Genomic DNA, 113,295 nt, shown 5'->3' on the forward strand with positions numbered 1-113,295 from the left:
ACACTTAAGGCCGGTGACTGGATGACATCAGAGCGACATTGGCGCGCATACTACTAATAATTCTCATATCTGGGCGTAATGGGCTAACCGAGAAAATTTCGTGGCTGCTGCTTGGGGTGTTTATGAAATGTTCGGGCTAGATAGCGGATCGCTAATTCCGCTGCTTCAGGACTTCCCTCCGAAGCCTTATACCGTTTTTGCGCTTTTCCCACCGGGGCGTAAACAGCCGACGAAAGTCAGGCTTCTGCTGGAGCATCTGGATCAGTATTTGGGAGACAAACCCTATTGGGAATAGGGCGCCCCTGACCCGGACTGATCAATTTGCTGCAATGATTATTTCCTTTTTGGAAATACTATAGTTCTATTTCGTCCGTTTAACCGTTCTAAGCGATTTCATAGAGTGAAGACTCCAACCTGAAGGAGGACAACTCTATGAAGCGTCATACCGCATTATTCCATTCCGTAATTCTGTCCCTGTTCCTGGCACCTGCAGCGGCCAATGCCGCCGACGTAGCCTCGAGCCCCTGGGGGCCTGACGATGAGATCGGCCGTCTGAACATGATGACCGCCGATTCAAGAAAAGCCGCGCTGGAAAACCTGAGTCCGGCCAAGACCTACGATCTGAGCGTTGAGTACTTCATCGGCATGCCCAGCTGGCAGGCGGCGGGCGACCCGCATTTTCAGATGTGGATGACCCACACGCCAAAAGGCACAGAAGTGGACGACCCCCTGTCTGTGGGCGAAGAGATGAATGCCCGCGTGAGCTACACGGGGTCTGCCTTTTCGATGTATGCGCACACAGGCACCCACATTGATGCTCTGAACCACTTCGGACTGAACGGCAAGATCTGGAACCACTTTTCAGCGGACCAGCACTTGGGCGACCGGGGCTGGAACAAAACGGGCATTGAGAAAATGCCCCCGATTATTGCCCGAGGGGTTCTGCTGGATATTCCCGCTGCCAAAGGCCTGAAAGAGCTGGAGCCGGGCTACCGGATAACGAGAGAAGATCTGAAGCTTGCGCTGAGTGTCCAGGGTATCGATATTGCGCTGGGCGATGTGGTGCTGATCCGGACAGGGCGTATGCGGCATTACCAGGAGGCCGGCCGGTTTATGGAGAACGCGCCCGGATTGGGCATGTCCGCCGCGCGCTTTCTGGCCGACGAGAAACAGGCTCTTTCGGTGGGCGCGGACAACCTGAGTTTTGAAGCGTTTCCATCGGAGGACGACGGTAACTATGTACCCGTGCACACGTATTTGCTGGCCCAGCAAGGCGTTACCATCATGGAGCTGGTGAATCTGGAAGAGCTGGCAGAAGACGGGGTGTATGAGTTTGCGTTTATCGGTGCGCCACTGAAGATCCGTGGTGGGGACGCAGCGCCGCTGCGGCCGGTCGCAATTCCTTATGAGGGGAACAAGTGATGGATATTCATGCCGCTCTGGACTGGCGTTATGCGGTCCGTGAATTTTCTCCGGAACAGTTGAACACCCAGGCCGTTGAAACACTGCTGGATGCCGTTCGCAAAAGCGCCTCGTCCTATGGCTTGCAGCCCTACAAGGTGATCATGATCGAATCCGCAGCCGTGCGGCGAGACCTGTTGCCGCACGCCTTCGGTCAGCAGAAGGTGGTGGACTGCTCCCATTTGATTGTGTTTGCTACCGACACACGCATCGGCGATCAAACGGTGGATCGCTACGTAAACCAGTGCATGAAGGTCAGAGAGATTCCCTACCAGGATATCGCGGGCTACGCTGGCCATATGAAGCAAGCTTTGGCCTCGAAATCCCGGACGGAAAAAAGGGAATGGGCACACCAGCAAGCGTACATTGGGCTTGGTACCCTGCTAACGACGGCTGCTGTGTTGGAAATCGACAGTTGCCCAATGACCGGCATTGATTCGCGGGCTTTTGATCAGGTACTGGGATTGGCCCACCATGAGCTGGAAACCTCCGCCATTGTGGCTCTGGGGCGCAGAAGCGCGGGAGACCGCAGCGCTGGCTTGCCAAAAGTGCGGTTCGATTACGACGATTTCGTTATCCGGATATAGCGAATCGATTTGGGAGGCCACAGGTTCGTGGATCGGTGTTGGCAAACAATGGAGAGTACGCAATGACGGTTTTGGTGGTGGGCGCCACTGGTGCGACAGGACGGTTGTTGGTGGAACAGCTGCTTGAGCTTGGCAATCCGGTTCGAGCGGTTGCTCGAGCTCCCGAGAAACTGCCGCAAGCGCTGATAGACCACCCGGCCTTGTCGGTCATTCATGGGAGTATCCTGGATTTCAGTGATGACCAGATACGGCAGCACGTTGACGGCTGCTCGGCGGTCGCATCGTGTCTTGGCCACAACCTGACCTTCAAGGGGATGTATGGTTCGCCGCGGTGGTTGGTGACCGATACGCTTCGGCGATTGTGCGAGGCCATCCGGGCGTCCCGGCCATCGACAACGGTCCGAGTGGTGTTGATGAATACCGCGGGCAATAGCCACCCCGAGGAATCTCCGTCATTTGCTGAGGCGTGCGTGGTTGGACTGATTCGCGTGCTTGTTCCGCCCCATGCAGACAATGAAAAGGCTGCGGAGTATCTGTCGAAACAGGTCACCGCTGACGATCCGGCCCTTGAGTGGGTGGCTGTCCGACCAGACACCCTGATTGATGAAGATCAGGCAACGACCTATGACGTGGTTCCTTCGCCAACCCGCAGTGCGATTTTCAATGCCGGCAAAACGAGTCGGATCAACGTTGCGCACTTCATGGCGGAGCTGATTTCAAGCGACGAGACATGGCAGCAGTGGAAAGGGCGAATGCCTGTGATCTACAACAGGTGATTTACCGCGATCGATGAGTTTAAAGGTGAGCGAGGCATCAAACGGAGAAAACGTGGCAAAGCCTGATGCGAAACATCAGGCCTGCGTGGCTTTACCGGGTGCCGCAGAACTTCCGGCCGGAAGCCCTGAAGGCGCGTTCGCTATCAAACATGCGACACGCCGGTACCAACTTACTTCGCTGTGGTGACGTACTTCAACACCTCAACGATTTCCTCCGGTGTCTGCGCCCAGGCTATAGCCGCCGCGTCCACCTCCTTAAGGGGGTGAACGATGTCGTCGTTGTGGAGCGTAATGTAGGGCGTGCCCATGGCGGCGCAGTAGCCGGCATCAAAGGCGGCGTTCCACTGCTTGTATTTGTCACCGAACACAGTTGGTGTGGGATCGTAATAAAGTCGGTAACAACATAATAAAGTTGGTAACTCGGAGAGCTGGGCTGCTTGAAATGTTGAAAAGCACTGCGCAAGCTGGAAGAGGCTGAGCAATTGATCATGGGAAAACGGAATGGCTGAGCAACAGGTACGAATCTTCAAATCCGCAGATGGCCAGGCACAACTTGAAGTGGCGCTGGATCAGGAGACAGTCTGGTTAAACCAAAACCAGATGTCTTCCCTATTTGATACCTCCACTGATAACGTCGGTTTACACCTGAAGAATGTCTATGCAGAAGGCGAGCTTGAGGAAGATCGAACTACCGAGGATTTCTCGGTAGTTCGCCAGGAAGGCAATCGCCAGGTTCGACGCCGTATCAAGCATTACAATCTGGATGCCATTATTTCCGTGGGTTATCGAGTCAGTTCTAAACGCGCAACCCAATTTCGCCAGTGGGCGACTCAAGTTCTGAAAGACCATTTAGTTAAGGGTCATACCCTCAACCAGCGTCGGCTGGCCGAGCGAGGCATCGAGTTCGAGCAGGCTGTTAACCTGCTAAGCCGCACCCTCACTAATCAGGGTCTGGTATCCAATGAAGGCGAAGCGGTCGCCCGGGTGATCAGCGATTATGCCCGCTCCTGGAGTCTGTTGCAGGGCTACGATGAGCAGCAGCTGGCCGAGATTGGCATCAATCAACCGGACATGCAGCAGCTGGAGCTGGATGAGGCACTGAAGGCCATTGGTAAGCTCAAACATACTCTGATTGCCAAAGGCGAAGCCACGGAGCTGTTTTACCCGAACGTGGCCAGCCGGGCCGCACACCTGCTTTACTTTGTGATCAAAAATCACCCGTTGGCGGACGGCAACAAACGCTGCGGTTCGTTTCTGTTTTTGTGGTACCTGCGCCGTAACGAAGCTTTACTTGGACGGCCAGTGGAACAACTGATTAATGACAATACCCTAGTGGCATTGGCCCTGCTGGTGGCGGAAAGCCTTCCGGATCAGAAGACGCTGATGATTCGTTTGATTGAGCATTTTGTGCTTTTGAAAAGCGAATCTTGAGCGCCAAACATGGGAACTCTTGGTGCGAGCCAGATTTTAATAGTTACCGACTTTATTACCATGCAGTGCCGGCTCTACAGCTTGAGTCGGCGCGGGCCACATTGAAGGCCAGAATCGTGGTCACAAGCATGGTGGCATTCACACTCGCACCATAGGCGGCCGCCTGCTCGAAAATGCTGTTCATCCCCAGCGCTGCCAGGGTCAGAAACCAGGCCACCATGATCGGGCCGAACATCGCCCCTACCTCGTCCATAAACCTCCGTATCCGCGCTACCCTCCTCAAGTTCGGGTGCGTCAACAGCCACAGCTGCGTTGTAAGCTCGGGCACCGTGTTTTTTGCCGCTGTTGCCGTTCGCCATAGATCGCTTGGAAAATGTCGGAAACTCGTCGGCCGATGAGGTGGAGATAGACGATCTCTATGGTGAAGGGTTTGATCCGGTAGAGAGATCGTCGTGGTATGGCGAGCGAGTGGATGATCGGTATTTTGAGCCGTTGACCGAACAGCGTACCCACAGCAAGCTCAATGCGTTGCCGGACGATGTGAAGCGAGATTGCCCGGGTTGCTTCCGAGGGTGCTCAACAGAGATTCTGTTGGTGAAACTGTTTACTCCTCGCACGCCGTCTGTTTCAGATTTGAAACAGTCGTGTCGATATTGTTTACATGTATGCGGCATCTACCCCTGGTTCATCAGGAGGGCGATGTCGTTATGGTGGCACGTGATAGAGAGCGCGCCTAATCATCCATGATTATTGCGGAAGGCAAAACAAAAAAAGACCGCAAGATGCGGCCTTTTAACACGCAAGGTTTGGATGTTAGCCGCGGCGGCGCGCCATTCCCAGCCCCAGAAGCCCCAAACTAAACAGAGCAAGTGTTCCTGGCTCGGGTACTGCTACGGTTACTTTTACATCATCCAGAAAGTTACCAACGGTGCCAGTCTCGGGAACCACCGAGGTGAACATGATGCGAGTGTTGATTGCAGTGGCTACGAAGGAGTCGGAGAAGACGCTCCAGCCATTGGTCGTGTGGTCGGAGAGCAGCCAGGACATGGCCGCACCTCCGTCCGGAGTGACGGAGAACGCGAACTCTTCGGTGATGCTGCGTCGGGCCTGATAGGCAAAGCTCATGTCGTAGGCCTGGCCGATATCAGTGGCAATATCCTGGAAAATGCTAAACGCAGTGCCGGTGCCAGGATCGGAATTCAGTTCGGCAAACTGATCGCCTTGGTAGGCGGTTTCGCTGTTGAAGTTGTCCCAGATTTCGATACGGCTGCCATCCCAGCCAGCTACTGCACTGGCGTCAAAGGCCTGCCAGGCACCAGAAGCTACATCCGGATCTTCAAAACTGCCATTCACAATAAGGTTGGCACTGGCCGGTGCTGCGATGAAAAGAGAAACACTGAGAGTGCTGAGAACGGCGATACGGCTGAACAATGACATGGGGTACTTTCCTCAACTGCGTAGTTTTGATAGCCGGGAGTACTTAGCAATTGAGATGCCAGTTCGATATTTTTGTTGTTATTTCAATGTGCTTTCATCTTTCAGTCCTGCTTATGAGAAGACATGTGTAAGTTTATCTGACATACCCTGTTCATTTCTGTAACAGGTCTCACTGGGTGACTTTCGTACGTGCCGTTGTCCGTTTGCGTGGCGCTGTTTTTCGACGCGGAGGTTGTCGGGGCTTTTGCACAACCGGAGTCGGTGACGCCGGCTGGTTCCGCACATAGGCGCCGGGCGCCGGCTCGATTACCGGCAGATTCCCTTCCGCGGCAGTACGGGCCTTCACTTCGCCACCGCCAAACTGTTCAGCCCAGGCGACCCAGTCGGGCCACCAGGAACCTTCGAACTGTTTGGCACCCTGAAGCCAGGCATCCGGATCCAGGTCGCTGTCCTCGTTGACGCGATAGCCGTACTTTTTCCGGTCCGGCGGATTGATGATCCCAGCGATGTGCCCCGAGCCGCCGAGGACAAAACGCACCGGGCCGCCCAGATAGCGTGAGCCGCGATAAGAGGAAATCCAGGGGGCGATGTGATCCTCGATGGCCGATGCAAAGTAACTCGGCACCTTGACTTTCCCCAGATCGATCGGGGTGCCCGCCAGTTCAATACCACCGGGCTCACGCAGCCGGTTGTGCAGGTACATGTTGCGCAGGTAGAAACTGTGCATGGTCGCCGGCATGCGGGTGGCATCCGCGTTCCAGTACAACAGGTCGAAGGGGGCGGTATCACGCCCCAGCAGGTAGTTGTTGACGAAGAAGGACCATATCAGGCTGTTGGCCCGCAGCATGTTGAAGGCGGTCGCCATGGAGGCACCCTCGAGATAGCCCTGTTTGTTCATGGCTTTTTCGAGCTTGCCAATGGCGTCCTCATCAATGAACACTTCCAGATCGCCGACCTCCGAGAAGTCCAACAGGCTGTTGAGGAAGGTGGCGCTCTTGACCCGGTCGTCGCCCCGGGCGGCCAGCCAGGCGAGGGTACAGCCGAGCAGGGTGCCGCCAATGCAGTAGCCGACCGTATTCAGTTCACGCTCACCGGTGGCTTGTTCAATGGCGTTCATGGCGGCGATGGGGCCTTCGAGCATGTAGTCTTCAAAACTCTTATGCGCCAGTTCCGGCCCGGGATTCACCCAGGAGACCACGAACACGGTGTGGCCCTGCTCGACCCAATAGCGGATGAACGACTTTTTCTCACCCAGATCGAGAATGTAGTACTTGTTGATCCACGGCGGTATCACCAGCAGCGGCCGACGGTGCACGGTGTCGGTGGTTGGCCGGTACTGGATGAGCTGCATCAGTTCGTTCTGGAAAATAATGTCACCCGGCGTGTTGGCCAGATTGTCTCCAACCGTAAAGGCGTCCGGGTCGGACATGCGAAAGGGCATGGGGCCGGCGCCCTCATCCAGATCGCGCAACAGGTTGGCCAGTCCGCGCAGCAGGTTCCTGCCCCGGGTCTGGATTGTCGCCCGCAGCACCTCGGGATTGCTCAGGATGAAATTGCTCGGGGCCAGGGCGTCGGTCATCTGGCCGGTGAAAAATCGCAGCTTGCGTCTGGTGTGGTCGTCCAGGCCGCGGACATCATCTAGGGTGTCCATGATCCAGCGATTCGACAGCAGGTACGCCTGCTTGATGACATTAAACGCCATGACCTCATTCCAGGCCTGGTCGCGAAAGCGCCCGTCGCCCGGCTCCGGCTCCGCCACGGCCAGTGGCTTGTTGCTTAAGCTGCTGGCCAGCAGGCCCGAGCAGAACCGGGTGCTGTTCTTGAGAAGGCGCATCTGGGCCAGGATCAGGGTGTCCGGCTGGGTTGCGAGCCTGCCGGACAGGGAAACAAAGGGTTTGGCCATGCTTTTGACGCTGACCGGGTTGGGATTGCCCCGGCTCAACCGGCGCAGGATAGAACGCTTCAGCAGATGGCCGCCATGCACACCCGCCCGTACCAGCGACTGGCGCACGACGTTGGGCTCGAATTCCGGCGGGGGGCTGGTCTTAATCGGTTTGTCAGCCATGGTCACACTCTCCAGCTGGCGGTGCTACATGTACACGCCGCCGTTAACGTTGATTTGCTGGCCGGTGATGTAGTCCCCTTCCGCTGCCAGGAACACCACCGCGCGGGCGATTTCCTCGGGTTGACCAAAACGGCCCATCGGCACGCGGGCAATGATTTGTTGGCGGATATTCTCGGGCACCTGGGCGAGCATTTCGGTTTCGGTAAAGCCCGGGGCAATGGCATTGACGGTGATATTGTACCTGGCCATTTCCAGTGCCAGGGTCTTGGTAAACGCAATGATACCGCCCTTGCTGGCCGCGTAGTTGGCCTGCCCGAAGTTGCCGGCCTGGCCGACGAAGGAGGTGATGTTGATGATGCGACCGTACTTCTGGTCCATCATGATGTTCAGTACTTCGGAGCAGGTTGCGTAGACGCTTCCCAGGTTGGTATCGAGGACGTCGTTCCAGTCATCGTCGGTGAGCTTCTTCATGGACTTGTCTTTGGTGATGCCGGCGTTGTTCACCAGGATGTCGATGCGCCCCCACTGGTCATGGACCTGACGTATCAGGCTCCGGGCCGCGGGCATCTGGGAAAGATCAGCCTGGATGGCCAGCGCCCGGACACCGGTCGCCTCAATTTCCTTGACGACCTCGTCTGCCTCGGGCTGACGCGAGCGGTAGTTGATGGCGACGTCGGCGCCGCGCTGGGCGAGCTGAAGGGCTATGTGCCGACCGATGCCGCGAGAGGCACCGGTGACGATGGCAACCTTGCCTTTGAGGTCTTGCATAACACTCTCCTTGAATGGCCTTGAACTACGGCTTGAGTAATCGTTGTTGTTCGACAACTTCTAGTTTCAAGCTAGCAGAGCCCCCACAAGGTCACAAGAAATCAACGCAAGGCAACCGGTCAGGCCGCGCGCATGAGTTATCGCCAACGCAAAGAATTTCAGTCACTTTACCCACCCCCCATTCCACCTTTGACAAAATCCCTGGACTTGCTAAAGCTTGTCGTGAGCAATCAGTTGATTCCTTATTTTCTGATTGCCAATCACGGAAGGTCTCCTCATGGACAACTTTGACGATGCCTCTGTCATCACGCGGGACGGCTTGCAGTGTTTGCTGGATGCATTGGCTGAGCGCGGGTATACGGTTTTTGGGCCAACCGTTCGGGACCAGGCCATTGTGTACGATGAGCTCGCCCGTACCGGGGAGCTTCCCGCCGGTTGGACGGATGAGCAGGATGGTGGTCACTACCGGTTGAAGCGGCGTTCGGATGAGGCGTTGTTCGGTTATGCCGTGGGGCCCCATAGCTGGAAACGTTTTCTTCACCCACCGAAGGTGTCCTTGTGGCAGGCGACTCGCAACGGCGGCGAACTCCGCTTTGTTCCTGCCCGGGATGATCCGCCTCGATATGCGTTCTTCGGGGTGCGCGCCTGTGAGCTGGCGGCGATCGGCATCCAGGATCGTGTGTTGCTGGGGGACGACTATGCCGACCCTCATTACCGGTCACGTCGGGAGCAGGCTTTTATGGTGGCGATCAACTGCTCAGAGGCTGGCGGCACCTGTTTCTGTGACTCCATGGATACCGGGCCCGACGTCAGGGACGGGTACGATCTTGCCCTCACCGAGCTTCTGGGCGACGACAGCCACCTTTTCCTTATCCGGTCGGGCTCCGAACAGGGGGCGGCGATTCTCGCCGAATTGCCCCGCAAACCCGCGACAGATGCCCACCAGGCCGCCGCCACCGCTGTGGTGGAGAAAACCCGCAGTCAGATGGGCCGGAGTATGCCGCAAACCGCCATCCCCGCCTTACTGATGGATAATCTGGAGCATCCGCGCTGGGCCGACGTTGCCGACCGGTGTTTGAGCTGCGCGAACTGCACCATGGTTTGCCCGACGTGCTTCTGCACCACGGTTGAAGACACCTCGGATCTGGAAGGCGCCAGCGCGGAACGCAGCCGGCGCTGGGACTCGTGTTTCACGTCGGATTTTTCCTATATTCACGGCGGCAGTGTTCGCAACTCGACCCGGTCCCGCTACCGTCAGTGGATGACCCACAAACTCGCTACCTGGGTGGATCAGTTCGGCACCTCAGGCTGTGTCGGTTGCGGTCGCTGCATCACCTGGTGCCCGGTGGGCATCGATATCACGGAGGAGGTTCGCGCCATTCACGATGATGTTTCATCGGGAGAAAGGCAATGAAAAACATTGCCCGGATCGTGTGCGAGCATCCGTTCTTCAAGGATCTGGATAGCGATTTCTGCAATCTGGTCAGCGGGTGTGCCCGCAATGTTCGGTTCAATCCGGGGGAATACCTGTTTCGCGAAGGCACAGACGCCGATCACCTGCACCTCATCCGCTATGGTCAGGTGGCTCTGGAAATCGCGGTGCCGGGAAAACCGTCGGTCTGTTTTCAGACGCTCCATGAAGGCGACCTGGCGGGGGTGTCCTGGGTTCTGCCCCCCTATCACTGGGCCTACGATGCACGCGCCATCACGCTGACCCGTGCCATCGCGATGGACGCCCACTGCCTGAGGAAGAAGTGCGATGATGATCCGGCTCTGGGCTACGAAGTCCTGAAACGATTGCTGCCGATTCTGACCAGTCGGCTTCACGCGACACAAATGCAGGTTCTGGATGTTTATGGTACTCCGGAGCAGCCCGAGTGATTTCAGACGATCTGATGGTACCCGAACCGATTCGGGTTCTGCGCCGACAGCAGGAACTGGAAACCATCTGGACACTGGAACTGGAGCCGGGACCGGCCGGCAACCGGCCCTGTTTGCCGGGCCAGTTCAATATGCTCTATGTGTTCGGTGTGGGCGAGGTGTCCATCAGCCTGAGTGGTGACACCGGACAGACAGAGACGCTGGTTCATACCGTGCGGGCGGTGGGCCCGGTCTCCAGGAAGCTGGCGGCCCTGAAACCGAGGGACACCGTTGGCCTGCGTGGCCCGTTCGGTGTCGGATGGCCGATAACGGAAGGCGAGGGTGCGGATTTGCTGATTGTGGCCGGCGGGCTGGGATTGGCACCCTTGCGACCGGCCATTTATCACGTGTTGCGCCATCGGGAGAGGTACGGTCGGGTTATCCTGCTTTACGGTACACGCAGTCCCGGCGATATCCTCTATTCCGCTCAACTGGAGGCATGGAGCAAGCGTCCGGATATTGAAGTCTATATTACCGTGGACCACGCCGACAGTGACTGGCAGGGCATGGTCGGTGTGGTTCCGGCTCTGGTGCCGACGCTGGGCTTCGACCCTGAAGACACCCTGGCGATGGTGTGTGGCCCGGAAATCATGATGCGCTTCACGGTCAACGCGCTGCGGGGTGCCGGTGTTGAGGATGGGGCGATTTATCTGTCCATGGAGCGAAACATGAAATGCGCGCTCGGGCATTGTGGCCATTGCCAGTTTGGAGCGACGTTTGTCTGTAAGGACGGTCCGGTGCTGTCGTTTGATCGGGTCCGCGGATTACTGAACCTCAAGGAGTTTTGACATGGCGCGCCCGGATCACAAGCCACGCCTTGGCGTCTGGAAGTTTGCGTCGTGCGATGGCTGCCAACTGAGCTTGCTGGATTGTGAGGATGAATTGCTGCAGGTCGCCGGGGCAGTCGATATCGCCTATTTCCCGGAGGCCACCCGCGGCAGTATTCGCGGTATTTACGATCTGTCCCTGGTGGAGGGGTCCATCACCACCGCCCACGATGCCGAGCGTATCCAGAGCGTGCGCCGGCGCTCGCGAACGCTGGTGACCATCGGTGCCTGCGCCACGGCTGGCGGCATTCAGGCGTTGCGTAATTTCGCCGATATTGATGATTTCATGGCGGCTGTCTACGCCCACCCGGAGTACATTGAAACCCTGTCCACCTCCACACCGATCACCGACCACGTGGCCGTGGATTTTGAATTGCGTGGCTGCCCCATCAGCAAACAGCAGTTACTGGAGGTGGTGTCGGCGTTTCTGTGCGGGCGACGACCGGTCACGCCGGCCCATAGCGTGTGTCTGGACTGCAAGCTCAGGGGCAATGTCTGTGTGATGGTGGCCCACGGAACGCCCTGTCTGGGGCCGATGACCCACAGCGGCTGCAATGCCTTGTGTCCGTCCTATAATCGGGGTTGTTACGGTTGCTATGGGCCCAACGAAAATCCCAACGCGCCTGCGCTGAGTGAGCGACTGGATCAGTTGGGCATGGGCCGGGCCGAGCGGTTGCGCTTTTACCGGACTTTCAACGCCTGGGCCGGCCCGTTCCGTGAGGAGAGCGAACGTCATGAGCCGTAAGACCATCAAGGTGGATTACCTGGCGCGGGTCGAGGGCGAAGGTGCCCTGAAGGTGACGGTCCGGGACGGCCAGGTGAGCGATGCGGAACTGCGTATTTTTGAGCCCCCGCGTTTTTTCGAGGCATTCCTGCGTGGGCGCGACTTTTCAGAGGCGCCCGATGTGACCGCCCGCATCTGTGGTATCTGCCCGGTGGCCTATCAGATGAGCGCTGTCCATGCGATGGAGAACGCGCTTGGTATCGAGGTGGAGGGGCCGCTGCGGGCATTGCGCCGGTTGCTGTACTGCGGGGAGTGGATCGAAAGCCACGCCCTCCACATTTACATGCTGCACGCCCCGGATTTCCTGGGGTACGCCGGGGCGGTGGACATGGCCCGGGATTATCCCGACATCGTCAAACGGGGGCTGTCCCTGAAGAAAGCGGGCAATGCCATCATGACGCTGTTGGGCGGTCGGGAAATCCATCCCATCAATGTGCGAGTGGGCGGATTCTATCGAACGCCGACCCGCAAGGAACTGGAGCCGCTGGCCGACACCCTGAAACAGGCCCGGGAGGACGCCCTGGCAACCGTGCGCTGGACGGCCGGGCTGGACATGCCGGAGGCCGGGCGGGACTACCACCTGGTCGCACTGCACCATCCGGACGAGTACGCCATGAACGTCGGGCGTATTATGTCCAATCGTGGGCTGGATATCGCCGTAGCGGATTACAATCGCCACTTTGTGGAGTCCCACGTGCAGCGCTCTACGGCGCTGCACTCGCACTTGCGTGAGCATGACTGTTATCTGGTCGGGCCGCTGGCGCGCTACAGTCTCAATTTTGGCCAGCTCTCGCCACTGGCCCGGGAGGCGGCCAAAGAAGCTGGTTTGGGTGTTACTTGCAACAACCCGTTCCAGAGCATTGTGGTGCGCAGCGTCGAGGTTGTGTATGCCTGTGATGAGGCTCTGCGTGTGATTGCCGGATACCAGGAACCTGAGCGACCGTTCGAACCGGCCGAGCCGAGGCTCTCGGAAGGCTTCGGTTGCACCGAGGCCCCACGCGGTCTGCTGTTTCACCGTTACCGGCTTGATGAAAACGGTGCCATCCTCGAGGCGCAGATTGTGCCGCCCACGGCACAGAACCAGCCCAGCATTGAGGCCGACCTGCAAGAGCTGGTTGGCGGCTGGCTCGATTTGCCGGCCGATACCCTGCGTGAACGCTGTGAGCAGACCATCCGCAACTACGATCCCTGCATCTCCTGCGCAACGCACTTTCTCAAACTGGATGTCCGCCATGAGTGATGTTTCCCGGCCCATCAGGGTTGTTGGTATCGGCAACCGGGATCGGGGGGATGATGCCCTCGGACCGCTGGTGATGGATGCCCTTGATGACCGTTTGCCGGAAACTGTCGACGTGGTTGAGCACAGCGGCGAAGTGGCCGGACTGGTGGACCTGATGACTGGCGCCGAAGCGGTGTACCTGGTCGATGCCGCTGTCATGGGGCTGGAGCCGGGGCACCTCCGGGTGTTCGACGCCAGCGCCGCGCCGCTGCCAGCCCTGGGAGGCGCGTTTTCGTCCCATGCGCTGGGGCTGTCTGAAGCGATTGAGCTGGCGCGCGCGCTCGATGTGCTGCCTCCGGTATGCCGGGTGTTCGCGGTGGAGGCGGCCAGCTTCGAAGCGGGCGACGGGCTGTCAAAACCGGTTGCGGACACCATTCCCGGGGTGACTCAGGCGGTGATTGATGCCATCGAAAAGGACACAGGATGCAGGATTCAGGAGAGCGATGATGCATGAAACGGCGCTGGTCAGGAACCTGATTCACAGGGTGGAGAAGCTTTGCGCGGACGAAGAGGCCGAACGGGTGGTGGAGGTTGCGGTATGGCTAGGCGCGCTGTGCCATATGTCGCCGGAACATTTCACCGATCACTTCCGTCAGGAGGCAGCCGGTACCTGCGCGGACCAGGCCCACCTCCGGATTGAAACGTCTGATGACATCAATCACCCCAATGCCCAGGATGTGCTGTTGCAGAGCCTGGAGCTGGAAACGGAGGATGGGTCGGGCCCATGAATGACAGATGCCGGGCGGAGCCCTCGCCAGTTCGTTGGCGTGTTCGTGTTTATGGCGTGGTTCAGGGCGTGGGGTTTCGGCCTTTTGTCTATCGCCTGGCGACAGGGTTGGGGCTGACGGGGTGGGTTGGCAATACCCCGGAGGGCGTGATCATTGAGGCTGAGGGTCGTCCCGAGGCGTTGCAGAACCTGGTGGATGCGCTCAAGCAACAGGCTCCGGTGCATGCGTGCGTGGAGGCGGTGTGTGCGGAACCGCTGGCCAGGCCTGCGGCGTTTCAGGCGTTCCGCGTACGCGAGAGTGAGGAGCGGGGCGCTGCCACCACACGTTTACCTGCGGATTTGGCGCCCTGCGGTCAGTGCACCGGGGAGCTGCACGATCCCGATAATCGGCGTTACCGGTATCCCTTCATCAGCTGCACAGACTGCGGTCCCCGCTACAGCCTGATCGAGGGTTTGCCTTACGATCGCGAACGCACGGCGATGAGGTACTTTCAAATGTGCCCGCGTTGTCTGGCGGAATACCGTAATCCGGAGAGTCGGCGCTTTCATGCCGAGCCCAATGCCTGTCCGGAATGCGGTCCGCGTGTCGCATTTTGCCAAGGTGATGGCTGCGTGCTGGCGGAAGGCGAGGCCGCCTTGTCCGAGGCGGTCAGGCGGCTGAGGGCAGGTGGCATCATCGCGCTTAAAGGGCTGGGCGGGTTTCAGCTGCTTGCAGATGCCCGCAATAGTCACTCGGTGCAGACGTTACGCGCACGAAAAGGGCGGCCCCGAAAGCCGCTGGCAGTCATGTTTGGTTCACTGGCATCTTTGCGGCAGATGTGCCCGGTCTCCGGGCCCGAAAGCCTGTTGCTCATGGGGGCCGAGCGGCCCATTGTCCTGCTCCATGCGCGCAACCATGATCTGGCGGCCAACCTCGCTCCGGGCAGGGCGGATCTGGGCGTGATGCTGCCTTGCACCCCGTTACACGATCTGCTGCTTGGTGATCTGGGGTTTCCCGTTGTTGCCACCAGCGGTAACCGCAGTGGCGAACCGATTGCCATCGACAACGAGGAAGCCCTGATGCGCCTGGGTGACCTGGCGGACGGATTTCTGGTTCACGATCGCCCCATTTTACGACCACTGGATGATTCCGTGGCCCGGGTGGTGGCGGGGCGTACGCAGTTGCTTCGCCGTGCACGTGGCTACTCCCCGAACCTGGCCCTGCCCATCCAGGTGCCTCCCGGCCGGGGCGCCACCGGAGGCCACCTGAAAACCACCGTGGCCATGAGCACCCGCGCCGGCGTAGTGTTGAGCCAGCACCTGGGCGATATGGACAGCATCCTGAGCCGGAAAGAGCTCGATCGCACCACGGATAATCTGCAGCAACTGTTTGCCACCATTCCCCGGCACTGGGCGCACGATGGCCACCCGGACTATTACACAACGCGCTACGCCCAGGCCCGTGGTGAGGAACAATGCGCTGTCCAGCATCATGTGGCCCACATAGCGGCCGTGATGGCTGAGCACGGGGTCAATGAGCCGGTGCTTGGGGTGGCGTGGGATGGCAGTGGTGTTGGCGACGATCAGACCTTGTGGGGCGGAGAATTCCTGCGCCTGGACTCACAAGGTTACGAGCGCGTGGCGCATCTGCGGCGATTCCGGCTGCCAGGTGGCGAGGCGGCCATGCGAGAACCCCGCCGTTCGGCCTTCGGGCTGCTGTATGCCTTGATGGGGGCGCAGGTCATGGAGTGTCAGGCACTGGCCCCGGTGAACAGCTTTTCCAAAGCGGAAAGAAAGCTGTTGATTCAATCGCTCAAGGCCGGCTTGAACGCGCCGGAAACCTCAAGTGTGGGCCGGCTTTTTGACGCCGTAGCCGCGCTGACTGGCATCTGCCTGCAGGCCAGTTACGAGGGGCAGGCAGCGGGCGAGCTGGAGGCAGCCCTGGATCGCACTGACACTGCATCTCCCTACCGGTTCGAGCTGTCGGTGCCGGAAGCCGACCGGCCCTGGCAGGTTGATTGGGCGCCGGCGGTTTACGCATTGTTGGAAGACCTTCGGAGGGGGAAGCCGGTATCCGGGATTGCGGCGGGCTTCCATCAGGGGCTGGTCAACGCCATTGTGGCAGTGGCGAAACAGGCTAAACTGTCGAGAGTTGTGTTGGCTGGCGGCTGTTTCCAGAACGCCTGCCTGCTGGAATTGACCATAACAGCCCTTGAGGGGGCCGGATTTCAGGTGTTCTGGCCGTGCCGGCTGCCGCCCAATGATGGCGGTCTGGCGGTGGGTCAGCTGGCCTGGGCGGCCGGCGCTCTTTGGGGCAGGGAGGGGGCATGTGTCTGGCCGTGCCGGGACGCGTGATCAGCATTGAGGGCGACGATCCACTCACCCGTCAGGGGCGCGTCGATTTTGGTGGCATCGTCAAGCCGGTCAATCTGGCCTACGTGCCCGATGTACGAGAGCAGGACTATGTGCTGGTGCATGTGGGGTTTGCCATTACCGTTGTGGACCCGCATGAAGCCGAGCGCGTTTTCCATTACCTCGAGTGCCTCGAGACCCTGGAGCAGGAGGCGGACGAGCTGGAGCCAGGAAGGCCGGTGCCGCAATGAAGTACCGTGACGAATATCGCGCGCCCGATGCTGCCCGGGGGTATGCCGATGCCATTGCCCGCATCACCACCCGTCCCTGGACTCTCATGGAGGTATGTGGGGGGCAGACCCACGCCATCGTTCGCTTCGGGATCGATCAGTTGCTGCCGGAAGCAATCTCCCTGATCCATGGTCCGGGGTGCCCGGTGTGTGTGACTCCCATCGCCTACATTGACAAAGCCCTCGAAATCGCCGCGCTTCCACGGGTCATCCTATGTACTTTCGGCGATATGCTGCGAGTGCCCGGGACCCAATCGGACCTGTCCGCTGCCAGGGCGCGGGGCGCGGATGTCCGGGTGGTGTATTCGCCGCTCGAGGCGCTGACGGTGGCCCGGCAGAATCCGAGGCATGAAGTGGTTTTTTTTGCCGTCGGATTTGAAACCACAGCCCCGGCCAATGCCATGGCGGTCTATCAGGCCCAGCGGGAGGGGCTCGGGAATTTCTCGGTGCTGGTCTCGCAAGTGCTGGTGCCACCGGCGATTCGCGCCTTGCTGGAGCGCCCGGGCAACCGGGTTCAGGGGTTCCTGGCGGCCGGCCATGTCTGCACGATCACCGGGTATGAAGAGTATGAACCCATTGCCCGTGAGCACGGCGTGCCCATTGTGGTGACCGGCTTTGAACCGCTGGATATCCTGGAGGGAGTCTACCGCTGCGTGCGTCAGCTGGAGCAGGGTGAGAGCTGTGTTGAAAACCAGTACAGCCGGGCCGTCCGCCGCCCGGGGAACGCCATGGCCCAGCAGGTAATGCAGGCGGTCTTCCAGGTGGTGCCCAGGCAATGGCGGGGCATGGGAGACATCCCTGACAGTGGTCTTGGGTTGTCACCCGCCTACCGATCCTACGACGCAGAAACCCGTTTCGGCGCAGTGAACGGCGAGGCTGAGATGCGGGGTGACTGCCTCAGTGGGGCAGTGCTGCGGGGCGAAATCCGCCCGGACCAATGCCCCGCCTTCGGCTCCCGCTGCACTCCGGAACGCCCCCTCGGCGTGACGATGGTGTCCGAGGAAGGCGCCTGCGCCGCCTATTATCGTTACCGACGACCGACCGGAGGTTCAGCGCGTGAGTGACAGCTGCGACAATCATTGCCCGCCGATGAACGATGACCATGAGGTGGTGAAAATAGCCCACGGTGGTGGCGGCCGGGCCATGGCCCAGCTGCTTGATGGTATTTTTCGTCCGGCGTTTGATAATCCCTGGCTGGCACGGCAACACGACGGCGCCGTGGTCGATATGCCCGGTGCCATGGCGTTCACGACGGACTCCTACGTGGTGCGGCCGCTGTTCTTTCCGGGTTCTGATATCGGTACTATGGCGGTGCATGGCACGGTCAACGACCTCGCCATGTGCGGGGCCAGGCCGCAATACCTGAGTGCCGGTTTTATTCTCGAAGAGGGTTTGCCGCTGGCTACGTTGCGCCGGGTTGTCGATTCCATGGCTGCCGCAGCCCTCGAAGCTGGCGTGCAAATCGTGACCGGCGACCTCAAGGTGGTGGAACGCGGCAAGGCGGATGGTTTGTACATCAACACCGCCGGAGTCGGGCGAGTTGTGGCGCCACAGCCGGTGGCGCCTGCCCGGGTGCGGCCTGGCGACCGGATTCTGCTCAGTGGCGACCTTGGACGCCACGGCGTCGCAGTGATGACTGCGCGGGAGAAGCTTGACCTGGAATCGGCGATTGAGAGCGACTGCGCTTCGGTCGCGCCGCCGGTCCTGGCGTTGCTGGAAGCGGGGGTGGATGTGCATTGCCTTCGTGACCTTACCCGCGGAGGCCTGGCCAGTGCGTTGGTGGAAGTCTCGGAAAGTGCCGGGGTGGCAGCGGAGATCCGTGAGGCCGATATCCCGGTTCGCGAAGATGTGTCTGCCTTTTGCGAGCTGCTGGGGCTGGACCCACTGCATGTGGCCAACGAAGGCCGCTTTATCGCCGTCGTGGCTGAACCGGATGTTGCCCGGGCAGTGGATGTGCTCCGGAGGTACCCGGTGAGCGAGGCGGCCGTTGAAATCGGCCATTTTGTGCAAGGGGCCGCCGGCTTGGTTACGGCTTCCAGTATGATTGGCGCCAGCCGGGTCATCGACAGACTCTCCGGCGAACAGCTGCCCCGTATATGCTGAAGCAAAGGGCCCGGAAGTATTGCTGATCTCGCTGGCTTGTGCTCGAAAACCTGGGCTCAGCTCATGGCTGGGCCACAAAAGCACAGGTCAGTGCCCGAAGATGGCTCCGCAGCGTCGGCTCGAACGCCATTTTGAATACCGTTAACGGCGGTTGTTCCATGGCCTTGCGCGCGGCGGCGGGCGGATGGGTCATATGCCAGCATCCGATCAGCGCCTGTTGGCATTGCATGAGAAAATGAAAACAGGCGGCGTCATCGCGACCGCTGGCGGACTTAATGGGTGCTGCCAGCTGTTGTGATTGTTCCAGTAAGAACAGTTTGAAATCGCGGGCCTCCTGCTCGGTCAGCCCGGTTTCCAGGGCAACGTGTAATATGGCGGTGAGGCCGCAAAAAAGAGGATGCGCGACCAAGAGTCCGGTCAGATCCTCGGGCAACGTCATCGACTCTCTGGATTGCGCCTCGTGCACCACGGCTCTGAAAGCACGCTTGTAGACGGCGATGAACAGCAGCTCTTTGCTCCTGAAATATCGGTACAGCGCAGCCTTGGTCAGCCCACTTGCTGCTGCCACATCGGCTAGTGTCAGCTTGTCATAGCTGCGACTAACGAACAGCTCTGCCGCCGCATCGAGAATCTGCTGTTCCCTTGTGATTTTTTCCGCTTCCGTGCGTGCGCGCTGCTTGCCACCACAAAGCCTGATTGTCATCGTTTCTTACGCCTGTAACCAGCCTGCGAGGCGCCTGGTAATGAGTCGGGGGGAAAGTTTGCCCAACCATACCATCAACCGGTTACGCAGTCCCGGGATGACGATGGCACTGCGGCGTCTGGCCAGTGCTGTGGTTGCCACCGCTTCGGCTGACATGGTGCCGGCTTTGAAGAGCCTGGTGTCCGTCATATTGGCTTCAGCTGCGAACTCTGACGCTGTCGCTCCCGGGCAGAGTGCGCTTACGGCAACGCCTGAGCCTCGTAATTCCTCGTGCAGTGCTTCGGAAAAGGACAATACAAAGGCCTTCGTGGCGTAGTAAATGGCCATGCCGGGCCCCGCCTGAAACGCTGCGGTGGAGGCGACGTTAACGATGAAGCTGTCCCGGTTCTCTTTCAGGTTGGGCAGGAGTTTCCAGGTCAGCGCAACCAGCGATGTCACGTTCACCTGAATCATGTTGAGCTGGCGTTCCAGTGAGAGGTCGCTGAAGCTGCCGCGGTCGCCAAAACCGGCATTGTTGATCAGGCCGGTAAGCTTCCATCCGGCTGAAGTAACGGCCGAGACAACGTTTTCGGCGCCCTCGGCTGTGGCCAGGTCGGCAGCCAGAACCTCGACGGATACGCCGGATCTTTCTGAAAGCTCGGTAGCCAGGGAGGCCAGGCGGTCTTCACGACGGGCCACAAGAATCAGGTTCTGCTTTTCGGCAGCCAGAGCGCGGGCGAACTCTTCGCCTATGCCGGCACTGGCGCCGGTGATGAGCACATAGTTCATGGTGTTTTCCTTATTAAGTGAACGATGGTCACTTAATATACGGCTGTCTCTCTGTTGTGTAAATAACCTTTGGTTACTAAGTTTTGGCGTTCTGGATTAGTCTTTGGGCGTCTTTGAGAAACCCGGCGTGGGCAAGGACTACGGTCGTGCCCTTTTAAGGAAGGGCTCCTGTCCCCATATCAGTGATTATCAACGGTTCTTTCACGCACTGCAGGAGATAGTCAGCCAATGAGTACCTATAAAGCGATTAACCTGGTGAAGCGGCCTGCGGGGACTGTCGGCCCGGAGCTGTTCGAGGTGGTGGAAAACACCGTTCCGGAACCCGCCGAAGGTGAATTTCTGGTCCGGCAGACCTATATGTCTCTCGACCCGGCCATGATGGGCTGGATGAGTGAGGACACCGATAGCTACATTCCCCGGGTGGAGTTGGGTGACGTCATGCGTTCATCGGGCATTGGCGAGGTCGTCGCTTCGAATCACCCGGATTTTGCCGTGGGTGACCAGGTCATGGGGATGTTTGGCTGGCAGGAAATGGCCCTGACGGATGGTACGGGCGTGAACAAGGTGGATAAAAGCCTGCCGCCGGAAATGGTACTGTCGGTTTTTGCCCTGCCCGGTCTGACCGCCACCCAGGGGCTGTATGGTTATGGTGACCCCAAGCCGGGTGAAACCCTGGTGGTATCCGGTGCCGCCGGCTCTGTCGGCTCGATCGTGGGGCAGTTGGCCAGGGCCGATGGTCTGCGGGTTATCGGTGTCGTCGGCAGCGATGAAAAGGCGGACTGGATTGTCAATGAACTGGGCTTCGACGGTGCCGTGAACTACAGGACCGACGACCTGGGCGCGAAACTGGATGAACTGGCCCCGGAGGGTATCGACGTCTACTTCGAGAACACCGGTGGTCCGGTCCAGGACTACGTGTTCGAGCGGATGAATGCGCACGGCCGTATTGTGGTGTGCGGAATGATTGCCGATTACACCTCAGCGAACCCTCGTCCCGGCCCCAACTGGATGCGCATCATCAAGAAACGCCTGTCGATCCAGGGTTTCACCATGCCTGATCATTGGCACAGGACGAAGGAGCTGCACGCCAAGCTCACACCCTATGTTCAGAAGGGACAGATCAAATACCGGACACACGTTCTGGAAGGGTTGGAATCGGCCATGAACGGCCTGAACCTGTTCCTGACCGGCGAGAACAAGGGTAAGTTGATGGTGAAGCTTTAATCCGGCGCGGCTGCTGTTATCCGGCCGCGTGCTGATCGAGGCGCAGCCGGTCGGTGCCAGTAAGGCTGTGAGGCTACGTACTATGGCAAGCGATTTTTTCGGTGGCCTGACACGGGTTATCCAGCGGTGCTTTTCTGGAGCTGCGGCCAACCCTCTGCCGCTTTTAGTCGAATCCGTGTCGTATTGGTTCCTCCCGGAAAACCGAAAGACGGTCACATTAGGGCTATCGACAACCCGGTAAGGGGGAGATAGCAATGGCCGTTAAATTCGAACAAGTACCTCAGGATGATCCGCAACAACGGGCCGGTGCCGCGCGCCAGCCCGACAGCGTCGACCAGTCGGATCGCCGCGTACCCATCAACCTGCGTCAGTCCGGCCCCACGCCGGTGGAGATGCTGATTTCCACACGGGTCCGCAAGTCGCCGTATTGGCACCTGGCCTACGAGGCGGGCTGCTGGCGGGCGACCGTTTACAACCGCATGTACCATCCCCGGGGTTATGTCCGCCCGGAAGACGGTGGTGCCATGGTGGAATACGAGTCGCTGATACACGACGTTACCATGTGGAACGTGGCGGTGGAGCGCCAGATCCAGGTCAAGGGTCCGGATGCGGAGCGCTTCGTGAACTATGTGATCACCCGGGACGCTACCAAGATCAAACCCATGCGGGGCAAGTACGTCATCCTGTGCAACGAGGACGGCGGTATCCTCAATGACCCGGTATTGCTTCGGGTGGCCGAGGACGAATTCTGGTTCTCCCTTTCCGACAGTGATCTGGAATTCTGGCTGCGGGGCGTAAACGTCGGTATGGGCTTCAACGTCAGCATCGCGGAAATCGATGTGGCACCGGTCCAGATCCAGGGTCCCAAGTCCGAGGCACTTATGACGGATCTGTTCGGTGAGGGCGTGAAAGACATTCCCTACTATGGACTGATGGAAGGCCAGGTGGCGGGCCACGATGTCATCGTTTCCCAGACCGGTTTCACCGGAGAGAAGGGTTACGAGATTTACCTCAAGGAAGCGACTAAATACGCCGAGGACCTCTGGTACACAGTGCTTGCGGCCGGTGAACCGCACAACCTGCGGGTGATAGCGCCCGCACACCATCGCCGGATAGCCGCGGGCATTCTTTCCTGGGGCCAGGATGTGGATCAGGAAACCCTGCCATTCCAGTGCAACCTGGCCTACCAGGTGCCGCGCAACAAAGATGCGGATTATATCGGCAAGCAGACGCTGGAGAAGGTTCGTGAGCAGTTGGATGCCGGTCGTCCGCCGTTCAGCCACATTATGGTGGGCATCCGCTTTGGCGGCGGCAAGGTGACTGACTACGCCAATGATTTCTGGCTGATCAGCGGGCCCGATGGTGGCGAGCCGGAGGGCTATGTCACGTCACCCTGGTACTCGCCGGAACTGGAGACGAACATCGCGCTGGCCTATGTGCCGTTTGATCTGAGCAGTATTGGCAGCAGCTTGACCGTGCACCTTCCGGTGGAATATGCCGCGGCGGATGGCTCAACCGCTGTGGAGGCGGAGGTGGTGGAAGTGCCCTTCCGGCCATCGGTGAACCCCAACGCCCGTGAACGGGCCCGGGCGAAGGGTATTGACTTCGCCGACTAGCCTAACGGGAAGGGCAGGCGGTAGCAGGCACCGGCAGCAAGGGGGTACGCGGCTTATGAAACTGGCGAGCGAAAAACAGGCGTCCAACCCGCGCGATGAGGCGGCGGCGGAACGGCTTCGCGCCCTGGTGCGCTCGGCTTCGATTGAGGCGACACCCCGCCAGATACTGGCAGCGGAAGATCTGCCGGACCTGCTGCCCGAGGGCACCTGTGTCTATGTGCCATTCCTGCCAAAAGGGCAATTCAGCGACACTCTGGAAGCCTGCCGGCACCTCCTCAATATGGGCATGCAGCCGATCCCCCACGTACCCGCCCGTATGGCCGAGAGCCGCGGGCAACTGCGGGACTGGTTGGCACAGCTCGATGAGAGCAGGGTTGACCGGTTGCTGCTGATTGCCGGCGACAGCGATGCGGTGGTCGGCCCCTTTCCGGACACTCTGGCGGTGCTTGAATCCGGCTTGTTGGCGCAATTCCGGTTTCGTGGTATTGGCGTGGCTGCCCATCCGGAGGGGCATCCCATGGCGGACCGGGCCACGTTGACCCAAGCCCTGAGCGTCAAGCGTGAATACGCCCGCACCACAGCCACGAGGCTGTGGGTGGTGACCCAGTTCACTTTCGACGCCGAGGTGGTCATCGACTGGCTGCAGAGCCTGGGCAATATCCTGGAAGAGGTGCCTGTCTACATCGGAATGGCCGGGCCGACGCGGGTAAAAACCCTTATTGCCTATGCCGCGCAATGCGGGGTGGGGGCGTCTGCCCGCATGATGCTGCGTCGCCCGGGCAGCGCCAAACTACTGCGCGCCTGGACGCCTGACGGCATGGTGCGAGCGTTGGTCCAGTACTGCCTGGACAACCCGGATACCCTGCTCCGGGGTATTCATCTCTTCCCATTCGGCGGTCTGCGCCAGTCGGCGCAATGGATTCAAGAGCACAGCGGGTCCGTTGAGGGCCAGAGAGGGCAGTTCCATGAGTCTTCAGTACAGTAAACTGACATCCGTAATGCCGGCGATTGCGGAGTTTCCGCCGCCGGGCACCCCGGACATTGAGATCGCCCGCTCGGTCCAGCCCCAGTCCATTCTGCTGTTGGCCCAACAGCGTTTTGGACTGCCGGGTGAAAGCCTTGTGCCTTTCGGTCACTACAAGGCCAAGCTGGATATGGCCTATGTCGATACCTCCGCTACCGCGCCCCGGGGCAAGCTGGTGCTGGTGACCGCCATTACCCCAACCCCGGCCGGCGAGGGCAAGACCACCACCAGCGTGGGGCTGAACGACGGCTTCAACCGCCTGGGTGTGCGTTCTTCCGTGTGCCTGCGGGAGCCGTCCCTCGGCCCCTGCTTTGGTATGAAGGGCGGCGCTGCTGGCGGAGGCCGGGCGCAGGTGATTCCGATGGAAGACATCAACCTGCATTTCAACGGCGACTTCCACGCCATTACCACCGCCCACAACCTGCTGGCATCGCTGATCGACAACCACATTCACTGGGGCAATGAAGCCGGGCTGGACCCACGTTACGTGAGCTGGCGCAGAGTCATGGACCTGACTGATCGCTCCCTGCGCAACATGGTGTGTGGCCTGGGTGGCGCAGCCCATGGTGTGCCCCGGGAAACCGGTTTCGATATCACGGTGTCGTCAGAGATTATGGCTATCCTGTGCCTGGCGGACGGGCGTGCGGATCTGAAGCAGCGATTGGGTAATATCATTGTTGGCCGGCGTTCCGATATGACACCGGTCACCGTTCGTGATCTGGGGGTTGAAGGCGCGCTAACCGTGCTGTTGAAAGAGGCGCTGCAGCCGAACCTGGTGCAGAGTCTGGAGCATAACCCGGTGTTCATCCATGGTGGCCCCTTTGCCAATATTGCTCATGGCTGTAACTCCGTGACTGCCACTCGTGCGGCCCTGGCTCTGAACGACGTTGTGGTGACCGAAGCCGGCTTCGGTGCGGATCTTGGTGCGGAAAAGTTCATTGATATCAAATGCCGGCACACGGGCTTGCGGCCAGACGCCGCCGTGGTGGTCTGCACCATTCGGGCCCTCAAGATGCAGGGTGGTGTCGCCCGGAGCCAGTTGGGCACTCCCAACCTGGCCGCGGTGCGGGACGGTGCCGCCAACCTGGAGCGACACATCCGCAACCTGCAGCAGTTCGGCCTGACCCCAGTGGTGTGCATCAACCGCTTTCCCGGCGATACTGAAGACGAGATGGCGCTGGTGCAGTCCATCAGTGAAGAGCTGGGCGTGAGGGCAGTGCCCGCCGACCACTGGGCAACCGGCGGCGAGGGCGCAACGGAACTGGCCCAGGCTGTGCTCGACCAGATGGACGAAGGCACACCGGAGGTGAAATTCCTCTACGAGGACAGCCTGCCGTTGGCGGACAAGATCCGCACCATAGCCACCCGTATCTATCACGCGGGAAGCGTTGAATTTACAACCCTGGCCAAACAGCAGTTGGAGGAATACGAAAGCCTGGGGTTCGGCCACCTGCCGGTGTGTATTGCCAAGACCCAGTACAGCTTCTCGGCGGACTCGACCGTGAAGGGTGCGCCGTCCGGCCACATGCTGCCGGTCAGGGAAGTGCGCCTCGCCGCTGGCGCCGGGTTTGTGGTAGCGATTTGTGGCGACATCATGACCATGCCGGGCCTGCCCCGCCGTCCCGCGGCACTGGATATCGCCCTTGATGAGAACGGCCTGGTTGTGGGGCTAACCTGAACCGGTGTCCTCGAAAATACCGTAGGTTGGCTCGGTGCGCGCACGTCTCAGTGCCTGCAGGGAAGAGGAAGGCAGACTGGCCATGGTATCGGTCAGGACATTGCCGGCGGGGCCCAGGCCCTGGGAGTAAACTTCCATTCGCTCGTATTTGGGCGCGCGCCCCATGGTTTTGCGATAGCAGCGACTGAAGTGGGTGGCGGAGACAAATCCGCACATGGAGGCAATCTCCACAATGGAGCAGGATGTCTGTTTGAGCAGCCGGCGTGCGCGGTTCAGCCGCACCCGCAGGTAGTAGCGTGAGGGCGTGCAGCCCATGTGCTTGAGGAACAACCTTTCCAGTTGTCGGCGTGATATCCCGGCCAGTGTCGCCAGTTCCTGAAGTTCGATGGGCTCTTCAATGTTGGCTTCCATCAACTGGGCGGCTTCCGCCAGCTTGGGTTGCGCGCGGGCCAGGCCCGGATGCATGGGCATGGGTTGTTGTTCACTTTCCTCCCGTACCCGGTCACAGACAAACATGTGGGAGACCGCGTTGCTGAGTTCCTGGCCATGGCGCCGGGCCAGGAAGCTGAGCATCATGTGCATGGGCACCGTGCCACCGGTGCAGGTCATGCGTTCCCTCTCTACAGTAAACAGGTGGTTGTTGGTCTGGACCCGTGGAAAGCCCTCCTGCATGGCTTCCAGGCATTCCCAGTGGGCGCTGCAGGCGTGGCCGTCCAGCAGGCCGGCACTGGCCAGCACATAAGCGCCGGTACAGACAGCCCCCAGCAGGACATGGCGCCGGGCCATCTGTTTCAGCCAGTTGACTTCCTTGCGGGAGAAACTCCGGGTGACATCAATGCCGGCAACAACGATGACCAGATCGAAGCCGTGCTCTTCCTGAATGGACGCATCCGGCACCATGGTGATGCCGTCACTGGCGCGGGCAGGGCCGCCCTCGGCGGTAAGCAGCTTCCAGGAATAGAGTTCGGCGCCTGCCAGTTGATTGGCCATGCGCAGGGGTTCAACCGCGGTGGCAAGGGCGATCAGAGTGAAGTTGTCGATCAGCAGGAAGCCGACCCGATAGGGCTGCTGGGCGGGCCTGTCTGTGTGCGAGCCGGTATCAGTGGTCATCAGCAACCCCCTTGCCCTGCCTGGGCCAGCTTTGGTGGCCGGTAACGGGATGTCTGTGTCGACCACCCTAACCTGAACACTAGCTGCTGCACTGGCATTGTGCAATAAGTGATCAGCTCCACGTTGGTTTCATTCTAAGGGGGTGGCTAAGGGGTGGCTAAGGGGGTGGCCAGAGTGCCAATGGTTCAGATGCGACACCGGCGATTCCAGGATGGTCTCAACGCCACCTGCCCTGCTGTCGTAAATCATCTTGTCAGTGTCGTCAGAGAGCATGCGGCGGGGCCGCATTGGCGTTATTGTTGGAGTGTGTCCCTCAACAGGAGGCCTGAAATTGGCGATCAGTCTGTTTGAGCTGTTCAAGGTCGGTATTGGCCCTTCCAGTTCCCACACCGTGGGGCCCATGGAGGCGGCACGACGGTTTGCCGGGGCTCTTGTGACCGAAGGGCTGCTTTCTTCCGTTTGCCGGCTCAAGGTGTCCCTGTACGGCTCTCTTGGTGCCACCGGCAAGGGCCATGGCACCGGCCCTGCGGTAATGATGGGGCTGGAGGGCGAACGACCTGACCGGGTCGATCCTGAGGAAATGCCGGCTCGCCTTGAGCGGATTCGCGACTGCGGAATCCTGTCGATCGCAGGGCAACACCCCGTTCGCTTCCGTGAGAATAACGATCTGGTCTATTACCGTCGCAAATCACTGCCTGAACACCCCAACGGCATGGTCTGCCAGGCCTTCGACGGTGAGGGGCAGTGCCTGTACGAAAAAACCTATTACTCGGTAGGCGGTGGGTTCGTGGTGGATGCGACCGCTGATGGCACCCTGAAAGTCCGCGAGGATGATACGCCACAGCCATACCCCTTTAACAGCGCCAAGGCGCTGCTGACGCTGTGTCGGGAGCACGACCTGACCATCGCCGACATCATGCTTGCCAACGAGCAGGCCTGGCGCACGCCGGGTGAGATTCGCAGCGGCATTCTGGAGCTATGGCGGGTGATGAGGGAGTGCGTACAGAGCGGCATTCACCACGAGGGCGAATTGCCCGGTGGTCTCAAGGTCCGGCGCCGGGCCGCGTCGCTGTATCGGTCGCTGATGGACAAGCAGCGGGTGGATCTGATTTCACCGTCCCTGAGTGCGCTGGACTGGATCAATCTCTATGCCCTCGCCGTCAATGAGGAAAATGCCGCCGGGGGGCGGATTGTAACGGCGCCAACCAATGGCGCGGCAGGCGTTGTTCCGGCTGTGCTCCACTATTACTGGGAGTTTTGTCCGCAGGCGAACGAGGAGGGCATTTTGCGCTTCATGCTGACCGCCGGGGCGATTGGCGTGCTGTTCAAGGAAAATGCGTCCATTTCCGGGGCCGAGGTGGGATGCCAGGGCGAGGTTGGTTCGGCCTGCGCCATGGCTGCTGCCGGCCTTGCAGCGGCGACGGGCGGTACCGCGGAACAGGTAGAAAACGCCGCCGAAATTGGCATGGAACATCATCTGGGCATGACCTGTGACCCCATTGGCGGGCTGGTGCAGATTCCCTGCATCGAGCGTAACGCCATGGCCTCGGTGAAGGCCATTGATGCCGCGATTATGGCGCTGCGGGGTGACGGCAAGCATTACGTGTCCCTGGACAAGGTGCTGCACACCATGCGGGAAACCGGCCGCGACATGCTGGACAAATACAAGGAAACCGCCAGGGGAGGGCTGGCGGTCAACATCATCGAGTGCTGACCGCCTTGCCTCTTGTCTGAAACCGGTCAGGATCTGATCCGTTCGTTGTCTGGATCAAACAGCGCCCGGTAACCCACTGCCTCAATGCGGATAGGGTAGTGTTCCTGGAAGTATTCCAGAGTCAGTTCACGGCCTTCCTGGGCGTACTCCGCGGGGATATAACCCAACAGGATGATTTTTCCCACCGAAGGCCCCCAGGCCACGCTGGTGTTGTAGGAGCGGCGGCCGTGGCTGTCCACCAGCACTTCGCCGGTTTGCGGGTCCAGAATCGGCCATTGGCCCACCGGATAGCGCAGCACGCCGTTAGCATCCTGGTGCCCGGTCATGGTCATGGTGCACAGGTAGGCCGATTGCCGGGGCCACTCCCGTTGTTCCAGGTAAGCGGCTTTGCCGTGGAAATCGGCTTCCTTGATCTTGGGCCGTTGCAGTCCGGCCTCGTAAAGGTTGTATTCCGTTTCCAGGTCCACATTCTGCAGCCGCAGGCTTTTCTCCAGGCGCCGCGTGTTGGCGTAAGTTTCGATGCCCACCGGGGTAACGCCGGCGTCGTACAACAGGTCCCAGATTCGCAGGCCGTAACTGAATGGGAAGTAAAGCTCCCAGCCCTGTTCGCCCACATAGGATATGCGGAAAGCCCAGACCGGAACGCCCCGAATGTTCAGTTCCTGCGCGGTGGCAAACGGGAAATTGTCCGCCGACAACTGGTCCGGGTCGGTGACGAACTGCGCCAGGGTCTCCCGGGCCTTGGGACCCCAGAGCCCCAGGGTAGCCAGTTCGTCGGTGCGGTCGTGCAGTTGGATGTTGTCCAGGCCCTTCTCCCGGGCCATGCGGGTGATCCAGCAATAGTCCCGGTGGCCGGTGTCGCCGCCGCAGACGACCCGATAGTCTTTCTCGCCCCGCCGGATGATGGTCAGGTCGGAGCGCACGCCCCCGCGGCTGTCGAGGAAGTGGGTGTAGACGCCTTTGCCATGGGGCGTGGTGCCACCCACCTTGGCCACCGACAGATACTCCAGCAGCGCCTCCGCGTCGTCGCCGGAGATGTCAAAGATGGCGAAATGGGAGAGGTTGATCATGCCCACGGACTCGCTCATCTCCAGTTGCTCGGCGTTGGATACCTCCCAGAAATGCCGGGTGTCCCATTCGTGCTCCCGCACCGGGATACGGTCGCGGTATTTCGCCAGCAGGGTGGGCTCATTGGCGGCGTAACCGTGAGCACGCTCCCAGCCGGCGGCCTCCATAAAGTAAGCGCCCAGTCCAACTTCCCGCAGGTAGAACGGGCTGGTTCGCATCTTGCGGCCGGAGAGGTAGGGCTCACGCGGATGAACCGCCGGGGTGTAGATCTTTTTGGCAGTCTCATAGCAGCGGTTGTACACGAAGTCCGGTGTTTTCTGAAGCGGGTAATGGCGGGCAATATCGATGCTGTGAGGGTCCATCTCCGGGGATCCATGAGTCATCCAGTCCGCCAGTAACTTGCCCGCACCCGGACCGTCCTTGACCCAGACTGCTTCACAGAACCACAGGTTGCGGACTTCCGGGGATTCGCCCATCAGCGAGCCGCCATCCGGCGTGACTGACAGCAAACCATTGAAGGAGTGTTTTTCCTCCCACCCCAGCTCGCCCAGGATCGGGGTCATTTCGATGGCTTTTTCGTAGGCGTCCATGACCTGATCCAGTGAAAGATCCCGCATCGAGGGCGACATCCGCGCATCACCGGGCTCGGCAATGGCGCCAGGGTAGACCAGCCGAGGGTTTTCCGCCTCGTAATAACCCCACTCGATACGGCCACCTTCGGTGGTGGTGGGGTCGCCGGTGTCCCGCACATAGGCGGAGTTGCCCTGGTCGCGGAACAGCGGATAGACGATCTGTTTGCCGGTTCCGGCCAGTTCTTCGTAGGGGCCGAAGAACAGCAGGGGGTGTTCCAGTGGCATCAGAGGCAGAGGCGCATTGGCGGTGTTGGCCATCAACGGCCCCCAGATACCCATGGACAGCACCACGTATTCGGTTTCGATGTAACCCTTGTGGGTTTCAACACCACGCACCTGGCCGTCCTGGACATCAATGCGGATGGCCGGTGTGTAGGCAAAAGCCTGGAGTTTGCCGGTGGCCACGGCTTCTTCCACCAGATCGCCGGCTACGCTCTGGGAGCGGGGTACCACCAGCCCGGCATCCGGGTCCCACATGGCGCCCTGGACCTGGCTTTCCTCCAGCAATGGAAACAGCTCCTTTGCCCGCTTGGGCGAAATCATGCTGACGTTGGTGCCGAAGGCTTTCCCGGAACCCACCTTGCGGCGGAGTTCGTCCATGCGCTCGTCGTCATCGACGCGCGCCACTTCCATGCCGCCGCATTTCACGTAATTGCCACGCTTTTCATAAAAGGCCTGGCTGTACTTGGTGGTGTAAATGTTCAGCTTGTCGTGGGAAGTGGTGAAGCAGAAATCCGAGGCGTGGGAGGTGGAGCCGATGTCGGAGGGAATGGCGGATTTTTCCAGCCCTACGATGTCATCCCAGCCCTGCTCGATCAGGTGGTGTGCTACCGAGGAGCCAACGATACCGCCCTGGCCAATGATTACGACTCTTGCACGTTTCGGTAGTTGTGCCATTTTGGTTCCCCTTTGCCTGCAATGAACGCCCTCGCGCTGCCGCATATCGGCCAGGGCCCTGATTCAATGTGGCTCTAATTGCTCAGTGCAGGTGAATCCAATACGACACCGAGTCGTCCAAAAACGGCAGAGGCAGCCCCGAAGAATCCGGGCCACCGGCTGGCCCAATGTGTCAGTTTTTGTCGGAACGACCGGTATTGTGGAGAGATTCTTCGTGGCAATGCAGGGCTGCTTCAGCGCGGGCGACGGTACCAATTAATCAACCCGGAGATGGCTAACAGTAAAATAGCAAGTGCTGATAAGTCAGATACCCAAGGCCCAATGTGCATAATGCGCCCTGAATGAAGATCCAGTAACAACTGTTGCAAAGAGATGCCTTTGCCATGATAAGTATCGAGAAGCTGCGTCCTGACTGCCGCAGGTGTGGCGCGTGGACTTGACCACGTCACCTGCTTATTTGCGGATGGGACCGGAGTCCAGCTCAGAAACGATGCGGTCGTCTTGAATTGGCCGTTTGGCGTGTCAATAAAAAAGGAGTTGTCTTTCGAGCCGAATCTTCGGATACGTTCGGGCAAATTTTCTTGCCCAAGCTGATCAATCAGTACGCCGGTCCGAGTCAACAATATGACCGAACGTGACGTCGCTACGGCTAAAAAATCCGGGCCTTCCGCAATACCCAAAAGAGGACCGTCGATGGTTTGTTCAAGCTTTAATGGTTCCTTGCCGAGATATAGCTGATTGTTCATCCAGCTCACGATTGCACCACTATCGGTGCTGAAGGTAATGATGTCCTGAGGTCCCTTGCTCAGCCCGTACCATCTCAGAAGCGGAGGCCAGGTTAGAACATAGTCATCCATACCGACATCTTTCAAGTGATTGATTGCAGTGCCGGTGGTTGCAATCAATATCAGGAAAAAGGCCGAAACTATACCGATGTAGCGATGCGATAGGAGTAAAAATTTGCGCCGGGTTTGCCGGGAGCGTTTGAAGGAAATCACGGGCCATCTACCAACTGACTGAAATAAAGTGCCAAACGTGCCAACTTCGTGAGCGCGTGGACTGACAAGGTGGCACCAGTGATTCCGTCTATCGGTTGATCGAGCGTTTTGCCGCCCTCAAGTTCAGCGCCTTTGAACTGGTTCGTGAAAACGGGGTATCGAACCTCCCATCCTCTTGTCTCCCGGTACACGAGTACGTCCAGTTTGCGGATGGCATTTTCCTCCACCAGTATACCGACGGTAATCGGACGTGCTTTGCCGACTTCCTCTAGTATCCAGGCAGTCCGTGAACCTTGCTTCCAGTATCGTTCACGTAACGCGGCAGGTGGGTGTCCCAAAATGTCTCCGGCAACCTCTTTTTTTTCGCCTACAACCCAGAGCGCGGCCGGTTCTGGGATATCGCCGACAAACGATTCTCTCAAAAATGCTTGAGGTTCTTTATAAACCTCATCAGCCAAAGCGTGCATGGGAACCGGCAGAAAAGTGAGTAAAAGCAGAAGGTGCACGAGCCTGAGCGGGTAACTCATGAGGACAACCTTATTAATGAATTCTGAGCCAGGCGCGATACACACGCCTGGCTCCGGCAACAAGGCATTCTAGAAGGTGTAGGCTACGCCCGTCGAGAACGCTAAAACACTGTCTTCATTTTCACCAGCAGGAATAAAGTTGGTTAAACCGGCCAGTGTTTGTTCGTCAGTCCAGGTATATTCTGTGGCAAATGAAATCACCCAGTCTGGGACCGGACGATAGGCCAGACCAACGGTAGCGCGATTAACAATAGAACTTTTCTCTTTGTCGAGCTCGGTGATCTGACGATTGGAGAACTCAATACCGGTTATCCGGTTGCGAATAACAACCTGCTCCATCCGAACGGTCGGTTCGAGAGAGGGGTTACTGAAACCACGCCCCAGGAAGGTATTATCAAGCGCTTCCGGCCAGAACGGGTAACGAGCTTCTATCCAATAACCCGTGCGGCTTTCAGCGAGCCCACCGAGCGTGATCTCGCTGACGATTTCTGTGGTCTCACGGTCTTCAGCACCTACTTTTGCTTCCACTTCCTTGTCTACAGCGGCACTGGCGAAGCTAGCAGCAACATCATCAATGTTGCCCCAATCGGTGTGGACTACCTCGTATTCGACTTCAAACCCGCCCAGGCTGTGAAGCCCATCAATGGCAACGGACCACACCGATTCAGAATCCATAAAATCCGGCGTATAGCGACCGTAATATCCGGAAATCGCTAATTCCTGGCCAGATTGAGGCAACAGGGCCAACCGGCCGGTAACGGCCTTATTCCCGTTAAGATCGTTGGAGAACCCCCCACGGGAAGGGGCGAACTCAGCTTCAAATTTACTGACGCCCACCGTTGAACTGCCGTCAGGCTCCGCCGCCACTCCGCCCTCGAATTCGAAGTCGAGATTGACGCCGTTTACTGCGTAAAGTCTGTAGTCAACAAGGCCAGCCTGAGTTTCCACAAGTCCCGAAAAACCAAGTCCCAGTTCCGGCCATGCCGCCTTGGTTGGCAGGACGGGCGCCCCCCTGTCTACCAGCGTGCGGCGAGTCAAGTTCCACTGATTATCATCATGGTTGATGTTAAAGCGGCCCAAGGGAACAAGCAGCGCTCCCATATCCAGATTGACGCTGTCATTGATGCGGTATCTTGCCCAGGCCTGCTCCATCGATATTTCTGAGCCATTTGTTCCTTCAACCGCTTGGCCTGCGGAGAAGCCATCAGCTCCTGCTGAAGCACTTTTTTCCAGTTCAATTTCGCCAAACCGCTCAAATTCCAGCTCGAAGTAAGCTTCAAGGCGGTCGTTTATCTTCCCGTCGCCAGTCAGCACAAAGCGACGAAAAGTAAAGGTGTCTTGATCGGCGTCCAGATTGTTGGCCTCCGCACGAATGGAACCGTAACCACCGATATGGAAGTCCCTGGCACCGGGCCGCACGGAGGCATTGCCGTCAACCTGACTTGAGTCAGATGCCTTCATTGAATCTTCCAGGCTCTCGATTCGCATCTGCTGCTCTTCGATTACCTGCCATAACTGCTCATCGTTATTACGAGTCTCGTCGGCAATAACGATGGGTGCCGCCAGACTACCCGCAAGCCCAAAAACAAAAGCCGTTCTTTTTTTCACGATGCTATCTCCGCCATCTGTCTAAATGGATGCCTACAATGAGGCTTTGGATTGACGGCGGCAGTATAAGGTCCCATCTTGGTAATGTAAATGATAACAATTGTTATTAATAATTACGTAGTGCGATCTGACTTTGAGGACAGTTCTGACGAAACTGGCCCAGCTTCTCTGGCCCCGAGAAAAGTGGCGCAATCCAGAGATCATCGGTTCGGCGTCTTTGTCTCGGCCTTCATTCAAATAGATCTGTCCCCGCATTCAAATAGATCTGTCCCGGTTTTAGCGCGCACAGCAACAACCAATTTTTCGTTTAGGGGATTCGGACAACCGCGTACCCCTGCATCTGATAGCCGATGACCGAGACGAAACCATTATCTACCGGGTCGACCTCCGGAATGATCGTCGCCTCATCTACACCCATCCCTTTCAACGCGTAACGGCAAACTTCCAGTGTCACCCCGTCCTTCTTCATTTGTTTAAGAGTCGTCTGGAATTTCTGTACCTCGGCCAGCTCTGCCTCATCAAATGATGCGCTGTCAGTCGAAAGCAGTTTCACCACCGGCCCGTGAAAAACGATGGCGATGTTGGGCTCTTTCGCAAGCGCCTTCACTTCAGGTGCTTTGTAGGAGTTCTTTATTACCAAGAAAACGGGGTTAACGACCTTGGGATCTCCCTGGCTCACCTCGTAGACAGCGTCATAGTTCTTAACGCCCTTCAGGGCATTGTCGTACCCGGCTGCACCTGCAGGCACAGACATCAGGGCCATATAGACCGCCGCAAAGAAGACGGGGGGAATTCGGCGAAGTATGCTTTTATAATTCACGCTCATGACAAATCTCCTTGAGGGATAGGAACTTGTTTTTTTGTCAGCCAACCCATAAAAATGCTCCAGAATCTAAAATATTTTCCCTAAGCTAATACAGGTACGATATATCATAAATGTACCAATTTGGAGCAAGTTGGGGTTCTGGCAGTCGAACACACGAAGCTGAAATAGACCTGAAAACAGTTGCCAAGCATGTATTTGACGAGAATCAAGGCCGAAACTACAGTCCGAACAACATACTTACGCTACGGGCTCCAAATGCAAGACGTGACCCAGCAACCGAAACCGGGACAGATCTATTTGGGATGAAAATAGATCTGTCCCGGTTTTATAGGTCGCTTCCTCTCATCCAAGTCTTTGTCGAATGTACTCTCCAATGTCTTGCGTGAATACCCTGATCCGACTGACGCGTCTCAGATCCGGGTGGGTGAGCAGCCAGAGCGGAACGGCCAGTTCCGACAGGGGATCCGTCAACCGCATGAGTTCAGGGTCTGAATCCCCGAGATAGCAGGGCAGCACCGCCAGGCCCGTCCCATGGCGCACCGCCGTTTGCATACCCAACATGGAATCAACCCGATAGTGGCAGTGGTTATCCAGGCCTTGCTGTGTCAGCCAGGTTTCCAGGGCACTGTCTCCCATGTGCTTGTCTGGACCGACCCAGTGGTATCTGGCCAATGTGTCCAGGGGAGCCAGCACGTCTTGCCAGTGGCGTCGTTGGCCGTAGACGGCCTGTTGAATGGATCCGGCCCGCTGGCCGACCAGGGTTTGCGGCGGGTTCCGGGTGGGGCGAACGGCAATGTCGGCTTCGCGCTTGCTCAGGCTGTGAACCTGATTGGAAATGACAACTTCCAGCTCGATGTCCGGATAGTGGGCGCGAAACGCCTCAAACGCCGGGGCTAGTGTCCCGTCTGGCGGGGCTCGATGTGTAGCCGCTGCGCGATCGCTTAAACAATGCCACACCCAGCCGGCGATATTGAAAGGCTGGTTTGACCGGGTGCTGGTCTATGGCGGGCTTTATTCCGGCAGCCGGCGTTACAACCGGGGCCATTTCCGGGGCAAGACGGCGATGTGCTCCGTGACTGCCGGCTCCCCTGAACAGGCGTTCATGCCCTTCGGTCGAGCTGGGAACATGGTTGAATGGTTATGGCCGATGCACGATTCGCTCTATTATGTGGGGTTCGATGTGTTGGTGCCTCAGGTTAGCTATGGCGTTCAAGGCGGCGGTATCCGGTATCAGGGCGAGGGTACGTTCAGAAAGCAACTGGAGCAGAAGAAAGCGGCCTGGGCGGAGCGGATCCCCACGCTTTCCTGCGAGCCCCCGATTCCGTTTACCGGTTGGGACGATTGGGATGAGAAAGGGGTGCTCAGGCAGGACCATCCAATGCGGTGGCGGCTTTGAATTTCGAACTGTGGTGTCCAGGAAGCCCTTGAGGGCTTCCGTCCGGTTCTGAAACGGGCCTTATCGTCTAACGTTCGATAAGGGTCCGACCATCGCTTGTCATGAGCAACCAGTCTGGCTTCAGTGCTCTGGCGGTGAGATAGGCCAGTGGCGAGATGACGCCGAGTAACGGCAGGACAACCAGGAAGGGGATGAAGCTTTTGGCGCTTCCGCCCTGGGCAATATGATCCCGGTACAACAGATACATAAGCAGCAACAGGGCAATTCCAAGATCCAGAACGACCTGAAGTGACTCCTTCTCAGTAAACAGGCTTAGAAGCCATAGCCAGAAATTCTGCTCTGAGGTGGCCAACACCCAGAGAGTGAAGCTTGTAAATGCGAGAAATAAAACGGGCGCGATTCGGGTAATAAGCATTGTGGATTGCCTCCGCACGTTGATGTTCAGAATTGGTTATGCTCTGGGTATGAGCATGCGCCGACGAGCTTTCCGGCGCACTTCCCGAAAAGGTAAAGGCTGGATAAATGACCGTTAAAAATAGGTCGATAGACCAGGGCAGCCAGATCGCACAACACAGTGCTTTTGGCCATAAGCTACGGTTCTGGAGAAACCAGAAAAGAATGAGCCAGCTTGAGTTGGCGGTGGGGGCGGAGCTTTCGCCGCGCCACTTGTCGTTTATCGAAACTGGCCGTTCGCGACCTAAGCGGGATGTGGTACTGCGGTTGGCGGAGACGCTCGATATTCCTCTACGGGAACGACTGAACATGGGTAATGATATCCTCGAAACCACCACAATGATTGCACGATTCGGTCCGGTGAATGATGTGTTTCTGTCCGAATTGCGGGTTGAGATGATCTTCCCTGCCAATGAGAGTGCGCGTTTGTTTTTCTCGAGGTTGGGGTAACTGGCTGCCACGAATCAGCTTTTGGGAGGCGTTTGTGAATAACCGGTGGGTACTGATACTTGCTGACATGCTGCTGATCCTGCATACCATGCTGGTCGCCTTTGTCATTCTGGGCTTGGTGGCGACGTTCGTTGGTCATTTCCTTGGATGGCGGTGGGTGCGCAATTTCTGGTTCCGGCTGAGCCACCTGATTGTCATAGGTATCGTCGTTCTGCAATCCTGGCTGGGCGTGCTTTGCCCACTCACAGCGTGGGAAATGGCACTTCGGGAGAAGGCGGGGCAAGCGGGCTATGAGGGATCATTCATTCAGCACTGGCTGCAATCCATCCTGTATTACAGCGCACCGGACTGGGTTTTCACCCTGGGCTATACGGTTTTCGGGGCGCTGGTCCTGGCCAGTTGGTTTCTGGTCAGGACCAGGCGACGCCGAGACTAGTGTCCCGTCTGGCTAATTCGCTAATCTACTGCGTAGCGCTGAGGCCTCTGGCCAAGGCGCCTGTCTGCAGGTGTGGTGGTTCCACATCAAGGGCTGGCAACACCGGCCAGAGGCCTCAGCGCTACGCCCTTCGGGAGCCACTGAGGGCCTTGATAGCCGCGTTGCGCCGCCTCGATTTGGAACCACCAAACCTTCACCACCGCGCCTTGCTCTCAAGGCCCTCAGTGGCTCAGTAGGTTCGCGAATTAGCCAGACGGGACACTAGTGGATTTCTGACGGAACAGCCGAGTGGATTTATTTCCTGACGAATGCCAGAAAAGCGCCTGCCGCAGTTGCGGCGGCGCCGCCGATCAGATACCACATGGTGTCGTCAGTAAAGCGGCCTGTGACGGTTTCAGTCAGCTGATTACCGAGAGACTGTGTCGATTGGTATCCAAAGTAGAGCAGGGCAATGCCCACTACGAGTAGAACGATACCGACCAGTTTTGAGCTTCCCATTGGATTATTCCCTGTAATGCGCAGATGTGCGCGGTATTCCGATAGTCTATGGAAGCTTGGCATCAGATTCCGGCTTTTCCAACACTTCTTTTCTCTCCCGCTCGTATTCCTCATAGGACTTGTTCGCGCGTTCAATACATTCAAAGTAGGTCGACGGCGGTTTATTTGCGCACTCGTTTCGCTGGTGTATGCGCACGTTGTCATAGACTGCCCTGTGGCTGCATCCGGCCGCAATGGTGACTAATACAACTATGAGCAGGGATCTTTTCATTGGTTGCAACTACGCTTTTTCTGAGGGTTCCGATTTTACTTCGGCTTAGTGGCGATCAGGAAATATACATCTTTTGACTTCTCGGGGACCCAGCGGTACTGAATCTGGAACCCGGCACGCTCAAGATCAGATTCCAGTTCCTCGCGGGACAGGAAATTCACAAAGGGGGTGACGCGCAGCAGTCTGGCCAACAGGGCGACGGGTTTGAGGTAGGGGCAGGTGTCCTGAAGGCATGCGGTGTTGCTGATAAAGACACCGCCGGGTTTTAGCATGCCGAAGACCTGCTCGATTGCCGACGTTGGATATTCGAGGAGGTGCAGTATGTTTAAGCCCAATACGGCGTCGAATGTCTGTTGCCGCTGTTGCAGGTCGTCAAGGGTGGCAACCTGGAAATTGAGATTGCCGGTCGGTTGTTCTGCCAAGCTTTCCCGGGCAATCTCAATCATCCGGGCAGACGCGTCTGTCGCAAGATAGCTGCGGACTTTGGGAGCGTGGATCAGCGCTGTCGATCCCGTGCCGCAACCAAATTCCAGGGCATCCATTTCTGAATGGAGGTATTTCTGTGTTAGGGCGATCTTTCTCAGATAGGCGTTCTGGTCCGCGATGGGGCGTCGGGCGTAGCGCGCGGCGCTGCGGTTCCAGAAATTGACATACGAATTCATGGGGTTTCCTCTGTGGACTGGCTGCTTTAAGTCACTGGGGCCCATTCTATCTCTGCAATTCTGTTGGTAGTATCGTCATATTCGTATTCCTGATATGCATAAGTGAATGAATTGGCGATCTGTTAACTTCGACTGGAACCGGGCTCGGGCCTTTCTTGTGACTGCCGAGGAAGGCTCTTTATCCGCTGCTGCAAAGGCTCTGGGGATTTCGCAGCCGACCCTTGGCAGGCAGGTCTCGGCGCTGGAAGAGGAGCTGTCCACAGTCCTTTTCGAGCGTGGAGGTCGGGGGTTGGAGTTAACGCAGAACGGTTTGGAATTGCTTGCCTACGTTCGGGCGATGGGCGAGGCTGCTAGCGGTCTGTCGCTGGCGGCAACGGGGCGAGCAACTTCCATTGAAGGCGAGATTGCGATTTCGGCATCGGAAATCACGGCCGCCTACATTTTGCCTCCCATCCTTCACAAGCTTCGCAATGAGTACCCGGGAATTCGCATCGATCTGGTTGCCTCCAACGAAGCCAGTGATCTTCGGCGCCGGGCGGCAGACATCGCCATCCGCAACTTTCGGCCGACAGAACCCGATCTTATTGCTCGTAAGGTGGGGCAGTTCTCAGCCACTCTTTACGCCACACCGGAAATACTGACGACTTTGCCATCCCCTTTTCCTGAGGAGCTCCGGGAAGGCCGGTTCATCGGCTTCGTGTCGAATAACGGGGCGTACATGAGTGCGCTGGCGGAGCGCGGTATCAAGCTGGGAGAGGAGCACTTTGTTGCCCGTACAGACAGTCATCTGGTGCATTGGCAGATGACCCGGGCCGGTATCGGCATTGGAGTGATGCCGCTTGAGCTGGGCGATGCCGAGCCCCGAGTTGAGAAAGTCTTTGAGGATATACTGTTCGGTGGCGATGTCTGGTTGGTCTCGCACCGGGAACTCAGGATGAACCTCCGGGTTCGGACGGTGTTCGATTTTCTCGCTGCTGAACTTGCTGAGTGCTTCAGGAAAGCTGAGAACTGACTCAACAGAATGGGGGCTTAGTGTTTGCTCCAGAGGGCTGAACCTGCAAAAGGCGTTATACCCGGATTAGGGGACTACACTTCAATTGGATGTACCATCGATCAGTTGGGTCAGAACTCGGGGACAGTCATGCGCATCGCCAGTATTGCAGCTTACACTGCAGATCTTGAATACACCGGCAAGGCCTACGCCTTTGCCGGTGGCCGTTCCCATCAGGTATTCACCAGCACAGTTGTGGTTTTAACGGCGGACACGGGCCTGGAAGGCTACGGAGAGGTTTGTCCCTGCGGCCCCAACTATATGCCAGCGTTTGCCGAGGGAATTCCGGCCTGCCTGTCCTTGCTGGCGCCCGCGGTGATCGGAGAGGATCCGAGGCAAATCTCAGCGATTCATGAGCGGATGAATCAGGCTCTTACCGGCCAGGCTGTTGCCAAGGCAGCCATTGATATCGCCTGCTGGGACCTTCTCGGCAAGGCGACCGGCCTTCCGGTCTATACTCTGCTTGGTGGCCTGCAGACGCCCTCCATGCCTTTGCACAGGATAGTTCCCCTGGCCGAACCGGCTGAGATGCAGGCGTCGCTGCGCCAATTCCGCTCAGAGGGTTTTCGCCATATTCAGATCAAGCTCGGGCACGACGTTGATGAAGATATTGAGCTGGTTCGAACCCTGAGCAAGCTGAAGCAACCCGATGAGCTCTGGATTGGCGACATTAATGCAGCATGGCGCCGGGACCAGGCGCTGCGCTTTTCCCGCGCGGTTGAGGGCGTAGATCTGTATCTGGAGCAGCCCTGCCGCCAGTACGAGGAGTGTCTGTCAGTGAGGCAGCGGGTGCGGCACCCTGTCAAGCTGGATGAGAGCCTGAACTATCTTGGCGATTTACAGCGGGCCCTGCGGGATGACGCCATAGACGCCATTGCGCTGAAAGTCAGCAAATTTGGCGGCCTGACACCTTCCCGCGTTATCCGGGATGTGTGCGTGGATGCTGGAATACCCATGACGATTGAAGATGCTTGGGGCAGTGGTATCGCAACTGCTGCTTACGCGCATCTGGCGGCAAGCACCCCGGCAAGGGCGTTGCTCAATACGACCGATCTCCATAATTACAACACCACTCAGCTTGCGACCGGCGCTCCGGAGGTATCCGGGGGGCGTATGACGCTCAGCGACCGCCCTGGACTGGGTGTGGTCCCGGACTTCAAAATGCTGGCTTTGCATGATGTCTATGAATAACCGGAGTGAATCTGCCCAATGTCTGAAGATGCCCTCAAAACCTTGTCCGACCTTGCCAGCGACGCCCATGCTCGCATTCAGGCAACCCACCATCACATCAATCCGGTTGTGGAGGTTCGCCGGGGCATGCGTGATGCGGGTATACCGGCAGATGTGATGACCATTGACTGTCTTCGCACTCGCCGGCGTATCACGCTTATACTTCACGATGAGCAGCCCGGCACTCTTCTTTATCAATTCGTGACCATAGAGGATGAAGTGGGTAATGATTTCCAGCAGATGGCTCTTGGCGATATGACTGCCAGTAAGCTGTTTGACTGGATGCAGGAGTATTTTGGCTGACTGATACAGGACTCTGGCTGATACCGGGGTAAACTCGGGTTAACCAATAACAACAGATCGATAAGTTGCCACATGTCTCTATCTCGAAAGGTTCACCTTGTTCCGCTGTTCGGTATTGCGCTGGCCATCGCCGGGTGTGATACCGGTCCGGATTCCCCTCAAGCCAACAGTGCCGGGCACAGCGCGCCAACGGCCAGCACCGGCCAGGCCAATCAACAGGTGCTTGACCAACGGCCCTTCGACAACCGTGGCGATTTTGAGAACGCACGGCGTGGGCTGATTGCCCAGGATCCGGACCTGGTGATTGATCATCTTGAGGGCGGTGAGGTCTGGAATATGCCGGACTATGGCTTTATCGACCGTGAGGGTGAAAATGCGCCTGCCTCGGTGAACCCCAGCCTATGGCGCCAGGCGGCCCTGAACAACATTCATGGATTGTTCGAGGTCACCGATGGGCTTTACCAGATCCGGGGTTACGATCTGGCCAATATGTCGATTATCGAGGGTGATACCGGGTGGATTCTGGTGGACCCACTGACTGCCCGGGAAACTGCCAGCAAGGCCTTCCTGTTTGCCCGGGAACACCTGGGTGAAAAACCGGTGCGGGCGATCCTGTTTACCCATAGCCATATCGACCACTTTGGTGGCGTGCAGGGCATTCTCCAGCACCTCTCCGATGAAGAGAGGGCTAACCTGCGCGTCATCGCGCCAGCGGGCTTCGAGGAAGAGGCCACGAGCGAGAACATCATCGCTGGCCCTGCCATGACCCGCCGCGCCATGTTCATGTATGGCAAGCGTCTGGAGAGAAATGAGCGAGGCCATGTTGGTACCGGCCTGGGTAAAGGACCTGCCTTCGGTACCTTTGGCTTTGCCCCACCTACCGACCTGGTCAGTGAGACGGGGACTGAGCTTACCGTGGACGGCGTTCCGATGGTTTTCCAGGTGGTGTCCGGTTCCGAAGCGCCTGCCGAGTTCACGTTCTACCTGCCAGAGCAGAAAGCGTTCTGTGGTGCCGAGCTGGTCAGCCGCAACATGCACAACCTCTATACCCTCCGGGGCGCGAAGGTTCGCGATGCCAGGCTCTGGAGTAGCTTTATTGATGAAGCGAAGAACCGATTCACGGAAGCGGAAGTATACTTTGGCAGCCACCACTGGCCGCTCTGGGGGCAGGAGAATATCCAGGATTTCCTGGCGGTGCAGCGGGATACCTACAAATTCATCCATGACCAAACGGTGCGTCTGATGAACCGTGGCGCCACGCCAAGGGAGATTGCCGAGCAACTGCAATTGCCGCCTGCGCTGAACGAGGATTTTCATAACCAGGGCTACTACGGCACCGTGTCCCACAATGCCAAGGCGGTATATCAGCATTACCTGGGCTGGTTTACCGCCAACCCGGCACAGCTCAACCCGCTGCCCGAAAGTGACTCGGCAAAACGGTATGTCGAGATGATGGGCGGTGCCCAAAAGGTTCTGGAAAAAGCCCTGCAGGATTTTGAGGCGGCTTCCGATATGGACGCGGCCGAGGGCCGGGATACCTACCGCTGGCTTGCGGAATTGCTCAACCACGTTGTCTTCGCCGAGCCGGATAACGACGACGCGAAACGGCTGCTGGCCGATGTCTACGACCAGCTCGGTTACCAGGCGGAGTCGGCGCCGTGGCGGGACTTCTACCTGACCGGCGCCTATGAATTGCGTCACGGCTCGCCGGACGAAGGCCTCAGGCCAGCCATGATGAGAGAGGTGCTGCTCAACACGCCGGTGGCGTTGTTCTTCGATAGTATGGCCGTTCGGCTCAAAGCCGAGGACGCGGAAGGCGAAAGCGCTACTATCAAGATCACCTTCACGGACCTTGAGGAAAGCTACCTGCTGACCTTGCGAAATTCGGTGTTGCACAACCGCCTGACCAGCGAGGACACGCCGGCTGATGCCACCCTGCGATTGACCCGGCCGCTGTTCGTGGATTTGTTGATCGGCAAGGCAGGGCTGAAGGAACTTCTGTTCAGTGACGAGATCAGCTTTGAGGGAAGTAAGCTCGACCTGATAGGCTTCTTCAGCATGCTGGATCAGCCTCAGGGCCGATTTAATATTGTTATACCCTGATGAGTACCCTATGAAATCTGTTGCACTTCTTGATGGCGGCCTGGGCCAGGAAATCTATCGCAGGGCCACGACTGTCACCTCGCTGCTCTGGTCAGTGGCGGTGATGCGGGAGCAGCCGGAGCTTGTTACCGATGTTCATGTTGATTTTATTCGGGCGGGGGCTCGGACCCTGACACTGAATACCTACGCCGCAACCCCGACCCGTCTGGTCAGGGAGGGCATCGGTGATGAGATAGAAGCGATTCACCGAAAGGCATTTGAGGTTTTGCAACGCGCCATCGAGATAACTGGTGCAAACGTTGATATCGCCGGTTGCCTGCCGCCTCTGGTCGGTAGCTATAGGGGCCAGCCAGCCCGATCATTCGATGATTTGAAGGCAGAGTACGACACACTTGTGAAACTGCAGCCCGGTGCGGATGTCTTTCTCATCGAAACCATGACCAACATCCTCGAGGCGAAAGCCGCCTGTGCGGCCGCCAGTGAGTCAGGCAAGCCCTTTGGTGTGGCATTCCGGCTGGAAACTGATGGCAACCTCCGGTCCGGGGAAACGCTTGCGCAGGCTGTCGAAGCGGCCAAGGCGTTCGCACCAACGGCCATCATGCTGAACTGCTGTGATCCAGAAGTGCTTTCGAAGGCAATGCCCGAGCTGGCCGTGCTGTATCCCTGTACTGGCGGTTACGCCAACGCCTTCAAAACGGTTGAGCCTATGGCTGGCGGGGCGCTGGTAGACGCACTCGAAGCCCGGCCAGATATTTCGCCAGAGGCCTACGCAGTGCAAGTGAGGCAGTGGTTGGACGATGGTGCCCGCGTGGTTGGTGGCTGCTGTGAAATCACGCCTGAGCACATCCGCCATCTGGCCGATGCGCTGTCAGGCGACTTCGAACTGGTTCGTTTCTCTCAATTGGCCGGCGCAGTAGATCAGCCTTAAGTCCGACAGGTTGCTAGCCCACGAGCCGGTGGCTTTTTGCCCGCCGGGCTTCCAGGGCGCGCTTGGAGCGACGCGCCTCAATGTATTGCACCGCGTCACTCCTGATGGGAAGGTGCAGGGCGCCTTCCAGATCGTGGCGGTCGTACCCGAGATCTGAGAGGGTGTCATCCTTTTCCTTCAGCAATGACTGCGCCATCCGGCGGAATTGCTGGCGTTTTGAGTACCCCTGAATCCATGAGGTGATCGGCTGCATTGCGGCGGTTGCCTGTTGCTCTGTTCTGTTCAACATATCGACGGCCCCGACTGTGGGTGAATGGCTTGCAGCAGCTCGCCTGGAGATTTCGTTTTACTCGCACGCGGGTGCCAACAGCCGTTATTCTGGAACTCTTTATGCCTTCAATCAAACGAAAAGAATTTAATATCTCGTTCAGTTATGCTTAAGTCAGTTTCACGCCAGAAACCGACACAAGAGGTCCTTCCGTGAAGATTCCGCTACTCGATAACGATGTACTCAGGAGCTTCGTTGCCATTGCTGAGTGCGGCACTTTTACCAGTGCGGCGAGATTGGTGCACCGGACGCCCTCGGCCCTTAGCATGCAAATCAAGCAGCTCGAACAGAATCTGGGCAGAACGCTGTTCATTCGTGAACCACGGCGCGTCACTTTGACGGCTGAGGGTGAGACTCTACTCGATTACAGCCGCCGGTTGTTGCGGTTAAATGAGGAGGCAGTGCGGCACTTCATCTCACCGACGCTTGAGGGGAAAGTGGGTATCGGCACCTCCGACGACGTAGGTACCCGGATTCTGCCAGAGGTACTTGCGGAATTCGCGAGATCTTACCCGGCGGTTCTGGTCGATGTGGTTGTCGGCTCCAGCAAGCAAAACCTGGCTCTTCTGGACGCTGGTGAGCTGGATATGACTCTGGTGACAGTGGCGGACGAGAGCGGTATTACCCGCGGTGAGGTGGTTCATGAAGAGCCACTGGTCTGGGCCGCTCGGGAAGGGTCGTCAGCCTTCCAGCGTTCGCCACTGCCAATTGCCATGGCTCATGAAGGCTGTGCCTGGCGCCGGATGACTCTTCGGGCGCTCGACAGAGCCGGTGTGCCATACAGAATTGCCTACACCTGCGAGCATTGCTCCGGGCAGGAAGCCGCCATGCTGGCTGATCTCGCCGTAGCGCCGTTTCCGAAAAGCCTGATACATCCACCGCTGAAAGAGATTGCCGGGGATAGCCTGCCGGCAATTGGCTTTTATCAACTGGCGCTGGTACGTCGGGGTTCCAACCCTCTGAATGATGCCCTTGCATCGCATGTGAAAGATGCATTCCAGGGTCTACGCTAAACAGATCTGCCAGGGACGGTCGCCTGCGAAATCCGCAGCCTGACTGAATCCAAATCAAGGAAAAACCCATGACTGTCTACTTCATTCAGGCCTTTATCTACCTGGTTGCCGCGGTGATCGCCGTGCCCCTGGCAAAACGTTTTGGCCTGGGCTCCGTGCTCGGCTATCTGGTTGCGGGTGTGGTGATCGGCCCGGTGACAGGGCTGGTCGGTCAGGAAGCGGACACCATTCAGCATTTCGCCGAGTTTGGTGTGGTCATGATGCTGTTCCTGGTCGGCATGGAGCTTGATCCCAAGGCGCTCTGGGCCATGAGGGTTCGTCTCGTCGGCCTTGGCGGACTTCAGGTGGTGTTGACGGCAGTAGCCGGTATGGCGGTGGCCGCATGGCTTGGGCTCCGGTGGCAGACGGCGCTTGCAGTGGGGTTGATCTTTGCACTCTCATCCACCGCGATTGTATTGCAGACCCTAAACGAGAAGGGACTGGTCAGAACCGAAGGGGGGCGCAGTGCCTTCTCAGTCTTGCTGTTTCAGGACATCGCGGTTATTCCCATACTTGCGCTTATCCCTTTGCTGGCTCTGCCGGAACTGAAAGACGCTGCGGGCCCCTCTGATGATCCTGGCAGTAGCCTGAGCCTGGTGGCCAGTCTTCCGGGCTGGGCTAACGGGCTGGTCGTGGTGGCTGCCATCGGAGCGGTAATCGTTGGTGGTCACTATTTGAGCCGGCCTTTGTTCCGCTATGTGGTGCAGTCAGGATTGCGAGAGGTTTTCACCGCGACGGCATTGATGCTGATCATCGGAATTGCTGCCCTCATGAGCCTGGTCAACCTGTCTCCCGCATTGGGTGCATTTCTGGCAGGCGTGGTATTGGCCAACAGCGAATTCCGGCATGAGCTGGAGGCGAATATCGAGCCGTTCAAGGGCCTGCTGCTGGGTCTGTTTTTTATCACCGTTGGTGCTGGGGTCAATTTTGACGTGTTATCTGAGCAATGGGGCACGGTCGCTTCCCTTGCGGTCGCGGTCATTGCTGTCAAGGCGGCGGTTCTGCTCGGCCTGGCGCTGCTTTTCAGGGTCCACGGCAGCAATGGTTGGTTGTTCACGCTGGGGCTGGCCCAGGCCGGCGAATTTGGCTTTGTTCTTTTGACTTACAGCGTCCAGAACCACGTGATTCCTGTGGAGATGTCGCAGACTCTCATGCTGGTAGTGGCGCTCTCAATGTTTCTTACGCCGTTGCTGTTCATTGTCTACGACCGGATCGTGCTGCCGCGTTATCGGCGTTCAAAGAACGATGACCGGGAGGCCGACACCATCGATGAGCAGGCTCCGGTGATTGTGGCCGGTGTTGGTCGTTTCGGGCAGATCGTTTGCCGTTTGTTGCGTGCCAATAATGTTCCAATTGTGGCGCTGGACCATGAGATCGAGCAGATCGAGAACCTCAGGCAGATCAACATCAAGAGTTTCTTCGGGGATGCAAGCCGGCCGGAATTGCTGGAGACAGCGGGTATCGAGCAGGCCCGCCTGCTGGTGGTGGCCATAGACGACCGTGATCGGGCGGTGCAGATGGTGGAGCACGTGAAGCAGTTTTTCCCCGGTGTCTGGGTGCTTGCCCGCGCCTTTGACCGTGGTCACGGATACCGGTTGAGGGAAGCGGGCGCGGATGATGTTGTGAGTGAAACCTATCACTCAGCTCTCGAACTTGGCGGCCACGCACTTACGGCTATGGGTGTGCATCCGATGCGTGCCCGGCAGATGACCTGGGCGTTTGTGGACAATGAACAAGCCCACGAGGACGAATTGTTCGAGGCCTGGAAGGAAATCGAGGAAGGTATCCGGTTTAGCCCCCGTTACGGCGAGTTGTTTATGAAGCTGGAGGAGGCGTTAAGCAGCGCCATGCAGCGGGATTGGGAAGAGCCGAAGCAAGAAGATGTTCCGATCTGGAGGCCGCCTGACCGCTGACAGCAAAGTAACGCTGGTCTATGCTGATTGGAGATCGTGCTGACTGCACGAGGGCTGTGGCGCACTTCCATGCGTAATCGTGGAGATACATGTGTCAGCAAAAAGAGAAGTCACTCTGGTTTATGACGAGCGCGTTCTGAATCACGCGCCCGATGTGAACGCCGCCTTTCTTCCTGGCCGTCTGGACAAAAGAGTTCGAGGGATCCTTGCTGGGCTGAATGTTCAATGGAAATACCCCGAGCACCCCGGACGCATTCAGGCCATTCTCGATTTGTTGGTCCGAGAGCCGGTTGAGGGGCTTCGATTCGCTCCCGGCAAGTCCGCCACCCGGGAACAGCTGGCTCGTGTTCACACTACGTCGTATCTGGACGATGTGTTTTCCCTGCGTGACAAAAATGCCTGGCTGGATGTGGATACCACCGCGGTGTCACCCGGAAGCATCGAGGCTGCCGAGGTGGCCGCAGGCACCGCGATTGCTGCGGTGGAGGCAGTTTGTTCGGGCAGTACTGGCAGCGCCTTCGCCCTGATCAGGCCCCCTGGGCATCATGCAGAGCCGGTTCGGGCCAGAGGGTTCTGCCTCATTAACAACGTTGCCGTTGCAGCAGCCCATGCCCAGGCTGAGCTTGGCTGTGAAAGAGTGCTGATTGTCGATTGGGACGCCCACCATGGTAACGGTACCCAGGACATCTTCTGGGCGGATCCGAATGTGATGTTCTTCGATATCCACCGGGCTTCACCTTTTTACCCTGGCAGTGGCAATTTGCACGATGTCGGGGCGGGGTTGGGCGAGGGCACCACAGTGAATGTGCCCATGCCGGGTGGCGCTGGTGATGTCGCTTACCTCAGGGCTTTCAATGAAATTCTTGTGCCGGCCGCGGAGTACTTCAAGCCGGATCTGATTCTGGTGTCGGCAGGTTTCGACGCCCATTGGTACGACCTTGCGATGAATGTTTCCTTCGAGGGTTTTGCCGCCATGACGGGAATTGTGCAATCGTTGGCGGATCGGCTGTGTGAGGGTCGGCTTGCCTTTGTTCTGGAAGGCGGCTACAACACGGAGTCACTGGCCCACGGTGTGCGATCTGTTCTGGATGTACTGGCCGGCGGGAGTGTCCCGGAGCCCAGAGTGTGTGGTATGGAAGCCGTGGAGGAAGCTATCGCGTTTCACCTGAGCGCATTCGCCGGGGAGTCCTCCGGAGAATGACCCGGTTATGTCTGGCGTTGTAGAGGGCGGCATGGGGCGGCTTTGCCCCGTGATACCCAGTTACTCATCTTCGGTCTGTTATCTGTAAGGGGAGCGGGGACAGGTCTGTTGCGGCGCCTTCTGGTGCAGCGGGATCTGGATAACGAATCCCTGGCTGGTGTTCCTTTGCTTTAGGGTATAGGTTCGGTAGAGCGGCGATCCGTTTTTTTGCACACTGCCGTTCAAAAGGAGCTCCAGCTCAATGAAGGTTTATTCCAACCCGGTTGGTTCCGGTAATCTTTGGTTTGATAATCTGACCACCGCCGAGGGTGCCCCTGTCGCTTATGACCCCCAGGCAAGGGCGTTCCTCCCCATGCCGCCCTTTTGTGTGAACCGGGGGATCATTGGTTGCAACTGGATCGCACCAGAGCAGGGGGCATTTTGTCGTTCCTGTGCCATGACGGCCCTGGCGCCGGATCCGAGCATTCCAAACGCCATGCCGAACTGGGCGAAAACCGAGGCGGCAAAGCGCTGGGTGCTGGACAATCTCGGCCGCTGGCACTGGTTCCGGCCGGAAGATCCGGGGACGCGCCCGGTTTTCCATATGCTCGCGGAGGGGCTGACGCCAGTTGCCATGGGGCACGCAAACGGCGTGGTGACCATCAGCGTGGCCGAGGCTGACCCGGTAGTGCGTGCAACCAGGAGACAGGCCCTGGATGAGCCTTACCGAACCATGGTGGGCCATATGCGCCATGAGATTGCGCATATGCTCTGGTGGCGTCTGAGTCTGCGGGACGACTTTCTGGATGCGTTCCGGGAGATGTTTGGTGATGAGCGCGCTGACTACCCCACAGCACTTCAACGGCACTATCATCAGGGCCCGCCGGCTGACTGGAGGCTGTTTTACCTGACCAGCTATGCGTCGGCCCATCCACACGAGGACTGGGCCGAAACCGCGGCCCACCTGCTGCACCTGACCGACATCACCGACAGTTTTGTGGCATCCGGTCTGACGTCGCCGGAATTGCCACGGTCCGGCTGGGATCCCTACTCAGAGCCTGATACTGCGTTGCTGATTCATGTGGCAGCGTCGTTGGCCATTCGGGTCAATCACGTGAACCGTTCCATGGGCCTGTCGGACCTGTATCCCTTCGTGCTCTCGGAAACGGCGCAACGCAAGCTTGCCTTCGTCCATGACTGGTTGCGACGGGGTGCTCAGGGGCGCTGATCCGCGGATCAGCCCCGATCACACCGGCGCCACGCCAAACAGCCATTGGTGTGCCCAGAATACCGTCACCACATACACCGCAAGGCCGCCGACAATTGCAATAAGGTCATTTGCCTTGCTGGCCGGTAATGTGGGAATCGGTCGCTGGCTTCTGTGCTTCATGGAAATCCGGTCGGCCACGGCCCATGCGAGGACTGAGCCGAACAGCAGCAGGTCCTGCAGCATGCCGTTGGCCAGCAGGTGAGCCAGCGCCCAGAGTTTGACCGCAATCAGCATCGGGTGCTTGAGCCTTGCCTTGATTTTGCCCGGGAAGTAGGTGGCAAACAGCAGCGGGAACACCGGAATCAACAGCAACATGGCCAGGTGCCGAAGCCAGGCCGGGGGCGTATAGATCACGGTTGGGTCCATTCGGGCGGCAGCGTAGCCCCAGATGATCAGCAACAGGCCAACAAGGGAAGCGAGCGAGTAGAGACCTTTGTACGCAGCCTCACCGAGGGATGCGTGCAGTCGATTACGCAGCGGCTCGTTGACGATGGACAGCGAATGCACGCCGAGAAACAGAACCAGACCAACGATCAGTGTGGTCATTTGCCAAAACTCCTGGTCAGTTTGTTGATGGAATCGTTGTCCGCGGACGGACCATGGGTATGAATTCAAAGACAGTATAGGAAACCGGGACAGAACATGCCTGAGCGTTTATCATCGGCGGCCTGATTCACCGGATTGAAAAGGCGCCCATGAAGTTTCCCACGGTCACTGTTGTATTGGTATCTGCTGCCCTGCTGTTTGTTCTCTGGGAGCAGACCCGCAAACAGCCAGAGCCAATTGATGCCAGCCGCTTTGTCAACCTGGCGGCCAACCCGGTGGAGCGCAGTGTGGTCGTCGATTGGGTTATTTTACAGATTCCCGAGCTCTGCGCGGATGTGACCGGCCAGGGCGAAGGGTCAGAGGTTCACTCCGGCTGCACCAGCGAGAGCGAAGCCCGCACATCAGGTTGTCGGCGAATGATCTACGACAGGTTTCCCGGTGTGATTGCCTCGGAGGCCGCGTTTCGGGACTTGTCCATAACGATGATGAATTGTCTGGTCCCCAGGTCGGGTTTGCTTGAATAGCCAGTGCCGATAGCGCGGTGGCGGTTCTCTGCGAGCGTGTCAGCAGTCCGAGGTGACTTGGGTAACCGTGCACTCGGGGTGGCCGAAGGAATCGTATTCGACATAGCAGCCCTGGCCCGGGTTCGATACTGAAGGCAGGGAGAACCCCACACGGGTGTAGCGGTTGTCGACAGAGGTTTGCAGGAAGGAATTGCTGGCATGGACCGAGATGTAGTCCAGCATCGTCAGCGAATCCTCGGCTTCCGCCTGGCTTTCCGGGCACAGGTTGCGCCAGTCAACTTCCGAACGGCCTGCTTCGGTTTCGATCACATAGCCGGTCTGTTGGGTCCCTCCGGGGTTGCTCGCGGCGGGGGAGAGACCCTGAGCGTAGGCTTTACTTCTCACAATACCGATGGCGCTTTTCATGGTGCCAGCCAATGAGTCGAGGGCGGCTAACCTGGCATTGGAGGAGAGCGCGGCGAAACGAGGGAGCGCAAATGCCGAAAGAACACCCAGGATCACGATCACGAGGGCCAGCTCAATCAGGGTAAAACCGTTTGAGCGGTCGGTATGCTCTTGCCTTGAAGCCATGAATACAACTTGTCTGAGTATTTTGATGAATCCGGCATCGTTTCATGAAAGCAGCGATGAGGTCATTGTCTCCCGGCCCTCCGCGAGGATAAGCCTGCTAAATATTTTTTGCCTCTCAGCGCCCGAAAAACCTCGGGTTTCGTTCAATGAACGCATCTATCCAGCGTTCCAGGAATGATCGTCCACCAGGGAATTTAAGGTAACGCCAGCCCAGGAAGGATATAACCAGCGCACCCAGCGCATCAACAATCAGGTCCCACATTGTATCTGTCAATCCCGACGGATCGCCCAGCATCGGCTTTTGCATATTCGTCCCGAACACGGAATCCATGGCGAATTCGAAAACCTCCCACAGGGTACCCACGCCCAGCGCAAACATGAATGCGAAAAAAGCCACGAAACCCGGGTTCATGTGCACCTGAATTTTTTCGGTTTCATTCATGATGTGCACCAGCAGAAAACCGAGAATGCCGAGCAGAAAACCCGACATGGTGTGCAGTGCCATGTCCCACCACCAGAACCGTGTGTAGTAATCGCGTATCTCGCCCAGGAACAGGGCGGCGAAAACAAACCCGATGGCAGCCAGTTGCAACTCGGGCGGAATGTGAATCCGAAAACGGCGTTCAAACAGCACCGGGAAGAACGTAATTGCAATAATCATTGCGGTCAGAAATGCGGTAAACCATCGCTGGCCCCAGATGGCCAATATTGCCTCGGCAAGCAGTATCAGCTGTAAGGCAACAGTGATCCGTTGATGAGTAACGCGAATGCGCATGGGCCTCTGGCTCCGGGGTCAGTGGTTTAAGTGAGCTTCTGCGCGGTAGCCTGAAGGCGTTATTCCGAACCTTGATTTGAACGCCCGGCTGAACTGGCTGGAATCATTGAATCCGCATGTAAGCGCAATGGCAGTGATGTTGTCGCTCCGTTTACGAAGCATGTCCCGGGCCCGGATCAATCGCTGTTCCTGAACGTATTGATAAGGGGCGCAGTCGAAGGTTGCCCTGAAAAGCCGGGCAAAGTGGTAGGGGCTCAGATTGACCCAACTGGCCATATCGGCCAGCGTCAGTGGCTGGCTTAGTTGAGCGTTGATGCGTTCTTGCAGAAGTCGGCGGTATCGAAGTGATAGCGTGCCTGTCACTTCTGGGAGTGTTTGTGGTAAGTCGGAGTGACGGCTGACAACCTGAAGCAGAAGCCATTGTGCGAGATGGTCCATGGCCATGGTTTGGCCGGGTGCCTGCCAGTCGCTCAGGGCGAGAAGCTTGCCAGCCTGGGCAAGAACAGGGTCCTCGCCATGGTATAACTCGGCAAGCTGGCGTTTGTCCGGGTCGCTATCCCATGTTTGCTCTGCGCACTGAGCAATGTCCAGATCATTGAAATAGAAGTGGAAGAACTCAAATTGTCCACTGATTTCCCAGGCTGAGCGGCTGCCCGCCGGGAACAGGCAGACGGCACCCAGAAAGCCCTGACTGACAACCTTCCCGTTCAATACACGTCTGGCTTGTTCGCCCTTGTCTATGTAGATGCTCAGTGCATGGTGTCGGGGCCGTTCGTACCGCACCTCGCCCTGATGATTTTGCCACTGCGCCAGAGCCCGCCCCTGATCCAATTCCAGCATTCTCTGGGGGGCAACGCCAGCGGTTCTCAGGGTATCAACAATATCCCGGGTAGCCTTACGTGATTGCGTCCGCGGGTGTGATGCGGATTCAGGATCGGTTTGCATATCTGGCCTCCGCAAGAATCATCCATGGTTCAGCAGGATCTGACAAGTTTTGCTGTCTTTTCCGTCCTATCCTGACCGCCTGAATTACAAATGTTCCCGTTACCTACAGGAATCACTGCCATGCCAATCTCTGTTCATTATGGTTTGACGGTATTGATCTGGGGCCTCACCTGGACGGCGATTCGCCTGCAGGTTGAAGCAGCGCCTGTCGACATTTCCGTCTTCTACCGTTTTGTGATGGCCTCCACCGTGGCTCTGGTGGCTCTGGCTCTGATGCGACGCCTGCAGAAACTGACGCTGAAGCAGCACGGATGGCTTGTGCTTCAGGGGTTGACCCTTTACAGCGTGAATTTCCTGTTGATCTACCGTGCTGCAGAATCCATGACCAGCGGCCTGCTGGCGGTGGTGTTTTCATTAGCGGCCCTGTTCAACGCCCTGAATGGCTGGCTGTGGTTGCGGCTGAAACCCACTGCTCGCCTGTATCCGGCAATTTCTCTGGGCATCACGGGTGTGGCTTTGTTGTTCTGGCATGATCTGCAGTTGGGTAACACGACTGCGACCAGCATTCTGTTCGCGGTTGCTGGCACCTTCTGGTTTTCGATGGGAAACCTGGTCAGCATCAAGGTACGGATGTCTCAGGTGCCTCTGTTCCTGGCAAATGCCTGGGCGATGGTATACGGAGCGTTGATTCTGGGCGTCTGGTGTCTGGTGCAGGGCGTGGAGTGGGTCGTTCCCACGACGGCAACTTTCTGGGGCGCAACCGTGTTTCTGGCGGTTCCGGGTTCTATCGTCGCATTCTATTGCTACATCACGGTGATTCAGACCCTCGGCGCAGACAAGGCCGGCTACGCAACGGTGCTTTTCCCGGTGGTTGCTCTGAGCATTTCGACCTGGCTGGAAGGTTTTGAATGGACGGTGACGGCCGTGTTGGGGGCGTCCCTGGCGCTGCTCGGGAACTATGTCCTGTTCCGAGGCCGGCCATCCCGGTGCGGCATTGTTTGATCTACAGCAAATCACTTATCCTGATGGGCCACCTTCCAGAGAACCGCAGGAGAGGTACCATGTCGAGACTCTCAGACCACGTTGAGCACGGCCATGATGGTATCAGTGAATCCTACATCTGCCTGACCGGCTCTGTCTCAGACAGCAACTATAGTGTGTTTACACCCGGTGCTCTGTTCTTCAACCCACCTGAAAAAGCCCACCGCATGACAACGGGTGATTTCGAACCTACGTTGCTGGCCTACGCCTGGACAGGGACTGGGGAGAAGCTCGCCAACCAGAAGATGAGCTTTTCTTCGCGCAAGCGGTAATGGGGCAAAGTAGCCGGTCGACCAGGTCCAGTAAATCCGGGCCATCTTGCTGTCAGTAACCATAGAACAATCCCGGAGTAAAAAGAACTTTAAGAGATTCTTATTCAAGCAGTGACGAGGAAAAAACACCTGTATTGATGCTTTCCACCACTATGTGCGTATTTACCCCACTGTAAGTGCAAGATCGAGGCATTTCCTGTAGTCTGCGCGGCTTTTTCTTCGAGAGGCAGATCCCATGACCATACAATCTCAGTCCGCCCCGCAGGTAAAATCCGGGGCGCTGGCTGACAGCGACCCGGTGGTGCTGGCGCTCACCATCGGCTTTATTCTGCTGTTCGTCGGCGCTTCTATTGTTGATAGCAGCTACGTTGCCGATCTTATAGGAAGTGGATTTGCCTGGACCGCAACCTACCTTGGTTCGTTTTTTCAGCTCTTGTTGTTGCTGACGTTCTTCATCGCCATTGGCACAGCGCTCAGCCGTGCAGGCGCGGCGCGTATCGGCGGACTGGATCGGCCTGAAATCAGCCGTTTCCGCTGGCTGTCGATGATCATGTGTACGTTGCTGGCGGGAGGCGGCGTGTTTTTTGCCGCTGGCGAGCCGGTTTATCACTTCGTTGTGACGCCCCCGGCGTTTGATACGGAAGCCGGTACGTCGGCCGCAGCAGCGCCCGCCATGGCCCAGTCATTTACTCATTGGGGATTTCTCGCCTGGGCGGTGCTGGGCTCGTTGACTGCTCTCGTTCTGACCCGGGCCCATTACGGGCAGGGCAAGCCTCTCCAGCCAAGGACTCTGCTGTATCCGGTGTTTGGCGAGAAAGTGATTAAGGGCCGCCTCGGGGGTGTGATTGATGCTTTCTGCGTTATTGCGGTGGTAGCTGGAACGGTTGGTCCTATCGGTTTTCTGGCCACCCAGATGAGTTTTGGTCTGCACGAACTGTTTGGCGTGCCTGACGGGTACGGCACCCAGTTGACGGTATTGGCGGTTCTTGCAGGTGTTTACATGACCTCCGCCATGACCGGTCTTCACAAAGGCATCCAGCTGCTCAGCCGCTTTAATGTGATACTGGCGCTGGTTATTGCCGGGGTGATCTTTGTTTTTGGCCCGACATTGTTCCTGACCAACATCTACACACAATCCATGGGTGAATACGTAACTTCTTTTTTCGCCATGGCAACCATGACGGCAGAAACTGCTCCGGCCTGGTGGATGAAATGGTGGACGGTGTTTTTCTTTGCCTGGTTCATCGGCTACACGCCGCTGATGGCCGTGTTTGTGGCCAGGATTTCCCGTGGCAGAACCGTAAGGGAAATGGTTCTGGCCGTGGCCCTGCTGGCACCCATTGCGACGACCATCTGGTTCACATTGCTGGGCGGCTCGGGCATCTATCACCAGCTTGCCGGTACGTTTGACCTCACGGACGCGCTGAACAACTTCCGCTTTGATGTCGCCACGCTGACCGTGGCCCAGGCACTGCCCGGCGGTACCTGGATGGCGGCCGCGATTCTGCTGCTTACCACCATATTTGTTGCCACTACAGGTGATTCCATGAGCTACTCAATCGCCATGGTGGGTGCTGGTCACGATGAACCAAGCCCCTGGATTCGCGTGTTCTGGGGTGGTGCCATGGCACTGATGGCGGCCATTCTTCTGTACATGGGGGCTGGCCAGATTGGCGTGCTGCAGCAGTTCATCGTACTGACAGCGATTCCGGTATCGCTGATCATTCTGCCGTCGCTGTGGACCGGGCCGAAAGCGGCCATGGCGATGGCACGGGAGCAGGGGCTGGTCTAGTCTTGCATAAGCCGGGCGCCCGGGCGGCCCCGGTTCTTTCTGTGCAACCCAGATGAACAAGGACTCGCGGGGGACTGATGCTGGAAGCGTTTGAGGCTGGTTTCAAGGCGTGGATGTGGCCCGGATTCTCGGCGATCCTCGCGGTTATCGCCACCTACGGTGTGTACCGGCTGGCGCTGGCGGTCTTTCGCCATTTCTCCGAGCCGGGAACGGTGCTGCGATTGTTTCTCGACGCCGCAGCCCGGGCGCTCGGCGTGGTCTTCTGTCTGCTGGTGCTGGCCGGGGCGCTGGAGGCGGCGCCAGCGGATTTGCCGTTGATGGCAGCCATGCAGCAAGTCACCACTTTATTGCTTGTTCTGGCGATCACCTGGGCGGCGGTTCGGCTGACTTCCGCGATTGGTGAGGTTATCGTGGCGCTGAACCCGGTGCTCGAGGGGCAGTGGAAGCGCGCCCGCAAGGTCGAAACCCAGACCCGGTTTCTGGTTCGCGCCCTGAATATCCTCATTGTCATTATCGGCTTGGGTGCGGCCCTGATGACCTTTGAGTCCGTCCAGCACATGGGCGCCAGCCTGCTCGCGTCGGCGGGGGTCGGCGGCCTGATCCTGGGTTTCGCCGCCCGCCCTGTGCTGAGCAACTTGCTGGCGGGGATGCAGATTGCGCTCACCCAGCCCTTCCGGATAGATGATGTACTGAACGTTCAGGGGGAGTGGTGCTGGGTGGAAGAGGTGACTTCCACCTATGTGGTTTTGAGGGTCTGGGACCTTCGCCGACTGGTTATTCCGCTGCAATGGTTTATCGAGAATCCGTTCCAGAACTGGTCCAGAAATACCGCGGATCTGCTGGGAACCGTATTTATCTGGGTGGACTACACCATGCCGGTGGAACCGCTTCGGCAGGAGTTCAACCGGTTGCTGGCTCAGTCGGGACTCTGGGACGGTAAGTTGGCTACGGTGCAGGTGACCGATGCCAGCGACCAGGCCATGCAGGTGCGGTTCCTGATGAGCGCTTCGGATTCAAGCCGGAACTGGGATCTCAGATGTGCGGTTCGTGAGGGGCTGGTGACCTTCATCCAGGAAAACTACCCGGCCCAGTTACCGCGCCTGAGGGCCCGGATGGTTGAAAGCTGACGGTTTCTGCCGATACGCCAACTCGTTCAGCAATCACTGAACTTTTGTTAAAGGATACTGGGTCTGGCTGTGGGTGCCGGTCTGGGACTGGCCTGTTTTTTTTGAGTTTTTGGTGTTATCCGATGAGGTGAGGGGGTGTGGTAGAATAACCGCCATTCATTCAGGTGGCCTCATGAGCGACTTACTCGATCCGACCAACGATTACGTTTTCAAGCGTTTGTTTGCAGAAGCCCCGGATCTGTTGGTGAACCTGATTAATGATCTGCGCCCTGATCTTCCGGATATTATGTCGGTTGATATTCTGAACCCGAATATCGAAGCCAGTGAACTGACTGGCAAATACATTATCCTGGATGTCCTGGCTCGGGATGGGGAAGGCCACTGCTATAATGTCGAGATACAGGTTCGCAGGTACGGTGCTTGGCATAAGCGCGGTTTGTTTTACCTTGCGCGTACTCTGGGCACGCAACTGGATGCTGGGGAGGACTACCAGCACCTGAGAGCCTCGGTCGGGCTGCACCTGCTGGATTTTGATTTGTTCACTGCAACTGAGAACGAACGTAGGCAAGCGGTGTGTCGGTTCGAGATGCGTGACGAAACCCAGCCGGACATATCGCTGGGGAACATTTTGCAGATGAACCTGATCGAACTGAACAAGGCAGACCGAATCGGTCTGGAGCCGGGACCGTTATCGGCCTGGATCACTTTCTTTAAGCACTGGCAAGAGGAGCTCACCATGGCTAATGTGGCACATGAACCGGTTAAAAAGGCAATGAGCCGCATCCGTGAACGTACTACAGTCAGTCTTCCCGGATTCCGTGTTAGGCTCCGAAACCTACCCGAAAGCAACTTGTTGGAGTGGCGTGCCTGATATGAGCAGTGATGAACTTACCCCGGTAATCGAAATGGACGGCGAACTGCGGTACGACTACTTCCTGAACCAGGTGGGCGAGGAGCGCGAAATCTGGATTCTGGTTAATACCGGGAATCGCTTCCTGAAAATTGCCTCCGACGATGGCGACGTAGAGTACCTGCCCGTTTGGCCTGCCCCGGCGTTTGCCGCCGACTACGCCAAGGGTGCCGATGACCTGTCTCCCCGAAGTATTTCATTGCCAGACTTTTTCAGGAAATGGGTGCCCGGGCTGACCAGGGATGGCCTGGATGTCGGCGTCTTTCCCGGCCTTGATAAAACCGTTTGGATCACCGAACCCGAGGAGCTCAAGCGGGATCTGCAGGATGTGATGTCGGATTTCAACAGAGGCTGACCCGTGACATGCACCGCCACAGGTCAGCCTGCGGCTGCAATCCTAAGCTATTCGGTAGCTCGAGCGTGCTGTTTAAGGCGTAGCCGGTCATTAAAACGCCATAATCCCTGAAGCCCTGTGATTGCAGGGCTGAAGACACCTGTCCGAGCTGTTCCCACAAAGTTATCCACAGTTTTTGTGGGTAAGATTATTCAGAGCTCCGTGCCCTTCGAATTCTTGCAAAGATTGTTGAAACTCGGACGCGGCTGACCCACAATCTGGTCCGACTAAGTAAACAAACGCTCACTTTAATTTTGGTAGAGAGGTAAGGCAGGTGACTGAGCTGGTAGGTTACGAGTTGAAAGACGGTGTTGCGACGATCACCATCAGCAATGGCAAGGCGAATGCCCTGAGTCATGAGGTTATTGAGGGCCTGAATCAGGCGCTGGATCGTGCGGAGCAGGACAAGGCCGTTGTTATCCTCACCGGCCAGCCGGGCATTTTCTCCGCCGGTTACGATCTGAAGGAAATGCAGAAAGGTCCGAAGGAAGCTGCGGCGCTGGTAACTACCGGCTCCAAACTGACCCGTCGCCTCGCGGCGTTTCCGTTGCCGGTGATCGGCGCGTGCAGCGGCCATGCCATTGCCAAGGGAGCGTTCATCCTGCTGTCCGTAGATCATCGCATTGGTATCGAAGGGCCCTTCAAGCTGGGCCTGAATGAGGTTGCGATTGGCATGACCATGCACCATGCCGGTATCGAAATTGCCCGCCACCGTCTGGCGCCGGCTCATTTCTACCGCTCGGTTGTAAACGCTGAAATCTACAGCCCTGAAGGCGCGGTCGAGGCAGGGTTCCTGGATGAGGTGGTTGCCCAGGACAAACTGATCGAACGAGCCACCGGGCTTGCGCTCCACTTCAAGACTCTGAACATGCGTGCGCACCGGGAAACCAAGGTTAAAGCCAAGGCGGATTACCTGGCGCTTCTGGATCGTTGCATTGAGCAGGATTCAGAGCATTTGGGGCTGAACGGTTAAGCGAAACTCCCTTTACGGAAACAGAAGACATGCCCAGAGCCAGTGAGATCAAAAAGAATTCCGCTGTTGAATACGACGGACGGGTGTATTTCGTGAAAGACATTGAGCGCTCGGTCCCCCAGGGCCGTGCCGGTGGCAGCCTGTACCGGATGCGAATGTACGATGTGGTGACCAGCCAGAAGCTTGACGAGACATTCAAGGATTCGGACATGCTCAACCTGGCTGACCTGACGCGCCGGGAAGCCACCTTTTCCTACGCGGATGGCGATGAGTACGTGTTCATGGATACCGAGGACTTCACCCAGTACAGCCTGAACCGGGACGCCATTGCCGAAGAGCTGCTGTTCATCTCCGAAGACACGCAGGGCGTTATGGTTATCCTGTTGAAGGACTCGCCGGTTGCACTCGCACTTCCGCCCACCGTTGAACTGGTGATTGAAGAGACGGATCCGTCCGTCAAAGGCGGCTCTGCGACGGCCAGAACCAAGCCCGCCCGTTTTGCAACTGGTCTGGTGGTACAGGTGCCTGAACATATCTCCACCGGAGATCGCATTCGCATTAACGTGGAGGAGCGCAAGTTCCTGGGCCGCGCCTGATCTGAACTCGTTCCGATGTAAGGGCACCGCGTGAAACCGATAGAAACAATAAAAGTGCTGGTGGCCAGCGTGATCGCCGTTGTGGTCATGGTGGGGATCGCCCGGTTTTCCTACACGCCGATGATCCCGGAAATGGTTGCTGCGCTGGGGCTGAGCAAATCCGTTGTCGGCATGCTGGCTACCGTGAACTATGCCGGCTACCTGACCGGGGCGGTGCTCATTACCCGGATCAGCGATCTCGGTCTCAAGGTCAGGCTGTACCAGCTCGGACTGGTGGTCGCCGTGGTTTCGACGGTGCTCATGGGGTACACCACCAACATGTGGTTGTGGTTCATTCTGCGCTTTATCTCCGGGCTGAGCACTTCAGCGGGCATGTTGCTGGGAGCCGGCCTGCTGATGAGCTGGCTGATCAAGAATAACCAGAAATCCGAGCTTGGTGTGTTCTTTTCCGGCATCGGGCTTGGGATTGTCCTGACTGCCGTGGTGGCCGAGCTGATCAAGGACCCGTTCACCTGGGATCAGCAATGGGTGATCTACGGGTTGGTGGCGCTGGCACTTCTGGTTCCTGCCTGGCGCTGGATGCCGGACTACCGGGCCTGCGCTCTGCCCCGCACAGGGGGTGAAGGTACCGGGGATGAGCGGAGCCGCTTCATCCGTATACTGCAACTGGCGTATTTCTGCGCCGGCGTGGGCTATGTGGTGACAGCCACGTTCCTGGTGGCCATCGCCGAATCCATGCCCGAGCTCAGCGGCCAGGGCTGGCTGGTCTGGCTGATTGCCGGTCTTGCCGCCACCCCGGCCTGCTGGCTCTGGGATGTATTCTCCCGTCGCTGGGGGCAGTGGCTGGCACTGTACCTGGCCTACACACTGAACTCGGTGAGTATCCTGATGCTGATCATGAACACCAGCCTGACCAGTGTGATGCTCAGTTCCGTGATTTATGGTGCCAGCTTTATCGGTATTGTCAGCATGATGCTGGCGATGGTCGGGCGCGTGTTCCCCGAAAATCCCTCCCGGCCCATGAGCCGGCTGACCTTCAGTTATGGCATAGCGCAGATGGTGGCACCGGCAGTCGTCGGCTATCTGGCGGATGTGGAGGGTAATTACACCAACGGTCTTTGGTTGACTCTGGTTGTTATGGCGCTGGGTGTACTCATGCTTCATCTGGCAAGGCGGGCACAGCAGCGTCAAGACGAAACTGCGGTCGTCGGTTGAGCTGCCGGAGGTTGTCCCGGTGACCCCTCAGCAGAAGCGTCGGTTCGACAATGCCCAGGCACGCCGGGAGGGGCGTCTCAAGACCCGGGCACAGTTGGCTGAGTCCGGTGCCGGGAAATCCTGAGCAGGCTCTCCAGGTCAGACTGGCTCGGCAGTGAGGTAAATGCCCCAGCGCGGGTTACCGCGTGGGCGCCGCAGGCGCTGGCGAACTGAAGCATTTCTTTCAGGGCTTCAGGATGTTCGCCCAGAGCAGTCAATCGCGCCGGAGACACTTCCGTTTCTGAGAGGCGGTATAGCAGGCCGCCGACAAAGGCATCGCCGGCCGCTGTGCTGTCTACCATGGTTACCTCTACAGGTTGAATCAGCCCTTTATGGCTGCCTGTGTAATAACGCATGGGTGCTCCTCCGTCGGTGATCACGATCAATGCGACGCCGGCGTTCTGGAGCCTCCTCAGGACAAGATCCTCATCCTGATCACCGCAGAGGAAGGCCAGTTCTTCTGCGCTGAGTTTAACCACATGTGCCCGCTCAATGCAGGACCAAACAGCGCCGAATGGGTCGCTGTTCTCTGGCCAGAGATTTTCACGCAGATTCAGGTCAAAGCTGATGACAAACCCGGCACTCCTGGCTTTTTCCAGGCCCGCCAGGGTTGTTTCCCGTATGCCGGGCTCGGTTAGGGTATTGGAACAGAAATGGAAAATTCCCGGCTCCTGGAACCATTCATCCTGAAAATCCTCCGGGCGAAACAGCATATCCGCGGAAGGGTTGCGATAGAACTCGAAACTTCGCTCACCCTGAGAGTCCAGCAACACAAAGGCCAGTGCCGTTTTGGCTTCGCTGGTTTGTAACAGGTAGTCGGTATTTACGCCGTTGTCTTCCAGTGATGCCCTGAGGAAGTCACCGAACATATCCGCTCCGACCTTGCCCGCAAAATAGCTGCGCCCGCCCAGCTTACCGACCGTGGCTGCGACGTTCGCGGGGGCGCCACCGGGGAACTTGGTAAAGGTTTCCTGCCCGGACGTCTTTGTCTTCCCGGGTCCGTTGGTGTTGCTGACGTTGCTGGAGAGCATATCAATCAGGGCCTCTCCAAATGCGATGACCTTTTGCATTGTCTGTGTCCTGCCTGGGGCGGCTTTAGGCAACTGGCAACGTTTGCAGCGTTGCCAGAGTGCCCTTGGATTCAAGTTTATTCACGGCGGATTCGAAGGCCTCGCAAAAGGCCCGGGAATTAATCAGATCTCCGCTGAACAGATCTTCCATGCCCAGAAACTTCTGTTTCAGGCTATCCCGGTTCTGCACTGCGGTTTGCAGGCGTTCCGCAAGAGGGTCCTGAATCTCATGGTGCTGGCCGGTTTCGTCGCGGCCTTTGAGGTATACCGCCCAGCTTGCGATGACCAGGGCCACGCGGTCCAGGGGCCGGGATTCCTGAATAAGCGCTCGAATGGTTGGCACCAGGAACTTGGGGATCTTGCTGGATCCGTCAAGGCACAGCCTGGCCAGTTGGTCGCCGACCTGTGGGTTGGAAAAGCGGTCGATCAGTGTCGCCTTATAGCCAACGAGATCAACGCCCGGAATGTCACCCAGAATCGGGGTAACATCCTCATCCATGAAGGCCCGGATAAAATCGGTGAAACGGCTGTCTGCCATGACTTCATGGGTGTAGCGATAGCCGGCAAGGTAACCCAGGTACGCCATGGCCGAGTGGCTGGCATTCAGCAGCCGGATTTTCATCAGCTCGTAGGGGGCCACATTGTCAGTGAACTGGGCGCCGACGGAAGCCCAGTCCGGGCGACCGTTGCAGAAGTTGTCTTCCAGAACCCACTGGGTGAACGGCTCACAGATGACTGGCCAGCGATCCTCGATACCATGGGAGAGTTTCAGCCACTCGGTATGGGCGGGCGTGGTTCCCGGTGTAATTCGATCCACCATACTGCAGGGAAAAGTGACCTGTTGATCAATCCACTCTGCCAGCCCGGCATCACGCATGTAGGCGAATGCCAGTAAAGCGCTGCGCGCTGCATGGCCGTTGTGGGGCAGGTTGTCGCAGGACATGATGGTAAATGGTGCCAGTCCCCGGCTTCTGCGGCGGGCAAGGGCTTCGGTCAGAAAACCAAACACGGTGCGCGGCTGCCGGGGATGCCGCAGGTCATGAACCACATCCGGATGCTCATGGTTGAAAAGCCCGGTATTGTCATCAACGTTGTAGCCTCCCTCGGTAATGGTGAGGGAAACGATTCGGACGTCAGGACTGGCAAGCTTTTCGATCACCCGGCCGGGGTCATCCGGAGCAAACAGAAAATCGGTGATCGCACCGATGACACTCAATGCATTGGTCCCATCGGAGCCCAGCTCGATCAGGGTATAGAGGTAGTCCTGTTCTGCCAGGACGGACTGCATGGTTCGGTCTGCCTCACGCAGCCCGACTCCGCAGATGGCCCAGTCGTCGCTGCCGCCTTGCTGCAACAGTCTGTCTGTGTACATGGCCTGATGGGCACGGTGAAAGCCGCCAACCCCGATGTGGATGATGCCATGTTTCAGGTTTGCCCGATTGTACTGCGGGCGCGAAACGCCGCTTGGCAGGTCGGACAGTGTGGTCTTGTTCAGCTTCATAGGTTCACCCTGTTTTCCGGCCGGCGGGGCCGGCCCTTCGCGTGTCAGGCGGCGATCTGCTCGAGTCTGGGCAGGGCCTGGTCCTGGTCATCGAACAGGTGGCACTGGTCGAGCTCGAGGCTCAGGCCGATCTGCTGGCCAAAGTTGCATGTGAAATTGCCCGGTGTCCGGACCGTAAGCGTTTCGCCGGTGCCGGTTTTAACGTAACAGTAGGTGTCACTGCCAAGATTTTCTGCTATGTCCAGACGGCCGGTGAGGTGGCTTTCCGCAGGGTCGGAGACATAAATGTTCTCAGGCCGCACGCCCAGGGTTACGCGGCTGTCCTTGCGCAATGATGTCCCCTCGACCGGCAGGGTGAGCGTCGCGCCATCTTCGAGCTGGATTTGGGTTCCCTGGTGATCGCATGCAAGCACGGTAGCAGGCAGGAAACTCATTTTCGGCATGCCGAGAAAGCCCGCGACAAACCGGTTGGCCGGGCTGTGATAGAGCTCCATGGGTGAGCCGACCTGCTCGATCTGCCCCTGGTTGAGTACCACAACCTTATTGGCGAGGGTCATGGCCTCGACCTGATCGTGAGTCACGTAGATCATGGTGGCTTTCAGGTCATGGTGAAGCCGCGCAAGTTCAAGCCGCATCTGCACGCGAAGTGCGGCATCGAGGTTTGACAGCGGTTCGTCAAACAGGAACACCTTGGGCTGGCGGACGATGGAGCGGCCAATGGCAACGCGCTGGCGTTGCCCACCGGACAGTTCCTTGGGCTTACGCTCAAGCAAAGGCTCCAGCTCCAGAATGCGAGCTGCTTCAGCCACCTTGGCATTGATCATCTCTTTGCGTTCCTTGGCCAGCTCCAGCGCGAACGACATGTTCTTGCGCACGGACATGTGGGGGTAAAGCGCGTAGCTCTGGAAGACCATCGCCAGATCCCGCTTGGCGGGCGCCAGTTCGGTGATTTCCCTGTCGTCCAGGTAAATATGACCACTGGTAACCTCTTCAAGGCCGGCGATCGAGCGCAGCAGGGTCGACTTGCCACAGCCTGAGGGGCCAACGAAGACAACAAACTCGTGATCCTTGATGGTCAGGTTGATGCCTTTGAGGATTTCCACATCCCCAAAGGATTTTTTCAGGTTTTTTATTGTTAAATCAGCCATGGGAATTCTCCGTTATTTAACTGCGCCAAAGGACAAACCGCGAACCAACTGTTTCTGACTGATCCAGCCAAAGATCAGGATCGGAGCGCAGGCCAGGGTTGAGACTGCGGACAACTTGGCCCAGAACAGTCCTTCGGGACTCGAGTAGGAGGCGATCAGGGCAGTCAGGGGCGCTGCCTGCGATGCGGTGAGGTTCAGCGACCAGAATGCCTCGTTCCAGCTCAGAATCAGTGCCAGCAGAACGGTGGACGCCAGCCCGCCTTTGCTCATGGGAAGCAGAACCCGCCAGATCTCCTGGAACAGCGTTGAGCCGTCCATACGCGCGGCTTCCAGTACCTCTTTCGGGATTTCCTTGAAGTAGGTGTAAGCCATCCAGATCATGATTGGCAGGTTGATCAGCGTGAAAATAATGGTCAGCCCAATGCGGGTATCCAGCATCTGCAGGTCTTTGAACAGCAGGTAGATCGGGACCAGTACGCCGACAGGTGGCAGCATCTTGGTGGACAGCATCCAGAGCAGGGTGGCCTTGGTGCGTTTGGTCTCGAAAAACGCCATGGAGTAGGCGGCGGGTACCGCCAGCAGCATCCCGATAATCGTTGAGCCGAAAGACACTACCACTGAGTTCCAGGCAAAGTGGAAGTAGTCGCTGCGCTCATTGACCAGCGTGTAGTTCTCCAGCGTGGGTGTGAAGAACAGTTGGGGCGGCGTCGCGAACGCGTCGATTTCGGTTTTGAAGCTGGTCAGCAGCATCCAGAAAATCGGAAAGAAGATGGTCAGGGCTACGCCCCAGGCCAGGATACCCATCAGGGCCGTTGTCAGGCTTCGGCGTTGTTTCAGGCTAAGCATGGTGTCACCTCCGGCGTTATTGTTTATCGGTCAGGCTCTTGCCGACGACGCGAACCAGGAAGAACGCGGCGATATTGGCAAGAATGACGGCAATCAGTCCGCCCGCTGACGCAAGGCCAACGTCGAACTGGAGTAACGCCTGGCTGTAGATCAGGTAGGCGAGGTTGGTGGTTTCGTAGCCGGGGCCACCACCGGTTGTTGTGAAGATTTCCGCAAACAGTGAGAGCAGGAAAATGGTTTCGATCATCACCACCACGGCAATCGGGCGCGCCAGGTGGGGGAGAGTCAGGTGCCAGAACAGGGCCCATGGGCCAGCGCCGTCCAGTCGCGCGGCTTCCTGCTGCTCCTGGTCGAGCGACTGCAGTGCGGTCATCAGCAGAAGGATCGCGAAAGGCAGCCATTGCCACGACACGATCATGATGATGGAGAAAAGCGGAAACTCCGAGAACCAGTCAATGGGTTGCGCGCCGAAAAACTGCCAGATGGCGGCAAAGACTCCCGACACCGGGTGCAGCAGCAGGTTTTTCCAGACCAGTGCATTTACCGTGGGCATGATGAAAAACGGCGAAATCAACAGGATTCTGACAATGCCCTGACCCCAGAACGCCAGATTGATGAGCAGTGAAATCAGGACACCGAACACGACTGTGATCAAGAGTACCGAGCCGACCAGCAGCAGTGTGTTGGTCATTCCGGCCATGAACCCCAGGTCAGTCACGAAAAACCGGAAGTTCTCCAGGCCGACGTACTCGTTTTCGCCGGGATAAAGCAGGTTATACCGGATCAACGAGAAGTAAATCGTCATGGACAGGGGAACAACCATCCAGAGCAGAAGCAACAGCACCGATGGCGATACCATGAGCCGGCTGATTCTGGCTTTCTGTTTGCTGACACCTCCTGTAGTCGGAGCCGTATCTTGCATTGTGCGGATTGCGTCCGCATCCAAAGTTTTTGTTTCCATACCAATGCCTCCGGGAAGGGGCCCTGACGATGTGGGCTGCCCGTATAAACCGATGGAGCGGCATGACGGGACCCACAGGTGCCAGTTGTGTTAATTCATAGCGACGTGATTACTTTGAGTAGTAACGCGCCCGGGTCATTTCGCGGGTCGTAATCGACTGGGCGCCCATCAGGGCCTGTTCGGTCGACATGGAGCCGGCGAGCGCCCCGGAGAAAAGTTTGCCAACCTGGGTTGCAATGGCCTGAAACTCCGGGATGGCGGCAAACTGGACGCCCACATAGGGGGCCGGCTTCAGGGTGGCGTCATTGGGGTCGGCCCTATCCATCGACTCAAGGGTTTTGGCCGCAAACGGCGCGGCAGCAAGGTACTCGGCGTTGTCGTAAGTTGATGCCCGAGTGCCCGGAGGAGTGGTTGCGATGCCGGTGGTCTCCGCCACCAGGGCACTGTATTGCTTGGATGTCGCCCAGGTGATAAAGGTCTTGGCGGCTTCTTTTGCATCCGAGCTGACCGGAATGGCCAGTGCCCAGGACCACAGCCAACCAGCGCCCTTATCGGTCTTCTGGCTTGGTGCCAGTGCAAAACCAACTTTATCAGCGACCTTGCTCTGGGATTCGTCGGTAACAAACGCGCCGGCTACCGTGGCGTCTACCCATAGGCCGCATTTGCCGGAGTTGAACAGTGCGAGGTTTTCATTGAAGCCATTGGAGGATGCCCCCGGGGGACCGTAGTTACCCAGCAGGTCGACGTAGAACGTGAGCGCGTCTTTCCACTCCGGGCCGGTGAATTCAGGTTTCCACTCTTCGTCAAACCAGCGGGCACCGAACGCGTTGGCGATGGTGGTGATCAGCGCCATGTTTTCGCCCCAGCCGGCTTTGCCGCGCAGGCAAACCCCGTATTGTCCCTCGTCGGGCTTGTGGAGGGTTTTGGCGAACGACTTCATCTGTTCCCAGGTGGGCTGGGCCGGCATGGTTAACCCGTTTTTTTCGAAAAGATCCTTGCGGTAGTAGGTCATCGAGCTTTCGGCATAGAAGGGCAGCGCGTAGAGCTTCCCGTTCTTCGAGAGGCCGCCAAGGACCGACGGGAAAATATCTTCCTTGTCATAGTCTTCCGGCAGGTCATCCATAACCGTCAGCCAGCCTTTTTCTCCCCAGATCGGGGCCTCGTACATGCCGATGGTCATCACGTCGAACTGGCCACCGCCGGTGGCAATATCCGTGGTCAGGCGCTGGCGGAGGACATTTTCCTCAAGTACGACCCAGTCGAGGTCTATATTCGGGTATTCTGCTTCGAAGGCATCAGACAAACCTTGCATGCGAATCATGTCGCCGTTGTTGACGGTGCCAATCGTGACTTTGGTGGCCGCCATGGCCGGGAAGGATGCGGTCAGGATTCCGGCTGCGACCAGCGCAGGGAAAAAGCTGTTGGTGCTCATGTTCGAACCTCTGTTTATTTTTGGAGTAGGTCGATCCCGGCTAAATCTGGAAACCCGTCAACATTGTTGTCGGTACACCCAATCGGGTGCTGAATCCTATGAGCCCATTACACGCTGAGTATGAAAAGCGGACAAATACATACTTCGCCAGATTTATGTACTTTTTTGCCATTCGCCGAGCTGTTCCCTTAAGCGTCAGCCACCGTGAACCACCTTTTGAGCGGCTGTCGGTAAAGCATTGTCCTGTTAGAAAAGGAAAAATCTGACGCGATAAAGTTGTGTATTCCGGCGAACGTGACCGATTTGCACACGGCCATCTCGATGTGTTATCGAATGCCCGGTGACGCAGTCGGGCCAGGATCCAGCACTCGAGCTTCGGTTGCCAGATCGATTTCGGCAGAGATGCTAATCGGAAACACTATCAATTGAGTACAGACCCCGATTAAAGAAAACGGGGTCTGTACCCAATTTTTCCGGAGCGGAAACTAGAAAACTACAGAGGCTTCCAGCATAAAGCCATCCCAGTCATCCCCGATCTGGCCGGGGGAATTCGCGCCCTCTTGCTGGCTCACGTACTCCGCCTTTACTAGCGCCACATCATTTAGCCAATAACCGCCGCCGACCTGGGTACGTGTCAACTCGTCGTCGGGACCGGCATTGTCGGACTCATTAGTCACAAGGGTGTAGCGCACTGCACCGTAAAGTTTTGAAGGCATGATGTAGTAGCTGGCCTCCGTGCCGTAAAATTGCATTTCGCTTGTCTGCTGCAGGAACTGGGTGGCCTGGCTAGCAACGGTCTGATTCCCTGAGCTGTCTCCAAAACTGAATTTATCTTCAGCCCGGCCGAACCAGATGCGGGCGTAGAGCGGGATATCCTCACCTGTATACTGGGCACCGATCTGCCACACATCGACTTCAAGACCCGGCAACAGACCGGCATGGGTATCACGAGCACCGGCACCACTGCCCGGGAAGTTGTAGTTGTCGCCGTCACCCTGCACCATGCCCATCGTCTGAACCTCACTGAACGGGCGCGGATTATCGCCGGTAACCTGATCACCCAGGTCATTGAAGGCATAGCCGCCGCCGACACTGAAGCCCATGGGCAGGTCCAGAGAACCCTTGAAGAAGTAATCATAGCCACGATCCCCGCTGAAATCCTCGAAGAAGGTGGGCACAGTCACGGTGGCGTCCCAGTTCACCCGTTTGAGAAAACCGCTGCCGATATCATGGCTTCCCAAGACGGTGAGGCCGGATTCCGCGGTAACCATATCGGCGGGCGAGTTGCCAATCAGCGGGTTGCCCTGTACCACGGCACCGTCCGAATATCCCCCGAAGTTGCGCACTGCGGTGACAACTCCGCCCAAACGAAAAGTGAGGTCATCAGTGAGCATATAATTGATAAACGACAGGTCGTTGGAGATTTCGAACTGATCGTCAGTGCCAAAGTCATTCGGTTCTTCGCTGAGTTCCACAAAGGCACTGATGCGTTCTGAGACCTGGATATCGAAGCCGAGAGAAAAGCGTATCCGGTTGAAACCTGAGTCGGCCGACCGATCAGCAACATTGAACGCATTATCGTCAGCTTCCAGTGCCTGGAAGGAGCTCATGATAGCGCCCTTGATTTCTACTTTACCGTCGAATAATTCCGTGCCAGGGGCGGGGCTGGAGGCCAGCCCCAATTCTGTGGCGTAAGTGGGGCTGGCGGCCATCCCCAGCAACGCACAAACCGTCCCCAGTTTTGAAGCGCTTATTAATCTCATTGATTTTACCTCATGTGATGGATGCTATTTGTTTTATTTCCACGCTGAGTAGTCGCATTAAATCTATGCGGAACTTCGTTTATCTGTAAGTGACTTTAGTTGCCGTCATGGCGGAGGAGGATGCGGTCAGGATTCCGGCTGCGACCTGCGCCGGGAAAAGGGTGTTGGTGCTCATGTTCAAACCTCTGTTTATTTTTGGAGTAGGTCGATCCGGGCTAAATCTGGAAACCCGTCAACAGTGTTGTTACCGGTACACCCAATCGGGTGCTGGGTCCTATTACACGCTGAGCATGAAAAGCGGACAAATACATAATTCGCCAGATTTATGTACTTTTTTTCCATCAGGTGAGCTGTCATCGGTTATGAGAGTCGGCGTGAACTTTCCCTTGAATGGGGGCTGATTCGTCATCTTTCTGATTCGGGAGGAAAATGATATTCAGATATAAGGTATTGGTTGGAAACGGTAAAAAGCGGGTCAGCCCCGGTAAAGAACATCCATTGATGCCTTTCGATAGTCCGACGGTGTCATTTTCTTGAGGTGGAAAAAGCGGCGGTTGAAGTTTGCGATATTGTTGAATCCGACCGAAAAGCAGATTTCAGTAATCGGCTCGTCGGTGTGGGCAAGATGTTCGCAGGCCTTGTTGATGCGCAGGGTATTGACGAATTCGGTAAAGCGTTGACCAGTCGCTTTCCTGAAGAACTTAGAGAAATAGGTCGGCCCCATGTTCACATGGTCCGCGACTTCCTCGAGGGAGATGCCTGTGTCATAGGACTCGAAGATGTAATTGACGGCCTGATTGAGGCGATGGAGGATCTTTTCGTCGGTAATCGGGATATAGGTGGATGACGAGAGCACCCGGTAATCATCAATGCCCGCAAGAAGCTCAATCAGTGTCCAGAATCGGGTCAGGCGCCTGAAACCTCCGGAAGTTGCAATGTCTTCGAACAGCTCCACGGCCCTGGCAATGCCGTCGGGGTTCAGAAACTCGATGCCATACTGCGCGCGCTCCCAGAACCGAGCCAGCAGCCGTGCTTCCGGGAAGAAGGATTCGCATCCTTTCACAAACTCATGGGAGAAGTTGATGACGCGGTCGCGTAACTCGACGCGCTCGCCCTGATCCAGTTGGCTTATCCAGTTATGAGGCAGGTTGGGCCCGACCAGTATCAGGCTGTCAGGTGAGAAGTTGCCAATGTAGTCGCCAACGAACACCTTGCCTGACGTCGCTGTGATCAGGTGTAGCTCATATTCCTCATGGTAGTGCCAGCGCACAAGGGGGCTGGGGTATCCATGATCAAGGTAGCGAATCGACTCATCACCTTGCTGATCGACCCACTCAAATTCGGGCTGTAGGCGCTGTTTGTTGTGGCTCATGAGACACCGTTATTCCGGCCTTTCAGTTTAGAGTACAACAGTTCGCAGTGTTCAGACAGCGGATTCCGGCGTTTCTTCCTGAGTCGTGGTCATGTCTCTCAGCCCTCCAAAGCGCTTGAAGAATTTCTCGCCGGGGCCGGGGAGGGGGCCGGAGGCATTCTCCAGGGTTTCATCCAGCCATTGTTCCGCCCGCACATAAATCTTCCGGTACAGGTTCCGGCAGAGTTGCTTGGCGCTGCGGCCTTCCCAGTCGCCCGGTAGCAACTCGTCCGGCAGTAGTGGGTCTCGAAGCAGAATTTTTCGGTACTCGTGAATCAGCAATATCCGGAGGATCAGGCATTCTTTCGGGCTGAGCGTGTCTTCCGATTGCAGCTCACGCCAGAGGGGGCGGAACTGTTTCAGGAAGCGCCGGTAGCGGCCTCCAAGCTCATCCAGGTTCCAGCTTTCGCGAACCTGCAGACGAAGCGCCCTGGGGCTTTTCTGCTCTATGGGTATGGTCTGCATCACGATGGTGTCTTCCAGGGCGCCCCACTCCTGCAGCATGGGAATCAGTTCGCTGCGGGTATACCGGGGGTGCTCCATCAAGCCCGGCGCCATGCTGCCGAAGCTGAGCCACTTCAACTCCTCCCGAACCTTCTGGCGAAGATCCGGGTCCAGCTGGTTCAGGTAGACCAGGCACCAACTGCCAGTCCATTCCTCGGTGTCCAGGTTGTAGACGTGCTGAAAGGCCTGTTCGAATCGGCGCAGCCCGGGGCCTGTGAGGCTGTAATAACTGCAACGGCCGACCTTTTCCGTTTGCAGCCAGGATTCCTGAACCAGACGGTACACGGAAGTGCGAACCAGCCGCTGGCTGATGCCCATGGGTTCTACCAGCTTCATCAGGCTGCCAAGCCAGACATTGCCACCGCGGGGAACGATGGCGTCGCCATAGATGGTAATGATGAGGGAGCCGGCACGGAGCGGCCGTTTTTTCTGAAAGTTCCTGACAAGCAGTTCGAGCTGGCTTTTTGCAGTCATGGCCCTGGGTTCGCAAATAAGAATCAATGAAACACGTTGCACGTATTATGCGGGTCCTGCGTGTCAGGTAAAGGTTTGTCTTTATGCGTGCTGTTCTGGCGCGCCGTGACAGCGTCGGCTTTACTTAAGGAGCATCGACCGTCGCCCTGAAATCGGTTGACATGGAAGTTATGATACAATAACTTCAATTGATATTCGTCAATGGTATCGAATTATACCGGAAGCGAAGAATCAGGAGAGCATCTGATCAAGGATGAGGGAATAACAACATACTCAAGCCCCTGCACAATCCGGGAGAACAAAAACAATGCTTAATACAATGATCCGTCGCGTCGGAAAATGCGCGGCCGTTGCGGCTGCCGGTCTCATGATGATGAGTGCCCAGGCAGCTGAACCCATCAAAATCGGGTCGTTCCTGTCTGTCACAGGTCCGGCATCCTTCCTTGGCGACCCCGAGCTGAAAACGCTTGAGATGTACGTTGAGAAAATCAATGAAGACGGTGGTGTTCTGGGCCGTCAGTTGGAACTGATCCACTATGATGACGTGGGCAATGCCTCCTCCGCCCGTAACTTCGCCAGCCGCCTGATCCGTTCGGACCGGGTGGATATCATTGTTGGTGGCAGCACCACTGGCGCCACCATGGCAGCGGTGCCACTGATTGAGCAGGCACAGGTGCCCTTCATCTCCCTGGCGGGTGCCGTGGTTATTACCACGCCGGTGAAGAAGTGGGTGTTCAAGACTCCCCAGTCTGACCGCATGGCGGCAGAGCGCATTCTGTCGGACATGAAAGACCGTGGCATCAGCAGGATCGGTCTGATCTCCGGCACTGGTGGTTTCGGCAGTTCCGGCCGTACCCAGACCCTGGAAGTGGCAGGGCAGATGGGTATGGAAGTGGTGGCCGATGTCACCTACAGCGGATCTGATACAGACATGACCGCCCAGCTGACCAATATCCGTAACACAAAAGGTGTTGAAGCGGTTCTCAACTTCGGTTTCGGTCAGGGCCCGGCCATTGTTACCCGCAACTATGCCCAACTGGGAATGGAGCTTCCGTTCTATCAATCCCACGGCGTAGCCTCTGACAGCTTCCTTGAGCTGGCCGGTTCCGCGGCTGAAGGCCTTCGTCTGCCTGCATCACCGCTGCTGGTGCCGGACTCCCTGCCGGAAGACGATCCCCAGAAAGAAGTGGTTCAGAACTACAAAGCTGAGTACGAAGCCCGCTGGGATTCCAAGGTGTCCACTTTCGGAGCCTACGCCTACGACGGTCTGATGCTGGCAGTTCGCGCCATGGAAGAAGCTGGCTCTACAGATCCGGAAGCGGTTCGTAACGCACTGGAAAACATTGATGGCTATGTCGGCGTAACCGGTGTCTTCAACATGTCACCGGAAGACCACAACGGCCTGGATCCGGAATCCTTCCGCATTCTGGAAGTCCAGAACGGCGAATGGAAACTGATCGACTGATACCCCTTTAACCTGTCTCGCGGCTGGCGATGCCCCCTTCCCAGGGTAGGTCGTCAGCCGATGTTCGACCGGAACCACCGCTATGCTAGCAGAATTCTTACAGTACCTGTTCACCGGGATTACTATCGGTGCGACCTACGCCCTGATAGCCCTCGGTTTTACCCTGATTTACAACGCCAGCCATGTCATCAACTTCGCCCAGGGTGAATTCCTGATGATTGGAGGCATGGCAACGGTTTCCCTGACCGCCATGGGAGTGCCCATGATATTCGCGGTCGTGCTGGCAATCATTCTGGCTGGTGTGCTGGGGATTGCCCTTCAGCGTCTCGCTATTGCTCCGGCCAAACAGGCCGATGTGGTTACCCTGATTATCATCACCATTGGTGCCTCCATCTTTATTCGCGGTATCGCCCAGGTAGTCTGGGGCAAGGAGTACCACGTGATGCAGAACTTCAGCACCGACCAGCCTATCCAGGTGTTTGGTGCCGTGCTGAACAGCCAGAGCCTGTGGGTTCTCGGTATTGGCGCGGTCATGGTGGTGGCTTTGGTGCTGTTCTTCACCAAGACGCTGATTGGCAAAGCGATTCTGGCAACTTCCATGAACAAGGAGGCGGCACGCCTGGTCGGCATCCGCACCCAGATGGTGCTTATGCTGGCATTCATGGTGTCTGCGCTGCTTGGCTCGGTGGCCGGGATTGTAGTCGCACCGATTACTTTTACTTCCTATGACATCGGGATCATCCTCGGACTGAAAGGCTTTGTTGCCGCGGCTATCGGAGGTCTTGGCAGCGGTGTGGGTGCTGTTGTCGGTGGCCTTGCCCTTGGCATTGTTGAAGCCATGGCGGCCGGTTACATTTCATCCGATTACAAGGACGCGGTAGCGTTTTCCATGATTCTGCTGGTGCTCTTCTTCATGCCCCGAGGACTTTTCGGCGCCAAAGTAGTGGAGCGTGTCTGATGTTGAACCGGTTTATGCAGTCGCGCCTCCGGGGCCTGCTGGTCCTCGCACTTATCCTGATTATCCTTCCGGCTTTTCTGGGCAACCCGTTCCATTATGAACTGGCCATCCAGATGGCCATCATTGCCGCTACCGTTATCGGCCTGAACCTATTGGTGGGCTTTGCCGGTCAGATCAGCCTTGGTCACGCGGGCTTCTTTGGCCTGGGTGCTTACTTCACGGGTATCACAACCGGGACTTACGGCTGGTCTTCTGTCCCGGCGCTGGTGGTCGGTGCCATTGCGGTTGGCATCATTGCCTGGGTTGTGGGTCGCCCGATCCTGCGACTGAAAGGGCATTACCTTTCCATGGCAACCCTCGCAGTGGGCTTCATAATTACCATCATTCTGAACAACGAGCGTGCCATTACCGGTGGCCCGGACGGCATGCCGGTTCCGGCCTTCGATCTCTTTGGCTGGGAGCTCAGTACCTTTGGTCAGTATTCGTTGTTCGGACTGGAGATCTCTGGTGTCCAGGCCTGGTATATCCTGGCCAGCGTGGTGCTTCTGCTGGCGGTCTGGTTCGCCCAGAATCTGATCGAATCGCCCATTGGCCGGGCTTTACGGTCCGTGAAAGGCTCGGAAGTAGCTGCCAGCGTGGTGGGAGTCGACACCGCAAAGTACAAAAGCCTCGTGTTCGTGATCTCCGCGATCTATGCCAGCGTAATGGGTGGCCTTTACGCCCACTTTCAGGGCTTTATCACCCCGGCGGTGGCAAGCTTCGAGTTCTCCATTCTCTTTATCACCATGGTCGTCCTTGGCGGTATGGGTTCCACGTTCGGTGTGATTCTGGGTGCCGTGGTGCTGAAACTGTTGCCCCAGGTTCTGGCGGATTTCCAGGAACTGGAAACCGTGATGTTTGGCCTGATCCTGATGCTGACCATGATCTTCATGCCCAAGGGTCTGTTGCCCACCATCACCGCAATCGTTTCCAAAAGAATGCGCAAGAAAGCGGGAGGTGAGGCATGACAGCACTGGTTGAAGTAAAAGGGCTGGATAAGGCCTTTGGTGGTGTTCATGCGGTGGAAGGTGTCAGTTTCGCCGTGGAGGCCGGGCAGGTCTATTCTGTCATTGGTCCGAACGGTGCTGGCAAGACCACCCTGTTCAATCTGATTACCGGCCTCTATATCCCCACCAAGGGTGAGATTCTGCTGAATGGCGAGAGTACCGCCAGGCTGGAACCGAACCAGCTTGCGGAACGGGGCATGTGCCGGACCTTTCAGCAGATGCAGATCTGTATGAACATGACCGCCATTGAGAATGTGATGCTTGGTCGCCACCTTCAGCTCAGAAGCAGTCTGTTTACCACCTTGTTCCGGCTGCCATCGCTGCGTCGCAATGAAGCCGCAGCCCGTAAGCGTGCCGCTGAGTTGATGGAATACGTGGGTTGCGGTGACTACCTGGATGCCGAAGCCTCCGCCATGTCCTATGGCGCACTCAAGCGACTTGAAATTGCCCGGGCCCTGGCTGCTGAACCAAAGGTCATCCTTCTGGATGAGCCGGCGGCCGGCCTGAACGCCACCGAAACAGCGGCACTGGAGGATCTGATTCGAAAAATTGCGGAACAGGGCATCACGGTGATGCTGGTCGAGCACGATATGAAACTGGTGATGGGCATTTCCGACCGGTTGCTGGTGCTTAACTATGGTCGTGTTCTGGCCGAGGGTACGCCCGAGGAAATCCGTCAGAACCCGGACGTTATCGCCGCCTATCTGGGTGGCTGAGCAAAGAGACATTTCACATGAGCGAGCAACACACTGAAATGGCGCCTGCCCAGTCACGCAGTGAGCAGGCCGTCCGGATTATTGTTCAGGAGCACCAAGCGCTGTGGCGGATCCTGGATCTGCTGGATCAGCTTCTCAGCGATATGAATGTGAACGAGCAGCGTCCTGATGAGCGACTGCTCAGTACCATTTTTGATTACATCCAGCACTTCTCCCGGCGGGTTCACAGCACGCCCACGGACATTGAGCTTTACAAGCGGCTCAGTGAGAAGTCCCCGGAGACGGCACCCCTGCTGGAAAAGCTGGCCAAGGGCTACGTGATCGGGCATGAAAAGCTGCTTGAGCTGCGCAGGTTGCTGGCCGTCTGCATGGAAGGCTGGCCGCAGGGGCGTGAGGAGTTCAGCCATGCCCTGGCTCGTTTCACCGAAGCCTTGCGTAAGCATATTCGCAAGGAAGAAGGGGTGGTCATTCCAAGGGCCCGTAAACTGCTGACTGAGGAAGACTGGCAACAGATCATCGAAGCGCGGGACGTGGAAAACGACCCATTGTTTGGTGAACGGGTGCGGGAAGAGTTCCGGGAGTTGCGCCACCAGATTGTCAGTTATACCCCCGAAAAGTTCGGAGGCCTGGGCCTGAAGCATGCGGATCGGGTGACTGCACCTCATGCAAAACAGGAAATGCTGTCCATCAAGGGGTTGGTTACGTCCTATGGCCAGATTGAAGTGCTGCATGATGTGGATATCCACATCAACAGTGGCGAGATTGTATCGCTCGTAGGAGCCAATGGCGCCGGCAAATCTACCCTGCTGATGACCATCTCCGGGTTGCAGCCTACAGACCGGGGCGCGATCACCTTTGAAGGTAAGGATCTTGCTAAGATCAGTGCCGATCAGCGGGTAGCCAACGGTATTGTGCAGGTTCCGGAAGGCCGGCAGGTGTTCAAGGACCTCAGTGTTCACGACAATCTGCTACTGGGCGCCTACACCCGGGGCAAGACACCTGAGGTGATGGATGACCTTGAGCGTATGTACACCAAATTCCCTATTCTTCGCCAGAAGCGCCATAACCTGGCCGGCGAGCTCTCCGGTGGTCAGCAGCAGATGCTGGCCATGGGCCGGGCCCTGATGGCCAAGCCGAGATTGTTGCTTCTGGATGAGCCCAGCATGGGCCTTGCGCCGTTGATCGTTGAGGAAATCTTCAACATCGTCAAGGAACTCAAGGCGGAGGGGATTACCATCTTCCTGGTAGAGCAGAATGCCTCCCAGGCGCTGGCACTGGCAGACCGTGGCTATGTGCTGGAAACTGGCAAGGTGGTGGTTGAAGGTACTGGCCGGGAGCTGCTCAGTAATGAGAAGGTTCGCGAGGCCTACCTGGGTATGTAATCGCCCAGGGCATGTAAAGCACAAATAAAAGGGGGGCACCCATTAGCCAGGTCGTTAAATCTGAAAATCATGTTCGCTGAGGCCGGGGTCAGATGAAGGCTTTCATCTGACCCCATTTATTTACCTGTGACCTTCTCCCTAGGGTCCAGGACAGGAAGAAGGTCTCGCAGTCCGGTGTTACCCGGGCTTCTTGGCAACCAGTGTCAGGATGTCGTAGCTCGCAACCAGCTCATCGTTCTGGTTGTGAACCTGGACATCCCAGACCACCACACCCTGGGGGTGGCCGTCCGGAGATGTCCGACCCTGATCGATCTTGCGCTTGCAGGTCAGCCGAGCCCGGATGGTGTCGCCCGGGGCCACCGGCTCGATGAAGCGCAGGGTGTCCAGGCCGTAGTTCGCCAGAACCGGACCTTCGCCCGGATAAACGAACAGGCCCGCCGCAGCGGAAAGCACAAAATAGCCGTGGGCAATGCGCTTGCCGAACTGGGAGTCCCGCGCCGCAATTTCATCAAAGTGCATGTAGAAGTGGTCGCCGGACAGGCAGCCGAAGTTGACGATGTCCGCCTCGGTAACCGTGCGCCGGTGAGTCAGCAGGGATTCGTTGATCTGCAGGTCCTCGAAATGACGACGGAATGGGTGCACTTCGGTTTCGATCAGATCGGCACCGCGCACGTACTCACGGGTGACTGCTGCCAGCATGGTCGGGGAGCCCTGAATTGCAGTTCTTTGCAGGTAATGATGTACCGCGCGGATGCCGCCGAGCTCTTCACCACCGCCGGCGCGACCGGGGCCGCCATGCTTGAGCATGGGCAGAGGTGAGCCGTGGCCGGTGGATTCCTTCGCCGCTTCCGCGTCCAGTAGGTGCAGACGGCCATGGAAGGCGGCCAACAGAGGGGCGACCTTGCCGGCAATGGCGGGATCGCGGGTGGTCAGGGTGGTGACCAGTGAGCCCCGGCCTTGCGCACACAGAGCCACTGCGTCTTCGACGGTGTCGTAGGGAATCACCGTTGCTACCGGGCCAAAGGCCTCAATGTCGTGTGCTCCACACCCCTTTTCCGGGTTCCGGCACAGCAGCAGGTGCGGCTCGATGAACGCACCGTTCTCGGTGCCCTCTCCAGTCGGTTTGAAGATGCCTTCGCCACCGATGACCAGTTCGCTGGTTTTCAGCAGTTCCTGGATGTTGGCTTTGACGTCTTCAAGTTGGTCGATGGAGGCCAGGGCACCCATGCGAACGCCTTCCACGGAAGGATCGCCCACGCTGACTTTCGACAACCGCTCTTTCAGCTTGTCGCAGACAGCATCTACCTGGTCTTTCGGTACCAGGACCCGGCGGATAGCCGTACACTTCTGTCCCGCCTTCGCCGTCATCTCGCGGCCCACTTCCTTCACAAAGAGTTCGAACTCTTCGTGCTCCGGGGTCACGTCCGGCGCCAGAATGGCACTGTTCAGTGAATCCGCCTCGGCATTGAACGGAATCGACCGGTTGATGATGTTCGGATGATTCTTGAGCTTGCGGGCGGTTGCCGCCGAGCCGGTGAAGGTGACTACGTCCTGCTCTTCAAGGTGATCGAACAGGTCGCCGGTGCTGCCGATGATCAGCTGCAGGCTGCCTTCAGGCAGGGCGCCGGATTCCTGCATCAGGCGAACGGCGAGTTCGGTCACATAGCAGGTAGAGGTGGCCGGTTTCACGATGGAGGGCATGCCCGCCAGGAAGGTCGGCGCGAATTTTTCCAGCATGCCCCACACCGGGAAGTTATAGGCATCGATGTGCACGGCCACACCGCCACGGGGTACCAGGATGTGGGTGCCGGCAAAGTGGTTGTTCTTGCCAAGCGGCGTCACCGGGCCCTCATGAACCACGTTGCCGGACGGCAGCTCGCGCCGGCCCATGCTGGCGTAGGAGAACAGGGTGCCGAAACCACCATCAATATCGATGCCGTTATCGGCTTTGCTCGATCCGGTATGCATCGACAGTGCGTAAAGCTCTTTCTTGTGCTCCTGCAGGTACATGGCCATGGCCTTGAGGGCCAGGGCGCGTTCCTGGAAATCCATGGCCATCAGGTTCTTGCCACCAACCTTGCGGCCATACTCAACGGCTTTCCTGAAATCGAGGGTGTCGTCGTGGGTGTGTGCCACGATTTCGCCGTTGATGGCGCTGGGCAGGGCCTTGGCGGGCTTTTCACCGACCCACTGGCCGGCAATGAAACTTTTCAGGACTGACATGGGAAACTCCATTGGTGTCTGAAACGCCAAGGCAAGTCCCGTTGTTGCGGGACTTGCCTTGCTCGAGTCTTGTTATTGGGGTGAAAGCTACATCTCGTCGTAGTTCAGAACCACCTTGTCGCTGATCGGGTAGCACTGGCAGGAAAGCACGTAACCGGCTTCCACCTCGTAGTCTTCCAGGGCAAAGTTCTGGTCCATCTCCACTTCGCCTTCGACAACCTTGGCGCGACAGGTGGAGCAGACACCGGCCTTGCAGGAGTAAGGCAGATCGGCGCCTTCCTCGTTGCCGGCTTCGAGGATGCTCTTGGTATCACGAACCAGCGGGAAGGTCAGGGAGCGGCCATCGGCAATCACCGTTACTTCACTGATGGACTGCGGATCCACTTTCGACGGCGCTCGGTCCTTACGGGCCTGGGGTGCACCACCGACCGGCGTGAACAGCTCGAAATGGATCCTGCTTTTCTCCATGCCATGGCGAAGCAGGGAGTCCCGAACATCTTCTGTCATTAACTGGGGGCCGCAGATGAAGGCTGCGGTGAGATCCTTCGCGTTGATCCAGTGGTCGAACAGTTTGTCGCACTTGTCGTGATCAATCCGCCCGTTGTACAGGTCAATGTCCTGCTCTTCCCGGGTGAAGATGTACACCAGGTTCAGGCGGGCCATGTACTCGTTCTTCAGATCCTGAAGTTCATCCCGGAACATGGTGCTGCTGGTGGCCTTGTTGCCATAGAACAGCGTTACCTCGCTCTTGGGCTCGGTTTCCAGAGTGGTCTTGACGATCGACAGGATCGGGGTAATGCCACTGCCTGCGGCAACCGCCAGGTAATTGCCTTCGCGCTCGGGATCCAGGTCGATGGAGAAGTGGCCCTGGGGTGGCATGACTTCCAGCGTCTGGCCGGGTTTCAGTTGCTCATTGGCAAACGTGGAAAAACGGCCGCCGGCAACCTTCTTGACCGCGATGCGCAGTTCCTGGTCATTGACACTGCGGCAGATCGAGTAGGAGCGGCGAACTTCCTCACCGTCCATCTGGGTTCTGACAATCAGGTGCTGGCCCTGCTTGTAGCTGAACTTGTCCGCCAAGTCTTCTGGCAGATCAAAAGCAAGTGATACGGCGTTTCTTGTTTCAGGTCTGACCTCTTTGAGGCTCAGTGAGTAGAATTTGTTCATGATCGTATCGGCTCTAGATGCATTTGAAATAGTCGAAGGGCTCGAGGCATTCCTTGCAACGGTAAAGGGCTTTGCAGGCGGTGGATCCGAATTCGCTGACCCGATCGGTGTCCTTGCTGCCACAGTGGGGGCAGGCAATGACCTCCGGTTCCCCGAGCAGGCTCATCTTGCTGGAGCTGCCCTCGGGCGGTGCGATTCCGAATGCCCGAAGCTTCTCTTTGCCTTCGGCTGTGATCCAGTCGGTGGTCCAGGCAGGGGTCAGCACCTGGTTGATTTTCGGATCCCGGAAGCCCGCGGCGCGCAGGGCTTCAGTGATCAGTTCCTCTATCAACTCGGTGGCCGGGCAGCCGGAGTAGGTCGGGGTTACATCAACGGACAATTCGTTGCCGTCCCAGCGGACGGCGCGAATAATACCGAGTTCCACGACGCTGACTGCCGGCACTTCGGGGTCTTTGACCTCCTCGAGAAGTGCCCAGATGTCATCCTCTGTCAGCAGATCGGGGCGGGCGTTTGCCGGCACCCGATCACTGGCAATCAGGATATCGACGGCTGACCGGCTGTCTGTATCACCATGTGGTGGCATCGGGGTAGGCCCTCTGCAGGAATTGCATTTCTGCCAGGATGAAACCGAGGTGTTCGGTGTGCTCGCCGTGCTTGCCGCCCATGTACATCCAGGCGTCTTCCGCGCCCGGCGTCAGGGTCGCCTGGATGAGCACTTCGTTAGCCATTCCGCGCCAGTCTTTGGCCAACTGGTCAGGATCCGGGCCAATGCCCGCCTCGGCCATGACACGATCAGTCTCGTCCGGGGTAATCAGTTCGCCGGTAAAGCGCCAGAGGATATCCACGGCATCCTGCATGCGACGGTGGCTTTCCTCAGTGCCATCGCCCAGACGCTTGACCCACTCCGATGACCGGCGCAGGTGATAGGTGGCTTCTTTCAGGGCTTTGGCGGCGATCCCTGCGATGCGCTCATCGCTGGATTCGGTCAGGCTCTTGAGTGTGAAGTAGTGCCACACGTCAAAGAAGAACTGCCGACCCATGGTGACCGCATAATCCTCATTGGGCTGCTCGGTGAGCAGCAGGTTGCGGTAATCGTGGGCGTCGCGGCGGAATGCCAGCTTGTCAGCATCCCGGCCATCATCGTCAATCAGCTCGGCGGCGTACTCGTACCAGTTGCGGGCCTGGCCCACCAGGTCGAGGGCGACGTTCATCAGTGCCATCTCTTCCTCAAGCGCCGGCGCCTTGCCGCACAGTTCGCACAGGCGCTGGCTCAGGATCATGTCGGAATCTGCCAGGCGCAGCAGGTATTCCTTTAATGCTTCTGCTTGTGTCATTGGTACCGCTCCTTACATGTGTCCGACTTCATCGGGCAGCTTGTAGAAAGAAGCGTGCCGGTAAACCTTGTCTTCCGATGGGTCGAAAAGCACTTCCTTTTCGTCGGACGCGGAGGCCGTGATGGTGTCGGAGGGAACCACCCAGATGCTTACACCTTCGTTTCGGCGTGTGTACAGGTCACGGGCGTTTTCCATGGCCATCTCGGCGTCTGCGGCATGCACGCTGCCCACGTGTTTGTGGTTCAGGCCGTGCTTGGACCGCACAAAGACTTCGTAAAGGCGCCATTCAGACATGTTGTATTCCTCCGGTATCAGGCGGCTTGTGCGCGCTGTTTTTGTTTTTCGGCATAGGCGACGGCCGCTTCACGGACCCAGGCGCCTTCGTCAATTGCTTTCTTGCGAGTGTTGATGCGCTCGCGGTTGCAGGGGCCGTTGCCCTTGAGAACGTCGTAGAATTCCTGCCAGTTGATTTCACCGAAATCGTAGTGGCCGGTTTCTTCGTTCCACTTCAGGTCCGGATCCGGCGCGGTGCAACCCAGGAACTCGAGCTGCGGAATCGTCTGGTCAATGAACATCTGGCGCAGTTCATCGTTGCTCTTGCGCTTGATCTTCCAGGCCATGGACTGCTGGGAGTTCGGAGACTCGTCATCGTGCGGGCCGAACATCATCAGCGCCGGCCACCACAGACGGTTGATCGCGTCCTGCACCATGGCTTTCTGCTCTTCGGTGCCTTCGCGCATCATGTCCAGCAGGATCTGGTAGCCCTGACGCTGGTGGAAGCTCTCTTCCTTACAGATCCGGACCATGGCGCGGGAGTAGGGGCCATAGGAAGTACGCTGAAGCACAACCTGATTGACGATCGCAGCGCCATCCACCAGCCAGCCAACCGCACCCATATCGGCCCAGTTCAGGGTTGGGTAGTTGAAGATACTGGAATACTTGGCCTTGCCCTGATGCAGTTTCTCGATCTCTTCATCGCGGTCTGCACCGAGGGTTTCCATGGCACTGTAGAGGTACAGGCCGTGGCCTGCTTCATCCTGGATCTTGGCCATCAGCTGGAGCTTGCGCTTCAGGGTGGGGGCCCGGGTAACCCAATTACCTTCGGGCAGCATGCCGACCACTTCGGAGTGGGCGTGCTGGGAAATCTGACGAACCAGTGTCTTCCGGTAGCCTTCAGGCATCCAGTTCTTGGGTTCGATCTTGATTTCGGCGTCGACCTTTTCCTGAAACTCGCGCTCTTCAGGCGACATCTCTTCCAGGGTCTTCAGGCGCTTGGCGCCGGTTTCAACGAGCTGGGCGTACATAAACAAATACCTCCGGATCGGGCTTGTTGTTCTGTTATCCGTGAACAGCGATGCCCTCAGGAACGACTGAAGGCCATTGACTCCATATTATATGATACTGAATAAATATCAAGAAATGTCGTTGTGTGTCATGTTATACATGAAAGGTTCTTTGATGACGCTTATGATGTTGAGTTTAATGATAAAAAATGTGATACGTGAGTAAATGCTATTGAGATTAATAGTGGGAAAGCAAAATTAAATCGATGGCTGCGGGTGCGCGGCCGTGGGGGCAGGCGGCAGGGGGTCAGCCGCAGTAGCTGCGGACTGACCCCTGCCGGTCATGCAAACTTAGGTGTTTCGACGGTCAAACACGTGCCTGGCCTTGCCTTCCGAACGGGCCAGGCGGTTGGTTTCAACCACCTCGACCCGGGTGCTGATGCCAATGTAGGACTTGATGTGGTGGGCCAGTTCCTTGGCCGCCGCGGCACGGCTTTCCGCGTTGTCGGGAGCGCCCGGTTTCAGCTCGGCCCGGATATCCACGCAGTCCAGATTGCCTTCCCTGTAAACCTCGATCTCGTAGTGCGGGGCTAGCGCCTCGCATTTCAGGACCTGTTCCTCAATCTGGCTCGGGAACACGTTCACACCACGGATAATCAGCATGTCATCGCTGCGACCGGTAATCTTGTCGATCCGGCGCATGGGTCGTGCGGTGCCCGGCAGCAGGCGGGTAAGGTCCCGGGTGCGGTAACGCAGAATCGGCAGGGCCACCTTGGTCAGCGAGGTGAACACCAGCTCACCGTATTCGCCGTCGGGCAGTACTTCACCGGTGTCGGGATTGATGATTTCGGGATAGAAATGATCTTCCCAGATGGTGGGACCATCTTTGGTCTCAATGCACTCCATGCCCACGCCGGGGCCCATGACTTCGGACAGGCCATAAATATCCAGGGCCTGGATACCGAGGCGCTCCTCGATCTCGGTACGCATGGCGTTGGTCCAGGGCTCCGCCCCGAAGATACCGAGGCGCAGTGGCAGTTTGTGCGGGTCAATGCCCTGCCGCTCCATCTCGTCGGCGATGTTCAGCATGTAGGACGGCGTGACCATGATGATGTCAGGCTCGAAATCCTTGATCAGCTGAACCTGCTTCTCGGTCTGGCCGCCGGACATGGGGATCACGGTACAGCCAAGTCGCTCGGCGCCGTAGTGGGCACCAAGGCCACCTGTGAACAGGCCGTAGCCATAGGCAACATGGACCTTGTCGCCCCGGGAGCCGCCACCGGCCCGGATAGACCGTGCCACAATGTCGGCCCAGGTATTGATATCGCTCTGGGTGTAACCAACCACGGTCGGCTTACCTGTGGTGCCGCTGGAGGCATGGACCCGGACCACGTCGGACAGGGGGGTGGCAAACATTCCGAACGGGTAGTTATCGCGCAGGTCCGCTTTGGTGGTGAACGGTATCCTGGCCAGGTCATCCAGAGAGTTGATGTCCATCGGCTTGAGACCGAGATCGTCAAAGGCGTTGCGATAGAAGGGTACGTTGGTATACGCATGGACCAGGCTCCAGCGCAGCCGCTGAAGCTGTTCATGACGGAGCTCGTCAATGCTGGCCGTCTCCATGCGGTCAAGTTTGCCAAGTTTTTGTAATGGTAAGCTCATGATTCTGTCCTGCGTTGTTCTTGTAAGATGGCCGTTCTGGTCCGGACGGTGGCGTCAGGCCAAGGCATCCGTCCGTTCAATGATCAGTGCGATACCCTGGCCAACCCCGATGCACATGGTGCAGAGGGCGTAACGGGCTTTCTGGCCTGCCGCGTGGCGACGCTCAAGTTCGTTCAGGGCGGTAGTGACCAGCCGTGCACCGCTCATGCCCAGAGGGTGGCCCAGGGCGATGGCGCCCCCGTTCGGGTTTACATGCTCGGCGTCGTCCGGCAGCCCGAGGTCACGGGTGACGGCAAGGGCCTGGGCGGCGAAGGCCTCGTTCAGTTCAATCACGGCCATATCGGCCAGCTCAAGACCTGCGGTCGCCAGAACCTTGCGGGTGGCAGGCGCAGGCCCGAAGCCCATAATCCGCGGCTCCACGCCAGCGGTGGCCATGGCAACAATCCGGGCGCGGGGCTTGAGGTTGTATTGCCTGAGGGCATCGGCTCCGGCCAGCAGCAGTGCGCAGGCGCCGTCGTTCACACCGGAGGCATTGCCGGCGGTCACGGTGCCGTTGTCACGGAAGGGCGTCGGCAGCGTGGCCAGCTTTTCAAGGCTGGTTTCCCGGGGGTGCTCGTCGGTATCCACTACCAGCGGGTCCTGCTTGCGACGGGGAATGGTCACCGGCGTTATTTCGGCGGCCAGCCGTCCGTTTTTCTGGGCAGCGGCCGTGCGCTGCTGGCTGCGCAGGGCGAAGGCATCCTGGTCTTCCCGGGAAATGCCGAAATCGGCCGCCACGTTCTCGGCTGTTTCCGGCATGGAATCAATTCCGTACTGCTTTTTCAGTACCGGATTTACAAAGCGCCAGCCGATGGTGGTGTCGAAAATCTCCGCCTTGCGGCTGAATGCGGACTCGGCCTTGCCCATCACAAACGGAGCCCGGGACATGGATTCCACTCCGCCGGCAATCATCAGTCTGGCCTCACCGGTACGGATGGCTCTTGCGGCACTGCCGACCGCATCCATGCCGGAACCGCACAGGCGGTTGATGGTGCTGCCCGGTACATCCACTGGCAGGCCTGCCAGCAGCAACGACATGCGGGCCACGTCCCGGTTGTCTTCGCCGGCCTGGTTGGCGCAGCCATAGAGCACATCGTCAATTTTAGACCAGTCCATATCCGGATGGCGCTCGGTCAGCGCCTTGATGGGGATGGCGCCCAGGTCGTCCGCGCGCACGGCGGAGAGCGCGCCGCCGTAGCGACCAATGGGGGTTCGGATGGCATCGACGATGTAGGCGTCTTTGAGAAGATTGTCCGCGCTCATGAATTTTCCTCCGAATTGCGTACGGTGCCGCGAACCTCGTAGGAACGGCCCCGGAACAGGGCAACCTTGCGGCCGTCCTGGTTGGTTAGTGTGATGTCGTAAACGCCGGTTCGGCCGCCCCGGGCCTGCTCTTCGGCGGTGGCGGTCAGCCGGTCGCCTTCTTTGGCGCCGGACATGTAATCAATGCTGCAACCGGAGGCGACAGTAGCCCGGTCATAGCTGTTGCAGGCGAAGGCAAACGCGGAGTCGGCCAGGGTGAACAGATAGCCGCCGTGGCAGGAACCGTGGCCCTGGATCATGTCGCCGGTTACGGTCATGGTCAGTACCGCCCTGCCCGGGGCAACGGACTCAATGTTCATGCCCAGGTTCTGGCTTGCCCGGTCCCGGTCGAACATGGCTTTTGCGCATTCCTCGGCGAGAGTTTGCGGGTCCATTTCGCTCATGAATAAAACCCCTTCTGTGCGAATGCGTTCTTCCGAAGCAGCAGGGCAGGGCGATAGCGATCTTCTGCGTAGCTGTTCTGGATGTTGGTGAGCACGTCAAATACGTGGCCCGCCCCGAGGCGGTCGCTCCAGCTGAGGGGGCCATCGGGGTAGTTCAGACCCGCCTTCATGGCCAGATCGATGTCGGCGACCGTGGCCACACCGTGGAGGGCTGCGTCGGCGGCTTCGTTGGCCAGCATGGCCACGGTACGCATGATCACGAGTCCGGGGCGATCAGCGATCCGGCTTACCGAAATACCCGTTTTCTGGAGTAAAGCACAGGCGCAGGAAACCGCCGCTTCCGAGGCCTGGTCGGCCGGAGCCAGGGCAAGCCTGGAGGCTTTGCTGTAATCGAAGGCCAGGTCAAACAGCACAAGGTTGGAAATGCCGTCGGTGGCGGCACGCTCGGTGGCCATTCGACCATCGGTGAGGGCCAGCACGGCATCGCCGAAGCGAAGCCGGCCCGGGCCGTCGCGTTCGATTACGGTCAGGCCAGCGCCTTTGAGGCGCTCGATCAATGGGGCTGCTGCGCCGGGGTTGCCTTCGGCAATGACGACGGTCTCATCGCATTGGTGGGCCGGCTCTGTCTGTGGCTCCGGCTTTTGAGCGTCTTCGCCGTAGGGGTAGAAACCCTGGCCACTCTTGCGACCCAGCCGGCCAGCTTCCACCAGCTCCTTCTGGATCAGCGAAGGCAGGAAGCGCGGGTCCTGATAGTAGGAGTTGAACACAGAATTGGTCACGGCGTAATTGACGTCGTGGCCGATCAGATCGGTCAGCTCAAACGCGCCCATGCGGAACTGGCCGGCTTCGCGGATGATGGCATCCAGCGTTGCGGCATCGGTGGCCTGTTCCTGCAGCAGGCGCAGGCTCTCTGCGTAAAACGGACGGGCAACACGGTTAACGATAAAGCCGGGAGTTGAGCTGGCATAGACCGGCTTCTTGCCCCAGGCGCTTGCCATGGCGTGAACCGTCTCAGCGACGGTTTTGCTGGTGGCCAGGCCCATCACTACTTCTACCAGTGCCATCAGGGGTGCCGGATTGAAGAAGTGCATACCCACCAGGCGCCCGGGCTTCGTCATTTCGGCGCCGAGGGCGGTAACAGAGATGGACGAGGTATTGGTGGCGAGGATTGCGTCCCCGGCACACAGGTCTTCCAGGTTCGCCAGCAACTGACGTTTGATCTGAAGGTCTTCGATGATTGCCTCGATCACCAGCCCGGCATCAGCGACTTCATCCAGATTCGCGACCGGCTGAATTCGGCCGATGATGGCATCCAGCTCCTGCTGCTGCATCTTGCCCTTATCGACTCGACGCTGGAGCTGTCTGGCAATACCGTCACGGCCTGCCTCAGCAGCACCCTCTCTCTGGTCGTGCAGGTAAACATGATGGCCTGCCTGGGCGGCTACCTGGGCAATACCGGAGCCCATGGCCCCGGCGCCGATGACGGCAACTTTGGTTTGGGTGTCCAGTGCCGGCATGGCTTATTTCCCCTTGAAGTTCGGCGTGCGTTTTTCCATGAAGGCGGCAACGCCTTCGCGGTAATCCTCGGTCTGCCCGGCTGTGCGCTGGAGGTCCCGCTCCAGATTGATCTGTTCTTCAAAGGTATTGCTGGCACTGGCATGCAGTGCGCGCTTGATCAGCGCCAGGCCCTTGGTCGGCTGGATGGCGAAATGCCGGGCCAGTTTCATGGTTTCTTCCATGAGCTGCTCGTTATCGACACAGCGCCAGATCATGCCCCAGTTCTCGGCCTGTTCGGCACTGATCTTCTCACCCAGCAGGGCCATGCCTTTGGCCCGGGCCATGCCGGCCACGCGGGGCAGGATCCAGGTGCCGCCCGAGTCGGGTACCAGGCCCAGCTTGCAGAAAGCCTGAACGAAATTGGCGGAGCGGGCCGCGAGCGTGATGTCGCAGGCCAGGGCGATGTTGGCTCCGGCGCCGGCCGCCACGCCATTGACGGCGCAGAGCACCGGCATCGGCAGATCCCGCAGGCTGTGCATCAGCGGGTTGTAGTAGTTCTCCAGCGAGGCGCCGAGATCCGGCATTTGCTGGTTTGGGGATACGCTGCGGTCTGAAAGATCCTGCCCGGCGCAAAACCCCCGGCCAGAGCCGGTGATAACCAACACCCGGACAGACTCATCCTTGCGCACAGTGCTGATGGCATCGCGCATGCGTTCGTGCATTTCGACATTGAAACTGTTCAGGTTGTCCGGGCGGTTCAGGGTTAGCAGAGCCACGCCCTGATCGATTTCAAGAAGAATGCTCGGCTGAGTCATGGCGTTGTTGTCCTGTTGTTTGTTGTTGGGGATAGCGTGAAAGGCGTCTTGGACCGGTACGGTGCTATCGATTGTGGAAAATGAGTATATCTTAGAATTGATACTCGTCAAGGACTGTGCTCGCCAGGTTCTGTATCGCTTTGGTCTTGGTGGATGCTATGCCTTTTCTATATCATTGAAAATCATATATAAATTTTATTTGTCGACGGTGCGGGCCGGACTTTCACCCGATCTTCGGTGGTGGGTAGACCCCTCAGGGCATGCAAAACCCTGCGGAAAACGATAATGTGATACAGAAAACGAATCACAAAAACGTATCAGGTCCCATGTTTGTTGGCCCTGTACAGGCCTGATCTGTTTCCGGTACCCACCCTTGCCCAGGAGAGCGCTATGCCCAGTTACAGTATAGAAGGCGTTGTTCCCGTCGTTCATCCGTCTGCCTATGTACACCCGACGGCTGTGCTGATCGGCGATGTCTGGATCGGCCCGGACTGCTATGTCGGGCCGGCGGCGTCGCTGCGCGCCGATTTCGGCCGGATTATTCTCAAACAGGGTTCGAACGTTCAGGACACCTGTGTAATGCATGCCTTCCCGGGCATGGACACCATCGTCGAGAAGAATGGCCACGTCGGGCACGGCGCGATCCTGCACGGCTGTGTCGTTGGCGAGGACGCCATGGTGGGCATGAATGCGGTGGTGATGGACGAGGCCCGTATAGCGCCCCGTTCGATTGTCGGAGCCTGTGCGTTTGTGAAGGCAAAGTTTACCTGTGAGCCGGGATCACTGATTGTCGGATCGCCGGCGAAAGTGATGCGGATGCTCAGCGACAAGGAAATCGCCTGGAAGAAAAAGGGAACCGAGGAATACCAGAGACTGACACTGCGCTCCCTGTCCAGCCTGGAGGAAGTACAGCCACTCACAGACGCTGAAGAGGACCGGCCCCGGTTGGATGCCGGGGGGTACAAGCCGAAGTACGAGCAATCCGAGTGATAGCCGGCGCCGGCCCGTGAAGTGTCGCTTTTACAGTCCGGCGTCCCTGACATTCTCCATCACCACAAATGTGCTGGTCTGGAGCACGTGGGGCAGTGCCGATATCTCCTCACCCAGGACCTGTCGGTATTCCTGCATGTTCCGGGTCCGGACTTTCAGCAGGTAGTCGAAATTGCCGGCAATCATGTGGCATTGCTCCACCGCGGATATCTGCTTCACGGCTTTATTGAAGGCCGCCAGGGCACTGCTGCTGGTGTCGTTCAGGGTGACCTGGGCAAAGGCGATGTGGCTGAGGCCCAGCTTGGTCTGGTTGACCAGAGCGGTGTAGCCGGTGATGTAACCCTGTTCTTCCAGCCGGCGCATCCGTACCTGACAAGGGGTTTTGGAAAGGCCCACCCGAGACGCCAGCTCGGTAACGGTGATCCGGGAATTTTTCTGCAACTCGCGAATGATGGATTGGTCAATTCTGTCCAAATCGGCCATGTGGTCGGTTCCAGGCTGGATTAATGGCTAAATCATCCGGTAAATATAATCAAAACTCCTCGATTCCGAAACTATACGGTCAAAGCGACTTCCGGGGCTTGCGTATACTGTCAGCTACGCTATTACCGAAAGAACGTGTAAAAAAGCCCGGAGAGTTTCGATGACCGATCCACAAACATTACAAAAACAAACCCTGCTGGAACAGCTTGCCGATGTCCTTCAGAACCAGTCCACCGACAATGACGATTCCCTTGAATTGCGTGAGATTGTCGCCCGGATGGTTCAGGAATCCCGATCATGGGACGACGATCTGCACGCCGAGCTCGTTCGGGTTTTTGGCGAATCCCTGGGGGGACGTTACGCCCAGGTGTTCAGTGGTGGGTTTCCCTCGGCCTACCGGGCCAGGTTTTCGGTAGCGGAGGCACTGGCCGATATTGAACAGATCCAGTCCATCGCCGTCAGCACCGATGTACCCATGCGCTTTTACCAGCCCCGGGATTCTTCCGAAACCGGATTCCACTTCAAGTTGTACAGCGAGGGGCAGCCGGTTGTTCTGTCTGATGTGATCCCGATCCTCGAGAACCTGGGCATGCGGGTGCTCGGTGAACATCCTTACCGGGTGCGGCGCAGGGACGGTGAAACTTTCGGCGTCAGTGACTTTACCGTTGAGCTCCATACCCGCTGCCGGGATGCCGACCTGGACGCAGCCAGGCCGCTGATCCAGGGGGCTTTCCGGGAAATCTGGAATGGCTTTGCGGAAAACGACGATTTCAATCAGCTGATCATGCTGTGCGGCCTTGGCTGGCGTGAAGTGTCCCTGATCCGGGCCTATGCCCGCTATATCAAGCAACTGCGTTTCGGCTTCAGCCAGCCCTTTATTGCCGAGACCCTGGCCCGCCACCCCGACATCACCTCCATGCTGGTGTCCTTCTTCCAGAAACGGTTTGACCCTGGGTTGCAGGGGAGAAAGAAAGGCCAGGCCTCAGCAGACAAGATTGAGGCAGAGATACTTGATGCACTTGAAGCGGTAGAGAGCCTCGATGATGACCGGATTCTCCGGCGCTTTTTCGTGCTGATCCGGGCTACACTCCGAACCAGTTATTTCCAGCGCCAGGAGGATGGTGGATTCCGGAGCTACCTCTCGCTGAAGCTGGACCCTTCCTCCATTCCGGACATCCCCCGGCCTCGGCCGAAATTCGAGATTTTCGTTTACTCGCCACGGATTGAGGGTGTTCATCTGAGGTCTGGCCCTGTCGCCCGGGGTGGCTTGCGGTGGTCTGACCGGATTGAGGATTACCGCACCGAGATTCTCGGCCTGGTAAAAGCCCAGCAGGTAAAGAACTCGGTGATTGTGCCGGCAGGTGCCAAGGGTGGCTTCGTGGTGAAGCAGCCGCCGCAGGATGGGTCCCGGGAAGCGCTGCGGGAGGAGGGCGTCGCCTGCTACCAAACCTTTATCAGGGGGCTTCTGGACATTACCGACAACCTGGAAGACGGCAGGGTTGTGCCCCCGGAAAGCCTGGTCCGTTACGACGGCGACGACACCTACCTGGTTGTTGCCGCAGACAAGGGAACCGCCACGTTTTCTGACATTGCCAACACGCTTGCCGCGGAATACGGCTTCTGGCTGGGTGATGCTTTCGCCTCCGGCGGCAGTGAGGGCTATGACCACAAGAAAATGGGGATTACCGCAAGGGGCGCCTGGGAGTCGGTAAAGCGACATTTTCTGGAAAAGGGCACAGACATCCAGGCGGACGAATTCACTGTGGTGGGCATTGGCGACATGGCAGGCGATGTGTTTGGCAATGGCATGCTGTTGTCAGAGCGGATTCGCCTGGTTGGCGCCTTCAATCACCAGCACATCTTTATTGATCCGCAGCCGGATACCGGGGCGTCTTTCCGTGAGCGCCAGCGCCTGTTCAATCTGCCGGGATCAACCTGGGCCGACTATGACACACAGCTGATCAGCGACGGTGGCGGTGTGTTCGCGCGCTCCATGAAGTCCATTCCGGTGTCTCCGGAGATGCGGCGGATGCTCGGTACCAAGGCCCGGACGCTGCCACCCGCCGAGCTGATCAGCGCCCTGCTCAGGGCGCCGGTGGACATGTTGTGGAACGGTGGCATTGGCACCTACGTGAAAGCGCCCTCCGAATCCCATGAAGAGGTGGGCGACAAGGCCAACGACGCCCTGAGAATCGACAGTAACCAGCTGCGTTGCAAGGTGCTGGGTGAGGGTGGCAACCTCGGCGTGACCCAGCGGGCGCGGATTGATTTTGCCCGCCTCGGCGGCTCGGCCAACAGTGATTTCATCGATAACGCCGGTGGCGTGGACTGCTCGGATCATGAGGTCAATATCAAGATCCTTCTCAATGATCTGGTGCACCGGCAGCGGATGACCCTGCCCGAGCGCAACGGCATGCTCCGGGCAATGACCCCGGAAGTGGCGGACCTGGTGCTGAGAAACAACTACCGGCAGGCCATGGCGCTGAGCCTGGCGCAGAACACAGCGGTCGCCAGCGCGGATCAGTATGAGCGGCTGATGCGGCGCCTGGAGACTGAGGGCAAACTGGACCGCGGCCTTGAGTTTCTGCCCTCCGATGAAGAACTGCAGGCCCGCCGGGAGCGCGGTGCCGGCCTGACCCGGCCGGAGCTGGCGGTACTGGTGTCCTACGCCAAGATCGAGCTGAAGCAGACGTTGGTGGCAGCTCCAATTGTGCATGACCCCCGCTTTAACGCTGCGCTTCACTCGGCGTTTCCGGCGTCCTTGCTGGCGGCGTTTCCGGACGCGGTCGATGCTCATCCGCTGCGGGCCGAAATATCGGCAACCCAGATCGCCAATGATCTGGTGAACCGCATGGGGATCACCTGGTTCGACCGGATCCGCAGTGCCACCGGCGCGGATGCGGGCCGGATTGCCGCGGCTTACCTGATTTCTCTCCGGGTTCATGACGTAGACGCGCACTGGGAAGCGATTGAAGCGCTGGACGGAAAAGTCAGCGCGGATGTGCAGGCAGAGCTGTTTGCCGATGCCATTCGCCTGGTGACCCGAAGCACCAGTTGGCTGTTGCAGAACCGTCGCCAGGCGCTGGATCCGGTGTCGTGTATTGATCATTACCGGGCGCCGCTGGCCGATGTTCTGGCCTCCAAAGAGCGCCTGGAATCGGTGATTCCTGCAAGTCGTTGGCAAGAAAGCTATGCTGAGTATTGTGAGCGGAAGGTTCCGGAGGAGTTGTCAGCCTGGTGCGCTTCCGCGGAAAGCCGATACTGGCTGATGGATATGATCGAGATTTCCCGTCAGTTGGGCCAGGATCTGGGATCTGTTGCCTGGGTCTATTTCAGGCTTGGCGAAAGTCTGAACCTGACCTGGCTCGACCGGCAAATGCGGGCATTCCGGGCAAATGGCCACTGGCAGGTGCTGGCGACCATTCACTACCGGGATGAACTGGATCACCAGTTGCGGAACCTGACGCTCAGCGTGTTTTCCGAGCCGGTAGCGGGTGACGGAACCCCGGTCGAGCGGCTGGATGCATGGCGCGATGATAAACAGGCGCTGCTCAGCCGGTGGCAGCGCATGTTGAGCGATATGCAATCCGCAAGCGATGTGGATTGTGCCGTTTTCTCGGTGGCTCATGGAATGCTGAGAGAGCTGGCCTCAAAAGCCGGATAGCGGAAGCGGAACAGGCAAAGCACCTAAAAACTAATGGTTTTCGAGAAAATTATTAAATTGTGATCATGTAAAAAAGACGTAATGTCGTGCTTGCCTGGATTTTACAGAGAAATAGTCTTTGTTGATATCGGTAGAATGCCGGGGAGACAAACAACTAAGAGGGTACAGCTATGAGACCGCAGCAATCAGAGACGCCAGAGCTTGTTGATAGCCGGCAGGCGATCCGTGAATACATTCTTGCTGATGAGCACAAGGTGATCCACGAGATGATTGCTGGCGCCCAGTTGTCCCAGGCTGAGCGGGATGCCATTTCCACCCGTGCGGCCGACCTGGTACGCAACGTCCGCAATAACGCCAAGTCCACCATCATGGAGAAGTTCCTGGCGGAGTATGGCCTGACCACCAGGGAAGGCGTTGCCCTGATGTGTCTGGCTGAGGCGCTGTTGCGCGTGCCTGATAACACCACCATCCACGAACTGATTGAAGACAAGATTACGTCGGGTGCCTGGGGCAGTCACGTGGGCAAGGCATCATCATCGCTTATCAACACCGCGACCGTTGCCTTGCTGATGACCAGCAACCTGCTCAAGGATTCCGAGCGCAACACCGTGGGCGAAACCCTGCGCAAGCTGCTCAAGCGTTTTGGTGAGCCGGTGATTCGTACTGTCGCTGGCCAGGCGATGAAAGAGATGGGCCGCCAGTTCGTACTGGGCCGCGACATCGATGAAGCCCAGGACGAAGCCAAGGACTACATGGCCAAGGGCTATACCTATTCCTATGACATGCTGGGTGAAGCTGCCCGCACGGATGACGACGCCAAGCGCTACTACGACGCCTACTCCAATGCGATCGACAGCATCGCCAGGGCGAGCAAGGGCGATGTGCGCAAGAATCCGGGCATTTCCGTGAAGCTGTCGGCCCTGTTGGCCCGTTACGAGTACGGCAACAAGGAGCGGGTGATGAACGAGTTGCTGCCCCGTGCCCGCGAACTGGTCAGGAAGGCGGCGGCCGCCAATATGGGGTTCAATATCGACGCTGAAGAGCAGGACCGTCTTGATCTGTCCCTCGACGTCATTGAAGCGCTGGTGTCGGACCCTGAGCTGGCCGGATGGGATGGCTTTGGCATTGTGGTTCAGGCCTACGGCAAGCGCTCGTCCTTCGTGATCGACTGGATTTACGGGCTGGCCGAGAAGTACGACCGCAAGATCATGGTGCGTCTGGTCAAGGGCGCCTACTGGGATGCCGAAATCAAGCGCGCCCAGGTGATGGGCCTGAATGGCTTCCCGGTGTTCACCCGTAAGGCCTGCAGTGATGTCGCTTTCCTCTCCTGCGCCACCAAACTGCTGAACATGACGAACCGCATATACCCGCAGTTCGCCACTCATAACGCCCATTCCGTCTCCGCCATTCTGGAAATGGCCAAAACCAAAGGCGTGGACAATTACGAATTCCAGCGTCTGCACGGCATGGGCGAGTCCCTGCACAACGAAGTGCTGAAAGTCAGTGGTGTGCCCTGTCGCATTTACGCGCCGGTTGGTCCCCATAAGGATCTGCTGGCGTACCTGGTGCGTCGACTTCTGGAGAACGGGGCCAACAGCTCCTTTGTTAACCAGATTGTCGATACCAGCATAAGCCCGGAAGAAATCGCGAAAGACCCCATTGTCAGCGTGGAAGATATGGGCGACAACATCTCCAGCAAGGCGATTGTGCATCCGTTCAACCTGTTTGGTGAGAACCGTCGCAACTCCAGGGGCTGGGACATCACGGACCCGGTCACCGTGAAAGCAATCGAAGACGGTCGTGGTGCTTACAGGGAGTATCGCTGGAAAGGCGGGCCTGTGATCGCCGGTGAAGTCGCCGGTACCGAAGTCCAGGTGGTGCGCAATCCGGCGGATCCGGATGATCTTGTCGGGCACGTCACACAGGCCTCTGAAGCGGATGTGGACGCTGCCATTACTGCGGCGACGGAAGGCTTCAGGAGCTGGTCGCAGAAGTCTGTGGAAGAGCGTGCAGCCTGTGTTCGCAAGGTCGGTGACCTCTATGAGGAAAACGTCGATGAGCTGTTCGCACTGACCACCCGCGAGGCCGGGAAATCGCTGGCGGATGCCATTGCCGAAGTTCGCGAAGCAGTGGATTTTTCCCAGTTTTACGCCAATGAAGCGATCCGCTACAAGGACAGTGGTGACGCCCGCGGGGTAATGTGTTGTATCTCGCCCTGGAACTTCCCGCTGGCGATTTTCACCGGGCAGATCCTGGCAAACCTGGCGGCGGGTAATACTGTCGTTGCCAAGCCGGCCGAGCAGACGTCCCTGCTGGCGGTGCGGGCCGTTGAACTGATGCATCAGGCGGGTATTCCCGAAGATGCCATCCAGTTGCTTCCGGGTACCGGTGCCACCGTCGGCGCCGCGCTGACCTCCGATTCCCGTGTCAGTGGTGTCTGCTTCACCGGCTCCACCGCAACCGCCCAGCGCATCAACAAGGTCATGACCGAAAACATGGCCCCGGACGCGCCGCTGGTGGCGGAAACCGGTGGCCTGAATGCCATGATTGTGGATTCCACCGCGTTGCCGGAGCAGGTTGTCCGTGACGTACTGGCGTCCTCGTTCCAGAGCGCCGGCCAGCGTTGTTCGGCGCTGCGCATGCTGTACGTGCAGAAGGACATTGCCGACGGTCTTCTGGAAATGCTTTTCGGTGCCATGGAAGAGCTGGGCATTGGCGATCCCTGGTTGCTGTCCACGGATGTGGGGCCGGTGATCGACGAGAACGCCCGCAAGAAGATTGTCGACCACTGCGAGAAGTTCGAGCGTAACGGTAAGCTCCTGAAGAAACTGCCGGTTCCCGGGAAGGGGCTGTTTGTGTCTCCGGCGGTGCTGAGCGTGAGCGGCATCGAGGAGCTGGAAGAAGAAATCTTCGGGCCGGTACTCCATGTGGCCACCTTCGAGGCCAAGAACATCGACAAGGTGGTGGATTCGATCAACGCCAAGGGCTATGGCCTGACCTTTGGTATCCACAGCCGGGTTGACCGTCGGGTGGAACGCATCAGCAGCCGGATCAGGGTGGGTAACACCTACGTGAACCGGAACCAGATCGGCGCCATTGTCGGCTCCCAGCCGTTTGGTGGCGAAGGCCTGTCGGGCACTGGTCCCAAGGCGGGTGGTCCGCAGTACGTTCGTCGCTTCCTGAAAGGTAAGACAGTTGAGCGTGAAGCGGATTCGAGCGCCAAAAAGGTGGACGCAAAACAGCTCCAGAAGCTGATTGGCCAGCTCGACAAGCTGAGCGCACCGAAGCCGGAAGCCCGGGCCGAGGCCCTCAGACCCATCTTCGGGGAGGTTCCCGAGCCGCTGGATGCCTACGTGGAAGCTTTGCCGGGACCAACGGGCGAGACCAACCGCCTGTCCAACCATGCCCGTGGTGTCGTGCTCTGTCTGGGGCCGGACAAGGAAACCGCTCTGGAACAGGCCGGTACGGCGTTGTCCCAGGGCAACAAGGTGGTCGTGATTGCTCCGGGTGTTCAGGAAACGGTAGACAGCGCCGCCAGGGCAGGACTGCCGGTCGTTGGCGTTGAAGGGCTGCTGGCGCCGGAAGCATTGGCCACGGCAGAGGGCTTCGAGGCGGTGGTGAGTTGCGCCGGCCAGGCCTTGCTTAAGGCGTATCGCGAGGCCCTGGCCAGGCGTGACGGTGCCTTGCTGCCACTGATCACCGAGCATACCCTGGATCAGCGGTTCGTGATCGAGCGCCACCTGTGTGTGGACACCACCGCTGCCGGTGGTAACGCAAGCCTGATTGCCGCATCCGAGTAAACCGGATGTGGCCGGAAAGCCCGGCCGGTGTCAGTCCCCGCTGACGCCGAGCCGCAGGCGACGGTTGAACAGCAGCCGTTGCGCTTCCGCCCCGGCGACATCTCCAAGGTAAAAGCTGACGCTGGCTCCTGGCCCCCGTTGTGCCAGGTGACCAGCATCCAGTGCGCTCAGGCAACCGATCTTGGGGTAGCCGCCGATGGTCTGGCGGTCTTTCATCAGCACGATTGGCTGACCGTCACTGGGTACCTGAATCGCCCCATAGGCAATCCCTTCCGAGACAATCCCGTCCAGATCCGAATGAATGGCGTCGCCTTGCAGGCGGTAACCCATTCTGTCGATGTTCTGGGTGACTTCGTAGTCGTCCGAGAAAAACTTCATGCGCTGAACAGGGGGAAAGTGGCGGAACTGGTAACCGGGAAGCAGGCCCAGGCGGAGTGGCTCACGGTAATCCGGGATTTCGGTGTCCGGCAGGGCTGCATCAACCAGGTTGTCGGTTTTTGCGAACCCGATCCGGTCTCCTTTCGCCAGTTTCGCACCGTTGCCGTGCAATCCTCCCAGACCTTCCCGACTGACCGTCGCGCAACTGCCGAGCTTCATGGCCGGCTTGAATCCCCCGCGGACCGCAAGATAGGCGCGCAGACCGTTCACCGGGGCGGTGAATTCAAGGCGATCCCCACGGCTGATCCGATAGGTCCGCCAGGGTCTGATATCCCGGTTGTTCAGGCGGGCGCCAAGATCACCACCGGTGATGGCCATGCTGGTGTCATCGTGCGCCAGCAGGCTGAACCCGCCAAAAGTAATCTCAATCTGGGGAGCGTTAAGGTCATTGTCCAGCAGGCGGTTTGCCCAGAAAAAGGCAAACTCATCCATCGGACCGCCCGCGGTCACGCCGATGTGCTGGTAACCGCGACGACCAGAATCCTGCATAAGTGCAAGCATGCCGGGGGCGAGAACCTCAAAGCTCATCAAGGCTTCCTCCCAGGTCAATGAATTCCTGCCGGCTGATGGGGCGGAAGCGCACCTGGTCGCCAACCTGAACCAGCGCCAGGGACTCACTCTCCCAGTCAATCATTGGTTGCGGCGTGCGGCCGATGATCTGCCAGCCACCCGGTGTGGAGCTTGGGTAAATCGCGGTCTGTGTCCCGGCCAGGCCGACGCTGCCGGTGGGTACTTTCAGTCGGGGGGTCGATTTCCGCGGAATGGCAATCCGTTCATCGGTGCTTCCCAGGTAGGCAAAACCCGGAGCGAACCCGATGGCATAGACCTGATACGACGGTTCGCTATGGATGCGGACAACCTCTTCCTCCGTCAGCCCGGAGTAGTCGCAGACCTCGCTCAGGTCAAGTCCGACCTCCGCACCATAGTACACGGGTAGCTCAACGACGCGTGCTGATGCGCCCTCCGCGTTTGCGTCTTCAGTCTCGCTGGCAGCGCTCCTCAGCCGGCGGGCAATTTCGAACCGGTCGGCGCTTTCAAGATCCCATGTCACCAGAATCGAGGTATACGAGGGGATCAGGTCCACCAGGATATCCGCCATGGAGCGGCGAATTCCGTCGGTTACCTGTTTCACCAGCCTTGCGGACTCAGCGCCGATCTGATCGCCAAGGTACACCATGCAGGTGTTTTCATTGACCGACTCAATCTTCATGCCGACTCGACGACCCGGCGCATGTGCCGTGCGGCATCAACCGCGTGGTAGCTGTCACCATGAATACAAATGGTGTCCGCCTTGATCGGGATCCGCTTTCCGGAAATGGTGGTGACGGTGCCTTCCCGGATGATCTGCGTGACCTGTTGTTCGATCGCCTCGGTGGTCTCGTGGACGGCGCCCCGGACCGACCGTTTCACCAGTCTGCCCTCGTCGCTGTAGGCGCGATCTGAAAACGCCTCGAACCAGACCTGAATGCCGTATTCTTCAGCCCGCTCCTGAACCTGCGGCCATTCGGGCGTTGCCATGACCACCAGGGGGCAGTGTGGCGCATAGGACCGGACGGCCGACATCACGACGGACAGGGTCGTGTTGTCGACCATCATCCGGTTGTAGAGAGCGCCGTGGGGCTTCACGTATTCGATGGCCGCGCCGTGAACCCGGCAAATGCCATCGAGGGCCCCCATCTGGTACACCAGAATGGCCTTGAGCTCGTCCGGCCGGCAGTCCATGTCCCGGCGGCCGAACCCCAGCAGATCCGGGTAGCCGGGGTGGGCGCCGATCGTCACGTTCCGGGCCAGCGCCAGCTTCACGGTATGGTCCATGGTCAGTGGATCGGAGGCGTGGAAACCGCAGGCGATGCTGGCCATGTCAATGTAGGGCATGACTTCGGCGTCCATGCCCTTGGTCCAGGTGCCGAAACTCTCACCCATGTCGCAATTAAGTTTCATCGCGTATCTCCGGAAAACGTTGTTTGGTGCATTATCTCTGACTCATGGTCTGAGGCAGATAGGTGGCAATCTCCGGGAACCAGCCGATCAGGAAAAGCGCCGCCATGATCAGCAGGAAGAAAGGCAGCGCTGCCCGGGCAACGTAAAGAATGTCCTTGCCTGTCAGGGACTGGATGACGAACAGGTTGAAGCCCACCGGGGGCGTAATCTGGGCCATCTCAACCACCAGTACGATAAAGATACCGAACCAGAGCAGATCGATGCCCGCCTGCTGAACCATTGGCATGACAACCGCCACGGTGAGAACCACGACGGAGATACCGTCGAGGAAGCAACCAAGGAGAACAAACAGGATCGTAAGGCTTACCAGAAGCTCAAACGAGGACAAGGACATGCCGCCGATCCAGGCAGCCAGCTCCCTGGGGATGCCGAGAAAACCCATGGACAGCGTCAGGAAATGCGCGCCAACCAGGATCAGGCCAATCATGCAGGAGCTTATTACGGCGCCCAGCAGGCTGTCCTGAAAGCTCCGGACACTCAGGGAGCCGGTCGTCGCCGCAAGAATCAGGGCGCCGAAGACACCCAGGGCCGCCGCCTCGGTCGGTGTCGCAAAACCGGTATAGATAGAACCCAGCACAAAAATGATCAGCCCGAGAATCGGAAGCAGCATTCTCAGTGCCTTGATTTTGGCGCTAAACGAAATGTGTTCCTTTTTGCTCTTGGGCAGTTGATCTTTGTTCAGGGCTGCCCAGATCATGGTGTAGCCCATGAACATGATGACCAGCATGAGCCCGGGCAGTGTGCCGGCGACGAACAGCCGGCCGATGGACACCTCCGCGGCAACGCCATAGACAATCAGAATGATGGACGGTGGGATCAGGAGCCCCAGTGTGCCCGAGCCGGCCAGGGTGCCTACCGCCATTTTGTCGCTGTACCCCAGAGCTTTCAGTTCCGGCAGTGTCATGCGACCGATGGTTGCCGCGGTGGCTGCGGAAGAACCTGAGACGGCGGCGAAAATGCCGCAGCTTAGGATATTCACATGCAGCAGCTTGCCCGGCAGGCCGCCCATCCAGGGCGCCAGACCTTTGAACAGGTCCTCGGACAGCCGCGTCCGGAACAGAACCTCTCCCATCCAGATAAACATCGGCAGTGCGGTCAGCGACCAGCCAGTGCTGGCGCCCCAGCTGGATGTGGCAAACAGCAGGCCAATCTGGTCATTTCCGGAGAGAAGCAATCCCAGGACGCCGATGGCGACCAGGGTCAGTGCGACCCAGACCCCGAGCGCCAGCATCAGGATCATGGAGACGGCCAGGACAATGGAGAGAAACGCAACGTCCATTACACTTCCTCCAGGTTGATTTCGTTTTCATGCTGCTGGTAGGACGGTGTGCGCTTCCGGATGACGGCAATCAGGTCGTCGAGGATGGCGATGTTCAGGGCCAGCATGCCCAGCCCGACCGGAATCTGGGGTATCCAGAGCGGTATCGGGATATAGCCGTGGGAGACTTCCCCGAAGATGTAGGATTCCCAGACCATGTGCCAGCTATAGAACGTCATGTAACTGGCGAGTCCGAAGCCGAAAATCAGCACTGACAGTTCCTGGATATAACGCGGGCGTCCGCTCCACTTCTGAATGACCAGTGTTACCCTGATGTGTCCGCCTTCGTGAAAGGTGTAGGCCAGGCCGAAAAAGGTGGATGCGGCGAGGGCGTAACCCGACACGTTCTCTGCTGATGGAATGATGAAACCGAATATGCGCCCAACGATCTGGGCAAGGATCACCACCATGATCAGCGCGATACAGAAGCCCGATGCGTAGCCGGATGCCAGGTAGAACTTGTCTCGAAGAGAGCTCATGACCGATGCCTCTCAGGGGAGCCCCTGAGCCGTCAGGAAGCTCCCTGTGAATGAATCTTCAGCGATAGCGGGACAGAATGGCGCCGACTTCCTCCGGAGCTTCCTGCTCCCACTCCTTCACCATGATGTCCCCGATCTTCTGAAGCTCGGCCATCAGTTCATCCGACGGTTCGGAGACGATGATGCCATGTTCTGCAAGGGTTGCCGTGTCTTCGGCGGCGGTTTTGCGAACGCCTTTCCAGCCTTTCTCTTCGGCCGCGGCGGCAGCATCAAGGATAACCTTCCGCTGCTCGTCGCTCAGCCGGCGGAACGCCCGTTTATTGGCAACAACAACGTTCTTGGGAATCCAGGCCTTTATATCAGTATAGTGGGAGAGGTAATCCCACGCCTGGCCGTTGGCGCCGGTGGATGGTGAGGTGATCATCGCGTCAATAATACCGGTGCTGAACGCCTGCGGAATTTCGGGAACCTGTACGGTGGTGGGTGTTGTGTTCATCAGGTCCGCGAGGCGCGAAGTCGACGGGCTGTAGGCGCGCATCTTCAGGCCCCTGAGATCTTCCAGTGTGTTTACCGGTGCCTGGGTGTAGAGGCTCTGGGCCGGCCAGGGGACAGCGTACAGCAGCGTCATGCCTTCCTTGTCCAGCTGTTTCTCAATCTCGGGTTTTGCGGCTTCCCAGAGCTTTTCGGCGTCTTCAAAGGTTGTTGCCAGGAACGGAATGTTATCGTGCTTGAAGACCGGATGAGTGTTACCCATGATGCCGATGAAAATCTCTCCCAGTTGCACCTGACCGGTCCGGACGGCTCTCGGGATTTCCGGGTGCTTGACCAGGGACGCGCCAGAGTGAACTGTGATGTCGATGTCGCCATCCGTGCCGTTTTTGATGTCCTCGGCAAACTCATAGGCGATCTGGGTGGGCAGGTTGGCGTCGCCATAGGGCGTCGGCATGTGCCACTGGTCGGCCTGGACGGATGAGGTGAACAGCGCCCCGGTAACCAGGGTGGCTGTAGCGAGTTGTTTAAACATAACGAATCTCCTGTGCTTTTGTTGTTGTCACCTTCAAAGGGTCTGGTGGCTCAGAGTACCGCCAGCTCTTCATTCAGCCGCTCTGTCAGCAGCATTTTTCCCGGTACGTGGGTTATTGCGATCGGCAGGCGGGCATGTTCCAGAGCCAACTGGGGGGTAACTCCGCAGGCCCAGAACAGCGGAAGCTCGCCCGGCCGGATGGTTACCGGATCTCCGAAATCGGGTTTGTTGATGTCCTGAATTCCAATCAGTTCCGGATCGCCAATGTGTACGGGTGCTCCATGGGCCTTGGGAAGGCGTGTCGTCACCTGGATCGCCCGGATGGCATCGGCACTGGCGAAAGGGCGCATTGAAACCACCATGTTGCCGTGGAATCGGCCTGAGGGTCGGGTGGTAATGTTTGAGCGGAACATGGAAACATTCAGGCCCTGTTCGACGTTTCTCACCGAGAGGCCTGCCCGGCTCAGGGCGTCTTCGAAGGAAAACGAACAGCCAAGAACAAAGGTAACGAAATCGTCCTGCCACAGGCTTTTAATGTCACTGACTTTTTCACTGCGCTCGCCATTCCTGAAGACCTGGTACTCGGGTACATCGGTGCGGATATCCAGGTCCTGGCCCAGGTCAGGCAGGTTCGGGTCGCCGGGCCGGGAAACGCCGATCAGCGGGCAGGCAACCGGGTTATTCTGACAGTATAGAAGAAATTCTCCCGCCCACTCGGAGGGCAGGATGACCACGTTGCCCTGAAGCAGGCTGTTCGCGACTCCGCTTGTGGTGGCGGTGTGCGTACCCGAGCGAATGCGTGCCCGCAGTTCTGAGGCCTGCTCAAGCAGGCTGGCCTTGAAATCGGAATACGCACTTGTGTGCATGTCGGTAACCCCTGATTGAAATTGTTATCTGCAACTAATTTTCAGGGTATACCGAGCCGTGAAAATGTCTAATTATCGTTTTTTAGACCTGACGATAACATTTCGTGATGAGGCGCTTGTGCATACTCACTGGAGACCCTGACAGCCAGGTTGGCTGCCAGCTCCGCGACCGGGTTAAAGGGGACGCCTGGGTAAGAGGCGGTAAAGGCAAGTTCCGATGGCGTCCATGATGTCTGGAGTTGAACCAGTCTGCCGTTGTCCAGTTCGTGCTCGATCACGCTCAGGGGGAGCGTGGAAATGCCGATGCCATCCAGGGTTAATTGCCGGCAGGCGGCGAGGGAACTGGACGAATAGAACCGGGCGGGCAGTTCGTCGAGTTCACTGAACTTCTGGCTGATCTCGGCAAATGGTCTGGTATTTCTGGCGTAGGTGATGATGGGCCATTGCGCCAGTTCCTTGAGATCCAGGCGACTGTCGGGCAGGTTCAGCTCCGGGCTGGCCACCCATACCAGTGGAAAGCTGCAGAGCTCGCGGTTTTCGATCTTCGGTTCGGAGACCGGGCCCATCAGGAAGGCCAGATCCAGACTCCGGTCCAGCAAACCGGTGCGAAGATTCCCGGTAACATCCACGGTTATCTCAACATCAAGGTTGGGTACTGTCTCGTTCAACTCCCGAAAGAAACGGGGCAGCCACGAATGGACAATGGTTTCCGAGACGCCCAGCCGAAGAATGCCGGACAGCAGGGCAACCCGGTCGGCCCGTTTACGCAGCTGCTGGGCCATGAAAACAATTTTTTCGGCGTAGGGCAGCAATTCCTGCCCCTTGCTGGTCAACTGTGTATGGCCTGACTCCCGCTCGAACAGCTTGACGCCCAGCTCTTCCTCGAGTGCGGCGATGCGGTTGGAAATGGCAGGCTGGGTTGTGTACTGACGTTCGGCGGCCTTGCGAAAGCTCCCGAGTGTGGCCACCCAGATAAAGGATTCCAGACGTTTGAAGTTCATTGGTTTCTGACCTCCAAAGGGCCTATCGGGCAGCGTAGCGCTCGTGGAGGATGCCAACCCTCTCGACATAGGCCTTCGTTTCGGCGTATGGGGGAACGTCCCGGTAACGGCTCACAGCGCCGGGACCGGCATTGTAGGCGGCGGTGGCCAGTCGGGTATCGCCGTTAAAACGGTTGAGCATCCTTGCCAGGTAGTGGACGCCGCCCCGGATGTTCTCCGCCGCGGCCAGTGCGTTGCGGACGCCAAGCTCCTCAGCCGTGCCAGGCATAAGCTGCATCAGCCCCTGGGCGCCAATCGGCGAAAGCGCTTTCTCGTTGAAGGCTGATTCGGCGTGAATGACAGCTCGGACCAGGGCCGGATCGACACCAAATTCCCGGGCGGCTGACTGGATCTCTGATCGGAAAGGTTTGGTGAAAAGCGGTGTCTTGCGCCAGTCTACCGTGGACTCCGGATCACACGCATAGCAATGAAACCTGATGACATCGAACTCCGCGCCGGCTGGCTGGATGCCGCTGTAGGCCACCACGCCGTTTTCATCCGTGTACCGGTAAACCGTATCGTTACCGGTGGAGGCCCGGGGTTGGCTGGTGCTTTTCACGTTGGTGAATTCGACCGTGCCATCCGGGTGGGCAATGCGCTTGATGCCATCCGCCAGGATGGGTGCGGAAAGGCCAAACAGCAAAGCGGCCAGTGATGGGATCAGTCGTGATCTGCCGGTTATCATGATTCACTCGTGAAAGATGCGGTCAACGGTCGGCTCAAGGCGTTCTTGCAAGCCGGCTTTCCCGGGATTATACGGCCTTGCGAGGTTGAATAAAGCGCGCACTTTGTCGGAAAAATGTTACGTTCCGGGTATCGCCAGCCAGTTCTCATTTACCGGGAAAAATCATGGATAACCAGACCAACACCCGAAACCTTGTTCTTATCGGCATGCCCGGTAGCGGCAAGAGCACCGTTGGGGTGTTGCTGGCCAAGCGACTGGGACTGGGGTTCATCGATACCGATCTGCTCATCCAGGAAGACGCCGGGCGCACCCTGCAGGAAATTATAGACCAGGATGGCTATGAAGCCCTGCGCCACATCGAGGAGCAGGTGTTGCTCAAGCTGGATGTTCAGCACAAAGTGATCAGCACCGGCGGCAGTGCAGTCTACAGCGCCCGTGCCATGGCGCACCTCAAGGCGAACGGGACAGTGGTCTTTCTGGATATACCGCTGGATCTGGTCATGGACCGAATCGGTGATCACAGCATGCGGGGCATTTCCCGGCGGCCGGATCAGTCCCTGGAGGCGTTGTTTGAAGAGCGGTTTGCCTTGTACTCCCGCTACGCGGACCTGATTGTGAAAGGCGCAGGGCTGAATCAGGATGAGGTCTGCGACGCCGTCGTGCAGAGGCTTTTTTCAGGTCAGCCGTGAGTCAGCATTAGGGTTAGTTAAGGTGTATGTAACCAGACAAGGCTGCTAAAGTTCAGGGAAACATTCAGGAGTGATTAATGATGATGAAGCCATTAGCTTATGTGCTTACCCTGGTGTTTGTGGGGATGGTCCCAGCGGCCGTTCTGGCCGAGTCCGCTTCGGATTCGTCTTCGGATTCGTCTGTGGAGGCGTTAAAGAAGGAAACCCGGGAGCTGGGTAAGGCCCTGAAAGAGTATGGTTCCGATCAGAAAGAGCAGGCAGAAGATTCCATCAATAAAACACTGTCTGCTCTGGATCGGCGCATCGAGGAACTTGAGCAACAGCTCTCGGAAAACTGGGACGACATGAGCGACCTCGCCCGGGAGCGCTCCCAGAAGAGCCTGGAATCACTGCGGGAACAACGGGCGCGTGTGCAGAACTGGTATCAGGAGCTCAAAGCCAGTTCAGCATCTGCATGGGAACGTGCCCGTAAGGGGTTTTCCGAGGCCTATGAAGCTCTTTCGGAGCAGTGGAGTGATACCGAGGAGGAGCTTGAAGAGGAACCGGACAAGCGGGCTGGCAGCATCTGACCGGATCGCCGTCGCCTCCATTGAGCCCCAGGCACAAGCTGGGGCCAGGCCAGATCAATTGCGGACGGAGCAGACCTCCTGGATAGTCAGGGGCCGGTAATCACCCGGTGGCAGCGCTTCGTCCAGCCGGATGTCCCCCATGCTTTCCCGATGCAGGGCAGTTACGCGGTTGCCCGCGGCATGGAACATTCGCTTTACCTGATGATAGCGCCCTTCATAGATCGTAACCCGCGCTTCCCGGGTGTCGAGTACGTCCAGCTGGGCCGGCGAGGTCGTCAGTTGTTCGAATTCAAACCAGATGCCCTGGGCAAACAACGTTTCTGTCTGCTTCGATATAGGGCCGGCGGTGGTTACCCGATACACCTTCGGGATCTTGACCCGGGGCTCCGTGAGCAGCCGTGACCATTGGCCGTCGTTGGTGAGGATCAGCAGGCCGGTGCTGGCCCGGTCCAGTCTTCCGGCAATGTGCAGGTCGGGGCGTAACGCCGGGGCAATCAGATCCAGAACAGTTTTGTGCGTATCATCGAGCGTGGCGCTGAGGTAGCCAGCGGGTTTGTGGAGCATGAGATAGCGGGCGGGCTCGCCGGCCTGAATTATCTCTCCATCCACCTGTACCCGTGCAAACCGGTCGACCTCAGATGCAGGTTCCCTGCATGGGGCGCCGTTCACAGTTACCCGGCCGGAGGCGATCAGGAAATTGGCCTGACTGCGACTGATTCCATTACGGTTGCTGAGAATTCGTGAAAGCTTCATGGTGTGAATCGGCTATGCTGAGTGTAAATCCCTGACCATAATACGAGGAAATGCCATGCCATTCTCTGTTGATCATCTCGCGGAACTCAATCTTCTGGGTCGGTTCCCGTCCACCTCGAACCAGGAAGGGCTGAAGGTGCATGCCCACTCGGCGGCTCCGGAAATGGTGAGGGCCGCGGAGAACCTGTATTCCAAGGGACTGATCAGCCAGAGGGATGGCGGCTACCTGACGCCACTCGGGGCGGAAGCGGTGGAGCTGACCCAGAAACTTCAGTCGATACTCAGTACTCCCTGAACAGACGGGCGCCGGCTCGTCCCTTTGAGACCCGGTGCGCTCTCGCGTTAGGGTTAGAGCATGAGTGACTGGAAGAAATCGCCGTTTCTGTGGATGGCGGCCAGCATCGCCGGAGTCGGATTGGTTGTTGGTCTGCTCTACGCGCTGGGCGTTCACAAGCAGGTCGTGGACCTGCTGCGCTGGTTTGATGCCCAGGGGCTCTGGGCGGCGGTTTTGTTCATCGGCATCATGGTGCTCGCCATGGTGTTCCTGTTCCCGGGCATACTGCTGACAACCGGCGCCGGTTTCGTCTTCGGTGTGCTTGAGGGCACCACCTATGTGGTGATCGGCACCACACTGGGGGCGGCGGCCGCTTTCCTGATTGCGAGGCACTTTCTCGGTGAGCACGCCCATGTGTATATCCGCAATCGCGCACGGCTTTCCATGGTGAGCAACGAGATGGCGCCCCATGGCTGGAAAATCGTGTTGCTGACGCGTCTGATCCCCTTCTTTCCGGGAAAACTTTCCAACTTTCTGTTCGGTCTCACCAATTTCTCGTTTGGTGGCTTCGTTGCGGGCACATTTTTTGGTGTTATTCCGTTCTCGCTTCACAACGTGTATCTGGGCTCACTGGCGGCGGATCTGTCGACTCTGGGAATGAGGGAGTCCGGCCGAACGCCTCTTGAGTGGGCTATTTACGGTGCCGGTTTCGCAGGTACGGTATTGGCGGTGGTGTTTCTCAATCGCCTCGCCCGGCGGGCACTGGCCCGGTACAAAGTCGAGACCGAGCCAACGGACCGGGAGACGAAGCAATGAGCTGGATGAAGTGGTTGCCCTGGCGGTATCTGGTGAAACGGATGGCCCATCGCCATGGTTTTCTGGATCCCATAGCGCTGTTGGCAAAACTGCACAGTTTTGCCCAGCCTTCGGAGGTGGGGGAGCCGATTGAATTGCTGAGAGCCGGTGTGGTGTTCCATGCCCGGGGACTGATCAACAGCCGGGTGATTCAGCATAACCTGGACTGGGTCTGGCCATACTGGATTGAGCGGCAGTTTGACCCCGGGGACGTGGCGTTTATTCCCCGGGCGTTTTCCATTACCCATATCAACCTGAGTAACCGTAACTGGACGGCCATCGGACAGCCGGATGTGGCCGAGTTGCCGGTGGTTGATCCCCGGGGCCTGCTGACACCTTTTTATGACGGATGGTCTCTGGATGCCTGGGTGCTGGCCGATGACGGCCGCTGCTTGCTGCCCTCCCGCTGCAAGACTGCCCGGCAGCGTCAGGCGTTTGAGGATGGTCCCGTGGTAGTGACCGATTCAGAATTGGGCGGGTTGAGCCTGACCAGTCGCTCCCGGGTCGTGGTGGAAAATGGCAAGCCGGTTTGTGAGCTGTTGCTGAGGGCGAGGTCAGGAACCTCTGGCTCACTGGTGCTCTCACTGCGACCGGCAAACCCGGAGGGCATCAGTTTTATCAATCGGGTAAGTCTGTCGGGGCAGCGCGATGCCTGGACCGTTGATAGAAAGCAGACCGTGTTTTTCAGCCGGCCGGCCGAGCGTCATCACGTCTCGGACTATCGGCAGGGCGATGTGCGGATTCACCTCCAGGACAATCAAGACCAGAGCCAGGGCAAATGCGATGTTGGCATGGTCACGGCAGCGGCGCTGTTTCCGATGCGGGCCGGAGAGGTCTCGGAGCTTACCGTAAGGGTTCCGCTGTCGGACGAGTCGGCTCCGGCGATTCGGCCGGACAGCTGGCTCGGTGCCCTGGAAGGGTATGCCCAACTGGAATGCCCCGATGAATCCTGGCAGTTCCTCTACGATGCCGCTATCCACTCCCTGGTGCTGCACTCACCGGAGGATGTCTATCCCGGCCCCTACACCTACAAGCGCTTCTGGTTCCGCGATGCCGCGTTCATTATTCACGCCTTGCTCTGCGTCGGGCTGACGGACCGCGCCGAGCGCGCGCTGCATCAGTTTCCCCACCGGCAACTGAAAAACGGCTATTTCCGTTCCCAGGAAGGGGAGTGGGACGCGAACGGCGAGGTGCTCTGGATTCTGAGGCGTTTCCACGAACTGACCGGCCGGGCCCTGCACCGTCGATGGCAAGAACCGGTGCGCAAGGGCGCCCGCTGGATCCAGAAAAAGCGTCTGAGCGATACCCTGGACAAGCCCCATGCAGGTCTGTTGCCGGCCGGCTTCAGCGCCGAGCACCTGGGGCCCAATGACTATTACTACTGGGACGACTTCTGGGGGATAGCCGGCCTGAAAGCCGCTGAGGAGCTGCTCAGACCTGTCGACCGGGAAGCCAGCGAGCACTTCGGCGCCGGTGCCCGGGAATTTGCCCAGACCGTTGATCGCAGCCTGGCAACCTGTGCTGAGCGCCTGAAACGCCCGGGCATGCCGGCGTCACCTTACCGCCGGCTGGATGCAGGCGCCATCGGTTCGCTGGCGATAGGGTATCCCACCCAGCTGTGCAGGCCGGATGACCCGAGGTTGCTGGACTGTGTCGAATTCCTGCTTGAGAAGTGCTTCGTGAAAGGGGCCTTCTACCAGGACATGATTCACTCGGGCCTCAATGCCTACCTGACATTCCATGTTGCCCAGGTGCTATTGCGGGCAGGGGACCTCCGTTATCTGGAACTGGTGGACGCCGTCGCCGGGCTGGCATCGCCTACCGGACAGTGGCCAGAGGCCATTCATCCCGGAACCGGAGGCGGTTGTATGGGGGACGGGCACCATGTCTGGGCATCGGCAGAGTGGGTAATGATGGTACGCAACTGCTTCGTACGGGAGGAGGGCGACCGGCTGGTTTTCTGTGCGGGCGTCCCGCCCCGCTGGCTCGAACAGGGCAAACCCATCCGGTTCGGACCGGCACCGACCAGCTTCGGAACCGTTTCGATAGCCATTGAGCCCCGGCCTGGCGATACGCCGGACGTGACCTGGCGAGGAAACTGGCATCGTGGCGAGCCCGACATCGAAGTGAAGCTCCCTGAGGTTCGCCCGTGACAATCTGTACTGGTCGTGAAACGGGTTTTCTGTATCTGTTTTGTTTGCCTGCTAACTTATAAACTAAGCTGACTGACAGATACATCGAATCCGGTTGCGATACATGCGCTCACTGTTCTACTCGTTTTTTGTCCCCGCACTCTTTGTCTGGCTGTGGAGTACCGGTTTTATCGGCGCCAAGTATGGTTTGCCGTTTGCCGAGCCCTTTACCCTGCTGCTGATCCGCATGCTGATGACGCTGGTGCTGCTTGCGGGGCTGGCCTGGATCATGAAAACCCGCTGGCCGGGCTGGCGCGGTGCCGGCCATCTGGCGGTTACCGGCGTGCTGGTGCATGGCTGCTATCTCGGCGGCGTGTATTACGCCATCCAGGGGGGCATGGCCTCAGGGA

At 58.2% G+C, this 113,295-nt stretch carries 108 protein-coding genes and 1 pseudogene (1 of these 109 only partly in view); 56 read left to right on the forward strand and 53 right to left on the reverse strand.

Annotated elements, in window-relative coordinates; all coding sequences use genetic code 11:
• The first annotated feature begins 432 nt into the window (after positions 1-432).
• From AC13C0_RS06170 to AC13C0_RS06180, 3 genes are all read left to right on the forward strand, one after another.
• A complete protein-coding gene (locus AC13C0_RS06170) occupies positions 433-1,422 on the forward strand; it encodes a cyclase family protein (protein WP_117618045.1) in 990 nt (329 codons plus the stop codon).
• Entirely contained in the window at positions 1,422-2,048 is a 627-nt protein-coding gene (locus AC13C0_RS06175) for an NAD(P)H-dependent oxidoreductase (RefSeq protein ID WP_117618044.1), read from the forward strand. Before AC13C0_RS06170 ends, AC13C0_RS06175 begins: the two co-directional genes overlap by 1 nt.
• A 62-nt stretch (positions 2,049-2,110) precedes the next feature.
• Positions 2,111-2,824 carry an NAD(P)-dependent oxidoreductase gene (locus AC13C0_RS06180; RefSeq protein ID WP_117618043.1) on the forward strand — a complete coding sequence of 238 codons (714 nt, stop codon included), beginning with the start codon at positions 2,111-2,113 and terminating at the stop codon, positions 2,822-2,824.
• 170 nt (positions 2,825-2,994) lie between these two features.
• On the opposite strand, the pseudogene AC13C0_RS06185 reads toward AC13C0_RS06180, so the two are convergent.
• Positions 2,995-3,189, reverse strand: a pseudogene (locus AC13C0_RS06185) (YtoQ family protein); the annotation flags it as partial.
• A gap of 136 nt (positions 3,190-3,325) precedes the next feature.
• Here AC13C0_RS06185 and AC13C0_RS06190 point away from each other — a divergent pair.
• Positions 3,326-4,255 (forward strand): virulence RhuM family protein/type II toxin-antitoxin system death-on-curing family toxin, encoded by a 930-nt coding sequence (locus tag AC13C0_RS06190; protein ID WP_341582483.1) that lies wholly within the window; start codon positions 3,326-3,328, stop codon positions 4,253-4,255.
• A 55-nt stretch (positions 4,256-4,310) separates the two neighbouring features.
• Here the strand turns inward: AC13C0_RS06190 and AC13C0_RS06195 are convergent, their stop codons facing one another.
• The 4 genes from AC13C0_RS06195 to fabG form a co-directional block, all read right to left on the reverse strand.
• Positions 4,311-4,508 (reverse strand): KUP/HAK/KT family potassium transporter, encoded by a 198-nt coding sequence (locus AC13C0_RS06195; RefSeq protein ID WP_162893649.1) that lies wholly within the window; start codon positions 4,506-4,508, stop codon positions 4,311-4,313.
• 560 nt (positions 4,509-5,068) lie between these two features.
• On the reverse strand, positions 5,069-5,692 hold the full coding sequence (locus AC13C0_RS06200) for a PEP-CTERM sorting domain-containing protein (protein ID WP_117618040.1): 624 nt from the start codon (positions 5,690-5,692) through the stop codon (positions 5,069-5,071).
• Positions 5,693-5,861: 169 nt separating this feature from the next.
• Entirely contained in the window at positions 5,862-7,757 is a 1,896-nt protein-coding gene (locus AC13C0_RS06205; protein WP_482954128.1) for a PHA/PHB synthase family protein, read from the reverse strand.
• A gap of 24 nt (positions 7,758-7,781) precedes the next feature.
• Positions 7,782-8,525 carry a 3-oxoacyl-[acyl-carrier-protein] reductase gene (fabG, locus tag AC13C0_RS06210; protein WP_117618038.1) on the reverse strand — a complete coding sequence of 248 codons (744 nt, stop codon included), beginning with the start codon at positions 8,523-8,525 and terminating at the stop codon, positions 7,782-7,784.
• A 277-nt stretch (positions 8,526-8,802) separates the two neighbouring features.
• On the opposite strand from fabG, the gene AC13C0_RS06215 reads away from it, so the two are divergent.
• From AC13C0_RS06215 to hypE, 11 genes are read left to right on the forward strand one after another with little or no spacing between them, the layout of a single operon-like run.
• Positions 8,803-9,939, forward strand: a complete 1,137-nt coding sequence (locus tag AC13C0_RS06215; RefSeq protein WP_117618037.1) for a 4Fe-4S dicluster domain-containing protein — start codon at positions 8,803-8,805, stop codon at positions 9,937-9,939.
• Positions 9,936-10,406: a cyclic nucleotide-binding domain-containing protein gene (locus AC13C0_RS06220; protein WP_117618036.1), complete on the forward strand. Its 471-nt coding sequence runs from the start codon at positions 9,936-9,938 to the stop codon at positions 10,404-10,406. Before AC13C0_RS06215 ends, AC13C0_RS06220 begins: the two co-directional genes overlap by 4 nt.
• Positions 10,403-11,233, forward strand: a complete 831-nt coding sequence (locus tag AC13C0_RS06225; protein WP_482954129.1) for an FAD/NAD(P)-binding protein — start codon at positions 10,403-10,405, stop codon at positions 11,231-11,233. Before AC13C0_RS06220 ends, AC13C0_RS06225 begins: the two co-directional genes overlap by 4 nt.
• Position 11,234: 1 nt before the next feature.
• Positions 11,235-12,017, forward strand: coding sequence for an NADH-quinone oxidoreductase subunit B family protein (locus AC13C0_RS06230; protein ID WP_117618034.1), 783 nt, complete (start codon positions 11,235-11,237; stop codon positions 12,015-12,017).
• Entirely contained in the window at positions 12,007-13,296 is a 1,290-nt protein-coding gene (locus AC13C0_RS06235) for a Ni/Fe hydrogenase subunit alpha (RefSeq protein WP_117618033.1), read from the forward strand. The genes AC13C0_RS06230 and AC13C0_RS06235 overlap by 11 nt, the downstream gene beginning before the upstream one ends.
• Entirely contained in the window at positions 13,289-13,789 is a 501-nt protein-coding gene (locus tag AC13C0_RS06240; RefSeq protein ID WP_339750898.1) for a hydrogenase maturation protease, read from the forward strand. The genes AC13C0_RS06235 and AC13C0_RS06240 overlap by 8 nt, the downstream gene beginning before the upstream one ends.
• The gene (locus AC13C0_RS06245; protein ID WP_227539476.1) at positions 13,779-14,063 is read left to right on the forward strand and encodes a hydrogenase/urease maturation nickel metallochaperone HypA; all 285 of its coding nucleotides are present in this window, start codon (positions 13,779-13,781) and stop codon (positions 14,061-14,063) included. Before AC13C0_RS06240 ends, AC13C0_RS06245 begins: the two co-directional genes overlap by 11 nt.
• Positions 14,060-16,396 carry a carbamoyltransferase HypF gene (hypF, locus tag AC13C0_RS06250; RefSeq protein WP_341582481.1) on the forward strand — a complete coding sequence of 779 codons (2,337 nt, stop codon included), beginning with the start codon at positions 14,060-14,062 and terminating at the stop codon, positions 16,394-16,396. Before AC13C0_RS06245 ends, hypF begins: the two co-directional genes overlap by 4 nt.
• Complete coding sequence (locus AC13C0_RS06255; protein WP_341582480.1) at positions 16,369-16,644, forward strand: HypC/HybG/HupF family hydrogenase formation chaperone; 276 nt, start codon at positions 16,369-16,371, stop codon at positions 16,642-16,644. The genes hypF and AC13C0_RS06255 overlap by 28 nt, the downstream gene beginning before the upstream one ends.
• Positions 16,641-17,747: a hydrogenase formation protein HypD gene (hypD, locus tag AC13C0_RS06260; RefSeq protein ID WP_339750901.1), complete on the forward strand. Its 1,107-nt coding sequence runs from the start codon at positions 16,641-16,643 to the stop codon at positions 17,745-17,747. Before AC13C0_RS06255 ends, hypD begins: the two co-directional genes overlap by 4 nt.
• A 25-nt stretch (positions 17,748-17,772) precedes the next feature.
• The gene (gene hypE / locus AC13C0_RS06265) at positions 17,773-18,786 is read left to right on the forward strand and encodes a hydrogenase expression/formation protein HypE (RefSeq protein WP_117620316.1); all 1,014 of its coding nucleotides are present in this window, start codon (positions 17,773-17,775) and stop codon (positions 18,784-18,786) included.
• 61 nt (positions 18,787-18,847) lie between these two features.
• On the opposite strand, the gene AC13C0_RS06270 is transcribed toward hypE, so the two are convergent.
• The gene (locus AC13C0_RS06270) at positions 18,848-19,489 is read right to left on the reverse strand and encodes a TetR/AcrR family transcriptional regulator (protein WP_117618027.1); all 642 of its coding nucleotides are present in this window, start codon (positions 19,487-19,489) and stop codon (positions 18,848-18,850) included.
• Positions 19,490-19,495: 6 nt separating this feature from the next.
• Complete coding sequence (locus tag AC13C0_RS06275) at positions 19,496-20,257, reverse strand: SDR family NAD(P)-dependent oxidoreductase (RefSeq protein WP_117618026.1); 762 nt, start codon at positions 20,255-20,257, stop codon at positions 19,496-19,498.
• Between the two features lie 228 nt (positions 20,258-20,485).
• Between AC13C0_RS06275 and AC13C0_RS06280 the strand changes: the two genes are divergently transcribed.
• The 4 genes from AC13C0_RS06280 (at position 20,486) to AC13C0_RS06295 (ending at position 25,799) form a co-directional block, all read left to right on the forward strand.
• Positions 20,486-21,481 carry an NADP-dependent oxidoreductase gene (locus tag AC13C0_RS06280; protein ID WP_117618025.1) on the forward strand — a complete coding sequence of 332 codons (996 nt, stop codon included), beginning with the start codon at positions 20,486-20,488 and terminating at the stop codon, positions 21,479-21,481.
• 254 nt (positions 21,482-21,735) lie between these two features.
• On the forward strand, positions 21,736-23,097 hold the full coding sequence (locus AC13C0_RS06285; RefSeq protein WP_117618024.1) for a glycine cleavage T C-terminal barrel domain-containing protein: 1,362 nt from the start codon (positions 21,736-21,738) through the stop codon (positions 23,095-23,097).
• 55 nt (positions 23,098-23,152) lie between these two features.
• Entirely contained in the window at positions 23,153-24,082 is a 930-nt protein-coding gene (locus tag AC13C0_RS06290; RefSeq protein WP_117618023.1) for a methylenetetrahydrofolate reductase, read from the forward strand.
• Positions 24,063-25,799 carry a formate--tetrahydrofolate ligase gene (locus tag AC13C0_RS06295; RefSeq protein ID WP_341582477.1) on the forward strand — a complete coding sequence of 579 codons (1,737 nt, stop codon included), beginning with the start codon at positions 24,063-24,065 and terminating at the stop codon, positions 25,797-25,799. The genes AC13C0_RS06290 and AC13C0_RS06295 overlap by 20 nt, the downstream gene beginning before the upstream one ends.
• Here the strand turns inward: AC13C0_RS06295 and gbdR are convergent.
• Positions 25,791-26,909 (reverse strand): choline metabolism transcriptional regulator GbdR, encoded by a 1,119-nt coding sequence (gene gbdR / locus AC13C0_RS06300; RefSeq protein ID WP_117618021.1) that lies wholly within the window; start codon positions 26,907-26,909, stop codon positions 25,791-25,793. The two genes, AC13C0_RS06295 and gbdR, sit on opposite strands and share 9 nt — an antisense overlap.
• A gap of 331 nt (positions 26,910-27,240) precedes the next feature.
• Between gbdR and AC13C0_RS06305 the strand changes: the two genes are divergently transcribed.
• Positions 27,241-28,623 (forward strand): L-serine ammonia-lyase, encoded by a 1,383-nt coding sequence (locus AC13C0_RS06305; protein ID WP_482954130.1) that lies wholly within the window; start codon positions 27,241-27,243, stop codon positions 28,621-28,623.
• A 26-nt stretch (positions 28,624-28,649) separates the two neighbouring features.
• Here the strand turns inward: AC13C0_RS06305 and AC13C0_RS06310 are convergent, their stop codons facing one another.
• The 6 genes from AC13C0_RS06310 to AC13C0_RS06335 form a co-directional block, all read right to left on the reverse strand.
• On the reverse strand, positions 28,650-31,220 hold the full coding sequence (locus AC13C0_RS06310) for a GcvT family protein (RefSeq protein WP_482954131.1): 2,571 nt from the start codon (positions 31,218-31,220) through the stop codon (positions 28,650-28,652).
• Between the two features lie 233 nt (positions 31,221-31,453).
• Positions 31,454-32,218 (reverse strand): PepSY domain-containing protein, encoded by a 765-nt coding sequence (locus AC13C0_RS06315; RefSeq protein ID WP_341582474.1) that lies wholly within the window; start codon positions 32,216-32,218, stop codon positions 31,454-31,456.
• The gene (locus tag AC13C0_RS06320; protein WP_341582473.1) at positions 32,215-32,745 is read right to left on the reverse strand and encodes an FMN-binding protein; all 531 of its coding nucleotides are present in this window, start codon (positions 32,743-32,745) and stop codon (positions 32,215-32,217) included. Before AC13C0_RS06320 ends, AC13C0_RS06315 begins: the two co-directional genes overlap by 4 nt.
• A gap of 69 nt (positions 32,746-32,814) precedes the next feature.
• Positions 32,815-34,353, reverse strand: coding sequence for a porin (locus AC13C0_RS06325; RefSeq protein ID WP_341582472.1), 1,539 nt, complete (start codon positions 34,351-34,353; stop codon positions 32,815-32,817).
• 307 nt (positions 34,354-34,660) lie between these two features.
• Entirely contained in the window at positions 34,661-35,179 is a 519-nt protein-coding gene (locus AC13C0_RS06330) for a DsrE family protein (RefSeq protein WP_117618018.1), read from the reverse strand.
• Positions 35,180-35,521: 342 nt separating this feature from the next.
• Positions 35,522-36,136, reverse strand: coding sequence for a substrate-binding domain-containing protein (locus AC13C0_RS06335; protein WP_482954132.1), 615 nt, complete (start codon positions 36,134-36,136; stop codon positions 35,522-35,524).
• Between the two features lie 13 nt (positions 36,137-36,149).
• On the opposite strand from AC13C0_RS06335, the gene AC13C0_RS06340 reads away from it, so the two are divergent.
• Positions 36,150-36,575 (forward strand): NAD(P)H-dependent oxidoreductase, encoded by a 426-nt coding sequence (locus tag AC13C0_RS06340; protein ID WP_227539475.1) that lies wholly within the window; start codon positions 36,150-36,152, stop codon positions 36,573-36,575.
• Positions 36,576-36,642: 67 nt separating this feature from the next.
• On the opposite strand, the gene AC13C0_RS06345 is transcribed toward AC13C0_RS06340, so the two are convergent.
• Positions 36,643-36,990, reverse strand: coding sequence for a hypothetical protein (locus tag AC13C0_RS06345; protein ID WP_341582470.1), 348 nt, complete (start codon positions 36,988-36,990; stop codon positions 36,643-36,645).
• A 107-nt stretch (positions 36,991-37,097) separates the two neighbouring features.
• Between AC13C0_RS06345 and AC13C0_RS06350 the strand changes: the two genes are divergently transcribed.
• Together AC13C0_RS06350 and AC13C0_RS06355 are read left to right on the forward strand one after the other, a co-directional pair.
• Entirely contained in the window at positions 37,098-37,478 is a 381-nt protein-coding gene (locus AC13C0_RS06350) for a helix-turn-helix domain-containing protein (RefSeq protein WP_482954133.1), read from the forward strand.
• Positions 37,479-37,512: 34 nt separating this feature from the next.
• Positions 37,513-37,914 carry a DUF2784 domain-containing protein gene (locus AC13C0_RS06355; RefSeq protein WP_117618014.1) on the forward strand — a complete coding sequence of 134 codons (402 nt, stop codon included), beginning with the start codon at positions 37,513-37,515 and terminating at the stop codon, positions 37,912-37,914.
• 294 nt (positions 37,915-38,208) lie between these two features.
• Here the strand turns inward: AC13C0_RS06355 and AC13C0_RS06360 are convergent, their stop codons facing one another.
• Together AC13C0_RS06360 and AC13C0_RS06365 are read right to left on the reverse strand one after the other, a co-directional pair.
• Positions 38,209-38,412 carry a DUF3185 family protein gene (locus tag AC13C0_RS06360; RefSeq protein WP_117618013.1) on the reverse strand — a complete coding sequence of 68 codons (204 nt, stop codon included), beginning with the start codon at positions 38,410-38,412 and terminating at the stop codon, positions 38,209-38,211.
• Between the two features lie 306 nt (positions 38,413-38,718).
• Positions 38,719-39,390, reverse strand: coding sequence for a class I SAM-dependent methyltransferase (locus AC13C0_RS06365; RefSeq protein WP_341582468.1), 672 nt, complete (start codon positions 39,388-39,390; stop codon positions 38,719-38,721).
• Between the two features lie 61 nt (positions 39,391-39,451).
• Here AC13C0_RS06365 and AC13C0_RS06370 point away from each other — a divergent pair, with 61 nt between their 5' ends.
• The 5 genes from AC13C0_RS06370 (at position 39,452) to AC13C0_RS06390 (ending at position 44,960) form a co-directional block, all read left to right on the forward strand.
• The gene (locus AC13C0_RS06370; protein ID WP_303287120.1) at positions 39,452-40,357 is read left to right on the forward strand and encodes a LysR family transcriptional regulator; all 906 of its coding nucleotides are present in this window, start codon (positions 39,452-39,454) and stop codon (positions 40,355-40,357) included.
• A gap of 129 nt (positions 40,358-40,486) precedes the next feature.
• Complete coding sequence (locus tag AC13C0_RS06375; protein ID WP_482954134.1) at positions 40,487-41,587, forward strand: mandelate racemase/muconate lactonizing enzyme family protein; 1,101 nt, start codon at positions 40,487-40,489, stop codon at positions 41,585-41,587.
• An 18-nt stretch (positions 41,588-41,605) separates the two neighbouring features.
• Entirely contained in the window at positions 41,606-41,929 is a 324-nt protein-coding gene (locus AC13C0_RS06380) for a hypothetical protein (RefSeq protein ID WP_117618008.1), read from the forward strand.
• A gap of 72 nt (positions 41,930-42,001) precedes the next feature.
• Positions 42,002-44,032: an alkyl/aryl-sulfatase gene (locus tag AC13C0_RS06385; RefSeq protein ID WP_482954135.1), complete on the forward strand. Its 2,031-nt coding sequence runs from the start codon at positions 42,002-42,004 to the stop codon at positions 44,030-44,032.
• A gap of 10 nt (positions 44,033-44,042) precedes the next feature.
• Complete coding sequence (locus tag AC13C0_RS06390) at positions 44,043-44,960, forward strand: homocysteine S-methyltransferase family protein (protein ID WP_482954136.1); 918 nt, start codon at positions 44,043-44,045, stop codon at positions 44,958-44,960.
• Positions 44,961-44,973: 13 nt separating this feature from the next.
• Here AC13C0_RS06390 and AC13C0_RS06395 read toward each other — a convergent pair whose 3' ends face one another.
• On the reverse strand, positions 44,974-45,249 hold the full coding sequence (locus AC13C0_RS06395) for a hypothetical protein (RefSeq protein ID WP_227539474.1): 276 nt from the start codon (positions 45,247-45,249) through the stop codon (positions 44,974-44,976).
• Positions 45,250-45,440: 191 nt separating this feature from the next.
• On the opposite strand from AC13C0_RS06395, the gene AC13C0_RS06400 reads away from it, so the two are divergent.
• The 4 genes from AC13C0_RS06400 to AC13C0_RS06415 all read left to right on the forward strand — a co-directional run bounded on the left by AC13C0_RS06400 (position 45,441) and on the right by AC13C0_RS06415 (position 50,661).
• Positions 45,441-46,301: a LysR substrate-binding domain-containing protein gene (locus AC13C0_RS06400; RefSeq protein ID WP_482954137.1), complete on the forward strand. Its 861-nt coding sequence runs from the start codon at positions 45,441-45,443 to the stop codon at positions 46,299-46,301.
• 68 nt (positions 46,302-46,369) lie between these two features.
• Positions 46,370-48,253 (forward strand): monovalent cation:proton antiporter-2 (CPA2) family protein, encoded by a 1,884-nt coding sequence (locus tag AC13C0_RS06405; protein WP_482954138.1) that lies wholly within the window; start codon positions 46,370-46,372, stop codon positions 48,251-48,253.
• Positions 48,254-48,344: 91 nt separating this feature from the next.
• Positions 48,345-49,454, forward strand: a complete 1,110-nt coding sequence (locus AC13C0_RS06410; RefSeq protein WP_117618002.1) for a histone deacetylase family protein — start codon at positions 48,345-48,347, stop codon at positions 49,452-49,454.
• A gap of 241 nt (positions 49,455-49,695) precedes the next feature.
• Entirely contained in the window at positions 49,696-50,661 is a 966-nt protein-coding gene (locus tag AC13C0_RS06415; protein WP_482954139.1) for a zinc-binding metallopeptidase family protein, read from the forward strand.
• Positions 50,662-50,679: 18 nt separating this feature from the next.
• On the opposite strand, the gene AC13C0_RS06420 is transcribed toward AC13C0_RS06415, so the two are convergent.
• A complete protein-coding gene (locus AC13C0_RS06420; RefSeq protein WP_117618000.1) occupies positions 50,680-51,249 on the reverse strand; it encodes an NnrU family protein in 570 nt (189 codons plus the stop codon).
• Between the two features lie 149 nt (positions 51,250-51,398).
• Between AC13C0_RS06420 and AC13C0_RS06425 the strand changes: the two genes are divergently transcribed.
• Positions 51,399-51,773: a hypothetical protein gene (locus AC13C0_RS06425; RefSeq protein WP_482954140.1), complete on the forward strand. Its 375-nt coding sequence runs from the start codon at positions 51,399-51,401 to the stop codon at positions 51,771-51,773.
• A gap of 39 nt (positions 51,774-51,812) precedes the next feature.
• Here AC13C0_RS06425 and AC13C0_RS06430 read toward each other — a convergent pair whose 3' ends face one another.
• The 3 genes from AC13C0_RS06430 to AC13C0_RS06440 form a co-directional block, all read right to left on the reverse strand.
• The gene (locus AC13C0_RS06430) at positions 51,813-52,343 is read right to left on the reverse strand and encodes a type II secretion system protein (RefSeq protein WP_482954141.1); all 531 of its coding nucleotides are present in this window, start codon (positions 52,341-52,343) and stop codon (positions 51,813-51,815) included.
• Between the two features lie 115 nt (positions 52,344-52,458).
• Positions 52,459-53,118 carry a DUF2238 domain-containing protein gene (locus AC13C0_RS06435; protein WP_482954142.1) on the reverse strand — a complete coding sequence of 220 codons (660 nt, stop codon included), beginning with the start codon at positions 53,116-53,118 and terminating at the stop codon, positions 52,459-52,461.
• Positions 53,119-53,136: 18 nt separating this feature from the next.
• Complete coding sequence (locus AC13C0_RS06440) at positions 53,137-54,063, reverse strand: helix-turn-helix domain-containing protein (RefSeq protein ID WP_482954143.1); 927 nt, start codon at positions 54,061-54,063, stop codon at positions 53,137-53,139.
• A gap of 120 nt (positions 54,064-54,183) precedes the next feature.
• Between AC13C0_RS06440 and AC13C0_RS06445 the strand changes: the two genes are divergently transcribed.
• The 9 genes from AC13C0_RS06445 to AC13C0_RS06485 all read left to right on the forward strand — a co-directional run bounded on the left by AC13C0_RS06445 (position 54,184) and on the right by AC13C0_RS06485 (position 62,383).
• Positions 54,184-55,065 (forward strand): DMT family transporter, encoded by an 882-nt coding sequence (locus AC13C0_RS06445; RefSeq protein ID WP_482954144.1) that lies wholly within the window; start codon positions 54,184-54,186, stop codon positions 55,063-55,065.
• Positions 55,066-55,124: 59 nt separating this feature from the next.
• Positions 55,125-55,376, forward strand: a complete 252-nt coding sequence (locus AC13C0_RS06450; RefSeq protein ID WP_205422278.1) for a dimethylsulfonioproprionate lyase family protein — start codon at positions 55,125-55,127, stop codon at positions 55,374-55,376.
• Between the two features lie 235 nt (positions 55,377-55,611).
• Positions 55,612-57,168 carry a BCCT family transporter gene (locus tag AC13C0_RS06455; protein ID WP_482954145.1) on the forward strand — a complete coding sequence of 519 codons (1,557 nt, stop codon included), beginning with the start codon at positions 55,612-55,614 and terminating at the stop codon, positions 57,166-57,168.
• Between the two features lie 77 nt (positions 57,169-57,245).
• A complete protein-coding gene (locus AC13C0_RS06460; RefSeq protein WP_117617994.1) occupies positions 57,246-58,295 on the forward strand; it encodes a mechanosensitive ion channel family protein in 1,050 nt (349 codons plus the stop codon).
• 172 nt (positions 58,296-58,467) lie between these two features.
• Positions 58,468-59,166 (forward strand): Rpn family recombination-promoting nuclease/putative transposase, encoded by a 699-nt coding sequence (locus AC13C0_RS06465; RefSeq protein WP_117617993.1) that lies wholly within the window; start codon positions 58,468-58,470, stop codon positions 59,164-59,166.
• 1 nt (position 59,167) lies between these two features.
• Positions 59,168-59,560, forward strand: coding sequence for a DUF2750 domain-containing protein (locus AC13C0_RS06470; RefSeq protein ID WP_117617992.1), 393 nt, complete (start codon positions 59,168-59,170; stop codon positions 59,558-59,560).
• Between the two features lie 313 nt (positions 59,561-59,873).
• Positions 59,874-60,572 carry a crotonase/enoyl-CoA hydratase family protein gene (locus AC13C0_RS06475; protein WP_117617991.1) on the forward strand — a complete coding sequence of 233 codons (699 nt, stop codon included), beginning with the start codon at positions 59,874-59,876 and terminating at the stop codon, positions 60,570-60,572.
• A gap of 29 nt (positions 60,573-60,601) precedes the next feature.
• A complete protein-coding gene (gene efpL / locus AC13C0_RS06480) occupies positions 60,602-61,168 on the forward strand; it encodes an elongation factor P-like protein EfpL (protein WP_117617990.1) in 567 nt (188 codons plus the stop codon).
• Positions 61,169-61,198: 30 nt separating this feature from the next.
• Positions 61,199-62,383 carry a YbfB/YjiJ family MFS transporter gene (locus AC13C0_RS06485; protein WP_117617989.1) on the forward strand — a complete coding sequence of 395 codons (1,185 nt, stop codon included), beginning with the start codon at positions 61,199-61,201 and terminating at the stop codon, positions 62,381-62,383.
• Between the two features lie 77 nt (positions 62,384-62,460).
• Here the strand turns inward: AC13C0_RS06485 and AC13C0_RS06490 are convergent, their stop codons facing one another.
• The 9 genes from AC13C0_RS06490 to paaX form a co-directional block, all read right to left on the reverse strand.
• Entirely contained in the window at positions 62,461-63,492 is a 1,032-nt protein-coding gene (locus tag AC13C0_RS06490; protein ID WP_482954146.1) for a carbohydrate kinase family protein, read from the reverse strand.
• Positions 63,493-63,517: 25 nt separating this feature from the next.
• On the reverse strand, positions 63,518-64,993 hold the full coding sequence (locus AC13C0_RS06495; protein WP_482954147.1) for a mannitol dehydrogenase family protein: 1,476 nt from the start codon (positions 64,991-64,993) through the stop codon (positions 63,518-63,520).
• A 44-nt stretch (positions 64,994-65,037) separates the two neighbouring features.
• Positions 65,038-66,141: an ABC transporter ATP-binding protein gene (locus tag AC13C0_RS06500; RefSeq protein ID WP_482954148.1), complete on the reverse strand. Its 1,104-nt coding sequence runs from the start codon at positions 66,139-66,141 to the stop codon at positions 65,038-65,040.
• 12 nt (positions 66,142-66,153) lie between these two features.
• Positions 66,154-66,987: a carbohydrate ABC transporter permease gene (locus AC13C0_RS06505; protein ID WP_482954149.1), complete on the reverse strand. Its 834-nt coding sequence runs from the start codon at positions 66,985-66,987 to the stop codon at positions 66,154-66,156.
• Positions 66,988-67,003: 16 nt separating this feature from the next.
• On the reverse strand, positions 67,004-67,909 hold the full coding sequence (locus AC13C0_RS06510) for a carbohydrate ABC transporter permease (RefSeq protein WP_482954176.1): 906 nt from the start codon (positions 67,907-67,909) through the stop codon (positions 67,004-67,006).
• A gap of 148 nt (positions 67,910-68,057) precedes the next feature.
• Positions 68,058-69,314, reverse strand: coding sequence for an ABC transporter substrate-binding protein (locus AC13C0_RS06515; protein ID WP_227539519.1), 1,257 nt, complete (start codon positions 69,312-69,314; stop codon positions 68,058-68,060).
• Positions 69,315-69,865: 551 nt separating this feature from the next.
• Positions 69,866-71,143, reverse strand: a complete 1,278-nt coding sequence (locus AC13C0_RS06520) for a hypothetical protein (protein WP_482954150.1) — start codon at positions 71,141-71,143, stop codon at positions 69,866-69,868.
• Positions 71,144-71,618: 475 nt separating this feature from the next.
• Positions 71,619-72,515, reverse strand: coding sequence for an AraC family transcriptional regulator (locus tag AC13C0_RS06525; protein ID WP_482954151.1), 897 nt, complete (start codon positions 72,513-72,515; stop codon positions 71,619-71,621).
• 51 nt (positions 72,516-72,566) lie between these two features.
• Positions 72,567-73,532 carry a phenylacetic acid degradation operon negative regulatory protein PaaX gene (paaX, locus tag AC13C0_RS06530; protein ID WP_482954152.1) on the reverse strand — a complete coding sequence of 322 codons (966 nt, stop codon included), beginning with the start codon at positions 73,530-73,532 and terminating at the stop codon, positions 72,567-72,569.
• A gap of 307 nt (positions 73,533-73,839) precedes the next feature.
• On the opposite strand from paaX, the gene AC13C0_RS06535 reads away from it, so the two are divergent.
• The 5 genes from AC13C0_RS06535 (at position 73,840) to AC13C0_RS06555 (ending at position 79,099) form a co-directional block, all read left to right on the forward strand.
• Entirely contained in the window at positions 73,840-74,997 is a 1,158-nt protein-coding gene (locus AC13C0_RS06535; protein ID WP_482954153.1) for an ABC transporter substrate-binding protein, read from the forward strand.
• An 82-nt stretch (positions 74,998-75,079) separates the two neighbouring features.
• Complete coding sequence (locus AC13C0_RS06540; RefSeq protein ID WP_117617978.1) at positions 75,080-75,955, forward strand: branched-chain amino acid ABC transporter permease; 876 nt, start codon at positions 75,080-75,082, stop codon at positions 75,953-75,955.
• Positions 75,955-76,962 carry a branched-chain amino acid ABC transporter permease gene (locus AC13C0_RS06545; RefSeq protein WP_482954154.1) on the forward strand — a complete coding sequence of 336 codons (1,008 nt, stop codon included), beginning with the start codon at positions 75,955-75,957 and terminating at the stop codon, positions 76,960-76,962. The genes AC13C0_RS06540 and AC13C0_RS06545 overlap by 1 nt, the downstream gene beginning before the upstream one ends.
• Positions 76,959-77,717: an ABC transporter ATP-binding protein gene (locus tag AC13C0_RS06550; RefSeq protein ID WP_117617976.1), complete on the forward strand. Its 759-nt coding sequence runs from the start codon at positions 76,959-76,961 to the stop codon at positions 77,715-77,717. Before AC13C0_RS06545 ends, AC13C0_RS06550 begins: the two co-directional genes overlap by 4 nt.
• Positions 77,718-77,734: 17 nt before the next feature.
• Complete coding sequence (locus AC13C0_RS06555; RefSeq protein ID WP_482954155.1) at positions 77,735-79,099, forward strand: ATP-binding cassette domain-containing protein; 1,365 nt, start codon at positions 77,735-77,737, stop codon at positions 79,097-79,099.
• 177 nt (positions 79,100-79,276) lie between these two features.
• On the opposite strand, the gene paaZ is transcribed toward AC13C0_RS06555, so the two are convergent.
• From paaZ to paaG, 11 genes are all read right to left on the reverse strand, one after another.
• The gene (gene paaZ / locus AC13C0_RS06560) at positions 79,277-81,322 is read right to left on the reverse strand and encodes a phenylacetic acid degradation bifunctional protein PaaZ (protein ID WP_482954156.1); all 2,046 of its coding nucleotides are present in this window, start codon (positions 81,320-81,322) and stop codon (positions 79,277-79,279) included.
• An 87-nt stretch (positions 81,323-81,409) separates the two neighbouring features.
• Positions 81,410-82,489, reverse strand: a complete 1,080-nt coding sequence (gene paaE / locus AC13C0_RS06565) for a 1,2-phenylacetyl-CoA epoxidase subunit PaaE (protein ID WP_117617973.1) — start codon at positions 82,487-82,489, stop codon at positions 81,410-81,412.
• Between the two features lie 13 nt (positions 82,490-82,502).
• Positions 82,503-83,072 carry a 1,2-phenylacetyl-CoA epoxidase subunit PaaD gene (gene paaD, locus AC13C0_RS06570; protein ID WP_482954157.1) on the reverse strand — a complete coding sequence of 190 codons (570 nt, stop codon included), beginning with the start codon at positions 83,070-83,072 and terminating at the stop codon, positions 82,503-82,505.
• Positions 83,056-83,823 (reverse strand): 1,2-phenylacetyl-CoA epoxidase subunit PaaC, encoded by a 768-nt coding sequence (gene paaC, locus AC13C0_RS06575; RefSeq protein ID WP_482954158.1) that lies wholly within the window; start codon positions 83,821-83,823, stop codon positions 83,056-83,058. Before paaC ends, paaD begins: the two co-directional genes overlap by 17 nt.
• 12 nt (positions 83,824-83,835) lie before the next feature.
• On the reverse strand, positions 83,836-84,117 hold the full coding sequence (paaB, locus tag AC13C0_RS06580) for a 1,2-phenylacetyl-CoA epoxidase subunit PaaB (RefSeq protein WP_008173800.1): 282 nt from the start codon (positions 84,115-84,117) through the stop codon (positions 83,836-83,838).
• A gap of 17 nt (positions 84,118-84,134) precedes the next feature.
• Positions 84,135-85,127: a 1,2-phenylacetyl-CoA epoxidase subunit PaaA gene (paaA, locus tag AC13C0_RS06585; RefSeq protein WP_117617970.1), complete on the reverse strand. Its 993-nt coding sequence runs from the start codon at positions 85,125-85,127 to the stop codon at positions 84,135-84,137.
• A 330-nt stretch (positions 85,128-85,457) separates the two neighbouring features.
• A complete protein-coding gene (gene paaK, locus AC13C0_RS06590) occupies positions 85,458-86,768 on the reverse strand; it encodes a phenylacetate--CoA ligase PaaK (RefSeq protein ID WP_482954159.1) in 1,311 nt (436 codons plus the stop codon).
• 54 nt (positions 86,769-86,822) lie between these two features.
• Positions 86,823-88,070, reverse strand: a complete 1,248-nt coding sequence (pcaF, locus tag AC13C0_RS06595; protein WP_482954160.1) for a 3-oxoadipyl-CoA thiolase — start codon at positions 88,068-88,070, stop codon at positions 86,823-86,825.
• A complete protein-coding gene (gene paaI, locus AC13C0_RS06600; protein ID WP_482954161.1) occupies positions 88,067-88,513 on the reverse strand; it encodes a hydroxyphenylacetyl-CoA thioesterase PaaI in 447 nt (148 codons plus the stop codon). The genes pcaF and paaI overlap by 4 nt, the downstream gene beginning before the upstream one ends.
• On the reverse strand, positions 88,510-90,030 hold the full coding sequence (gene paaH / locus AC13C0_RS06605) for a 3-hydroxyacyl-CoA dehydrogenase PaaH (RefSeq protein ID WP_482954162.1): 1,521 nt from the start codon (positions 90,028-90,030) through the stop codon (positions 88,510-88,512). The genes paaI and paaH overlap by 4 nt, the downstream gene beginning before the upstream one ends.
• 3 nt (positions 90,031-90,033) lie before the next feature.
• Entirely contained in the window at positions 90,034-90,825 is a 792-nt protein-coding gene (gene paaG, locus AC13C0_RS06610; RefSeq protein WP_482954163.1) for a 2-(1,2-epoxy-1,2-dihydrophenyl)acetyl-CoA isomerase PaaG, read from the reverse strand.
• Positions 90,826-91,215: 390 nt separating this feature from the next.
• Between paaG and AC13C0_RS06615 the strand changes: the two genes are divergently transcribed.
• Positions 91,216-91,815 carry a phenylacetic acid degradation protein PaaY gene (locus AC13C0_RS06615; protein WP_482954164.1) on the forward strand — a complete coding sequence of 200 codons (600 nt, stop codon included), beginning with the start codon at positions 91,216-91,218 and terminating at the stop codon, positions 91,813-91,815.
• Between the two features lie 30 nt (positions 91,816-91,845).
• Here AC13C0_RS06615 and AC13C0_RS06620 read toward each other — a convergent pair whose 3' ends face one another.
• Positions 91,846-92,298: an Lrp/AsnC ligand binding domain-containing protein gene (locus AC13C0_RS06620; RefSeq protein ID WP_482954165.1), complete on the reverse strand. Its 453-nt coding sequence runs from the start codon at positions 92,296-92,298 to the stop codon at positions 91,846-91,848.
• Between the two features lie 160 nt (positions 92,299-92,458).
• Here AC13C0_RS06620 and AC13C0_RS06625 point away from each other — a divergent pair, with 160 nt between their 5' ends.
• A complete protein-coding gene (locus AC13C0_RS06625) occupies positions 92,459-95,962 on the forward strand; it encodes an NAD-glutamate dehydrogenase (RefSeq protein WP_482954166.1) in 3,504 nt (1,167 codons plus the stop codon).
• A gap of 170 nt (positions 95,963-96,132) precedes the next feature.
• Positions 96,133-99,762: a bifunctional proline dehydrogenase/L-glutamate gamma-semialdehyde dehydrogenase PutA gene (gene putA / locus AC13C0_RS06630; RefSeq protein WP_482954167.1), complete on the forward strand. Its 3,630-nt coding sequence runs from the start codon at positions 96,133-96,135 to the stop codon at positions 99,760-99,762.
• A 30-nt stretch (positions 99,763-99,792) separates the two neighbouring features.
• Here the strand turns inward: putA and AC13C0_RS06635 are convergent, their stop codons facing one another.
• The 9 genes from AC13C0_RS06635 to AC13C0_RS06675 form a co-directional block, all read right to left on the reverse strand.
• The gene (locus AC13C0_RS06635) at positions 99,793-100,728 is read right to left on the reverse strand and encodes a 5-oxoprolinase subunit C family protein (protein WP_482954168.1); all 936 of its coding nucleotides are present in this window, start codon (positions 100,726-100,728) and stop codon (positions 99,793-99,795) included.
• Positions 100,718-101,410 carry a 5-oxoprolinase subunit PxpB gene (gene pxpB / locus AC13C0_RS06640; protein ID WP_341582455.1) on the reverse strand — a complete coding sequence of 231 codons (693 nt, stop codon included), beginning with the start codon at positions 101,408-101,410 and terminating at the stop codon, positions 100,718-100,720. The genes AC13C0_RS06635 and pxpB overlap by 11 nt, the downstream gene beginning before the upstream one ends.
• Positions 101,407-102,141, reverse strand: a complete 735-nt coding sequence (locus AC13C0_RS06645; RefSeq protein ID WP_117617958.1) for a 5-oxoprolinase subunit PxpA — start codon at positions 102,139-102,141, stop codon at positions 101,407-101,409. The genes pxpB and AC13C0_RS06645 overlap by 4 nt, the downstream gene beginning before the upstream one ends.
• A gap of 31 nt (positions 102,142-102,172) precedes the next feature.
• Positions 102,173-103,480, reverse strand: a complete 1,308-nt coding sequence (locus AC13C0_RS06650; RefSeq protein WP_482954169.1) for a TRAP transporter large permease — start codon at positions 103,478-103,480, stop codon at positions 102,173-102,175.
• The gene (locus AC13C0_RS06655) at positions 103,480-103,998 is read right to left on the reverse strand and encodes a TRAP transporter small permease (RefSeq protein ID WP_117617956.1); all 519 of its coding nucleotides are present in this window, start codon (positions 103,996-103,998) and stop codon (positions 103,480-103,482) included. Before AC13C0_RS06655 ends, AC13C0_RS06650 begins: the two co-directional genes overlap by 1 nt.
• 58 nt (positions 103,999-104,056) lie before the next feature.
• Positions 104,057-105,022, reverse strand: coding sequence for a TRAP transporter substrate-binding protein (locus AC13C0_RS06660; protein WP_117617955.1), 966 nt, complete (start codon positions 105,020-105,022; stop codon positions 104,057-104,059).
• Between the two features lie 50 nt (positions 105,023-105,072).
• Positions 105,073-105,888, reverse strand: a complete 816-nt coding sequence (locus AC13C0_RS06665) for a putative hydro-lyase (RefSeq protein WP_117617954.1) — start codon at positions 105,886-105,888, stop codon at positions 105,073-105,075.
• Between the two features lie 68 nt (positions 105,889-105,956).
• The gene (locus AC13C0_RS06670; protein ID WP_117617953.1) at positions 105,957-106,889 is read right to left on the reverse strand and encodes a LysR family transcriptional regulator; all 933 of its coding nucleotides are present in this window, start codon (positions 106,887-106,889) and stop codon (positions 105,957-105,959) included.
• Between the two features lie 22 nt (positions 106,890-106,911).
• On the reverse strand, positions 106,912-107,613 hold the full coding sequence (locus AC13C0_RS06675; protein WP_117617952.1) for a lytic transglycosylase domain-containing protein: 702 nt from the start codon (positions 107,611-107,613) through the stop codon (positions 106,912-106,914).
• A gap of 164 nt (positions 107,614-107,777) precedes the next feature.
• On the opposite strand from AC13C0_RS06675, the gene AC13C0_RS06680 reads away from it, so the two are divergent.
• Both AC13C0_RS06680 and AC13C0_RS06685 read left to right on the forward strand, forming a co-directional pair.
• Complete coding sequence (locus AC13C0_RS06680; protein ID WP_117617951.1) at positions 107,778-108,302, forward strand: shikimate kinase; 525 nt, start codon at positions 107,778-107,780, stop codon at positions 108,300-108,302.
• A gap of 77 nt (positions 108,303-108,379) precedes the next feature.
• The gene (locus tag AC13C0_RS06685) at positions 108,380-108,871 is read left to right on the forward strand and encodes a hypothetical protein (RefSeq protein ID WP_227539471.1); all 492 of its coding nucleotides are present in this window, start codon (positions 108,380-108,382) and stop codon (positions 108,869-108,871) included.
• Between the two features lie 54 nt (positions 108,872-108,925).
• Here AC13C0_RS06685 and AC13C0_RS06690 read toward each other — a convergent pair whose 3' ends face one another.
• Positions 108,926-109,624, reverse strand: a complete 699-nt coding sequence (locus tag AC13C0_RS06690; protein WP_482954170.1) for a pseudouridine synthase — start codon at positions 109,622-109,624, stop codon at positions 108,926-108,928.
• A gap of 55 nt (positions 109,625-109,679) precedes the next feature.
• On the opposite strand from AC13C0_RS06690, the gene AC13C0_RS06695 reads away from it, so the two are divergent.
• The 4 genes from AC13C0_RS06695 to AC13C0_RS06710 all read left to right on the forward strand — a co-directional run.
• On the forward strand, positions 109,680-109,919 hold the full coding sequence (locus AC13C0_RS06695) for a TIGR02647 family protein (RefSeq protein WP_117617950.1): 240 nt from the start codon (positions 109,680-109,682) through the stop codon (positions 109,917-109,919).
• A gap of 60 nt (positions 109,920-109,979) precedes the next feature.
• Positions 109,980-110,714, forward strand: a complete 735-nt coding sequence (locus tag AC13C0_RS06700; RefSeq protein ID WP_117617949.1) for a TVP38/TMEM64 family protein — start codon at positions 109,980-109,982, stop codon at positions 110,712-110,714.
• Positions 110,711-112,906 carry a hypothetical protein gene (locus AC13C0_RS06705; RefSeq protein ID WP_482954171.1) on the forward strand — a complete coding sequence of 732 codons (2,196 nt, stop codon included), beginning with the start codon at positions 110,711-110,713 and terminating at the stop codon, positions 112,904-112,906. The genes AC13C0_RS06700 and AC13C0_RS06705 overlap by 4 nt, the downstream gene beginning before the upstream one ends.
• Before the next feature lie 103 nt (positions 112,907-113,009).
• Positions 113,010-113,295, forward strand: partial view of a DMT family transporter gene (locus AC13C0_RS06710; protein ID WP_117617947.1) — the beginning only. 602 nt of this gene lie beyond the right edge of the window; only the first 286 of its 888 coding nucleotides appear in the window; the start codon lies at positions 113,010-113,012; its stop codon lies beyond the right edge, outside the window.

The sequence above is a fragment of the Marinobacter sp. B-21 genome, assembly GCF_056857895.1.

Coding starts and splice junctions, on each gene's coding strand:
- paaE (WP_117617973.1), bottom strand. CDS start 82,489: ATGAACAAATTCTACTCACTGAGCCTCAAAGAGGTCAGACCTGAAACA.
- AC13C0_RS06370 (WP_303287120.1), top strand. CDS start 39,452: ATGAATTGGCGATCTGTTAACTTCGACTGGAACCGGGCTCGGGCCTTT.
- AC13C0_RS06545 (WP_482954154.1), top strand. CDS start 75,955: ATGTTGAACCGGTTTATGCAGTCGCGCCTCCGGGGCCTGCTGGTCCTC.
- AC13C0_RS06365 (WP_341582468.1), bottom strand. CDS start 39,390: ATGGGCCCCAGTGACTTAAAGCAGCCAGTCCACAGAGGAAACCCCATG.
- paaI (WP_482954161.1), bottom strand. CDS start 88,513: ATGAGCGAAATGGACCCGCAAACTCTCGCCGAGGAATGCGCAAAAGCC.
- AC13C0_RS06190 (WP_341582483.1), top strand. CDS start 3,326: ATGGCTGAGCAACAGGTACGAATCTTCAAATCCGCAGATGGCCAGGCA.
- AC13C0_RS06215 (WP_117618037.1), top strand. CDS start 8,803: ATGGACAACTTTGACGATGCCTCTGTCATCACGCGGGACGGCTTGCAG.
- AC13C0_RS06310 (WP_482954131.1), bottom strand. CDS start 31,220: ATGGCACAACTACCGAAACGTGCAAGAGTCGTAATCATTGGCCAGGGC.
- AC13C0_RS06555 (WP_482954155.1), top strand. CDS start 77,735: ATGAGCGAGCAACACACTGAAATGGCGCCTGCCCAGTCACGCAGTGAG.
- paaD (WP_482954157.1), bottom strand. CDS start 83,072: ATGCCACCACATGGTGATACAGACAGCCGGTCAGCCGTCGATATCCTG.
- AC13C0_RS06425 (WP_482954140.1), top strand. CDS start 51,399: ATGAAGTTTCCCACGGTCACTGTTGTATTGGTATCTGCTGCCCTGCTG.
- AC13C0_RS06235 (WP_117618033.1), top strand. CDS start 12,007: ATGAGCCGTAAGACCATCAAGGTGGATTACCTGGCGCGGGTCGAGGGC.
- AC13C0_RS06625 (WP_482954166.1), top strand. CDS start 92,459: ATGACCGATCCACAAACATTACAAAAACAAACCCTGCTGGAACAGCTT.
- AC13C0_RS06520 (WP_482954150.1), bottom strand. CDS start 71,143: ATGAGATTAATAAGCGCTTCAAAACTGGGGACGGTTTGTGCGTTGCTG.
- hypE (WP_117620316.1), top strand. CDS start 17,773: ATGAACGATGACCATGAGGTGGTGAAAATAGCCCACGGTGGTGGCGGC.
- AC13C0_RS06220 (WP_117618036.1), top strand. CDS start 9,936: ATGAAAAACATTGCCCGGATCGTGTGCGAGCATCCGTTCTTCAAGGAT.
- AC13C0_RS06375 (WP_482954134.1), top strand. CDS start 40,487: ATGCGCATCGCCAGTATTGCAGCTTACACTGCAGATCTTGAATACACC.
- AC13C0_RS06505 (WP_482954149.1), bottom strand. CDS start 66,987: ATGCTTAGCCTGAAACAACGCCGAAGCCTGACAACGGCCCTGATGGGT.
- AC13C0_RS06705 (WP_482954171.1), top strand. CDS start 110,711: ATGAGCTGGATGAAGTGGTTGCCCTGGCGGTATCTGGTGAAACGGATG.
- AC13C0_RS06695 (WP_117617950.1), top strand. CDS start 109,680: ATGCCATTCTCTGTTGATCATCTCGCGGAACTCAATCTTCTGGGTCGG.
- putA (WP_482954167.1), top strand. CDS start 96,133: ATGAGACCGCAGCAATCAGAGACGCCAGAGCTTGTTGATAGCCGGCAG.
- AC13C0_RS06550 (WP_117617976.1), top strand. CDS start 76,959: ATGACAGCACTGGTTGAAGTAAAAGGGCTGGATAAGGCCTTTGGTGGT.
- pxpB (WP_341582455.1), bottom strand. CDS start 101,410: ATGAAGATTGAGTCGGTCAATGAAAACACCTGCATGGTGTACCTTGGC.
- AC13C0_RS06615 (WP_482954164.1), top strand. CDS start 91,216: ATGCCCAGTTACAGTATAGAAGGCGTTGTTCCCGTCGTTCATCCGTCT.
- AC13C0_RS06525 (WP_482954151.1), bottom strand. CDS start 72,515: ATGAGCCACAACAAACAGCGCCTACAGCCCGAATTTGAGTGGGTCGAT.
- fabG (WP_117618038.1), bottom strand. CDS start 8,525: ATGCAAGACCTCAAAGGCAAGGTTGCCATCGTCACCGGTGCCTCTCGC.
- AC13C0_RS06205 (WP_482954128.1), bottom strand. CDS start 7,757: ATGGCTGACAAACCGATTAAGACCAGCCCCCCGCCGGAATTCGAGCCC.
- AC13C0_RS06345 (WP_341582470.1), bottom strand. CDS start 36,990: ATGCTTATTACCCGAATCGCGCCCGTTTTATTTCTCGCATTTACAAGC.
- AC13C0_RS06240 (WP_339750898.1), top strand. CDS start 13,289: ATGAGTGATGTTTCCCGGCCCATCAGGGTTGTTGGTATCGGCAACCGG.
- AC13C0_RS06460 (WP_117617994.1), top strand. CDS start 57,246: ATGCTGGAAGCGTTTGAGGCTGGTTTCAAGGCGTGGATGTGGCCCGGA.
- paaX (WP_482954152.1), bottom strand. CDS start 73,532: ATGACTGCAAAAAGCCAGCTCGAACTGCTTGTCAGGAACTTTCAGAAA.
- AC13C0_RS06620 (WP_482954165.1), bottom strand. CDS start 92,298: ATGGCCGATTTGGACAGAATTGACCAATCCATCATTCGCGAGTTGCAG.
- AC13C0_RS06420 (WP_117618000.1), bottom strand. CDS start 51,249: ATGACCACACTGATCGTTGGTCTGGTTCTGTTTCTCGGCGTGCATTCG.
- AC13C0_RS06200 (WP_117618040.1), bottom strand. CDS start 5,692: ATGTCATTGTTCAGCCGTATCGCCGTTCTCAGCACTCTCAGTGTTTCT.
- AC13C0_RS06230 (WP_117618034.1), top strand. CDS start 11,235: ATGGCGCGCCCGGATCACAAGCCACGCCTTGGCGTCTGGAAGTTTGCG.
- AC13C0_RS06540 (WP_117617978.1), top strand. CDS start 75,080: ATGCTAGCAGAATTCTTACAGTACCTGTTCACCGGGATTACTATCGGT.
- AC13C0_RS06470 (WP_117617992.1), top strand. CDS start 59,168: ATGAGCAGTGATGAACTTACCCCGGTAATCGAAATGGACGGCGAACTG.
- AC13C0_RS06320 (WP_341582473.1), bottom strand. CDS start 32,745: ATGAGTTACCCGCTCAGGCTCGTGCACCTTCTGCTTTTACTCACTTTT.
- paaK (WP_482954159.1), bottom strand. CDS start 86,768: ATGAGCTTACCATTACAAAAACTTGGCAAACTTGACCGCATGGAGACG.
- AC13C0_RS06380 (WP_117618008.1), top strand. CDS start 41,606: ATGTCTGAAGATGCCCTCAAAACCTTGTCCGACCTTGCCAGCGACGCC.
- AC13C0_RS06180 (WP_117618043.1), top strand. CDS start 2,111: ATGACGGTTTTGGTGGTGGGCGCCACTGGTGCGACAGGACGGTTGTTG.
- gbdR (WP_117618021.1), bottom strand. CDS start 26,909: ATGACCACTGATACCGGCTCGCACACAGACAGGCCCGCCCAGCAGCCC.
- paaZ (WP_482954156.1), bottom strand. CDS start 81,322: ATGTCAGTCCTGAAAAGTTTCATTGCCGGCCAGTGGGTCGGTGAAAAG.
- pcaF (WP_482954160.1), bottom strand. CDS start 88,070: ATGAGCGCGGACAATCTTCTCAAAGACGCCTACATCGTCGATGCCATC.
- AC13C0_RS06435 (WP_482954142.1), bottom strand. CDS start 53,118: ATGCGCATTCGCGTTACTCATCAACGGATCACTGTTGCCTTACAGCTG.
- AC13C0_RS06415 (WP_482954139.1), top strand. CDS start 49,696: ATGAAGGTTTATTCCAACCCGGTTGGTTCCGGTAATCTTTGGTTTGAT.
- AC13C0_RS06170 (WP_117618045.1), top strand. CDS start 433: ATGAAGCGTCATACCGCATTATTCCATTCCGTAATTCTGTCCCTGTTC.
- AC13C0_RS06700 (WP_117617949.1), top strand. CDS start 109,980: ATGAGTGACTGGAAGAAATCGCCGTTTCTGTGGATGGCGGCCAGCATC.
- paaG (WP_482954163.1), bottom strand. CDS start 90,825: ATGACTCAGCCGAGCATTCTTCTTGAAATCGATCAGGGCGTGGCTCTG.
- AC13C0_RS06295 (WP_341582477.1), top strand. CDS start 24,063: ATGAGTCTTCAGTACAGTAAACTGACATCCGTAATGCCGGCGATTGCG.
- AC13C0_RS06405 (WP_482954138.1), top strand. CDS start 46,370: ATGACTGTCTACTTCATTCAGGCCTTTATCTACCTGGTTGCCGCGGTG.
- AC13C0_RS06285 (WP_117618024.1), top strand. CDS start 21,736: ATGGCCGTTAAATTCGAACAAGTACCTCAGGATGATCCGCAACAACGG.
- AC13C0_RS06445 (WP_482954144.1), top strand. CDS start 54,184: ATGCCAATCTCTGTTCATTATGGTTTGACGGTATTGATCTGGGGCCTC.
- AC13C0_RS06245 (WP_227539476.1), top strand. CDS start 13,779: ATGATGCATGAAACGGCGCTGGTCAGGAACCTGATTCACAGGGTGGAG.
- AC13C0_RS06690 (WP_482954170.1), bottom strand. CDS start 109,624: ATGAAGCTTTCACGAATTCTCAGCAACCGTAATGGAATCAGTCGCAGT.
- AC13C0_RS06635 (WP_482954168.1), bottom strand. CDS start 100,728: ATGAGCTTTGAGGTTCTCGCCCCCGGCATGCTTGCACTTATGCAGGAT.
- AC13C0_RS06395 (WP_227539474.1), bottom strand. CDS start 45,249: ATGTTGAACAGAACAGAGCAACAGGCAACCGCCGCAATGCAGCCGATC.
- AC13C0_RS06515 (WP_227539519.1), bottom strand. CDS start 69,314: ATGGCGGCCACCAAAGTCACGATTGGCACCGTCAACAACGGCGACATG.
- paaC (WP_482954158.1), bottom strand. CDS start 83,823: ATGACACAAGCAGAAGCATTAAAGGAATACCTGCTGCGCCTGGCAGAT.
- AC13C0_RS06510 (WP_482954176.1), bottom strand. CDS start 67,909: ATGCAAGATACGGCTCCGACTACAGGAGGTGTCAGCAAACAGAAAGCC.
- AC13C0_RS06680 (WP_117617951.1), top strand. CDS start 107,778: ATGGATAACCAGACCAACACCCGAAACCTTGTTCTTATCGGCATGCCC.
- AC13C0_RS06350 (WP_482954133.1), top strand. CDS start 37,098: ATGACCGTTAAAAATAGGTCGATAGACCAGGGCAGCCAGATCGCACAA.
- AC13C0_RS06675 (WP_117617952.1), bottom strand. CDS start 107,613: ATGATAACCGGCAGATCACGACTGATCCCATCACTGGCCGCTTTGCTG.
- AC13C0_RS06645 (WP_117617958.1), bottom strand. CDS start 102,141: ATGAAACTTAATTGCGACATGGGTGAGAGTTTCGGCACCTGGACCAAG.
- AC13C0_RS06385 (WP_482954135.1), top strand. CDS start 42,002: ATGTCTCTATCTCGAAAGGTTCACCTTGTTCCGCTGTTCGGTATTGCG.
- AC13C0_RS06685 (WP_227539471.1), top strand. CDS start 108,380: ATGATGATGAAGCCATTAGCTTATGTGCTTACCCTGGTGTTTGTGGGG.
- AC13C0_RS06670 (WP_117617953.1), bottom strand. CDS start 106,889: ATGAACTTCAAACGTCTGGAATCCTTTATCTGGGTGGCCACACTCGGG.
- AC13C0_RS06655 (WP_117617956.1), bottom strand. CDS start 103,998: ATGAGCTCTCTTCGAGACAAGTTCTACCTGGCATCCGGCTACGCATCG.
- paaA (WP_117617970.1), bottom strand. CDS start 85,127: ATGTACGCCCAGCTCGTTGAAACCGGCGCCAAGCGCCTGAAGACCCTG.
- AC13C0_RS06330 (WP_117618018.1), bottom strand. CDS start 35,179: ATGAGCGTGAATTATAAAAGCATACTTCGCCGAATTCCCCCCGTCTTC.
- AC13C0_RS06175 (WP_117618044.1), top strand. CDS start 1,422: ATGGATATTCATGCCGCTCTGGACTGGCGTTATGCGGTCCGTGAATTT.
- AC13C0_RS06270 (WP_117618027.1), bottom strand. CDS start 19,489: ATGACAATCAGGCTTTGTGGTGGCAAGCAGCGCGCACGCACGGAAGCG.
- AC13C0_RS06275 (WP_117618026.1), bottom strand. CDS start 20,257: ATGAACTATGTGCTCATCACCGGCGCCAGTGCCGGCATAGGCGAAGAG.
- AC13C0_RS06660 (WP_117617955.1), bottom strand. CDS start 105,022: ATGTTTAAACAACTCGCTACAGCCACCCTGGTTACCGGGGCGCTGTTC.
- AC13C0_RS06535 (WP_482954153.1), top strand. CDS start 73,840: ATGCTTAATACAATGATCCGTCGCGTCGGAAAATGCGCGGCCGTTGCG.
- efpL (WP_117617990.1), top strand. CDS start 60,602: ATGCCCAGAGCCAGTGAGATCAAAAAGAATTCCGCTGTTGAATACGAC.
- AC13C0_RS06490 (WP_482954146.1), bottom strand. CDS start 63,492: ATGCAAAAGGTCATCGCATTTGGAGAGGCCCTGATTGATATGCTCTCC.
- AC13C0_RS06455 (WP_482954145.1), top strand. CDS start 55,612: ATGACCATACAATCTCAGTCCGCCCCGCAGGTAAAATCCGGGGCGCTG.
- AC13C0_RS06280 (WP_117618025.1), top strand. CDS start 20,486: ATGAGTACCTATAAAGCGATTAACCTGGTGAAGCGGCCTGCGGGGACT.
- hypF (WP_341582481.1), top strand. CDS start 14,060: ATGAATGACAGATGCCGGGCGGAGCCCTCGCCAGTTCGTTGGCGTGTT.
- AC13C0_RS06495 (WP_482954147.1), bottom strand. CDS start 64,993: ATGAAGCTGAACAAGACCACACTGTCCGACCTGCCAAGCGGCGTTTCG.
- AC13C0_RS06440 (WP_482954143.1), bottom strand. CDS start 54,063: ATGCAAACCGATCCTGAATCCGCATCACACCCGCGGACGCAATCACGT.
- AC13C0_RS06465 (WP_117617993.1), top strand. CDS start 58,468: ATGAGCGACTTACTCGATCCGACCAACGATTACGTTTTCAAGCGTTTG.
- AC13C0_RS06430 (WP_482954141.1), bottom strand. CDS start 52,343: ATGGCTTCAAGGCAAGAGCATACCGACCGCTCAAACGGTTTTACCCTG.
- AC13C0_RS06290 (WP_117618023.1), top strand. CDS start 23,153: ATGAAACTGGCGAGCGAAAAACAGGCGTCCAACCCGCGCGATGAGGCG.
- paaH (WP_482954162.1), bottom strand. CDS start 90,030: ATGCCGGCACTGGACACCCAAACCAAAGTTGCCGTCATCGGCGCCGGG.
- AC13C0_RS06360 (WP_117618013.1), bottom strand. CDS start 38,412: ATGGGAAGCTCAAAACTGGTCGGTATCGTTCTACTCGTAGTGGGCATT.
- AC13C0_RS06665 (WP_117617954.1), bottom strand. CDS start 105,888: ATGCACACAAGTGCGTATTCCGATTTCAAGGCCAGCCTGCTTGAGCAG.
- AC13C0_RS06650 (WP_482954169.1), bottom strand. CDS start 103,480: ATGGACGTTGCGTTTCTCTCCATTGTCCTGGCCGTCTCCATGATCCTG.
- AC13C0_RS06195 (WP_162893649.1), bottom strand. CDS start 4,508: ATGGACGAGGTAGGGGCGATGTTCGGCCCGATCATGGTGGCCTGGTTT.
- AC13C0_RS06390 (WP_482954136.1), top strand. CDS start 44,043: ATGAAATCTGTTGCACTTCTTGATGGCGGCCTGGGCCAGGAAATCTAT.
- AC13C0_RS06450 (WP_205422278.1), top strand. CDS start 55,125: ATGTCGAGACTCTCAGACCACGTTGAGCACGGCCATGATGGTATCAGT.
- paaB (WP_008173800.1), bottom strand. CDS start 84,117: ATGTCTGAATGGCGCCTTTACGAAGTCTTTGTGCGGTCCAAGCACGGC.
- AC13C0_RS06255 (WP_341582480.1), top strand. CDS start 16,369: ATGTGTCTGGCCGTGCCGGGACGCGTGATCAGCATTGAGGGCGACGAT.
- AC13C0_RS06500 (WP_482954148.1), bottom strand. CDS start 66,141: ATGGCTGATTTAACAATAAAAAACCTGAAAAAATCCTTTGGGGATGTG.
- hypD (WP_339750901.1), top strand. CDS start 16,641: ATGAAGTACCGTGACGAATATCGCGCGCCCGATGCTGCCCGGGGGTAT.